At 39.1% G+C, this 115343-nt stretch carries 117 protein-coding genes, 1 pseudogene and 1 riboswitch (2 of these 119 running past the window's edge); of the genes and pseudogenes, 68 read left to right on the plus strand and 50 right to left on the minus strand.

Annotation, left to right across the window (positions count from 1 at the left end; translation table 11 throughout):
* Together AC6CHS_RS05845 and AC6CHS_RS05850 are read right to left on the minus strand one after the other, a co-directional pair.
* A protein-coding gene (locus AC6CHS_RS05845) for a DHA2 family efflux MFS transporter permease subunit (protein ID WP_498234801.1) crosses the window boundary here: on the minus strand, window positions 1-359 show its start. 1099 nt of this gene lie to the left of the window's left edge; only the first 359 of its 1458 coding nucleotides appear in the window; it begins with the start codon at window positions 357-359; its stop codon lies off the left edge, out of view.
* A 35-nt stretch (window positions 360-394) separates the two neighbouring features.
* Window positions 395-562, minus strand: a pseudogene (locus AC6CHS_RS05850) (hypothetical protein); the annotation flags it as partial.
* Between the two features lie 244 nt (window positions 563-806).
* Here AC6CHS_RS05850 and AC6CHS_RS05855 point away from each other — a divergent pair.
* Entirely contained in the window at window positions 807-1352 is a 546-nt protein-coding gene (locus AC6CHS_RS05855) for a TetR/AcrR family transcriptional regulator (protein WP_498234802.1), read from the plus strand.
* A 115-nt stretch (window positions 1353-1467) separates the two neighbouring features.
* On the opposite strand, the gene AC6CHS_RS05860 is transcribed toward AC6CHS_RS05855, so the two are convergent.
* Both AC6CHS_RS05860 and AC6CHS_RS05865 read right to left on the minus strand, forming a co-directional pair.
* Window positions 1468-2670, minus strand: coding sequence for a S8 family peptidase (locus tag AC6CHS_RS05860; protein WP_498234803.1), 1203 nt, complete (start codon window positions 2668-2670; stop codon window positions 1468-1470).
* 310 nt (window positions 2671-2980) lie between these two features.
* Window positions 2981-3676 carry a DUF421 domain-containing protein gene (locus AC6CHS_RS05865; protein WP_498234805.1) on the minus strand — a complete coding sequence of 232 codons (696 nt, stop codon included), beginning with the start codon at window positions 3674-3676 and terminating at the stop codon, window positions 2981-2983.
* Window positions 3677-3824: 148 nt separating this feature from the next.
* On the opposite strand from AC6CHS_RS05865, the gene AC6CHS_RS05870 reads away from it, so the two are divergent.
* A complete protein-coding gene (locus AC6CHS_RS05870; protein ID WP_498234806.1) occupies window positions 3825-3980 on the plus strand; it encodes a hypothetical protein in 156 nt (51 codons plus the stop codon).
* 44 nt (window positions 3981-4024) lie between these two features.
* On the opposite strand, the gene AC6CHS_RS05875 is transcribed toward AC6CHS_RS05870, so the two are convergent.
* Both AC6CHS_RS05875 and AC6CHS_RS05880 read right to left on the minus strand, forming a co-directional pair.
* Window positions 4025-4462, minus strand: a complete 438-nt coding sequence (locus tag AC6CHS_RS05875; protein WP_498234807.1) for a GNAT family N-acetyltransferase — start codon at window positions 4460-4462, stop codon at window positions 4025-4027.
* A gap of 24 nt (window positions 4463-4486) precedes the next feature.
* The gene (locus AC6CHS_RS05880) at window positions 4487-4822 is read right to left on the minus strand and encodes a hypothetical protein (RefSeq protein ID WP_498234809.1); all 336 of its coding nucleotides are present in this window, start codon (window positions 4820-4822) and stop codon (window positions 4487-4489) included.
* Between the two features lie 165 nt (window positions 4823-4987).
* Between AC6CHS_RS05880 and AC6CHS_RS05885 the strand changes: the two genes are divergently transcribed.
* The gene (locus AC6CHS_RS05885) at window positions 4988-5338 is read left to right on the plus strand and encodes a DUF2200 domain-containing protein (protein ID WP_498234811.1); all 351 of its coding nucleotides are present in this window, start codon (window positions 4988-4990) and stop codon (window positions 5336-5338) included.
* 81 nt (window positions 5339-5419) lie between these two features.
* Here the strand turns inward: AC6CHS_RS05885 and AC6CHS_RS05890 are convergent, their stop codons facing one another.
* The 3 genes from AC6CHS_RS05890 to AC6CHS_RS05900 are packed head-to-tail and all read right to left on the minus strand — an operon-like array spanning window position 5420 to window position 7429.
* Window positions 5420-6190: a hypothetical protein gene (locus AC6CHS_RS05890; RefSeq protein WP_498234813.1), complete on the minus strand. Its 771-nt coding sequence runs from the start codon at window positions 6188-6190 to the stop codon at window positions 5420-5422.
* Window positions 6187-7056, minus strand: coding sequence for an ATP-binding cassette domain-containing protein (locus AC6CHS_RS05895; protein ID WP_498234815.1), 870 nt, complete (start codon window positions 7054-7056; stop codon window positions 6187-6189). The genes AC6CHS_RS05890 and AC6CHS_RS05895 overlap by 4 nt, the downstream gene beginning before the upstream one ends.
* Window positions 7046-7429, minus strand: coding sequence for a GntR family transcriptional regulator (locus AC6CHS_RS05900; protein WP_498234817.1), 384 nt, complete (start codon window positions 7427-7429; stop codon window positions 7046-7048). The genes AC6CHS_RS05895 and AC6CHS_RS05900 overlap by 11 nt, the downstream gene beginning before the upstream one ends.
* Window positions 7430-7717: 288 nt before the next feature.
* On the opposite strand from AC6CHS_RS05900, the gene AC6CHS_RS05905 reads away from it, so the two are divergent.
* Window positions 7718-7864, plus strand: coding sequence for a hypothetical protein (locus AC6CHS_RS05905; protein WP_155988323.1), 147 nt, complete (start codon window positions 7718-7720; stop codon window positions 7862-7864).
* A gap of 22 nt (window positions 7865-7886) precedes the next feature.
* Here the strand turns inward: AC6CHS_RS05905 and AC6CHS_RS05910 are convergent, their stop codons facing one another.
* Window positions 7887-8369, minus strand: a complete 483-nt coding sequence (locus AC6CHS_RS05910) for a DUF4188 domain-containing protein (protein WP_498234819.1) — start codon at window positions 8367-8369, stop codon at window positions 7887-7889.
* A 14-nt stretch (window positions 8370-8383) separates the two neighbouring features.
* The gene (locus AC6CHS_RS05915) at window positions 8384-8923 is read right to left on the minus strand and encodes a PadR family transcriptional regulator (protein ID WP_498234820.1); all 540 of its coding nucleotides are present in this window, start codon (window positions 8921-8923) and stop codon (window positions 8384-8386) included.
* 174 nt (window positions 8924-9097) lie between these two features.
* Between AC6CHS_RS05915 and AC6CHS_RS05920 the strand changes: the two genes are divergently transcribed.
* The 3 genes from AC6CHS_RS05920 (at window position 9098) to AC6CHS_RS05930 (ending at window position 11524) form a co-directional block, all read left to right on the plus strand.
* Window positions 9098-9643 carry a GrpB family protein gene (locus AC6CHS_RS05920; protein ID WP_498234821.1) on the plus strand — a complete coding sequence of 182 codons (546 nt, stop codon included), beginning with the start codon at window positions 9098-9100 and terminating at the stop codon, window positions 9641-9643.
* A 237-nt stretch (window positions 9644-9880) separates the two neighbouring features.
* Entirely contained in the window at window positions 9881-10021 is a 141-nt protein-coding gene (locus AC6CHS_RS05925) for a hypothetical protein (RefSeq protein ID WP_155988321.1), read from the plus strand.
* Between the two features lie 90 nt (window positions 10022-10111).
* Entirely contained in the window at window positions 10112-11524 is a 1413-nt protein-coding gene (locus tag AC6CHS_RS05930) for an NAD-dependent epimerase/dehydratase family protein (RefSeq protein WP_498234823.1), read from the plus strand.
* Window positions 11525-11608: 84 nt separating this feature from the next.
* Here AC6CHS_RS05930 and AC6CHS_RS05935 read toward each other — a convergent pair whose 3' ends face one another.
* The 5 genes from AC6CHS_RS05935 to AC6CHS_RS05955 all read right to left on the minus strand — a co-directional run bounded on the left by AC6CHS_RS05935 (window position 11609) and on the right by AC6CHS_RS05955 (window position 16935).
* Window positions 11609-12172 carry a hypothetical protein gene (locus AC6CHS_RS05935; RefSeq protein WP_498234825.1) on the minus strand — a complete coding sequence of 188 codons (564 nt, stop codon included), beginning with the start codon at window positions 12170-12172 and terminating at the stop codon, window positions 11609-11611.
* Between the two features lie 89 nt (window positions 12173-12261).
* Entirely contained in the window at window positions 12262-12822 is a 561-nt protein-coding gene (locus AC6CHS_RS05940; RefSeq protein WP_498234827.1) for a hypothetical protein, read from the minus strand.
* Window positions 12823-13050: 228 nt separating this feature from the next.
* Window positions 13051-15348 carry an MMPL family transporter gene (locus tag AC6CHS_RS05945; RefSeq protein WP_498234829.1) on the minus strand — a complete coding sequence of 766 codons (2298 nt, stop codon included), beginning with the start codon at window positions 15346-15348 and terminating at the stop codon, window positions 13051-13053.
* 27 nt (window positions 15349-15375) lie between these two features.
* Window positions 15376-15963, minus strand: coding sequence for a TetR/AcrR family transcriptional regulator (locus AC6CHS_RS05950; RefSeq protein ID WP_498234831.1), 588 nt, complete (start codon window positions 15961-15963; stop codon window positions 15376-15378).
* A 339-nt stretch (window positions 15964-16302) separates the two neighbouring features.
* Window positions 16303-16935, minus strand: coding sequence for a pentapeptide repeat-containing protein (locus AC6CHS_RS05955; protein WP_498234833.1), 633 nt, complete (start codon window positions 16933-16935; stop codon window positions 16303-16305).
* Between the two features lie 176 nt (window positions 16936-17111).
* On the opposite strand from AC6CHS_RS05955, the gene AC6CHS_RS05960 reads away from it, so the two are divergent.
* Together AC6CHS_RS05960 and AC6CHS_RS05965 are read left to right on the plus strand one after the other, a co-directional pair.
* Window positions 17112-17291, plus strand: coding sequence for a helix-turn-helix domain-containing protein (locus AC6CHS_RS05960; RefSeq protein ID WP_036578010.1), 180 nt, complete (start codon window positions 17112-17114; stop codon window positions 17289-17291).
* Between the two features lie 122 nt (window positions 17292-17413).
* Window positions 17414-18235, plus strand: a complete 822-nt coding sequence (locus AC6CHS_RS05965; RefSeq protein WP_498234835.1) for a hypothetical protein — start codon at window positions 17414-17416, stop codon at window positions 18233-18235.
* A gap of 153 nt (window positions 18236-18388) precedes the next feature.
* Here the strand turns inward: AC6CHS_RS05965 and AC6CHS_RS05970 are convergent, their stop codons facing one another.
* Window positions 18389-18811 (minus strand): organic hydroperoxide resistance protein, encoded by a 423-nt coding sequence (locus AC6CHS_RS05970; RefSeq protein WP_498234837.1) that lies wholly within the window; start codon window positions 18809-18811, stop codon window positions 18389-18391.
* A gap of 120 nt (window positions 18812-18931) precedes the next feature.
* Between AC6CHS_RS05970 and AC6CHS_RS05975 the strand changes: the two genes are divergently transcribed.
* The 3 genes from AC6CHS_RS05975 (at window position 18932) to rlmH (ending at window position 20198) form a co-directional block, all read left to right on the plus strand.
* Window positions 18932-19366, plus strand: a complete 435-nt coding sequence (locus AC6CHS_RS05975) for a MarR family winged helix-turn-helix transcriptional regulator (RefSeq protein ID WP_498234839.1) — start codon at window positions 18932-18934, stop codon at window positions 19364-19366.
* A gap of 96 nt (window positions 19367-19462) precedes the next feature.
* On the plus strand, window positions 19463-19660 hold the full coding sequence (locus AC6CHS_RS05980) for a hypothetical protein (protein WP_498234840.1): 198 nt from the start codon (window positions 19463-19465) through the stop codon (window positions 19658-19660).
* 58 nt (window positions 19661-19718) lie between these two features.
* Window positions 19719-20198: a 23S rRNA (pseudouridine(1915)-N(3))-methyltransferase RlmH gene (gene rlmH / locus AC6CHS_RS05985; protein WP_498234842.1), complete on the plus strand. Its 480-nt coding sequence runs from the start codon at window positions 19719-19721 to the stop codon at window positions 20196-20198.
* Window positions 20199-20386: 188 nt separating this feature from the next.
* Here the strand turns inward: rlmH and AC6CHS_RS05990 are convergent, their stop codons facing one another.
* Window positions 20387-21451 (minus strand): toll/interleukin-1 receptor domain-containing protein, encoded by a 1065-nt coding sequence (locus tag AC6CHS_RS05990; protein ID WP_498234844.1) that lies wholly within the window; start codon window positions 21449-21451, stop codon window positions 20387-20389.
* 169 nt (window positions 21452-21620) lie between these two features.
* Between AC6CHS_RS05990 and AC6CHS_RS05995 the strand changes: the two genes are divergently transcribed.
* From AC6CHS_RS05995 to AC6CHS_RS06005, 3 genes are all read left to right on the plus strand, one after another.
* Window positions 21621-23072, plus strand: a complete 1452-nt coding sequence (locus tag AC6CHS_RS05995; protein WP_498234846.1) for a hypothetical protein — start codon at window positions 21621-21623, stop codon at window positions 23070-23072.
* A gap of 92 nt (window positions 23073-23164) precedes the next feature.
* A complete protein-coding gene (locus AC6CHS_RS06000) occupies window positions 23165-24943 on the plus strand; it encodes an HNH endonuclease (protein ID WP_498234848.1) in 1779 nt (592 codons plus the stop codon).
* Between the two features lie 776 nt (window positions 24944-25719).
* Window positions 25720-26214 (plus strand): LURP-one-related/scramblase family protein, encoded by a 495-nt coding sequence (locus AC6CHS_RS06005; protein WP_498234850.1) that lies wholly within the window; start codon window positions 25720-25722, stop codon window positions 26212-26214.
* 162 nt (window positions 26215-26376) lie between these two features.
* Here AC6CHS_RS06005 and AC6CHS_RS06010 read toward each other — a convergent pair whose 3' ends face one another.
* On the minus strand, window positions 26377-27759 hold the full coding sequence (locus AC6CHS_RS06010; protein WP_498234852.1) for an aminopeptidase P family N-terminal domain-containing protein: 1383 nt from the start codon (window positions 27757-27759) through the stop codon (window positions 26377-26379).
* Window positions 27760-27773: 14 nt separating this feature from the next.
* Window positions 27774-28538 (minus strand): DeoR/GlpR family DNA-binding transcription regulator, encoded by a 765-nt coding sequence (locus AC6CHS_RS06015; protein ID WP_498234854.1) that lies wholly within the window; start codon window positions 28536-28538, stop codon window positions 27774-27776.
* Window positions 28539-28979: 441 nt separating this feature from the next.
* On the opposite strand from AC6CHS_RS06015, the gene AC6CHS_RS06020 reads away from it, so the two are divergent.
* Window positions 28980-29498, plus strand: coding sequence for a TetR/AcrR family transcriptional regulator (locus tag AC6CHS_RS06020; protein ID WP_498234856.1), 519 nt, complete (start codon window positions 28980-28982; stop codon window positions 29496-29498).
* A 388-nt stretch (window positions 29499-29886) separates the two neighbouring features.
* Window positions 29887-30846, plus strand: coding sequence for an SDR family oxidoreductase (locus AC6CHS_RS06025; protein WP_498234858.1), 960 nt, complete (start codon window positions 29887-29889; stop codon window positions 30844-30846).
* 117 nt (window positions 30847-30963) lie between these two features.
* Here the strand turns inward: AC6CHS_RS06025 and AC6CHS_RS06030 are convergent, their stop codons facing one another.
* Window positions 30964-32076, minus strand: coding sequence for a hypothetical protein (locus AC6CHS_RS06030; protein WP_498234860.1), 1113 nt, complete (start codon window positions 32074-32076; stop codon window positions 30964-30966).
* A 126-nt stretch (window positions 32077-32202) separates the two neighbouring features.
* Entirely contained in the window at window positions 32203-33405 is a 1203-nt protein-coding gene (locus AC6CHS_RS06035) for an MFS transporter (protein ID WP_498234862.1), read from the minus strand.
* A gap of 54 nt (window positions 33406-33459) precedes the next feature.
* Window positions 33460-33558: riboswitch (purine riboswitch) on the minus strand.
* 585 nt (window positions 33559-34143) lie between these two features.
* Here AC6CHS_RS06035 and AC6CHS_RS06040 point away from each other — a divergent pair.
* Entirely contained in the window at window positions 34144-34362 is a 219-nt protein-coding gene (locus tag AC6CHS_RS06040; RefSeq protein ID WP_498234864.1) for a hypothetical protein, read from the plus strand.
* Window positions 34363-34415: 53 nt separating this feature from the next.
* On the opposite strand, the gene AC6CHS_RS06045 is transcribed toward AC6CHS_RS06040, so the two are convergent.
* Window positions 34416-35192, minus strand: a complete 777-nt coding sequence (locus AC6CHS_RS06045) for a serine/threonine protein kinase (protein WP_498234866.1) — start codon at window positions 35190-35192, stop codon at window positions 34416-34418.
* A gap of 383 nt (window positions 35193-35575) precedes the next feature.
* Window positions 35576-36607 carry a hypothetical protein gene (locus AC6CHS_RS06050; RefSeq protein ID WP_498234868.1) on the minus strand — a complete coding sequence of 344 codons (1032 nt, stop codon included), beginning with the start codon at window positions 36605-36607 and terminating at the stop codon, window positions 35576-35578.
* 240 nt (window positions 36608-36847) lie between these two features.
* Here AC6CHS_RS06050 and AC6CHS_RS06055 point away from each other — a divergent pair, with 240 nt between their 5' ends.
* The 5 genes from AC6CHS_RS06055 (at window position 36848) to AC6CHS_RS06075 (ending at window position 41566) form a co-directional block, all read left to right on the plus strand.
* Window positions 36848-37219: a DUF956 family protein gene (locus tag AC6CHS_RS06055; protein WP_498234869.1), complete on the plus strand. Its 372-nt coding sequence runs from the start codon at window positions 36848-36850 to the stop codon at window positions 37217-37219.
* 457 nt (window positions 37220-37676) lie between these two features.
* On the plus strand, window positions 37677-38645 hold the full coding sequence (locus AC6CHS_RS06060; RefSeq protein ID WP_498234871.1) for a mannose/fructose/sorbose PTS transporter subunit IIA: 969 nt from the start codon (window positions 37677-37679) through the stop codon (window positions 38643-38645).
* Between the two features lie 35 nt (window positions 38646-38680).
* Window positions 38681-39487 (plus strand): PTS mannose/fructose/sorbose transporter subunit IIC, encoded by an 807-nt coding sequence (locus AC6CHS_RS06065; RefSeq protein WP_498234873.1) that lies wholly within the window; start codon window positions 38681-38683, stop codon window positions 39485-39487.
* Between the two features lie 18 nt (window positions 39488-39505).
* On the plus strand, window positions 39506-40417 hold the full coding sequence (locus AC6CHS_RS06070) for a PTS system mannose/fructose/sorbose family transporter subunit IID (protein WP_498234875.1): 912 nt from the start codon (window positions 39506-39508) through the stop codon (window positions 40415-40417).
* Window positions 40418-40549: 132 nt separating this feature from the next.
* On the plus strand, window positions 40550-41566 hold the full coding sequence (locus tag AC6CHS_RS06075; RefSeq protein WP_498234877.1) for a Gfo/Idh/MocA family oxidoreductase: 1017 nt from the start codon (window positions 40550-40552) through the stop codon (window positions 41564-41566).
* Window positions 41567-41928: 362 nt separating this feature from the next.
* Here the strand turns inward: AC6CHS_RS06075 and AC6CHS_RS06080 are convergent, their stop codons facing one another.
* The gene (locus AC6CHS_RS06080) at window positions 41929-43374 is read right to left on the minus strand and encodes a DEAD/DEAH box helicase (protein WP_498234879.1); all 1446 of its coding nucleotides are present in this window, start codon (window positions 43372-43374) and stop codon (window positions 41929-41931) included.
* Between the two features lie 474 nt (window positions 43375-43848).
* Here AC6CHS_RS06080 and AC6CHS_RS06085 point away from each other — a divergent pair, with 474 nt between their 5' ends.
* The 7 genes from AC6CHS_RS06085 to AC6CHS_RS06115 all read left to right on the plus strand — a co-directional run bounded on the left by AC6CHS_RS06085 (window position 43849) and on the right by AC6CHS_RS06115 (window position 50114).
* The gene (locus AC6CHS_RS06085) at window positions 43849-45129 is read left to right on the plus strand and encodes a condensation domain-containing protein (protein WP_498234881.1); all 1281 of its coding nucleotides are present in this window, start codon (window positions 43849-43851) and stop codon (window positions 45127-45129) included.
* Window positions 45126-45791: a DUF6320 domain-containing protein gene (locus tag AC6CHS_RS06090; RefSeq protein WP_498234883.1), complete on the plus strand. Its 666-nt coding sequence runs from the start codon at window positions 45126-45128 to the stop codon at window positions 45789-45791. The genes AC6CHS_RS06085 and AC6CHS_RS06090 overlap by 4 nt, the downstream gene beginning before the upstream one ends.
* A 280-nt stretch (window positions 45792-46071) precedes the next feature.
* The gene (gene codB / locus AC6CHS_RS06095; RefSeq protein WP_498234885.1) at window positions 46072-47334 is read left to right on the plus strand and encodes a cytosine permease; all 1263 of its coding nucleotides are present in this window, start codon (window positions 46072-46074) and stop codon (window positions 47332-47334) included.
* Window positions 47335-47413: 79 nt separating this feature from the next.
* Complete coding sequence (locus AC6CHS_RS06100; RefSeq protein ID WP_498234887.1) at window positions 47414-48685, plus strand: cytosine deaminase; 1272 nt, start codon at window positions 47414-47416, stop codon at window positions 48683-48685.
* Window positions 48686-48845: 160 nt separating this feature from the next.
* Window positions 48846-48989 carry a hypothetical protein gene (locus tag AC6CHS_RS06105; protein WP_498234888.1) on the plus strand — a complete coding sequence of 48 codons (144 nt, stop codon included), beginning with the start codon at window positions 48846-48848 and terminating at the stop codon, window positions 48987-48989.
* A gap of 115 nt (window positions 48990-49104) precedes the next feature.
* A complete protein-coding gene (locus tag AC6CHS_RS06110) occupies window positions 49105-49557 on the plus strand; it encodes a hypothetical protein (RefSeq protein ID WP_498235680.1) in 453 nt (150 codons plus the stop codon).
* 131 nt (window positions 49558-49688) lie between these two features.
* The gene (locus tag AC6CHS_RS06115) at window positions 49689-50114 is read left to right on the plus strand and encodes an SRPBCC family protein (RefSeq protein WP_498234890.1); all 426 of its coding nucleotides are present in this window, start codon (window positions 49689-49691) and stop codon (window positions 50112-50114) included.
* Between the two features lie 108 nt (window positions 50115-50222).
* Here AC6CHS_RS06115 and ppsA read toward each other — a convergent pair whose 3' ends face one another.
* Together ppsA and AC6CHS_RS06125 are read right to left on the minus strand one after the other, a co-directional pair.
* Window positions 50223-52841: a phosphoenolpyruvate synthase gene (gene ppsA / locus AC6CHS_RS06120; protein ID WP_498234892.1), complete on the minus strand. Its 2619-nt coding sequence runs from the start codon at window positions 52839-52841 to the stop codon at window positions 50223-50225.
* Between the two features lie 223 nt (window positions 52842-53064).
* The gene (locus AC6CHS_RS06125; protein ID WP_498234894.1) at window positions 53065-54642 is read right to left on the minus strand and encodes a Na+/H+ antiporter; all 1578 of its coding nucleotides are present in this window, start codon (window positions 54640-54642) and stop codon (window positions 53065-53067) included.
* A 367-nt stretch (window positions 54643-55009) separates the two neighbouring features.
* Here AC6CHS_RS06125 and AC6CHS_RS06130 point away from each other — a divergent pair, with 367 nt between their 5' ends.
* Both AC6CHS_RS06130 and AC6CHS_RS06135 read left to right on the plus strand, forming a co-directional pair.
* Entirely contained in the window at window positions 55010-55273 is a 264-nt protein-coding gene (locus tag AC6CHS_RS06130; RefSeq protein ID WP_498234896.1) for a CD3324 family protein, read from the plus strand.
* 197 nt (window positions 55274-55470) lie between these two features.
* Window positions 55471-56106 (plus strand): FusB/FusC family EF-G-binding protein, encoded by a 636-nt coding sequence (locus tag AC6CHS_RS06135; protein WP_498234898.1) that lies wholly within the window; start codon window positions 55471-55473, stop codon window positions 56104-56106.
* Between the two features lie 50 nt (window positions 56107-56156).
* Here the strand turns inward: AC6CHS_RS06135 and AC6CHS_RS06140 are convergent, their stop codons facing one another.
* Window positions 56157-57332: an MFS transporter gene (locus tag AC6CHS_RS06140; RefSeq protein ID WP_498234900.1), complete on the minus strand. Its 1176-nt coding sequence runs from the start codon at window positions 57330-57332 to the stop codon at window positions 56157-56159.
* A gap of 80 nt (window positions 57333-57412) precedes the next feature.
* Here AC6CHS_RS06140 and yeiL point away from each other — a divergent pair, with 80 nt between their 5' ends.
* Window positions 57413-58084 (plus strand): transcriptional regulator YeiL, encoded by a 672-nt coding sequence (gene yeiL / locus AC6CHS_RS06145; RefSeq protein ID WP_498234902.1) that lies wholly within the window; start codon window positions 57413-57415, stop codon window positions 58082-58084.
* A 48-nt stretch (window positions 58085-58132) separates the two neighbouring features.
* On the opposite strand, the gene AC6CHS_RS06150 is transcribed toward yeiL, so the two are convergent.
* From AC6CHS_RS06150 to AC6CHS_RS06170, 5 genes are all read right to left on the minus strand, one after another.
* On the minus strand, window positions 58133-59257 hold the full coding sequence (locus AC6CHS_RS06150; protein ID WP_498234904.1) for an NADH-dependent flavin oxidoreductase: 1125 nt from the start codon (window positions 59255-59257) through the stop codon (window positions 58133-58135).
* 152 nt (window positions 59258-59409) lie between these two features.
* Window positions 59410-60288, minus strand: a complete 879-nt coding sequence (gene rbsK / locus AC6CHS_RS06155) for a ribokinase (RefSeq protein ID WP_498234906.1) — start codon at window positions 60286-60288, stop codon at window positions 59410-59412.
* A gap of 46 nt (window positions 60289-60334) precedes the next feature.
* The gene (locus tag AC6CHS_RS06160; protein WP_106898318.1) at window positions 60335-61537 is read right to left on the minus strand and encodes an MFS transporter; all 1203 of its coding nucleotides are present in this window, start codon (window positions 61535-61537) and stop codon (window positions 60335-60337) included.
* 206 nt (window positions 61538-61743) lie between these two features.
* On the minus strand, window positions 61744-62337 hold the full coding sequence (locus AC6CHS_RS06165) for an NADPH-dependent FMN reductase (RefSeq protein WP_199848504.1): 594 nt from the start codon (window positions 62335-62337) through the stop codon (window positions 61744-61746).
* A 438-nt stretch (window positions 62338-62775) separates the two neighbouring features.
* A complete protein-coding gene (locus AC6CHS_RS06170; RefSeq protein WP_238017401.1) occupies window positions 62776-64062 on the minus strand; it encodes an MFS transporter in 1287 nt (428 codons plus the stop codon).
* Window positions 64063-64290: 228 nt separating this feature from the next.
* Here AC6CHS_RS06170 and AC6CHS_RS06175 point away from each other — a divergent pair, with 228 nt between their 5' ends.
* From AC6CHS_RS06175 to AC6CHS_RS06235, 13 genes are all read left to right on the plus strand, one after another.
* Complete coding sequence (locus AC6CHS_RS06175; RefSeq protein ID WP_498234909.1) at window positions 64291-65040, plus strand: hypothetical protein; 750 nt, start codon at window positions 64291-64293, stop codon at window positions 65038-65040.
* An 86-nt stretch (window positions 65041-65126) separates the two neighbouring features.
* Window positions 65127-66107 carry a Gfo/Idh/MocA family protein gene (locus AC6CHS_RS06180; protein WP_498234911.1) on the plus strand — a complete coding sequence of 327 codons (981 nt, stop codon included), beginning with the start codon at window positions 65127-65129 and terminating at the stop codon, window positions 66105-66107.
* Window positions 66108-66451: 344 nt separating this feature from the next.
* Window positions 66452-66778 (plus strand): YrdB family protein, encoded by a 327-nt coding sequence (locus AC6CHS_RS06185; protein WP_498234912.1) that lies wholly within the window; start codon window positions 66452-66454, stop codon window positions 66776-66778.
* A 45-nt stretch (window positions 66779-66823) separates the two neighbouring features.
* On the plus strand, window positions 66824-67525 hold the full coding sequence (locus tag AC6CHS_RS06190; protein WP_498234913.1) for an MBL fold metallo-hydrolase: 702 nt from the start codon (window positions 66824-66826) through the stop codon (window positions 67523-67525).
* Between the two features lie 12 nt (window positions 67526-67537).
* On the plus strand, window positions 67538-68101 hold the full coding sequence (locus tag AC6CHS_RS06195; protein ID WP_443148049.1) for a TetR/AcrR family transcriptional regulator: 564 nt from the start codon (window positions 67538-67540) through the stop codon (window positions 68099-68101).
* 78 nt (window positions 68102-68179) lie between these two features.
* Window positions 68180-69574, plus strand: coding sequence for a right-handed parallel beta-helix repeat-containing protein (locus AC6CHS_RS06200; RefSeq protein ID WP_498234915.1), 1395 nt, complete (start codon window positions 68180-68182; stop codon window positions 69572-69574).
* Window positions 69575-69944: 370 nt separating this feature from the next.
* Window positions 69945-70832 carry an ABC transporter ATP-binding protein gene (locus AC6CHS_RS06205; RefSeq protein WP_498234916.1) on the plus strand — a complete coding sequence of 296 codons (888 nt, stop codon included), beginning with the start codon at window positions 69945-69947 and terminating at the stop codon, window positions 70830-70832.
* Entirely contained in the window at window positions 70829-71935 is a 1107-nt protein-coding gene (locus tag AC6CHS_RS06210) for an ABC transporter permease (protein ID WP_498234918.1), read from the plus strand. The genes AC6CHS_RS06205 and AC6CHS_RS06210 overlap by 4 nt, the downstream gene beginning before the upstream one ends.
* Window positions 71932-73230: an ABC transporter permease gene (locus tag AC6CHS_RS06215; RefSeq protein ID WP_498234920.1), complete on the plus strand. Its 1299-nt coding sequence runs from the start codon at window positions 71932-71934 to the stop codon at window positions 73228-73230. Before AC6CHS_RS06210 ends, AC6CHS_RS06215 begins: the two co-directional genes overlap by 4 nt.
* Window positions 73231-73688: 458 nt before the next feature.
* Window positions 73689-74471 carry an ABC transporter ATP-binding protein gene (locus AC6CHS_RS06220; RefSeq protein WP_161464165.1) on the plus strand — a complete coding sequence of 261 codons (783 nt, stop codon included), beginning with the start codon at window positions 73689-73691 and terminating at the stop codon, window positions 74469-74471.
* Window positions 74472-74474: 3 nt separating this feature from the next.
* Window positions 74475-75482, plus strand: a complete 1008-nt coding sequence (locus AC6CHS_RS06225) for an NAD(P)/FAD-dependent oxidoreductase (protein WP_498234922.1) — start codon at window positions 74475-74477, stop codon at window positions 75480-75482.
* A gap of 3 nt (window positions 75483-75485) precedes the next feature.
* A complete protein-coding gene (locus AC6CHS_RS06230; RefSeq protein ID WP_498234924.1) occupies window positions 75486-76463 on the plus strand; it encodes an ABC transporter substrate-binding protein in 978 nt (325 codons plus the stop codon).
* Between the two features lie 4 nt (window positions 76464-76467).
* Window positions 76468-78453: an iron ABC transporter permease gene (locus AC6CHS_RS06235; RefSeq protein WP_443148052.1), complete on the plus strand. Its 1986-nt coding sequence runs from the start codon at window positions 76468-76470 to the stop codon at window positions 78451-78453.
* 93 nt (window positions 78454-78546) lie between these two features.
* On the opposite strand, the gene AC6CHS_RS06240 is transcribed toward AC6CHS_RS06235, so the two are convergent.
* Entirely contained in the window at window positions 78547-79071 is a 525-nt protein-coding gene (locus AC6CHS_RS06240; RefSeq protein ID WP_498235681.1) for an SDR family NAD(P)-dependent oxidoreductase, read from the minus strand.
* On the minus strand, window positions 79023-79322 hold the full coding sequence (locus AC6CHS_RS06245; RefSeq protein WP_498234926.1) for an SDR family NAD(P)-dependent oxidoreductase: 300 nt from the start codon (window positions 79320-79322) through the stop codon (window positions 79023-79025). The genes AC6CHS_RS06240 and AC6CHS_RS06245 overlap by 49 nt, the downstream gene beginning before the upstream one ends.
* 173 nt (window positions 79323-79495) lie before the next feature.
* Here AC6CHS_RS06245 and AC6CHS_RS06250 point away from each other — a divergent pair, with 173 nt between their 5' ends.
* Together AC6CHS_RS06250 and AC6CHS_RS06255 are read left to right on the plus strand one after the other, a co-directional pair.
* Window positions 79496-79705, plus strand: coding sequence for a helix-turn-helix transcriptional regulator (locus AC6CHS_RS06250; RefSeq protein WP_498234928.1), 210 nt, complete (start codon window positions 79496-79498; stop codon window positions 79703-79705).
* Window positions 79702-80124, plus strand: coding sequence for a hypothetical protein (locus tag AC6CHS_RS06255; RefSeq protein ID WP_498234930.1), 423 nt, complete (start codon window positions 79702-79704; stop codon window positions 80122-80124). Before AC6CHS_RS06250 ends, AC6CHS_RS06255 begins: the two co-directional genes overlap by 4 nt.
* 313 nt (window positions 80125-80437) lie before the next feature.
* Here the strand turns inward: AC6CHS_RS06255 and AC6CHS_RS06260 are convergent, their stop codons facing one another.
* Complete coding sequence (locus AC6CHS_RS06260; RefSeq protein ID WP_498234931.1) at window positions 80438-80812, minus strand: hypothetical protein; 375 nt, start codon at window positions 80810-80812, stop codon at window positions 80438-80440.
* A 59-nt stretch (window positions 80813-80871) separates the two neighbouring features.
* On the opposite strand from AC6CHS_RS06260, the gene AC6CHS_RS06265 reads away from it, so the two are divergent.
* Window positions 80872-81174: a YfzA family protein gene (locus AC6CHS_RS06265; RefSeq protein ID WP_498234932.1), complete on the plus strand. Its 303-nt coding sequence runs from the start codon at window positions 80872-80874 to the stop codon at window positions 81172-81174.
* A 171-nt stretch (window positions 81175-81345) separates the two neighbouring features.
* On the opposite strand, the gene AC6CHS_RS06270 is transcribed toward AC6CHS_RS06265, so the two are convergent.
* Window positions 81346-82017, minus strand: coding sequence for an SIMPL domain-containing protein (locus AC6CHS_RS06270; protein ID WP_498234934.1), 672 nt, complete (start codon window positions 82015-82017; stop codon window positions 81346-81348).
* Window positions 82018-82107: 90 nt separating this feature from the next.
* Here AC6CHS_RS06270 and AC6CHS_RS06275 point away from each other — a divergent pair, with 90 nt between their 5' ends.
* Entirely contained in the window at window positions 82108-82320 is a 213-nt protein-coding gene (locus AC6CHS_RS06275) for a hypothetical protein (RefSeq protein WP_498234935.1), read from the plus strand.
* A 38-nt stretch (window positions 82321-82358) separates the two neighbouring features.
* Here the strand turns inward: AC6CHS_RS06275 and AC6CHS_RS06280 are convergent, their stop codons facing one another.
* Complete coding sequence (locus AC6CHS_RS06280) at window positions 82359-83423, minus strand: aldo/keto reductase (RefSeq protein ID WP_498234936.1); 1065 nt, start codon at window positions 83421-83423, stop codon at window positions 82359-82361.
* A 524-nt stretch (window positions 83424-83947) separates the two neighbouring features.
* On the opposite strand from AC6CHS_RS06280, the gene AC6CHS_RS06285 reads away from it, so the two are divergent.
* Window positions 83948-84232: a CD3324 family protein gene (locus AC6CHS_RS06285; RefSeq protein ID WP_106898299.1), complete on the plus strand. Its 285-nt coding sequence runs from the start codon at window positions 83948-83950 to the stop codon at window positions 84230-84232.
* 824 nt (window positions 84233-85056) lie between these two features.
* Here the strand turns inward: AC6CHS_RS06285 and gnd are convergent.
* The 4 genes from gnd to AC6CHS_RS06305 are packed head-to-tail and all read right to left on the minus strand — an operon-like array spanning window position 85057 to window position 90142.
* Complete coding sequence (gene gnd / locus AC6CHS_RS06290) at window positions 85057-86457, minus strand: decarboxylating NADP(+)-dependent phosphogluconate dehydrogenase (RefSeq protein ID WP_106898297.1); 1401 nt, start codon at window positions 86455-86457, stop codon at window positions 85057-85059.
* Window positions 86458-86472: 15 nt separating this feature from the next.
* On the minus strand, window positions 86473-87831 hold the full coding sequence (locus AC6CHS_RS06295; RefSeq protein WP_106898605.1) for a gluconate:H+ symporter: 1359 nt from the start codon (window positions 87829-87831) through the stop codon (window positions 86473-86475).
* A 45-nt stretch (window positions 87832-87876) separates the two neighbouring features.
* Complete coding sequence (gntK, locus tag AC6CHS_RS06300) at window positions 87877-89403, minus strand: gluconokinase (RefSeq protein ID WP_498235682.1); 1527 nt, start codon at window positions 89401-89403, stop codon at window positions 87877-87879.
* Between the two features lie 4 nt (window positions 89404-89407).
* The gene (locus AC6CHS_RS06305; protein ID WP_058950288.1) at window positions 89408-90142 is read right to left on the minus strand and encodes a GntR family transcriptional regulator; all 735 of its coding nucleotides are present in this window, start codon (window positions 90140-90142) and stop codon (window positions 89408-89410) included.
* Between the two features lie 447 nt (window positions 90143-90589).
* On the opposite strand from AC6CHS_RS06305, the gene AC6CHS_RS06310 reads away from it, so the two are divergent.
* The 6 genes from AC6CHS_RS06310 (at window position 90590) to htpG (ending at window position 99333) form a co-directional block, all read left to right on the plus strand.
* Window positions 90590-92629, plus strand: a complete 2040-nt coding sequence (locus tag AC6CHS_RS06310; RefSeq protein ID WP_498234937.1) for a BglG family transcription antiterminator — start codon at window positions 90590-90592, stop codon at window positions 92627-92629.
* A gap of 2 nt (window positions 92630-92631) precedes the next feature.
* Window positions 92632-92916: a PTS sugar transporter subunit IIB gene (locus AC6CHS_RS06315; RefSeq protein WP_498234938.1), complete on the plus strand. Its 285-nt coding sequence runs from the start codon at window positions 92632-92634 to the stop codon at window positions 92914-92916.
* Between the two features lie 30 nt (window positions 92917-92946).
* Window positions 92947-94305 carry a PTS ascorbate transporter subunit IIC gene (ulaA, locus tag AC6CHS_RS06320; RefSeq protein ID WP_498234940.1) on the plus strand — a complete coding sequence of 453 codons (1359 nt, stop codon included), beginning with the start codon at window positions 92947-92949 and terminating at the stop codon, window positions 94303-94305.
* 84 nt (window positions 94306-94389) lie between these two features.
* Entirely contained in the window at window positions 94390-96387 is a 1998-nt protein-coding gene (gene tkt / locus AC6CHS_RS06325) for a transketolase (RefSeq protein ID WP_498234941.1), read from the plus strand.
* Window positions 96388-96492: 105 nt separating this feature from the next.
* Window positions 96493-97287: a histidinol-phosphatase HisJ family protein gene (locus tag AC6CHS_RS06330; RefSeq protein WP_498234943.1), complete on the plus strand. Its 795-nt coding sequence runs from the start codon at window positions 96493-96495 to the stop codon at window positions 97285-97287.
* A gap of 168 nt (window positions 97288-97455) precedes the next feature.
* Window positions 97456-99333 carry a molecular chaperone HtpG gene (gene htpG, locus AC6CHS_RS06335; RefSeq protein ID WP_498234945.1) on the plus strand — a complete coding sequence of 626 codons (1878 nt, stop codon included), beginning with the start codon at window positions 97456-97458 and terminating at the stop codon, window positions 99331-99333.
* Between the two features lie 125 nt (window positions 99334-99458).
* Here the strand turns inward: htpG and AC6CHS_RS06340 are convergent, their stop codons facing one another.
* On the minus strand, window positions 99459-99890 hold the full coding sequence (locus AC6CHS_RS06340) for an Rrf2 family transcriptional regulator (RefSeq protein WP_498234947.1): 432 nt from the start codon (window positions 99888-99890) through the stop codon (window positions 99459-99461).
* Between the two features lie 160 nt (window positions 99891-100050).
* Here AC6CHS_RS06340 and AC6CHS_RS06345 point away from each other — a divergent pair, with 160 nt between their 5' ends.
* A complete protein-coding gene (locus AC6CHS_RS06345) occupies window positions 100051-100914 on the plus strand; it encodes an SDR family oxidoreductase (RefSeq protein ID WP_498234948.1) in 864 nt (287 codons plus the stop codon).
* 79 nt (window positions 100915-100993) lie between these two features.
* Here AC6CHS_RS06345 and AC6CHS_RS06350 read toward each other — a convergent pair whose 3' ends face one another.
* Window positions 100994-101212 carry a hypothetical protein gene (locus AC6CHS_RS06350; RefSeq protein ID WP_238017461.1) on the minus strand — a complete coding sequence of 73 codons (219 nt, stop codon included), beginning with the start codon at window positions 101210-101212 and terminating at the stop codon, window positions 100994-100996.
* 99 nt (window positions 101213-101311) lie between these two features.
* Here AC6CHS_RS06350 and AC6CHS_RS06355 point away from each other — a divergent pair, with 99 nt between their 5' ends.
* Window positions 101312-104518 (plus strand): SNF2 helicase associated domain-containing protein, encoded by a 3207-nt coding sequence (locus AC6CHS_RS06355; RefSeq protein WP_498234950.1) that lies wholly within the window; start codon window positions 101312-101314, stop codon window positions 104516-104518.
* Between the two features lie 128 nt (window positions 104519-104646).
* On the opposite strand, the gene AC6CHS_RS06360 is transcribed toward AC6CHS_RS06355, so the two are convergent.
* On the minus strand, window positions 104647-105474 hold the full coding sequence (locus AC6CHS_RS06360) for a MurR/RpiR family transcriptional regulator (RefSeq protein ID WP_498234952.1): 828 nt from the start codon (window positions 105472-105474) through the stop codon (window positions 104647-104649).
* A gap of 151 nt (window positions 105475-105625) precedes the next feature.
* On the opposite strand from AC6CHS_RS06360, the gene AC6CHS_RS06365 reads away from it, so the two are divergent.
* The 6 genes from AC6CHS_RS06365 (at window position 105626) to AC6CHS_RS06390 (ending at window position 111037) form a co-directional block, all read left to right on the plus strand.
* Window positions 105626-106510, plus strand: a complete 885-nt coding sequence (locus tag AC6CHS_RS06365; protein ID WP_498234953.1) for a DUF8171 family membrane protein — start codon at window positions 105626-105628, stop codon at window positions 106508-106510.
* A 7-nt stretch (window positions 106511-106517) separates the two neighbouring features.
* A complete protein-coding gene (locus tag AC6CHS_RS06370) occupies window positions 106518-108242 on the plus strand; it encodes an ABC transporter ATP-binding protein (protein ID WP_498234955.1) in 1725 nt (574 codons plus the stop codon).
* 4 nt (window positions 108243-108246) lie between these two features.
* On the plus strand, window positions 108247-109041 hold the full coding sequence (locus AC6CHS_RS06375) for an energy-coupling factor transporter transmembrane component T family protein (RefSeq protein WP_498234957.1): 795 nt from the start codon (window positions 108247-108249) through the stop codon (window positions 109039-109041).
* A gap of 15 nt (window positions 109042-109056) precedes the next feature.
* Window positions 109057-109812: a PHP domain-containing protein gene (locus AC6CHS_RS06380; protein WP_498234959.1), complete on the plus strand. Its 756-nt coding sequence runs from the start codon at window positions 109057-109059 to the stop codon at window positions 109810-109812.
* A 185-nt stretch (window positions 109813-109997) separates the two neighbouring features.
* The gene (locus tag AC6CHS_RS06385) at window positions 109998-110912 is read left to right on the plus strand and encodes an EamA family transporter (protein ID WP_498234961.1); all 915 of its coding nucleotides are present in this window, start codon (window positions 109998-110000) and stop codon (window positions 110910-110912) included.
* Window positions 110912-111037 (plus strand): hypothetical protein, encoded by a 126-nt coding sequence (locus tag AC6CHS_RS06390; protein WP_498234962.1) that lies wholly within the window; start codon window positions 110912-110914, stop codon window positions 111035-111037. The genes AC6CHS_RS06385 and AC6CHS_RS06390 overlap by 1 nt, the downstream gene beginning before the upstream one ends.
* Window positions 111038-111166: 129 nt before the next feature.
* On the opposite strand, the gene AC6CHS_RS06395 is transcribed toward AC6CHS_RS06390, so the two are convergent.
* The 5 genes from AC6CHS_RS06395 to AC6CHS_RS06415 all read right to left on the minus strand — a co-directional run bounded on the left by AC6CHS_RS06395 (window position 111167) and on the right by AC6CHS_RS06415 (window position 113889).
* Window positions 111167-111790 carry a spore coat protein gene (locus AC6CHS_RS06395; RefSeq protein ID WP_498234964.1) on the minus strand — a complete coding sequence of 208 codons (624 nt, stop codon included), beginning with the start codon at window positions 111788-111790 and terminating at the stop codon, window positions 111167-111169.
* Window positions 111791-112090: 300 nt separating this feature from the next.
* A complete protein-coding gene (locus tag AC6CHS_RS06400) occupies window positions 112091-112231 on the minus strand; it encodes a YpzI family protein (RefSeq protein WP_106898283.1) in 141 nt (46 codons plus the stop codon).
* Between the two features lie 68 nt (window positions 112232-112299).
* Window positions 112300-113169: a manganese catalase gene (locus AC6CHS_RS06405; protein WP_498234965.1), complete on the minus strand. Its 870-nt coding sequence runs from the start codon at window positions 113167-113169 to the stop codon at window positions 112300-112302.
* 29 nt (window positions 113170-113198) lie between these two features.
* A complete protein-coding gene (locus AC6CHS_RS06410; protein ID WP_498234967.1) occupies window positions 113199-113630 on the minus strand; it encodes a YndM family protein in 432 nt (143 codons plus the stop codon).
* Window positions 113631-113748: 118 nt separating this feature from the next.
* On the minus strand, window positions 113749-113889 hold the full coding sequence (locus tag AC6CHS_RS06415) for a YpzI family protein (RefSeq protein WP_084157441.1): 141 nt from the start codon (window positions 113887-113889) through the stop codon (window positions 113749-113751).
* A 147-nt stretch (window positions 113890-114036) separates the two neighbouring features.
* Between AC6CHS_RS06415 and AC6CHS_RS06420 the strand changes: the two genes are divergently transcribed.
* The 3 genes from AC6CHS_RS06420 to AC6CHS_RS06430 form a co-directional block, all read left to right on the plus strand.
* A complete protein-coding gene (locus AC6CHS_RS06420; protein ID WP_498234969.1) occupies window positions 114037-114648 on the plus strand; it encodes a lysozyme inhibitor LprI family protein in 612 nt (203 codons plus the stop codon).
* A 37-nt stretch (window positions 114649-114685) separates the two neighbouring features.
* Window positions 114686-115066 carry an SLAP domain-containing protein gene (locus AC6CHS_RS06425; RefSeq protein ID WP_498234971.1) on the plus strand — a complete coding sequence of 127 codons (381 nt, stop codon included), beginning with the start codon at window positions 114686-114688 and terminating at the stop codon, window positions 115064-115066.
* Between the two features lie 78 nt (window positions 115067-115144).
* A protein-coding gene (locus AC6CHS_RS06430) for a D-2-hydroxyacid dehydrogenase (RefSeq protein ID WP_498234972.1) crosses the window boundary here: on the plus strand, window positions 115145-115343 show its 5' portion. Its footprint extends 764 nt past the window's final position; 199 of the gene's 963 nt are visible here — the first part of the coding sequence; it begins with the start codon at window positions 115145-115147; the stop codon falls past the right edge of the window.

Genomic DNA, 115343 nt, shown 5'->3' on the forward strand with positions numbered 1-115343 from the left:
AGAGGAATGATAATCCCTGCTCCAACGGCTTGAATCATTCGTCCAATTAATAAAAATGCAAAGTTAGGAGCTATTGCACAAATAATAGTACCCAATAGTAAAAAGAGCATGGAGCTAGTAAATAATTGTCTCGTCGTAAAACGTTTCATTAAAAATGCTGTTACGGGAATTAACACACCGTTTACAAGCAGAAAGCCTGTTGAAAGCCATTGAACTGTGGCGGCTGTTACATGAAATATATCCATTAAGTTACTTAGTGCCACATTCAATAATGTTTGGTTCAATACTGATAGGAAACAACCTGATATCAATACAAATAATAATATCCCTTTTTTAATTTCTCTTCTTTCATTTTCCATAAGTAAAACTCCTTGATGATTGCTTGTCTTTTAATTTTTTTCACTTGTTTTAAGTCTTTTAAAATAGAACCTTTCCCACAGATTGTTATATACTTAGGTTCAAAATTTTGGTCTACGTTAACCTCTATATGACTTCGTGGCAAATCACGTCCATGTCCCATCGAAACTTTGACCTGTTATTTTCTTCCGAGATATCGTCCAATTGTTTTAGTTTTTGCTGGTGATTCGACGTTTACTAAAAACGCCTGCCATTCCCTGAACCCCCTTAATGAACGAAAAAACCTTTATTGATTACATTTGCTTTATCAACACAGTGTAGATAAAATACATCATAACAAACAATATACCGTCCTGACCATGAACAGTTTTATAGTGATTGTTCACTAATCGACACAGGAAATATATAATGTTTAGAAAGTTAAACAATAAACAATAAAGGAGTTTAAAATGTCTATACAAAAAAAAGAAGACCCTCGAACCATTCGAACAAGAGAAATGTTTAAAAATGCTGTTTTTTCTCTTCTAAGCGAGGAATCCACTATTTCAAATCTAACGGTTCAAAAAGTCGCAGCCAAAGCAGGGTTAAATAGGACAACGTTTTATTTACATTACCAGGATATTCATGATTTGCTAACACAAATCAATGATGAGATTTTAAACGAGCTTTCAGAGAAGATTATTGCTTTAACTCATGCAAAAGATTTATCTAAAAAACAGCAGCTAACACAATTACTAGATTATTTATATATCCAAAGAAATCATTTATTTACTTTATTTAATATAAGTCAGTTTGAGGATCAGTTGTTTTTGTTTCTAGAGGAGTTAGTAGAAACAAGAAGGAAGAATACCAAGGCGGACCTACCTACTAATTATGTCGCTATTGATATTAAAACAGCTTCTTTGGTAGGTATTATCATGTGGTGGATTAAGAAGGGGATGCATTTTAGTTCAGATTATATTGCGGATCAGATTTATTTAATGTATACAGGATAAAGGTCTTTAAATCTAAATCGTTCTTCATTTAATAGATAACAGTGATCCGCTAATAAACTAGTGAAAAGCGGACAAAAAAGTAGCACCCAAGATGGATGCTACCCGCAAAGACTTATTAGTATCGTACGGAATCTAACACATTAATCATTCCATAACGGACATAATAGCCGGTGCCACTAACACTGTCGGCCGTATTTTGTATAGCTGCGCGTACCTGGGCATTGCTCTTCCCTTGACCAGTTAATAAGGCCGCTTGACCAGCAACATAAGGAGAGGCCATGGAAGTTCCTGACATATAGGTATAGCTATTCCCTGGATAGGTGGAAGCAATATCGACTCCTGGAGCAGACACATCTACCCACGTTCCATAGTTAGAGAAGCTTGCTTTATTATTATTCCGATCAACAGCGCCAACTGCAATTGCATTTGCATAGGATGCTGGCTGGAATTGTTGGGATGTACCGTCATTTCCTGCAGCAGCTACCACAACGGAACCATTATTCCATGCATAGTTAACAGCGGACTCTAACGTTTGCGTGTCACATGCACAGCCTAAAGAGAGATTTATTACCTCTGCTCCATTGTCCGCAGCATAACGTATGCCATTGGCTATGTTGGAAAGTGAGCCACTTCCGTTTGCATCTAGTACACGAACAGCTAATATTGTGGTATTCGGTGCCATGCCAGCAATACCGGTACCATTATTTGTTTCTGCTGCTGCAATTCCTGCAACATGGGTGCCATGACCATTCGCGTCGAAGGGAGTATAGTCACGGTCCACAAAGTCATACCCCAGGTTCGTTTTTCCGTCTAAATCGGGATGATTATAGTCTACCCCAGTATCAAGAACAGCAACTTCTTGGGAGGAGCTTCCCCTTGCATAATCCCAGCCTTGATTTGCAGATGTATTAAATAACCCATATTGATACGATGTGCTGAAGTACGTATCGTTGGGACTCCAGGTTGCTTTTAATACGTAATTCGGTTCGGCGTATTCCACATTCGAATTCTTACTTAATGTTTTTACAACACTATCCACATCGCTCACTTCTAACACGATAAACGGCGACTTCACGACATTGGGACTTGGTTGAACCTTAGCATTTAATTCGTTTAAAATCTGTTCTTGACTGTTTAATGAAACGCTATCCTTAAATTTAACAATAACTTCTCCTTTAACATAGGCATCCTTTTCAATGCCTACATTAACAGAAACCTTCTCCCCATCTAATGGCTGATTCTCCTCGGCAAAACCAACTAAAGGAAAAGCCACCACCAAAAGCAAGAACACCAAAAAACTAAAGCCCTTCATTTTCATCTACTTTCCTCCCTTTTTTTTGACTACAAAAAACTATATGGCTAGGAGGATACCTTCATGTGTATATCCAAGCTGTTGGCATGTTGGGAAAAATCGAAGAGAGGGACAAATAAATTGCGTTCCCTTTAGACCTATTTTTTCCTGAAAATGGAATACTTCAGCTAAAATTAACGAAAGGACAGCGTTTACCGATATACAGGGAGGAAATTTCGGGGAAGAGAAAGTGAAAAAGAAGTACAAAAAAGGCCTTTAAGCCCTCATGCTTTAATGGAACCAAGCAATTAGGTTAAAGACCATAATATGAAAGGGTTTATTCGGAGATATTTCCTTTTACATGCACGAACAATGTCCCATCTGTCTGGACTTGGCCGAATAATACTTCTGATGCTGAGGTAATATTTTGCTGCTGTAATTGTTGCTGTATCCAATTCGTATCAAGCTTTAACTTTTTCAAGTTCTTTGTTAGAATTCTGCCATCCGATATAACCTCTGTAGGAATAGGGAACGTCTTTGGCGTGATAGGTACGTTCATATCCAACTTCGTTACAGGTTTTTTGGGGTCTAAAGGGAGAACTGTTAATTTCCCATTGGTTTCTAAAATAGCATAGTCGATGTCAGCTATGGAAAAGATATTCTTTTGTCTAAGCAAAGCATTTAATGAATCCAAGTCTAACCTGGTTGATTGAAGCGATCTGTTGACGAGCTTTCCTTCCTTGATGACTACCACAGGGGTTCCTGAAATGACCTTCCTTACCTTCTTGGATTTTAACTCCACGATCCCTAAAATGTACGTAATGATTGCCCATCCGACAATTGCCAACACACCATTTAGAATGCTCAAATTCTGGTTCACGACAAGGTTTGCCGTAATGGAACCAATGGCGATAGCCGAAGTGAAATTTAAAAAGGTCATTTGACTAATTTCTTTCCTTCCAAGCCACCTTGTCATACAAAGTAGGACGAAAAAGCCGATCACGACTCTTAAAATTAACTCATTAATATCCATATGTAATTCACCACCCATCTCGTTTTCAGCTTATTATGTGTAAAAGTTACAAGATTTAACCAACAAATGAGGGATGTGTAGCAAGCCAAAACAGTTGATTAAACTAAAAACAGTGGGGCATTTTAATGGGGAAAGGAGGCGTTTCATAATGGTTAATACAGACTTTGGAAAGTTTATTAAAGCTCAAGGGAAAAACAGATCCATCTATCCAGGTCACGGGGAACGTGCAAAGAATACTGATCCGAAAACCAATAATACTAAAACCTCAAACCAACACCCAGGTGCTTCAGGGAGAGAACTATAAATAGCTGTAATCTAAAAAAGGCCACACAATGAAAGTGTGGCCTTCTATTTTAACGATGATTTAAATACAAAACTAACTTTGTCATAATCCATTTTTTCTTCATAAAAACGATGTGCATCGGTTCGCTGTAGTCCAGAAGATAATGCTACACTCTCATAATTGTTCTCCTTTGCCCACTTATGAACGTATGTCAGTAGCCTTTCTCCATATCCCTTTGAACGCTTATTTGTATGTGTAACAAGATCGCAAACCCAAACAAACCGCCCATAATAAAGGGTTATCATCGGCTTAAAGCCAATTACTGCTACTATTTCTTCTTGCTCCATTAATGCAACTAATTTATAGCTATCTTTTTCTTTTGCTTCTAATACTAATTCAAGGTATGTCTCTGCATTGAGGTGGGTTCGTAATTGACTCATGACCGGAAATGCGTCCAAAATTTCATGTTGAGATTGTAGTTCTTTGATTTCTAAAGAGTCCATCGTAAGCCCCTTTTCTTAATATATTTAATCGGTAACGTGCCCCTTATGTTTCTTAAATAAAGTGAAGTCAAGAAGGATGGCCATAACGTGAATGAGTAGCGCTACAATCATTATCCCCGTCATCACATTGAATTGGTAGCTTTCGTTAATTTGAACAATATCCGATAAAGGTTTTAAGAAAGATACAGCCCTGTCTCCACTAGGACTAAGCTTGAAAAGGTGCCAGCCATTATGGTAATCCCCAATAACAGAAAATGTTAGCTGTAAGGATAAAAAAAAGCTAGATGAAGAAACAGACCAAGCAGTGCCTTGTGTCCCTTTCGCAATTTCAACTTTTTCTTTGTCATAACCTTCCCTCACTTTTAATTCGCTAAAATTTTGCCCGTTCGGATATAAGTTGCTATATCTTCATTTTACCTTATTTCACTAAGGTACTGGAGGCTATTGTGTTAGAATATTACTTAAGTTAACGCCGATAACTCTGACCGCGAGTTAAGATTGTATATACGCTAAGGAGGATGTATCATGACGAAACACAGGATCTTTACAACGAGTGTCGCAAGTGTCTATCCACATTACGTTACCAAAGCGGAGAAAAAAGAACGTACAAAATCAGAAGTCGATGAAATTATCCGTTGGTTAACAGGTTATAGCCAGGAAGAGTTAGAAGAGCAATTGGAAAAAAAGGCAGACTTTGAGACCTTCTTTGCGGAAGCTCCTAAAATGAATCCTTCACGTGAACTTATTAAAGGTGTGATCTGCGGTGTCAGAGTGGAAGACATCGAAGAACCAACGATGAAGGAAATTCGTTATTTGGATAAAGTGGTCGATGAATTAGCCAAGGGCAAAGCAATGGAGAAGATCTTGCGGAAATAATAATTAACCATAAAGAGCTTGGATAGATTATAAATAATACAAAAGGGTAACCTCTGTGCGGCTACCCTTCCTTAGAATCAGTTACATTTTAATTGAAACCCGTTTTGTCATAAAACGGATTAAGTAAAACATGCCAAGAGGAATAATGAATAAGGCTGCAATAGCGATTCCTTCTGGCATTTCAAGAAATGCATAGCGATTTGGAATAGGCTGGTTCAGTAATGATCTGAGGAGTACATTTTCCGCTGTTAGAAGAACAATTGAAATAGCAATAACCCCTAAGCCGACAATAACCGAAAATCTATAGAAGGCTGCGCTAATTAACCATCCAGCCAAATAGTAAGTCAATATCTTCAAACTAAAGATGCCAATGGCTAGTATCCAATTACTCTCAGGCTCCACAAATGGCGTTATAATCAGAAACTGAATAATATCCCCGATTAAACTATCCTCGTCTGCAAAAAAGTTTATATTTGGTTCTCTAAACGAAAAACTCGTTACATTTTCTACGATTAGTTCCGTTAAGGCGGAAATACCCCACACGATAAACGGAAGCGTAACTGCCATACCAATCAAAGCAAGAGAAGCCCCTTTATAGTAATCCTTTCTCGTGACACCATGCCCTACATAGTGTGGTAGAAAGGATGTGGCCATAATTCCAATAACAAAAAAGAAGAAAGTAGCGACGACAAAGAAAGAATTATAGAAATTATCCTGCCCATTTTCCTGAAATTGAAGGACCAGTCTTACAATGCCGATGATAAGCATGACGCCCATTACGCCAAATGCCCACAACATTTGCACAGTGAACATATCTTTCATTACTTTGAGATAGTTATTTGTTTGTTTCATTCTGCTCCCTCCTCGGTTAAGTGGACAAATAGTTCATGGAGCGATAGTGGTGCGATTTCCAACCCTTTAGCTAGCGCAGCCTGTTTTTCCTCTTCGCGTAATGTACCATAAACCATGACCGATTTGGTCCCACCTAATTGCGTTTCATGTATCTGTTCCATGTCTTTAACGAACTCCCCCACTAATTCACTGCTCCCTGTAATAGAAGCTCCCTTAGCAAGAAGTGTATCGTATTCCTCGTGAAGCAAAAGCTTTCCGTTGTTTAATAACAGCACCTCATCAAAGAGATAGTCCATCTCAGACACGAGATGTGTGGAAAGAATAATTATTCTTGGATGCTCTTGCTGATCTGCTAAAACTTCTTTGTAAAAGATATCCCGTGATGGGGCATCCATACCAAGGTATACCTCATCAAAAATAGTAATGGGGGTTCTTCCCGCGAGACCAATGATGACATTGAGAGCAGATTGCATCCCTTTTGAAAAGTGTTTAACTGCTTTATCTTTGGGCAGCTTAAATTTTGCAACAAGCTCTTCTGCATAATCCATATCAAAATTAGGACGGTAGCGCTGAACATCTTGAAGTAAGGACACTATTTTATCTGATTCGTCCTTATAGTCTTTATCATATAAAAAGGAGACCTGCTGCATAATATCGGCATTTTCAAACGGAGCTTCCCCGTTAATGGTAAGCGAGCCACTAGACTGCTCATTAAAGGATGCAAGGATGGATAACAGGCTTGTTTTCCCAGCACCATTTCTGCCAAGCAGACCATAGATTTTCTTTTCTGTTAACGCAAAGTTTATATCATGCAGGGCGGTATGATTTCTATAATGCAGACTCAAGTTCTTAACTTTAATGGTCATTTTGATCTCCGCCTTTTACTTTTTTTATTAATTGAATGATCTCATTCTCTTCAATTTCCAGTTTGTCAGCTTCCTGAACTAATTTGACAACATAGTCCTCCATGAAGGAGAGCTTACGCTTTTCCTTCAGTTTTTCCTTTGCCCCAACGGCAACGAACATTCCAATCCCTCTCTTCTTATAAAGGATTCCTTCCTCCACTAGCGGATTAATCCCCTTGGTCACAGTGGCATGGTTAATCTTATAAAAATCAACCAACTGATTGGTGGAAGGTGCCTTTTCCTCTTCTTTTAATTGATTATTTAAAATCTGATCTTCCAATCTTTCACGCACCTGGACATATATCGGTTTGTCTTGCGTAAATGCACCTCTCATGTTATCTCCCACAATCCTTTTTTGTTATACACTTATATGGTTATATACTTATGTGTATAACCATAACAGGTAACTTTTTTGAAGTCAATATAAACTGTGAAAATTGGGTGTGTTGGAGTTTTTATAGGTACGCCAAAAACCACACTTAGCCTATTAAGCAGACGTGTGGTTTTGGATGTATACTGCAAGAATCGTTAATTAAAGTAAAGGTTTACTAGAGAATCCTAGTTTGCTTATCCATATGTTGTTACAATAAAGAAGATGAAAAAATCAAAGGAGGAGAAGGTTTTGGAAATAGCATGGATTATCATTATTATTATCGTGGCATATCTTCCTATGTTCTATCGAATTCATAAACGACTTGACCATTTAGAAAAAGAAGTGAAGAAATTTAATAGCGGGCAAACGGATTATAGAAAGGGACCGAAAGCATAAAGCAAGCAATGAGTGTGGGGCATTATTTAGTCGACGATGTTAGGCGTTTCCTAGCTGTCCTTTTCTCTGGATTAATTGGGATACGAGGCATGGCCTTTGCCAACCCATACTCTGGCATGTTGCCATAAACAGATTCATAGTTCCCTTGCTTCACTACATAGGTTTCATGGTAAATACCAACTGCGGCATTGTTCCCAACTTTTTTGTTAAAGTTCTTCCAAGCCTTTAAATGGTTGTTCCCCTTCGCATAGGCAAGCAAGTCTTCCGTAGAGCGCCAGTATTGGATCATGACGGTTGTGCGAAGTCCGAAGAAACTTTCCATGGACAGGAAGCCAAGCTCTTCCTTGTGCGTGTATAGTTCTTTAACCATAGGTGGCATAGATTTCATAACTGGGAGCCATTTATGGATAGCCCTTCGCTTGTTAATGCGCATCCCAATAATAAATACAACAAGATTTTCCTCATTCTCTGTTGTAAACCTTCCACTGAAAATTGTTTTACCCATTTTGTTTCCTCCTTTTAAATTGCTTTTATTGTGGCTTCGCACCAATCGATGGCAGCCGCGGTAGTCCGCTTTCCATAATCGAGTGTGAATAACCAATATTGTGCATCAGGGTCAGTCTCGTGATTTTTACTAATTGCTTGCTCGATCGAAGTATAAGTCTGCAATCGTTCCTCTAACTTTTGTTTATAGTCCTCCAGCTGGATGAGGGTTTTATCTGTGGGCTGATGTCTCCCGAAAAAAAGTTTGAGTAGAACTTCATTTCGTTCCACTGGAGTCTGCTCAATTGGTTGTATGAGCCACTTTTCCAATGCTTTCGTTCCTTTGCTGGTGAGATCATATTCCTTTCTATCTGGCTTTCCATCCTGCGTGGTTGTCGTGACGGTGACTAATTCGCTCTCCGTTAGCTGTTTTAGTGTGGGATAGATCTGCCCATAACTAATTTTCCAGAAGTGGGAGAGGCTTCGATCCATAAGCTGCTTAATGTCATAACCTGATTTGCATCCAGTAGTAAGAATCCCAAGAATTGCGTAGGTTGTATTATTGTACTTTTCCATGAAGTTCATCCTATCTTTATGATATGTATCATTTAGATATATATAGTATATGAAAAATGTAGTAAAGGGAAGTATTAATTTAAAGATTTACAAGGAAGTCAAATTGTTAGTAAGTCTAAACAGTAGTAATATACAAATAACTTAATGTAGTAAACCTTTAGAAAGGGGTACAATATGAGTAATATTCATGATGAATCTACATGGCCGATATGGGCTACAGAAGAAGTTAAGATCGAGGAGCCAAACCAAGCTTGGTTAGAAAAAGGGGAACAAGAGAAACAGTTACTTCTAGATCTTTTAGACCCTATAGGAATACAGGAAATCGAACACTATGGGAGTACATCTATTCCCAACTTACCATCTAAGCCAATTATCGATCTAATGGCGAAGGTTGATTGCTTTAAAATCGTAGAGGATGAAGCACTCTCTATATTAAGTAATCATAACTGGCACTATGTACACCCAGATTTAGACCAGCGACCTTGGCAACGGTTTTTCGTAAAAGTAAGTAATAATAAGCGGGAAGCGCATCTACATTTATTGCTAAAAGGTGATGATAGGTGGGATAAACAGTTATTGTTTCGGGATCGATTACGATCTAACCAAGATCTGGTGAATGAATATGCAAAACTAAAAAGGAAATCAGCCGAAAAATTCAAAAATGATCGAGAGCAATACACAAAGTCTAAAACAAAGTTTATATATTCTATTATAAATTAATTATTTAGGAGTTTGGCGTATTGATGAAAGGTGAAAAAGGTGAGAATTCTATAACATTTAGATTCTCCAGTAAACGAAAGGTTGCATTTCTATAAAAGAACCTTACCAAATATTAGCGGCGATTTCATACTCTGTAAAGGATGATATAATTGTTTAATCTAATACTTTTGTTCTATCACGCTAGTTTATAATTTGGATAGACTAGCTTTTTCAAACCCTACTAAAAGGAGGGCTTTCATGAGTCGAAATAGAAACGATCGAGAAAGAGAAGATAAACAAGACACTTTTGACAGAGCGTTTGTAGGAAAGCCTGGTTTTATGATTATCCTTACTTTATTGGTCATTATAGGCAGTATAGTAATTAATTATTTTAAATAGCATTCCTTTTAAATGAAATTAATGCCCATTGGTTACAGCCGCCCTTTAGAGGGTACAACCTAGTAGAAGAGATTAAAAGGATGTGGACCTATGTCAGAAAACAAACCCGTCGTCGCAGTAGCCGGAGCTAGTGGTTATATTGGACAGAACCTACTTGCCAAGCTACGTGGACGCATGAATATTATCGGGCTTTCTCGAAACGGAGATAAGCGGGAAGAAACAGAAGATATCACGTGGCGTTCCTGTGACTTGTTTTCCTTAAAGGATGCGGAAAAAGGTCTAGAGGGAGCGGACATTGCAGTATACCTCGTGCATTCCATGATGCCATCAGCTAAGCTTACACAGGGTCATTTTGCGGATATGGATGTCATCCTTTCTGACAACTTCGCTCAGGCTGCAAAGAAGCAAGGCGTTAAGAAAATTATCTACCTTGGCAGCATCGTACCAGAAGGGGTAGAAAAGCTTTCCGCCCATCTGAAAAGTAGATTGGAAGTGGAACGCATTCTCCGGGCATATGGTACTCCGGTGACTGCTTTACGTGCAGGGCTGATTGTTGGGCCAAAGGGATCTTCCTTTCCAATTCTGGTTAAGTTGGTTAAGCGTCTGCCGATTATGATTCTACCAAAGTGGACACGCACCAAGACTCAGCCCATTGCGCTACCGGATGTGCTGAACTCCTTGGACACAACGGTTTCAGAAGAGAAGGCAGTGAATGATTCCTATGATCTTGGTGGCCCTGAGGTTATGACATACCGCCAGATGATGGAGCAAACGGCTGAAGTAATGGGGAAAAAGCGGGTCATGTATAATGTTCCCTTCTTCTCCTTGTATCTGTCCCGTTTATGGTTACGACTAATCACGCAAACGCCAAAGGAAACGGTATATCCGCTATTGGCGAGTTTGAAGCATCCCTTAACTGCCAATAAAGATGCAGATGGAGTCAGCCATGGAACGATTTCCTTTAAAGAAGCGGCAGCATATTCGTTAAGGGAGGAGGAAAATAAGCGCAAGCTATTTCCAAAACCTGAAATTGGACCACTGAAAAGAGATGTGCGCTCCGTACAGCGGATTCCACTACCAGAAGGCTATCGTGCCGATGAGGTGGCAAGGTATTACGTGCAATGGCTGGAACGATTCCTTAATCCATGGGTTCGTACAACGGTTGATGAGGATCTGAATTGCCAGATTGGCTGGATTGGTAACAAGAAGTCTCTGCTGGAGCTTGCGTATGCACCAGAACGTAGTACAGAAGATCGTGCGCTTTATTATATAAGTGGTGGCTTTCTGTCAGATTCCAGCCGTAATGAACGAGGCCGCATGGAATTTAGAAAATTACCTAAATCGAACGAAGCGATCATAGCTATCCACGATTACCTACCGTCCCTGCCATGGTTTGTCTATCAACACACCCAGGCTCACGCTCATCTATTTATCATGATTTGCTTCCGTCACCATATGAAACGGCTCAATGAACAGCAAATGAAAGAGCGGATGGCAATATAGTATTTAGGGTGTAGAACAGATACAAACCAAATAAAGCACATAAATTGCTAATCTATTAAGGGTTAGCCAATTTATGTGCTTTTTCTACTCTACTTGAACAGTTATTTCTCTATACATTCCAGCTGGGCTATCACGATTAAAGGCATAGCGTAGTATAAATTCCTTTGATGATGTTTTCTCTATTTTATATGCGCCCTCGGCCAACGGATGAAACATTCCATTCGTACTAAAAGTGGTAACGAGAATCATATATAAACCTGATTCAGATAGTTTATAAAGTTTACCACTGCCACTTTCGGCTGCTAGATATTTAGACGTATCAACAGGAGAATTAAATGTCGTATATTCAGTAGGTAGTAACTCCATTCGAAAAGGGAAAAAACTTGTTAATATAAAGAAGATCCCTGCTACTACCACAATAGTCCTTACTAAAGAATCTTTTACCATAAAAAACATGGTAATGACTATATTGACAATTAACAGGAAACCTATTAGATGGTGGCCAAACCAAGGCGGAGGCGTTCCAAACTGAACATAAACTCCAATTATTCTAAGGAACAGTAGTAAAAGTAGAATAACTAGGCTTAAAGACAAAGAGATTCTACATCCCCAATAAGCTAGTTTGCTTTTTTTGTTTGTTCTCTTCATTTAACCCCTCCATATTCCTAGAATAAAGCCGTTTTGGTTTAGTCTATCAATAAACCTAGGCTTATACTAATCTATTTGAATTACCTTTTCTACTCTATTGGAATAGTTACTTCTTTATCCATTTCTTCACTACTAACATCAAAGGCATAGTGTATTACAAATTGTTCAGATGACAACCAATCTATTTTATAAGCGTCATTGGCAAACGGTTGATATCCATCATCCGTTCGGAGAGTTGTAATAAAGGTCATATATAATCCTGATTCAGATAATTTGTAAAGGTGGCCAACCCCCGTTTCGACGACTAAATATTTAATTGAATCATCAGGGGAAACAAGTGTCGTGACTTCAGTCTCCCATAAAGGATTAGGGAAAGAATAAAAAATGGATCTTGCTAATACAACAAACACTCCAGCCAAAACCATAATACTTCTCAAGGAGCGGCTTTTTATTATGAAACAGAGTGATATAACCACATTGACAATTAATATATACTCAATGAGTTTATGACCTATAAAGGGCGGTGGTGTTCCAAATTGAATATAAATCCCAATTTCCCTTAAATAAATCATAAGAGGCAGAAGAACTAAACTTAAACATAATGAGATCAGAGATCCCCTAAAAATTCTACTTTCATTTGAACGTTTCATTAACCCACCGTCTCCCCAAAATAAATCCTGTATGAATTATGTAAGCTGTAATTTTATTATACTTTCTATAATGGGAAGTAAAAAGGATAATTTAAATGGGCAGTTTGCAATACAGAAAGCTCCTTGGATTAAATATAAATGCGTTAGGCAGTCTTATAGATACCCATCATGAAGAATTGAAAAAACGGAGGCTCGTCACTATGGACAGCCTCCGTTTTGATTACACTACTACCTATTCTTCACTTTTTCTTTCTCTAGTTCTTTCGTTAATTTTTCTCCCTCAATATCCAAGTTAGGTAAGATTTTATCTAACCATTTTGGTAACCACCAAACTTTGTCACCAAATATAGACATAACTGCCGGTACGAAGATCATTCTGATTAAGAATGCATCAATCAAAATACCAAAGGCGAGAGCGAACCCTATTTGTTTAATCATAATATCGTCTGTGAAAATAAAGCCTGAGAATACAGAAACCATGATTAACGCTGCCGCAACGACAACTCTACTTGCAATGGTATAGCCGTTCACCACAGCCTTATTACCTTTATTTCCGTGAATATAAGCTTCCCGCATGGAAGATACAAGGAATACTTGATAATCCATCGCTAGACCATATAAGATACCTGTTACCATAATCGGGATGAAACTTAGGAGCGGTCCGCCTGTATCAATTCCGAATAAAGAACCTACCCCGGACCAGTTCCATTGGAAGACGGCTGTTGTAACACCGAATGTAGCCATAATACTTAATAAGAAACCAGCTGTTGCTTTGATTGGTACAATAACCGATCTGAATACAACGAGCAAGATAACTAAGGATAACAGAACGATAATACCAATATAAATTGGAAATACATCAGATAGGTTCTGTGAAATATCAATATTGATCGCTGTGAGTCCCGTTACGCCAATTTCCAGATTTGTATTTTCGGCCACGGAATCGTTATTTCTTAAATACTCTACTAAATCATGTGTTTCTTCATCTGTAGGGCCAGCGGTTGGGGTAATGCTCACAATCCCTATCGTCCCATCCTCATTAAACCCGCCAGGTGAAACCTCTACTGTACTATCAAGTTCGTTTATATTAGAAAGCAACTGTAGATACTCTTGTGTATCAATTGCATTTCCATCCTTATCTTCTGCTACAAGTAACAAGGTGCCATTATAGCCCTCTCCAAAGCTTTCTGAAACAATGTCATAGCTTTGTCGTTCGGCTGTATCTTTATTTGCACTTGCCCCTGAAGGCATTCCTAAGTTCATATCAGCAACTGGAATTGTTAGCGTTCCTAAAATCACAATGATGAGTGCAACGATAGGCCATCTAAGCTTGATAATCCCATTAATCCATTTGTTCGCAAAGGTCGGCTTGTCCTTGTCTTTCGCATTATGTTTCTTTCTCGCTTTAGAGGAAACAATTCTCTCTCCGACTAACCCTAAAATTGCTGGTAATAATGTGAGTGCTACAAGCACATCGATAAATACTGTCAGTGAAGCAACAAGGGCCATACTGCTTAAGAAGGAAATCCCAATAACTAATAATCCGCATAGCGCGATGATTACAGTTAAGCCTGCAAAGAATACGGCACTTCCTGCTGTCCCTACGGCACGTGGTGCAGCTTCCTTAGCTGGCAGATTTTCTTCAAACATTATCTTCCTTTGTCTATTCACAATAAATAACGCATAATCAATTCCTACTGCTAGACCAACCATTAAAGCAAGTACTGGTGTAAGACTGTTCATTTCAAACAGACTAGACATGGCAAAAGTACCGCCGACACCAACCCCTACTCCAACAAAGGCAACTATTAATGGCAATCCTGCTGCTATAAGGGAACCTAATGTCACCACAAGGACAATCCCAGCAACAATCAGACCAATAATTTCATGCGTACCTCCAATTGGAATATCCGTGCTTTGAAGCGTACCAGTTGAAAGGGCATTAATAGATGTATCCTCTTCTACGTTATTTGCTAGATCCTTTAATTGATCTAATTGATCAGCAGAAAGGTCCTCCGCCTTTTCTGTCATTTGGAATGAGAAAAGCGCGATGTTCCCTTCTTCTGAGATCTTCACTCCTGGTATAGGCGTCTCATTCACGACGAATGGTCTATAAGAGGTTTCACTCTCTTGCATTTGCCCAAGCTGACTTTGTAGCTCTTGCAGCTGAGCCATATCTTCACTATCCCCTACTATATCAAGTGGATTGACGACAAAGTCTAACTCATAAATACTGTTAATCACGCTTGCAAGTGATGCTACATTCGCTTGAGCATCAACTTGTTTTCCTTCAGGGGCTTCAAATATAAAGCTTCCTTGCCCACCTGAAGCGACTGGGAAATCCTCTGCTAGCTGGTCGAGAACTTCCTGAGCTTCTGTCCCATCGATTCTTGTCTCACTGGTCATGCTCACGCCATTTGATACAATTGCTGCGATAATAATTCCTAAAATGATTACCCAGCTGGCAATAAATGCCCACGGCTTGTTAAATGCTGTCTTACCAATTCTGTAAAATAACTTCGACATTCTTTTGAACTCCTACTCGTTTTAAAATTAGTTAAAGCCTTCTCTTAATTTCGAGAAGACGATTTCCATGTATTCCTGAAATTCATTATTAGGTTGGTCTTGTGCTGTGTCACCTACTGGTAAATGAACATTCATGCTTCCATCAAGGACAGGCATTAGAGCGCCAAATACTGCACCAATTAATAGATGGTAATACTCTTCAGAATAAGCATCACCAAATCCTTCCTTAATGCCAAGTCGAGCAAAGTCCTGTGTTTCCTTTAAGACAGCCGTCACATACAATTTTAAAGTTGGATGGTCCCTAGATAAGGAAATCAACTCATGCAATCTTTGTAACTTATCAATCGTAAAACTACGCTTAATGTACATTTCGATAGTGCTTAGTGGCGTAAGCCCTTCTAAGGAATGGGCCTCATCATGTTCGCGAAAATCGTTCATGGTGAGAGCACTCGCGATAGCTTCTTCTTTACAGGAAAAATGATTCGCAAAAGTTCTCCTTGAATAGCCTGCTTTTGTCACAATATCCTCCACCACAAAAGTATCCAAGCCACGTTCCATCGCTAGTTCAAAGGCAGCTTCGGCAAGGGCCCTTTTTGTGGCGTTCTTCTTTTTCATCCTGAGACTCTCTTCAGACATTTTTTCACCCCACTTCGTTCAACTAAAAATCAGTGGGGAAGGAAGAAAACCCACACTGATGAAGTTTCACTTTATGTAGTCCATATTTAGTTATAACACAAAGATTGCACAAAGGGCAACATTTCCCTTTGTGCAATTATATTTGTTTTTATTGCTGGCAATTATATGGTGTTTATTCCTTTTTGCGAAAGGTGGAAATCCGCTTTGACTTGTGATTCAAAATAAAAATAGAGCTATCACCCTAAGCCCCATTTAGCTTGTGGTGTAGCTCCTTCAATTATTTAACGGTTTATGTCATGCCTTCCTTCCCATCTCCTGTTATCGAATATCCAACCCCAACATAGACGCAAAGTAAATGGCTTGATGCTGGGAAACGATGCAGTCTTTCAAGTCCTCCATCTTAACCACAAGGGATTCGAAGTGAGATGTACTAATATCAATTCCTTTTAACTTGGTGCTGTCAAAGCTAACCCCATTCAAGTCACAATAAGAATATATTGTTTGTTTCAGTTTGCAATTGAAGAAGTCTGCACTCTGCAGGTTTGATTCGATAAACTGTGTTTTTTCAAATTTAGAGTCACCGAAATTACACATGGATAACAAGCAATTTTCAAAGGAAACATTGCCAAAGCGCCCCTCAACAAATTGCACACCTAAAAGCTTACAGTTTTTAAACGTAACGCGATGAATGCTCGCTGTGCTTAAATTTGCATTGGAAAAGTCACAATTCTCAAAGTGAACGTCCGTCATATCGATATTCTCAAAAGACGTATTGTGAAACGTCGAATGCCTAATCACCATCTCATTTAAATGGACACGATCCAGTACCTCGTTATCAAAATAAGAACCTTCAATCTCCATGTAACTTAGATGTGGATCTTCCTCGTTAAATATGTCATGAAAGCTTCCTCGTGGTAGTTCTTCAGGTATGTTCGGTTTTACTAACTTCATATATATCACCTTCAATTATGTAATAGGAGAACACTCCTTCTTCTCTCTGTATTATAACATTTCCCTCTATATACAAAAATTTTTTTCAAAAAGATGCCCCCAAAGCGTCTCTTTTTTCGATTATAGAAGTGAGTAGGAAAAATAGAAGGATTATAGCGTAGGGAGGAGGGAGCATGATGAACCGAACAACATTATGTGTAAGAGAAGTTGCAGCGTATCTTGGTATACATAGAGACATGGTGTACTTATTGGTGAAGCGAAACAAAATACCACATTTGGTCATTCTTAATACAATCATATTCACTAAGGAATCGCTGGACGTTTGGGCTGGGGATAGCGGATGTAATGGCGCATGAGCGTTCCAACTATAACCTAAAGTAAATAACGAAATTCGAAATTAAAATACCGCACGCAAGGTCTGTCTCAGCGTTATTGGGAGGATGGCCTTTTCGCCTGCGAATAAAAGGGATGGACAAGTATGAATTATATTGAAAAAAACCGTAAAGAATCTGGATTCGTTAAGATTGATAACCAAACAGTTCAAAAAGACTTAAATGACTTGGCGGCAATTGGATTACTCACACACATTCTTAGCCATTCTCCAACTTGGAGAATACGTAAATCAGAGCTACATAAACAATTCACTCGCCGAAAGGTGGATAGTTCTTGGAAGGTGTTGCTTGAGCATCGCTACATCATGGTTTTTTTCTGTCATGTGGATGGACACCATGAGTATTTCTATAAGGCAGCCGATCATCCCTTTTCACAAAGCGATTTTGAAACATTTATTGGGGAACAGAAAAAGGAGCTTGAAGAAAAAGGTCTAGCGGTGTTTAATATTAAATCGATTAAGGACTCACCCCTTGTTGTACCTGATTTTTTTTCTGATTTACAAAATGTACAATTCAAAGCGGACAGTGCAAAAAGTGCTACTACAAATGAAACAAAGACAAAAGAAATACATACAAAAAAACATTCATTAGCAACTGTTAACAAGCCAACCAACAAAATGGAACAAATTATTGAGATTGCCAATGAATTTTATGCAGAATTCGCTGCTGGACGTTGGGCAAAGGAAAAGTGGCATAAAATTATTGAAAAATACGCAAGAGAGTTCGTGGCCAATGATCGCAACGTTCCTGATAATAAGCTAAAGGCATACGTATACGGGTCATTGAAGAAAATAGCCGAACATCATGACTACAAAAATTCCGAGGAATATGCGGATTATAAACGGGTTGTAAAAGAAATGTTTGTGGATCATGGTGTTGAAATACATGAAAGCATTACGATGCAATGAATGGAGCGGTCGGATAAAGCTATCCGCTTTCCAAAACATTGCACTGCCCGGTCACTCTTCAGGCTATATAACACATTCTGGTTATGTAAAAATACACCGCAAAAGCCTATAAAGGAGTCTTTGCGGTGGTAGTTAAGATCGCTCCATTTATATTTATTTGGCGATTGCTGTTTTCTTCACTTTTACATTTCCTTCAATGGCGCGAGAGTATGGGCAAGCTTCATGTGCTTTATCCATTAGTTCCTCTGCTTCTTCTTGTGTAACGCCTTCCATCTCAGCCTTTAGCTTCACACTCAAGCCAAAGCCTTTTAGTTGTTTTTCAATGCTTACATCTGCTGTTACTTCAGAAGTGATTTTCTTCTTTGCTTTACCGGCAACCATTTGCAAGGCACTGTCAAAGCAGGCAGCATAGCCAGCTGAGAAGAGCTGTTCTGGGTTTGTGGTGCCTTCTTTTTCATTTCCACCCAATCCCTTTGGTAAAGATAAAGCTAGATCCAATGTGCCATCAGATGATTTAACCGTTCCTTGACGACCACCTGTTGCAGTTGAAGACGCTGTGTATAATGCTAATCCCATAATAAAACACTCCTCTTTTTGTATTGTGTACAATTAGATTGTACACAATTAAATAGTGTGACGTCAATTATTATAATTCTGTTTCGTAACTTGTTATAATAAGGCTAGGAGTGATCAACAATGGCAAATGAAATATTAAAATTAGATAACCAAATATGCTTTCAACTATATGCAACAACCCGCGAAATGACGAAGCGGTATCGTCCATTACTGGAGGAATTAAACGTCACGTATCCGCAGTACTTGGTGTTACTCGTGCTTTGGGAAACAGATCGGATCTCGGTGAAAGCATTAGGTAAACGACTCTTCCTCGATTCAGGAACACTGACACCAATGCTGAAGCGGATGGAGGAGCATGGACTCATACAGAGAACGCGCTCCAAAGAAGATGAACGCGTCGTGGAAGTCGTCTTAACTGAACAAGGGAAACAAGCAGAGAAACAAGCAGAACAGATCCCACTACAATTTATTGAACAGACCAATCTAAACGAAGAAGAAGTGATCCAGCTAAAACAAACCTTGTCTAAAATGCTTGCTCAGTTGGATGAGGCGTAGATTAGAAGCCTACGTATCTTTTTGTGATAACTAGGCTTTTACTATAGAAATATAGAAATATAGAGAGTAGAGTGTTTTCGAAGTGGGAGGCTGGTTATGAAGGAAAAGCTTATTTCAGTTGTTGCTTTTTTAATGCTGTTTTGGATTCTATTAAAAATCTTTGTATCTTACTGGGGGAGCTTTATAGCGTGGCCCCCTGTATCGGATCTATGGAGTTTATTGTTAATTTTTATTCTCCTGGTTCCGTTGGCTGCCATATTTGCTAGGCTATTCGTGAACGCGATCCGGCGTTAGCTATTGTATAACTGTGGTAAACTATAGGCAACAAAAGACGGAAAAGGATGTAACGACAATGAAAATAACCCTCGTATCAGTTGGAAAATTAAAAGAAAAATACCTCAAGCAAGGCATTCAGGAATATATGAAGCGGCTGAGTGCGTATGCCAAGGTAGATATTGTGGAAGTCGCTGATGAAAAGGCACCAGAAAATATGAGTGATGCGGAAATGCTGGAAGTGAAACGCAAAGAAGGCGAGCGCACCCTCTCCCATATTAGCCAGGATACCTATGTCATCACCCTCGAAATCAATGGAAAGATGCTAAGCTCTGAGCAGCTTGCGGCAAAAATGGACGAGCTTGCGACCTATGGGAAGAGCAAGATTGCTTTTGTGATTGGTGGATCATTAGGGATTAGTGGAGAAGTACAAAAGCGAAGTGATTTGGCTTTGTCTTTTTCAAAGATGACGTTTCCTCATCAGGTTATGAGGTTGGTATTATTGGAGCAGGTTTATCGGGCGTTTCGGATAAATCGAGGTGAACCGTATCACAAGTGATGGTAAACAAGAAGATAGCACTAACTGTATGTATAAAAAAATTAAGGTTATTTAAAGAAGAGCTTTAAATTAATGGTTATATGCTTAAGTGCTTTTTTGAAAATTTTTCGGAGTAAGCTAAACACCATTCTATATAAAATTGAATGGTGTTTAATCTTTACGACATTTATAAGTTAGTTAGCTGAATACTAACTCATTGTTATACTTGTTTTAAATATATATTCCCAAAACCACTTATTATTAATGGATAATGGACGTTCATGAGTCTCTTCAAAATAAGTGAAGAATTCTGGACTGCACTTTTCTTCTAGAAACCATTTTAAGTCTTCCATTGCATAAATACATTTTTTTATTTTGGGATGAGACTCGTTAGGTACGATTTCCCCATCATCATAATCAATAATTAAATAGTCCTCAGCTTCCAATTCACGAGCTCTTGCGAAATCATCTTGACTGACCCAATAGCTCATTTCTCCTGAATAATACATATTGCAATAAATTGAACTTACAATTAAGTTATCGAGAGGAGAAAGTAATTCTTTTACAGTTTCTGTTAAGTTTTCAAAAGTTTCTTTATCATTTGAACCTTTCAATAGAATTTCATAAACTTCCTTTGAGTTTTTAGCAGACTTTAACTCTTCTATCTTTTTATTTAAATTACGAATCACTTTTTCTTGTTCTATATTATTATTTGTTATATCATCAACCTCCTTTAGAACCTTTTGATAATCCTCTTTATCTATATGCTGATTTTCTTCAAACTTACATAATCCAGGCATATCCTGTATAAAGCTCATAGCCTTGACGCTTAACAATCCTGCACCAATCTCCCCAATTAGCTTCATTTCTTTAAAGTCATCAGCAATGTCGAATATTGATTCTACATCTTTTAATTTAATAAATTGAGTCACACCCTTTAATGGTGTACCATCCAATGAGTTGTAATCCAATGGTGGGATTAGGATGGGATAAATTCTTTTACCTAACGCCCAAGCAGCGCCTAGTTCACTCAAACAAAAAGAGCTTTTTAAATAGTTTGGTGTTAGAAAAAATAGTACTACTTCTGTATCTTCTATATGCTCTTTAATATCAGTAATAAAATTATTGCCTGTACGTATATGTTTTGTCCCTTTCAGAGAGGTACAGTATATTTGAGTACGGTTAATATTAAAAGCAATATTGAGAAAATCAACAAATCGATCAACTAAAATTCTATCAGCTACTGCGTGGCTTAAAAAAATTGAATTTTTCATTTTTTACTTACTACTCCTTCTGTTTAGACTAAGAATATATTACCATAATGTACATTTGATTGGAGAGGAAATTGGCAAATAATAGAGTATAGAAGTTGTCTATAAAACACTTTTCAAGTAGAATTTTAGGTATAATAAAAATATTACAATTAAATTAATGGGGGAAATTATGGAAAAAGAAAATTCTTTTGAAATCCTTCCTAGTGATTATTCGCCTGCAAAAATAGATAATTCTATCGATGCCTTAAATCAGCCGCTAGCAAATATGCTAACTAGAATTGGACTACCAACTGACAATGTCCTTTCGCCTATAGAAGAGAGAAGAAAGGTAATTTTTGCATTAGAAAGCACTTTAGAGATATTACCTTACGAGGAAAGGACTAAAGCATTATATTTATCTAAGTTTACCATAGCAGTGACTGTAGGGTTGTTTGATGGGGCGTTAACATTTTTATGGGATGAAACAATAAAGGCTGTAAGAAATTTAGTATCTAAATTTGATCTTCAACACTTTTTTAATATTGCTGAAACTTTATCTCCACGATATAAAAATTTACATCTTGTAGAAGATTTAGAAGCTATTTCTGAGCATGACTTATTAGAAATTTGTCGAAGAATCGGGTTAATAAATGATATTAATTTTAAAAGGTTAGAACATGTCAACTATTTAAGAAACCATGCTAGTTCAGCTCATCCAAATGAAAATGAGATAACAGGTATTGAAATGCTCTCTCTTTTGGAGCACTGTCTAAAACACGCAATTATTGCTGTTCCAGACCACTCAGTAATTCAAATTAAAGTCTTACTTGAAAATGTAAGGATAGGCACAATCCCTTCTGATGACTGTGAAATAATAGGAAAAGATTTAGCTAAACAGCCTCAGGAAAGAATAGATGACTTTGTATTTTCTATGTTTGGATTATTCTCTGACCCAAGGCAAAAGCAAAGTGTTAAAACAAATATAGAAAATTTAGCTCCCCATGTTTGGATATCAGCTACCGAAGAAACAAAGTATTCTATTGGGGCAAAATTTGGGGTTTATAGGAAGAACGGGGATACAGATAGGAAAGAGGCCACACAAAAGTTTTTAGAATTAGTTAATGGTCTTGCTTATAAAGATGAAGACAGTCTTTCCGCAGAGTTAATAGAAAAACTGCAAAACTTAAGGACAGTTCACTTTGAGTGGAATAATTTTTACAATGAGTCTCCTCATGCAAAATCTCTTGCAGAATCCTTACCTAAGGGTAAAATACCAAACGCTGCAAGGAAATTGTTCGTTAAAGTAATTACAATTTGTTTTGCAGGTAACGGAAAAGGATATAGGGAAGGCATTGATGAAAATGCGGTCAGATATTATAAAGAGTTTATTGAATCATTTACCGTGAGAGAGGTAATAGATTTCCTTTATCTGTTTGAGGATAATGAATTTGTTTTTGATTTAGATGTCTCAAAACCCGATGTAAGAATTCGTAAGTTAACAGAGTATTTAAAGACTAAAACAACAGATGTTCACATTAACAAAGCATTAGACTTTATCATTAATTTCCCAAAAAAAACCCTTAATAAGGTTTGGAATGATTCGAGATATCAAGAAGCGTTAAAGTATATTAAGGTTTCTTAAACTGTAAAGTTTTAAAAAGAGGTGAAATGAACTGGTCTCTCACCTCTTTAGTTTACAAATAATTTAACTGTCTTGTTTTATTAGGAGGAAAAATGAAGCAACTTAAAGGAAAGTCAGAAGTTAGGTATGCTCTATGGCAAGCATATAATAAGAAGTGTGCAATTTGTGGAGAACCTATAGGTTACACACAGTTACAGATAGACCATATCATTGCAGAGAGTATAGAGAAAGATCATAATGATTTTTACAGAGTATTAAAAAAATATGATTTACATAAGGATTTTCAGTTGAATAGTTTGTACAATTTGAGACCTGCATGTGGTTATTGTAATAGAGAAAAAAGTTACTATGAAGCACCTGAAGAAATAACTGCAAAACTACTAAGAAAAGCTAAGAATAAAATAAGTGATGTAAATAGAGAAATACAAAAATACTTAGAAGAATCAAATTATGCTCTTAAAATAGAGACTATGCGGAAGGCTGTTAAATCTGGAGAACTAAAATTAGAGGAATACATAGATCAAGTTAATAATTTTGTTTCTGACTATGGTAATGAATTTGTTGAGTATGAAAATGAGTTCACAAACTTTCGTTCGATAAAATATTATTCAGTAAAGTTGGATGGCTATCTCCCAAGACTTAACGAACCTGAAGGAAGCTGTTTATTCACATTTAATAGTTTTTATATACGTGGTATGAGTATAACTTTAACGCATAATGAAATCCTTCAAACATTATTTAAGGGAACAAAAACGCCTACAGACCAATTAATGCGTCCTTACATAGTTGATAAGTTAAGCGAAGACAACTATATTATACAATTAGGAAGTAGTAGGTTCAATTTGAGTAAGGATGAAACTATGCATCTGTGTGAGGTAGTAGATAGATTTATTACTGAGTATATAATAGCTATAGAAAAAATTGAAAAAGTATTAACTTGCAAAGGGTTTCTTCCATTAAATAATGATTTAACAAAGTATAAGCTTATCAAAATTAATGGAAAATTGTGGGAATTAATGCTAAAATTTGCGGATGAACATGATAACTATCATGGAAATGGTAAATGGCATATTTTTGATTCATCCGGGAGTAATATGATTAAAGTATATAATAATAAACCAACACCACAGTATAATTCGGGTTTTCATTGTGTTATTCATAGTTTAGTAGATTCTAATGATAGTTGGGAACCTACAGAGGAAGTTTGGTTGGTTTGGTGGGACGTTGAAAAGAATAAGGATTATGGTATAAGAGATTATTGGACAGTAGAACAAGCTTATCATTGGTTAACTAATGAATTTATCCCCTTAGTAATGTATTCATACGATTCCTCTCTTAGTAGGAATAAACTAGGGTTTAAGAAAGGCATCTCATTTGATGAGTATAAAAAACTCAATACATTCAATAACTTATACTTTCGTATTAGTGATCGTTATTTTGACATTTATAAAATTACAAGAGTTGATGGATTAATTGAATTGGTAAACTCTTTGCAGTTATATTATTCAGTAACTACAGAAACTTATCTTGAAAAGAACTCAATTGAAAGCATTTATGATTCACTAATTTATATTTTAAGTATAAGTTCTGATACTGATTTTTATTATATTTGTTCAAAATTAAACATCAACCAAACTTTTAATATAGATGATTTAAGAACACAAGTGTTTAAGAAAAAGAGAAATGAAAAATTTGGGAAGATTAATGGTGGGGTTTTAGATATGCTACTAAGATCAGTCTCTGCAGCAATAGAATATTCCCAAGAAATAATCAACCCTGATGAAATTAAACTAATCACTCAATACTTAGAACCTATAATTACAGAATATAATTTGAATAAATTAGTTAATGCCTATCTTACAATAAAATAAGAGTTCTATTAAAAATTCATACTTCATCATGGTTATACCATAATGAGTTCTTTTAATATAAAAGTGAATTTCTACCAATTTTCTTAGTTTACTTAAAAAACATAAATACTACAATGGCAGAAGATGTATTTTCACATAATGATTTTCAATATATTTTAGGTTCTGATTTTGTTCAAAACCTGCACGAATATCTAGTTTAATGCCCCTCTTACTAATACAGTTTCAACTGTAACAGGACAGGCGTTTGTTCAACTTGAAAGATATATTGCTACAGCTTTAAACAGTGAAAAGTGGCGTTGGATGTGTGGAAGACAATGTTATAAGAAAAGGTTTGCATAAACTATTATTTCAATACCTAAAAACTAAAAAAAGAAAAGATAGACGAAGATACAATTGAGAATATAGTAAAGTCTATTTGGGATGGGAAATGATAGAGTCAAACATTAACAAAAATATAAGAAAATTAATTCATATGTCATGATGGTATAACCATCAAGAGTATATTAGTCCAATAAATTCAGTAATAACCTAAGATTAAATATGAATCAAGAGCTCATGATGGTAAAACCGTCATGGGTTTTTATTTTACTATCAAACACTCTATTCCCTCAAAAAATTCAACTTTTTTGCTCTCTCCCTTAAAAAACATTAAACTGGGAATAACCATCATTCCCTTATTGATAATACGAAACCTCATAAGCGATAAAATCGTACAATAGGAAATACTTCAGTGACTAAATAGATAAGTATCCCACCAAAGAAAGGGTGTTCTTATTTTGAAACAATTGTATATAAAACAAAAAGTGATGAGTTTTAAAGACAAATTCACGATAAAGGATCAGCAGGAGAATGATGCGTATTATGTGGAAGGAAGTTTTATGAAAATCCCCAAAACGTTCTCCATCTTAAATACAGCAGGAGCAGAGGTTGCACTTATAACGAAAAAGGTGATCAGCCTCTTGCCGAAATTTTATGTTGAGGTAAACGGCCAAAAGATATTAACGATTAATAAAGAGTTTTCTTTCTTTAAAGCACGTTATTCTATTGACGCCGAGGGGATAGAAGTGCACGGGAACTGGTGGGATATGAACTTTGAAGTTTATCAGAATGGGGAAGTCGTGGGGAAAGTGAATAAAGAATGGTTCACTTGGGGCGATAGCTATAAGGTTCAAGTTCTGAACGAAGAGTTGGAGGCGCTCATTATTGCGCTCGTAATAGCCATTGATTGTGTGAAGGCTGACCAAGCATCGTCTCCGCCAGCTACGACATAACAACCTATCATAGATCACGGAGGGGCTAAGCTTCAAGACGCTACTTTTCCCCGGGACAATTTAACATCCTCCTGCTTCTTCATTAGGGGTTTTCATAATATGAAAAAACATTTAAGCCAGGATCTGTATGATACCGTTACAGGCCCTGGCTTAAAAATAGAGTTATTGTTTCTTACTAAATGCCAATGTTTTATTCAAAAGAAGCGGGGTATAAAAGGCGACTGTATCGCTTAATGGAAGTAGTTCGTCGCTAATGGACAGATTCAAAACTTCTTGTAAATAGCTTCTTCTCGTTTGAATTCTTTGCCATACTTCTGGATAAGTGTTTTTAATTTCTGATTGCAATGCTTCATCTGCAATGGCAATTGGTTCTTCACATGATGCTCCTGCATAGCCTGGCACACTTGGAATAATATCAACTTGAAACATTTGGCCGCTTTTAACGACAGCTGTTGAGTCTTCTGTGAATGGAGAAGCCAGCCATTCTTCATCGCTTGTAAAGTGGCCCGGGTTTAAGGACCAGCCATAGTCCTTTTTAGGCAATACCTCTTCTATAATCGCATATATATCTTTGCCTTGTTGACCGATTTTAATAGATTCTAACCAAGTCGCATAAGCAGTAAAATAAGGCTTTGCTAGTCGCTCAAGATAGTCCTTTTGCTCTTCAGGTAATTGCTCGGGCGCTTCCACTACATAGCCCACGCGGCTACTTAATCCACCCTTATAGCCTACTGTAAGAGAAAAGTTATCTTTATAATGGATTGCTTTATCCCTTGGATAGATTATAGCGTTTGTAAATCTAGCACCTGCAGCAGTAATGGTCGTTACGGAATTCGGCTGTCCATCCGCCGCCAGTATGGAAGCAATTTCTTTTTCCGTTTTTCCCACCTCAAGGTTTTGTAGCGCTTGATATAAACGGGACCCAGCTAATGATGCTCCGTGTTCATAATGAGCAATTTCATTCGCATTATTAATAGTGCGAATCCCCTCAAGAGGAGAGAGAAGGGCTGGCGAAAAGTTGAACACCTTTCCTTGTGTCACATATTTTTTCAAGTCATTTACAACAAAATAAGGAATGTCAAAAAGGTCGCTGTTCTCATAAACGGTGCTCGTAAACATCTTCCAACCAATTAACCCAACTTTGGAGTCTGGAGAAATACCGGCCTCTTTAAAATATTGAGCTAGTTCCTTTTCATTTTTCATTGGTTGATTAGGCAGGGAAAAGTAAGGAACATGAATGGCTTCTGCTCTCACTCGTGATTTACTTGCTAACTTTAAATTTTCATTACCTAGCAATAAATAACATTTTCCGTTACCGTGCAAAACAAGACAGGCCTCTTCAAAGCGAGGGATAAAACCAGTAAAGTATTCGAAGTTGGCACCATGTTCACGGTCTGCATAAATAATCGCTGTATCCACTTGGTGTTCTTTCATTTTTTCCAAGAAATTTGTATGGCGTTGGGCTAATGTTTCGTCTGTTAAAATAATAGATTGCATATTATGATGAATCTTCGGAGGCGTAATCTGTGTTAATTGTATATCCATTATAATTTCTCCTTCTATTCTGCTACTGAGATGATATTGGTCACTTGACTCATATGTTTAAAGCTCTCGTGATCCTTTGGTAAGTCGGTTATAATTACATCAAAGTCTTTCACAGAGCCTGCCTTATAAAGGTGGGAAATGCCAAACTTTGTCTTATCAGCAACTAGCACTACTTGCTTGGCGTGGTTGATAATCGCCTTTTTTGTAAATGCGTCTATTTCGTCTGGTAGTGTTACACCGTGTTCAAGTGTAATCCCTTCCGTACCTACAAACACTAAATCGAACTGAAAGTCTTTTATATAATCAATTGTTTGCACGCCCAAAAAACCTTGCGATAAATCTCTGTACTCTCCCGGAACGCTAAACAAAGAGATGTCTTTATGTTTTGATAAAGTGGAAAGGACCATTAAGGAGTTGCTATAAAAGGTGCAGTTCTTTGCTCTAAATATTTCGTGAGCCACAGCTAAAGTGGTTGTGCCGGTTTCAATAAATATCGAAGAATAGGGCTTTACAAAGCGCTTACAGTATTCCCCGATTAGTTTCTTGCCGTAGGCATTAACTTCTCTTTTAATCGTCATCGGATATTCGGATAAATCCGTTTTTTTGTAAACAGCACCTCCATAAACCAACTCTAGCTCACCATTTTCGGATAATGCTTTCAAGTCTCGATTAATGGTCATTAAAGATACGTTGAGTTCCTCGGCTAAGTCTTTAGAATTAACCTCACCATTTACCTTTACTTTTTCTAAAATAAACACGTGTCTTTTTGTTTGATTCAAGCTTTTCACTCCATAGCATAAATTTCTTTGTCTGATTAAATTTATCTCTCATGACTTTGAATGTATGAATTAACATTTTTCCTATTTGTCATTTGGGAACATGATAACATTTATTAACAAAACAATCAAAATTTAAGTACTTATATAACATTATATAAATTTATATGTTATATAATGTTAATGATTAGGTTTTGGAGTTTGTGGAAGATAGTTGAAGTTTCACTTTATATTGTGTGAGACAATCAATACTCCCGAGTTTGGGGCATTTCTACGAAGTAGTAAATTTAGCTTTGAGTTACTCCCATTATCATTCTTAATGGCGAGACCCAGCAGTTTAAGGTGTAAACAGTACAGCTAATAAAACTTATACTTGAATTAAAGCGTACTGTTTCTTATAATGTAATTGATCAATAAATAACTAATAACAAGCAGGTGTTTGATATGGGTCGGCCAAGTGGGGGAAACCGTAAAGAGGAGATACTTGAAGCGGGATTAGAAGTATTTGCAAAGAAAGGTTATTATAATACAACTACCGCACATATAGCAGAAAAAGCGGGGATATCGCAGCCATATGTCTTTCGGTTTTATAAAACAAAAGAGGAATTGTTTATTGCTGCGTTAGACCGCGCATTTGATAGAATTCTCGATATTTTTAGAAATGTAGATGCTAATGCAGAACAACTTGTTGAGAAAATGATTGACGCATACGATAAACTTTCTGAACTTCATCCTAATGAAATCGCATTACAGGTCATAGGCATTTCCGTAACAGAAAGCGCAATCCGGAATGCCACGCAGAAAGGACTATCCAATATTCGCAGTTACACCATAGAACGATTTAGAGATGCGGGAATAGAAAATGTTGAAAGAGAAGTTACTACATTCTTGGCCCGAGGGATATTGTGCAATATATCTTATTTCTTAGAGCTGCCAGAGCTTATAGATACAAAAAATAAATAATGTAGCCTAAGCGAGTTATTTATTTTTTTGTAAATTAGTTATTGATCAATCAATAACAATAGAATAAGGAGGTGAAAATATGAAGTTAAATAAAATAGACTTCCTATCAATAGGAATTATTGTGGTATGTATTATAAGTTGGTGGGATTAAGCCTGCTAAAATTAAACATAATCGGGGAGGTGTAATGATGAATAATGAGAAGACGCCTGTTTCATATTTATCTATTGGATTGGGGATTATTGCAGTATTGACCGTCTTATTCACGTTTTGGGATTAATAACAGTATGCTATGTATGCGAATATTCCCTTGGGAAAGGTGAACGAATAAGACATAATTTTTTTATACAGTTATTTATTGATCAATCAATAATAAAAGAGGTGTTTTAAATGAAAAAAGCAGTTGTATTGGGAGCAACTGGTGGAACGGGCCAAGTTATTGTCTCAGAATTATTGAACAGAGGAATAGAAGTCATAGCTTTCGGGCGTTCTCCAGAGAAATTGAATGAACTAATGAAGGAACAAGATAACCACCCCAAATTAACATACAAACTGGGTAATATATTTGATTATAAAACCATTATAGAAGCTGCCAAAGATGTAGATGTTATTTTTCAGTGTGCGAATGTCAAGTATCAAGAGATGAAATCAAAGCTGTTATCACTTGGAGAGAGTGTAATGAAAGCAGCTGATACTTTAGGGAAAAGGATTGTTTTTGTAGATGGAATTTACGTATATGGGCACCAAGTTGCAAAGGGAGATGAAAATCATCCACACCAGCCCCATACGAAAAAAGGTAAACTTAGAGTGGAATTCGAGCAACTGATTTTCAGTCCTAAATGGAAAAGTGCTAAAGCATTAATTGTCAGGCTACCAGATTATTATGGCCCCACGTCACAAAATTCCTATTTACAGCCTACCCTAGAAGGGATAGCTGCCAATAAAGCCTCTGTTTTTATTGGAAATCTAAAAACTCCTCGTGAGTATGTCTATTTGCCAGATGCGGCGAAGATGATTGTTAATATAGCAGAAAAAAACGTTTCTTATGGAGAGAATTGGAATATACCAGGGGCGGGATTAATTTCGGGAAAAGATATTATTAAAATAGCTCGTCACGTAACGGGGAGCCAAAAGATAATTATTCCACTTTCTAAAAATACCATTCGTTTTATTGGGTTATTTGATATATTTATGAGGGAAGTTGTTGAAATTATGTACCTTACTAAAGAGGGGTTTGTTTTAAGTGGTGAAAAATATGAAAAGCGAATTGGTGCCATTCCAAAAACTCCTTTTAAACAGGGCATGGAAGAGACATTACGGCTGTTGATGTATAGGGGGAATTTGGGTTAAGGTAAAAACAGGGGCGGTTATTGGTAGAAGTGGTTAAACCGCCCCATGCTTTGTTATCATTTTCGGACATTAATTATGGAATTACATTAACTACTAAGATTAAAACCAATCCATTCCTTACTGATAATTAATTATCGCTGGATTGGGATCAAGCTTTAAAACCTCTTCCGGACTTAACACAGGCTCATCCTTGTTATAAAAGATCTTAAATCCCCCGTATTGGACTGCTTCGTTTCGCACGAATTTACGATAGAGTGACTTTTTGGTGGCAGAATCGCCCCAGCCGTCATAATTCAAGGCCACTTCAACATTTTCGGTTGGTTGAATGGCATCTTTGTTCGTTAATGCTTCGTCCATAAACTGATGGACGAGGACAATTTTATCTGGTAAATCATTTTCCTCAACCATTTCCGTTAAGTAATCCACCGCTTCTTGTACTTCAGCCCCGTCTACTTGGCCTAGATCGATACCAGGGGTTTCTCCTTCTCTCACATGGAATTCGGTATCAATAGCTAGGTGCACATGAGGCATCTTAAGCCATTTCTCTAGTGATTTAACTTGATTGATGACGGAATCTGTTCCGAGTTGGACATCCAGCATAAGTAACGCATCATTTTCTTCCGCGAGTTTGGCATATTCGTCAATTTTCTCTGGTGGAGTTGGATGGACGTACGTCCCTTCAGACCCCGGGTCGCGCTGTGCCACGGTAGAAATGAGTTCGATCATTGGCACAGCAGGGCGTGAAGGATCGGCATCTGAATATGATTGGGTCTGCTCCTTTAATTTCTCCATCAATTCATCTGGTTCCATTTCTCCCAATATCCCCATATTGCTAGAGTTCGGATGTCCGTAATAAGCTACGAGTCTATGATTCTTTAATGGACCATCGGTTTGATCATCGGCTCCTTTTACCAATGTTTCTCCCACTGGAACCATTCTAGTACGATCCCCTCCGCGAGCTTCTTCACTAGGCATCTTCTCTAGTTCCTCTTCAGATAACGTTTCTTTTAGAGGAGAAGCATCTTCTCTTGGTTCCATTGCTTTGTAAGGCTGAGTGGGCTTCTCTTCTTCCGCTTCTTCTTTCTTGCCTTCCTTCTCATCTGAAGCGCCCTCTTCCTGTGCTGGTTCTTCTTCACTTTTTTCATTCTCTTGGGTAGTGGTGTTTTCCGAACAAGCGATCAGGAAAAACAGGATAAGCACTCCTGAGAATAGCAACGCTGATTTTTTCATGTTGTTCACTTCCTTATGTATTGATTTTCTACTATCTATTATTCTAGATATATACCCTGTTTTCAATAAAGTTAACAGAGAGATTTAAAAAAATGGAGAGTTCAACTAGCGAACTCTCCTATCAGTTTAGTTTTGTTCTTGTAAAGGACGCTCTACTACAAAACTCTCCTTTGTCTTTTCGCTTCCTTTTGTTTTTCTTGTTAAAGAAAAGACTGCGCATGCTAGAGAGATGATCACAACTACACCACCAAACCAAGCTGTACTGGAAACATTTCCGGTTTGATTTAGCACTACACCACCAAATGCTGATCCGAGAGATATCCCTATTTGTAATGCTGAATTGTTAAAGCTTTGCTGGATATCCGATGTAGCAGGATCTGTTTGAATTAAATAGCTTTGTTGTGGTGGAGCTAGACTCCAGCTTAATGCTGCCCAAATCATCATAATTGGCAGGAATACAATAAGTGAGAATGTAGTAAAAGGCAGTATGAATAACACCACCGCAAATGAAATGATCACGGTAATGATACTTTTTGGAGCTCCGATCGAATCGGAAAGAAATCCTCCGAATGCGCCGCCGCTTACCGCTGCAATCCCAAATAACAGATAACATATGCTAAGCCAACTAGAACTTAGATGAAGTTCCGTTTCTAAAAATGGTGTGAAGTACGCATAAAGCGTGTAATGTCCTGCAAGCATAAACATGGTTGCAAGATGTGCACTCCCTAATTTTGCGCTACTCACAGCTTTTAGTTGTTTTGATAGTGGAATCGTTTTTTCGCCAGGGAATCGATCTAAAAAGATGGAAATAAGCACAAAAGAACCGATCGATAACACCGCAATTCCTAGGAAAATAACGCGCCAGCCAAATTGATCGGAAATTAGAATTCCCAGTGGCACTCCCATAACAAGCGACGAACTAATCCCCATGTAAACAAGGCCTAGAGCCTTTGCTCGATGTGCTGGTGAAACCACTTTTGAAGCAATGGTTAACGAAAGTACTACGATGAGTGCTGTACTCATGGCGGTAATAACTCTTGCGATCATCATAAAGGTAAAGTTCGGACTGAAATAGGTCATGATATTCCCGATAAAGAAAATAGACAAGGATATGAGATATAACTTTTTTCGCTCCATTTTGCTCGTTAGAACTAGTAACACAGGTCCGGATACCGCATAGATAAGTGCGAACACCGTAATTAGTTGTCCAGCAGAGCTTAATGTGATGTTTAAATCGTTTGCGATAGTTGGAAGAATTCCACCAACGACTAATTCAACAAGGCCAACTGCTACAGTAGATAATGCGAGTATAAAAACTTTTAAATTCATCTTCTTACTTCCTTTCGAATGGAAAATAATATAAAAAAATCCTGATTACAAAAAATGATTTAACTCATTTTCTGTAATCAGGATTTTAAGGTTCCTGGTAGACACCCTCAAGCCATATTCTGAGGTTATACAGGTTATATTAATTTAGTATTTAGTATAAGCGAGCACTTTAGATAGTTTACTAGCTTTCAACTAGTTTAGCAAGTAGTAATTTTTAGCTTTTGTATAACCATGAGACCAGTGGGCATGTCTACAAGAAGGTATTCGAGGAAAGTGGTTCAAATTAATTGTATAGGTGCTTTGTTGTTGCCCTTAAGAAAAAATATATAGCAGTAATACCAAACATAAACCCGAAAGTCTTAAACCAAGTTAGTTCCCCGCCGGTTATGTGTTTTAAAAACATAACACCTAAATAAACAATAATAAATATACACAGGTAAATACCTATGTACGTAGATAATTTAATTTTTTTGATTCTATGAGACATAAAGCTCACCTCTTAAAAAAATTCATTCATCTCCCATTTCTATAATACCTTAACATTTGGTTGTGGGTTATTAAAGACTTTAAAAAAAGCTAAGTGAATTGGTTCGGTTTACTACTACCTATCTTATGGGTAAACTTAAAGAGTAAGCCGAATATATGAAACCTACCTAAAGGTTAATCGTATATACACTAAAGGAGGGAACTCAATGTTTAAAAAGTTCCTAAAAGGCATTTCTAAAGAGATGAAAAAACGTGGTAGCAGCAGTGATCGGTCGAAATACCGCCGTCATGGCTCTAGCAGTGGAAAAAAGCGGAGATATTACGGAAGTAGCAGCAGCGGACGACGCGGACGTAATGCCTATCGTGGCTCAAGCCATTACAGAAAAAAAGGGCGTTACTCTAGCAGCTGATCGTTACTTGAATAAATTACAAAAAGACTCCATTTGGTGGGAAGAATTCATTTCCTGCTAAATGGAGTTTTGTTAATTAAGTCCAACTATGTTCTGCTATCACGTCATTACCTTCTAATCGCTTGCTGATAGGAGACTAATTGCTTCTCCGATATCTGTAAGAATAGCTTCACACTGGTGATACGGCGATTCAATCTGTAACAATCGTTTCAGAAGGTGGGCTGTTTTCGGGTGGAGGCTTAGCTCTTCAGTCCAGGGTCTATTCCTTTTCGTTTCCCCTTCATAGGAAGAGTAGAGAAGAAACAGCAGAAAATCCCCTATGTCAAAAAAATCATCGTGTGCTAACTGTTCTTGATGTTCTTTTGCTTTGTCGTCTGTATGCAGGTTTTGTGCTAAACCAAAATCTATTAGATGAAGCTCATCGTTGTGAAGGAGGACATTTGGAATTCGGATATCACCATGGAACACGCCCTTTTCGTGAATATAGCAAATGATAGCAGTTAGCTTTTTAACGATTTCCAGACATTCCTTTTCACTGTATTTCTGCTTTGTGTCGAATAAAGTGTCTTCTACGTTTTTCCCCTCGACAAATTCCATGGAAAAGAACTGCTCTTCCTCATACACGAATGTCTCTACTAATTTGGGAATACCATTGTGGTCTAACATCTGCAGAATAGTTGTCTCTTGCTTGTAATTCTCCGCGTTTTCTTTCTTCTTGCTTTTACGCATTTGTTTAACCACACATCTTTGGTTGGCGTCCAAGTCCCAGCACAAATAGATGATGCCGTAACTCCCGTTCTGTAACACTTTCTCTATTTCATATCGTCCAGCCAGTGTTTGGCCGATCGAATATTGCTGATCCATCATCCTCTGTCGCACTTTCTTTATCATCCAATGTATAACTTCCATGCGCACCTCTTCGTGTTACGTTTGGTTGTATTATATCAAACTTAGGGCAGTAAATTCAGAATCGCAAAATTGTATGTTGGGAAAACTGGAAGTGAAACGTAAAAAAACGGGCGTACCCTTCTATAGTAGCAAGGACATCACCCTCGGGATTATGCAAAAATGCTAAGCTCCGAACAGCTTACAGTAAGAAAGACTCAATAAGTGAGTGATCCTTTCCCATTCCCCTTTGAAGGGGAAGATAGCTAATGGACTTAAGGTTTAAAAACAGCATACAACTCCCAGAATTTGAAGGATAAATCCAATGATTGCTTGGTGGATTTATCTTACCTGAAGCTTGGGGAAATAATAAAAGATCCGCAAAACTATTAGACCTGTTGATCAATAAATTTGAGTATTTCCTTCTCTTCTTGTTCCGTACACGAATACTGCTGCTCCAATTCTTCCAAGTAGTCTCCTGCCTTTTTCAGTTCTACCACGCCTTTTTTCATATACGATTTGTAATTGTCATTTACTTTGTTAATTTCATCCGCATATTTTTCATCTGTTCCGGGAGTTACGGCCCCTTCGTATAAATCAATGACTTCTTCGTGTTCCCTAATTGGAAAAAACTCATGGGGGTCTGTGCTGTCAAAGAGACAAAAACTTAAGTCTGGAACCAATACCATATCAAGACTATTTGGATCGAAACTACAATGATAAACTTCCGTATCATAACCATGTTCTATACAAGCACTTACTACTTTCTTCATAAAGGTAGATTTGCCTGTTCCAGCACGCCCTTTTACATAAAAGACACGGGAGAGGTTTTCCGTAATATGGGGGATGACATTGACAGGGCCATCCACGGTTGTCGTACCAAAAAGGCGATGGTATTCATGGGCATCGCGGGTTTTCTTTGGCTGTCCTTGTAATCTTTCTTGAATAAATCTATCGGACATTTCATCTGCCTTTTCAAAATGCATCTCTTTAATATAGATTTCTTCTAGGTCATCATGGATGCGTAATCCTGTTTCAAAATCTTTATATGCCTTTTCGGTGTAATGCTTGAAGTTTTCACTTTGAATTGTGTTTTTTACCGAGGTATTCTGTGTAAAGTTCCTTAAATCCAGTTCGATAACCCCACCTATATCATTTGGCACAATGGAATCATTTAAAAATACGATACCTTTTTCACGAATAACAACACCATCCAAGTAATCCTCACCTAACGCACTCTTCAACACTTCCACTGTATTAGTAGATTCATATTTTAGAACCAATTGACGGAGGATCTTTGCTTTTACCTTTTGGGAAGGGTGTTTTAGACTAATGACTTGCTGCAGGCCTTCTATATTGGAAGGTAGTAAGTTCAGAAATCCCTTGGCTGTATTGGCCGTTACATAATAATAATTTTTCAAAGAGTCACTTCCTTAATGGATTAAATTTTGTAAACTGTATTTCCCTTAATGGAGTCTCATTTTAAATAGCCTATGCCCAATCTGCCTTTTGGGTGAATGTCATGCTTTTTATTATAATGATGAATTGACCAATGAAATAAATAAGTCTTGCTAGGATTCTCTTACCCAAAGCATTTTTGGCTTAGAGCTATAAAACGTGTATAATGATTTTTAGTAATAGAAAGAAATGAGGTAGGTCAAATGGTCCAATCTATCAACACAAAAGTTGATTTAGTTATTAATGGAACCTCACATATAAGAATGACCGATTATGGTAAGATCATGATTGGTGATAAAGGGTTTGAATTCTACAACACTCGTGATGCTCGGAAGTTTATTCAAATTCCGTGGGAAGAAGTGGATGCTGTAATCGCTTCTGTCATGTTTAAAGGAAAGTGGATCCCGCGTTATGCAATTAAAACGAAAAGTGACGGGACATATACCTTTTCTTCAAAGGATCCAAAGAAAGTGTTGCGAACCATTCGTGAGTATGTGGATGAGGATCGCTTGGTTCAATCATTAGGCTTCTTTGACGTTATCAAACGCGGGTTTAAAGGGAAATTTAATAAGTAGTCATTTTACTAGATAAGGTAGAACGATTCTATTTTTGCAGGGTAATTTGACTATACCGTTAAATAGGGTTCCTAGTGAAAAGGAACTGCGTTAAAAATAATAACTTACTTCTTGAAATGGGTAAAATGGAGTGCTATAATACTCTTAGATAAACTCATTAAAGTATTAACATACTTATTATTTGAGGTATAATTGAAGCGTTTGCAACTAAAACTTAATAGCCATCGTATATTTTTTACGTGTTACTGATTCGATCAGGCATGAGTGAAAAGTATTGATTAAACACGAAGAACTAGGGTCCTACTATACCTCTACCTTCCTTTAATCTACTTTTTACTTATGTCTTTTTTATTTTTTTGTTTCTAATGTAATCGTTTTAGTTGAGCTGGGAAATAATACACTTTAGGAGTTTATCATATTCAAGATTTAACAGATCAAATTAATAGGAGGTAAAGTGATGGTAGGAATTGTCATTGCTAGTCACGGCGAATTTGCCACTGGTATCTTGCAATCTGGAGCGATGATCTTTGGAGAACAAGAAAATGTAAAAGCTGTTACATTGATGCCGAGCGAAGGGCCTAATGACGTAAAGGCAAAAATGAAAGAAGCAATCTCCTCTTTTGACAATCAAGACGAAGTATTATTCTTAATTGATCTTTGGGGTGGAACTCCTTTCAACCAAGCCAGCAGCTTGATTGATGAACAAGAGGGTAAATGGGCGATCGTTACTGGTTTAAATTTAGCAATGGTCATCGAATCTTATGCAGCGCGCATGTCTAAGGACACAGCGTATGAGGTTGCTGAACAGATTCTGGGAACAGCTAAAGAAGCAGTTAAAATAAAACCTGAAGAGTTGGAACCAGCGGATACTGCGAAGGCGGATGCCGGACCAGCTAGTACAGGCGCACCTGGTACATTTGACTACGTGTTAGCACGAATTGACACGCGTTTGCTGCATGGACAAGTAGCAACAGCCTGGACACGAAATACACAGCCTACGCGAATTATTGTCGTATCCGATGTGGTAGCGGAGGATGAACTTCGTAAGAAATTGATCCAGCAGGCTGCTCCATCAGGTGTGAAGGCCCATGTTGTGCCAATTAAAAAAATGATCGAGCTTGCAAAAGATGATCAGCACTTTGGCGGTCAGCGCGCGTTATTGCTTTTCGAAAACCCGCAGGATGTGCTTAGAGCAGTGGAAGGTGGCGTACCATTAGAAACCATTAATGTTGGTTCGATGTCCCACTCACCTGGTAAAGTACAGCCGAATAAAGTGTTGGCTTTTGATCAAAATGATATCGATACGTTCCGCAAGTTGAAAGAGTTTGGCGTGGACTTTGATGTACGTAAAGTTCCAGCTGATCAATATGGCAACATGGATGAAATTCTAAGAAGAGCTCAAGCAGAGTTAGATAAACAGAGATAATTTTAATTACCAGACAAAAAGGAGGATGAATAATCATGGATTTGACTATTATTCAGATAATACTCGTTATTATCGTAGCATTCTTAGCTGGTGTGGAAGGAATTTTGGATGAATTCCACTTCCATCAGCCAATTATTGCTTGTACGTTAATCGGTTTAGTTACAGGAGAATTAATACCATGTCTTATCTTAGGTGGTACCCTTCAATTGATTGCTTTAGGTTGGGCAAACATTGGGGCTGCCGTAGCACCGGATGCTGCATTAGCATCGGTTGCATCAGCAATTATTTTAGTTTTAGGCGGACAAGGGGAATCTGGTGTTTCCTCAGCAATCGCGATTGCAGTACCACTTGCAGTAGCTGGATTACTATTAACAATTATTGTTCGTACAATTGCAACAGCATTTGTCCACTTTATGGATGCCGCAGCGAAAGAAGGTAACTTCCGAAAAGTTGAAATGTGGCATATTATCGCGATCATTATGCAAGGTTTGCGTATTGCTATTCCTGCTGCATTAATTGTAGCGATCGGTGCACGTCCGGTTAGAGAATTACTTGAATCAATGCCTACTTGGTTGACAGACGGTATAGCAGTAGGTGGAGGAATGGTAGTAGCGGTTGGTTTTGCGATGGTTATTAACATGATGGCTACAAAAGAAGTATGGCCATTCTTGGCGATTGGTTTCGTAATTGCAACAATTCCATCTCTTACCCTTTTAGGTCTTGGTGGTATTGGTGTAGCACTTGCACTTATTTATATTGCATTATCAAAACAAGGTGGCTCTGGTAATGGCGGAGGCGGCAATACTGGTGATCCGTTAGGCGACATTATTGATAACTACTAAAAGGAGGAGGCTTAAAAAATGGAAAAAGGATTGAAATTATCAAAAAGAGATCGTATAGCTATTTGGTTCCGTTCCATGTTCATTCAAGGTTCTTGGAACTATGAACGGATGCAAAACGGTGGTTGGGCATTCTCCATGATCCCGGCAATCAAACGATTATATAAAACAAAAGAAGATCGTTCCGCTGCATTGCAGCGTCACTTAGAGTTTTTTAATACACACCCATATGTAGCATCACCAATTATTGGTGTAACGCTTGCGCTTGAAGAAGAACGGGCAAATGGTGCTCCGGTAGACGACAAGGCCATTCAAGGGGTTAAAGTCGGTATGATGGGACCTTTAGCTGGTATTGGGGATCCATTGTTCTGGTTCACGGTAAAACCGATCCTTGGTGCATTAGCGGCTTCGCTTGCAATGAGCGGTAATATTCTTGGTCCAATTCTTTACTTCGTTTTATGGAATCTGATTCGTATGGGCTTCATGTGGTATTCACAAGAGCTTGGTTATAAAGCCGGTTCTAAAATCACGGATGACTTATCTGGCGGATTGCTTCAAGATATCACCAAGGGCGCCTCGATACTCGGTATGTTTATACTCGGTGCCTTGGTTAACCGGTGGGTAGCCGTATCCTTTGCACCAACCGTCTCGGAAGTTCAACTTGATGAAGGTGCTTATATCGATTGGGAGAACCTGCCTTCTGGTACCGAAGGGATTAGAACAGCATTAGAACAGCAAGCCGCAGGGCGATCGTTAAGTGAGTATAATGTCACGACTTTACAAGATAACTTGGATAGCTTAATTCCTGGTTTAGCTGGATTAGCGTTAACCCTACTTTGTATGTGGTTACTTAGAAAGAAAGTTTCTCCAATTATTATGATTCTTGGATTGTTCGTTCTAGGTATTGTCTTCCACGTAATTGGTTTAATGTAATTTTTCGATAGAACCTTATTCGAAAAATATAATAGATAAGTACCTCCTGGTTTGATAAACGAGTCAACCTAAGGAGGTACTTTTTCATACGGTTTAAAGAGCAACAATAAAAATATGTTTTAGGAGGCAGTTATGCTTACTATCGGTTATATAGGAAATGGGAAAAGCACGAACAGATATCATCTTCCATTCGTACTGCAAAGAGACAATATTAAAGTGAAAACAATTTATCGAAGAACACCTGAGAATGATAATTGGGATAAAATTGCCGGGGTAAATTACACCTCTGATTTAGATGCGTTATTAAATGATGAGGACATTCAACTCATTGTGGTTTGCACCAGATATGACAGCCATTATGATTACGCTAAACTAGTATTAGAGCATAATAAACACTGCTTGGTTGAAAAGCCATTTATGGAAGCCTCAGAACAAGCTAAAGAGATATTCGCAATGGCAAAAGAGAAGGACTTAATTGTGCAGGCGTATCAAAACAGACGTTTTGATAGTGATTTCTTAACCGTTCAAAAGGTCATTGAAGAAGAGAAAACAGGTGACTTGCTAGAAGTAGAAATGCATTATGATTACTATCGTCCTGAAGTACCTGAGTCTGTGCACTCTTTTGATCCTGCTTCGTCGTTTTTATATGAACATGGCTGTCACACGCTAGATCAGGTCCTTAGTTATTTCGGCAAGCCAGATGATATTCATTATGACGTAAGGCAGATTTTAGGACAGGGAAGAAAAAATGATTACTTCGATTTGGACTTATATTATGGCGGGTTAAAAGTATCAGTGAAATCCAGTTACTTCAGACTGAAGGAAAGGCCTAGCTTCGTCGTCCATGGTAAAAAGGGCTCCTTTGTCAAAGAAACGAAAGATCGCCAGGAAGAACATTTGAAGCTATTTTACATGCCGGATAACAAAGACTTTGGTATCGATACGATAAACCACTATGGTGTGCTGACATATATCGATGAAGAAGGTACCATTCACGAAGAAAAAGTTAAGTCTGTGGATGGGGATTATGGAAGAGTATATGATGACATATACGAAGCAATCCTACATGGTAAAGATAAAACCATCACTGATGAACAGACATTGTTACAAATGGAGATATTAGAAACCGGTGTTAAGAACTTAAAGTAAAAGGATTGGCATGGGTTTTTGATACATGCTTATGACTAAAAAGGCTGGGACATAACGTCCCAGCCTTTTTAAAACGCGAACAATAATAAGAAAAAACTGCTTAATTACCGCTTCGGAAAATACTCCGCTTTCCGTGGGCACGGCCTTAGTCTCCTCAGAAGCAAAAATCGCTTCTTGCGGGGCCTTCGGACTCGTGCTGTTCCCACTGGAGTCTCCGCATATTTCCTTCGCTTAAGTGTAATTTAGATTCAAAACAGAAAAAACAGCCGGGCCATAGAAGTATTTTGCAGAAATAATTCAAATGGTCCGGCTTTTGCTTTGCTTATATTATTTAATTAATTGTACCCACTCTTTTTAAGTTATTATTTAATTGCCTTGTTTACTTTTAATTTCTTTCCTTTGACCGTTGTATTCTCCATGGCTTGTATAACGACTGAGCCTTTTCCATTGAGAATATCAACATAAGACATTTGGTCATGGATGGTGATAATGCCGATGTCCTCTGCTGAGACGCCAGGGATTTTGGCAATCGTTCCAACAAAGTCAACAGCCCGAATCTTTTTCTTTTTGCCACCATTGAAATGAAGTTTCATAATGTCCTGATTGATTCGAGCTGTTTTATTATTTCTTACAATGCGCTTGCTGCTAAGTTTTTCTTCAAATGCAGCCTTTCCACTAGCCACTTCTTGTGGGCTGGGAGCTTCTATAGTAGGTATCTCAAAACCGATGTATTTTTCAATTGCTTTAAGGAATTTCCCTTCAAAAGGTGTCGAAAACGTCAGGGCTTTTCCTTTATTTCCGGCACGGCCGGTTCTTCCGGTTCTGTGTACATAGCTCTCTTTTTCCATAGGAACGTCATAGTTGATGACGAGTGTTACATTATCAATATCAATCCCTCTAGCAGCAACATCGGTGGCCACGAGATAGCGGAAGTTCCCCATTTTGAACCCTTCCATAACAGCGAAGCGGTCTTCTTGTTCCAGTCCCCCGTGGAGTCTCTCACAAGGATATCCAGCTTTATCTAGTTCGCTGTACACTGTATCTACATGTTCTTTCGTTCGGCAGAAAATCAGGCAGCTATCTGGATTTTCTACAACGGTGATATCTTTAAGAAGTGAAATCTTTTCTTCTTCTCTCACTTTAATTAAGAAATGTTCAATGGACTCGGCCGTTACCCCAGTCGATTCAATCTCTATCTGAGTAGGGTCTATCATATATTTATGGCAAAGATTTTCAACATCTTTAGGCAAGGTAGCAGAAAAGACCATGGTTACGCGGTTTGAAGGTAATGATTGGATAATCGCTTCCACTTCATCAATGAAACCTCTATTAAGCATCTCATCCGCTTCATCTATGATAAGGTACTTTATTTGATCCAAATCTAGGGTTTCTCGGTCAATGTGGTCCTTGACCCGGCCGGGTGTCCCAACGACTACATGCGTTTTTTGTTTCAATTCATCCTTTTGTTTCGTAAAAGGTTCTTTTCCATATACGGCTACTGCCTTCATACGTTTAAACCTGCCGATATTCGTAATATCTTCTCTGACTTGAACGGCAAGTTCCCTTGTTGGGGTAAGGATGAGAGCCTGTGGTTTCTTTTCCTCCCATTCAATCATATTGCAAACAGGAATACCAAAGGAAGCAGTCTTGCCGCTTCCAGTTTGAGCTTTTACGACAAGATCTTGGTTCTCCATTGCTAATGGGATGACCTTACTTTGAACTTCTGTTGGCGTTTCGTATTTTAATACAGCAAGTGCTCTTTTTATTTCGTCGCTTACTTGATAATCCGCAAAACTTCTTTTACTCATTATATAACCTCTTTAATCGTTTTTTCGTCATATGTATAGGATTCTCTCCAGGAAATATCATATGCATGATCTGAATATGCTTCATTATACTTGGAAAATACGAAAGATATTGGCTTTTCTACTAAATTAAATATTAAATGACCAATTTTATAATTTTGAGTGGAATGCAATAACTAAGAAAAGTCAGGAAGAGCACTTCATTTCGACCTGATAACTATTGGATTTTAAAAAAGAGCTGAAAGGGCAAATTGAAATTTCCGGTGACTTGGCTGTCTTACGGTGCTCTGGCTTTAATCCCGCTAACGAACCCTGTATTATAAGACTCACGGTTGGCAATAGTGCTATAATTGCAACGATAAGGTGTATTGGTATTTTCGTAATAGCCTAATTTGGCGCGCTGTTTTCTTATAAGCGCAAGACGGTTTAGAATGTAATAGCTTTTAACTATATATAAAGTACAAAGAAGGTAAGTTTATGAGTAAATGGTATAAAGTTGATAATGCAGGTAAGGTGTTTCACGCAGTAACAGAAGCCTCTAATTCCTCCGTATACCGTGTTTCTGTACTAATGAAAGACATGGTAGACGAGGAGATATTGCAAGAGGCGCTCGATCACGTCATCAAACGATTCCCGACACTAGCTGTCAAAGTACGCAAAGGGCTCTTTTGGGACTTTATGGAGAGTAATGAAGAAAAACTTAGCGTTCAGCAGGAAACGACCTATCCCTGTCACCCCATTCATCCAAAGGAGAATAATGGCTATTTGTTCAAAGTCTTATATTTTAACAAACGAATAGCAGTGGAAATTTTCCATTCGCTTACAGACGGTACAGGTGCAGTTGAGTTTCTTAAAACATTAATTTATCAATATTTAACATTGCAAGGAGAAGACATAGCAGTAGACGGGGATGCGTTATTATTTTCGGATCAAGTGCCAAGTAAGTATGAGACAGAGGACAGTTTTGAAAAGTATTATCAGAAGTCGACTCGTAATTATCTTCAGGATAAAGTACAGCGAGCGTTTCAAATTAAAGGAACGCCATTTGACCCTTCAGGCGTAAATGTTATTCATGGCGTGATTCGTGCTTCGGCTTTAAATCATGTTGCAAAGCAAAAGGGCACGTCTGTAACGGAATTTATTACCGCAGTGCTCATCTATGCTATTTACTCCGAAACAATGAAATACGGCGTATACAATGAAAATATTACAATAGCGCTGCCTGCTAATCTCCGTCGCAAATTTCCTTCCATAACATTAAGAAACTTCTTTTCCGTAGTAAATGTAAGGGTGGATGTTTCGGGTGAACTCACATTAGAGGATATTATTAAAACAGTATCGGAGCAACTAAGAAGTAAGACGGATAGACAGCACTTACAGGATGGGATCAATCGACACGTGCAGCTACAAAAGAGCTTAAAAACAAGAATTGTACCATTGTCCATAAAGTATCATGCGATGCGTTACGGGTTTAGACATTATGGGGAATTAGCGAAGACGCTCACACTAACTAATCTGGGAAGCATTATTCTGCCTGACTCGATGAAAAATTATATTGAAAGAATGGAAGTTGTCCTGTATCCCACCAAAAATAGTCCCATTAATTGTGGAGTTTCTTCTGTTAATGACCAAATGACCATTACGTTTGCGCGCTCAATTGTAGAGTCGGAAATAATTAAGTCGTTCTTCAGTCAACTGTCTCGTTTAACAGGCCTTAATGTGGAAGTTTACTCCAATAATTGGGGGGAGACGAAATGAATTACTGCAATCATTGTGGCGTGTCGGTCGATCACGTGACATGTCCCTTATGTCATCGTAAAGTAGCTGAATCAATAGATAATGAGGTAAGGTTATATCCAGACTATCCGGATATGAGACTGAAAAAAAGAAGGACATTTATCGCAAAGATAGTGACCTTTCTATATATTGTTATGGCAAGTACATGTTTTGTTATAAACCTTCTAGTAAATCCCGATTTCCTTTGGTCGCTGTATGTAGTAGGCGGAGCGCTTTATCTTTTTATAACAATGAACCATACAATCCTTTCAACGGCACATACAGGCTCGAAAATTGTTTTACAGGTAATAAGCCTATCTAGTGTACTGGTAATCATGGATATTACATCAGTTTTCCAGAGATGGTCAGTAAATTTTGCCATCCCTTTGATAATTATTATGGCTACGCTTCTGATAACCATCATTATTTTGAAAAAGCGAATGCGCTGGCGGGAATATGTGGGCTATATATTAGCCATGATTGGACTCGGGTTTGTTCCCATTGGCTTGTATATTACCGGGATTGCTACAATCCTCTGGGCATGCGCAGGAACCTCTCTCTATGCACTGCTAACACTTATTGGCATGCTGTTATTTTCATCCAAAACTTTTAAAGAGGAGTTCATTCGACGGTTTCATCTATGAGCGAGCTTTTTGTAAAAGGAAATCTACTTCTGTCCATGCACCCAATTGACACGAACTAGTTTTCCTGTCATAATCTACTTAATTGCATATGGTACCTTTAATTCAGTCCAGAGAGGCTGACAAGGACAGCGGATTTTTACAATACACGAGGAGTAGGTGTGCTTTACCCTATGCTGGTGTATTGTATAAAAAAAGAGGCTAATTGTCAGGTTAACTGGTAATTAGCCTCTTTTTTTGCTGTGATTTTTGGTACCGAAAAATCATAGTTGGGGGAATAATGATGAAAAAAATAGATGTTGAGTATTCATTACAAGCAGTACCACAGTCTGAACGAAATAATTTTTGGAAGACATTATCCGTTATGCTCGGGTTTACGTTCTTCTCTGCAAGTATGCTAGCTGGTGGGGAATTGGGGGCTGGCCTATCATTCTCACAATTTATTTTAATCATGTTAATCGGAAATATAGCGCTTGGGATGTATACAGGATCGCTTGCTTATATTGCAGCAAAGACAGGGCTATCAACGCATCTGCTGGCTAAATACGCGTTTGGAGAAAAGGGATCGTATTTGCCTTCCTTTTTACTAGGTTTTACGCAGGTTGGCTGGTTTGGTGTTGGAGTGGCGATGTTTGCTGTGCCTGTCGCAACCGCCATGGATTGGAATGTCTATGCTTTAATCTTTATTTTTGGAGTTGCCATTACAGCATCAGCTATCTTTGGCATGAAAGCTTTAGTCGTCTTAGGATTTATTGCTGTACCCGCCATTGCAATTTTAGGAAGCTATTCTGTATTTGAAGCAACAGAGTACTTGGGTGGTTTTGATACCCTGTGGAGTTATGAACCTACAGAAACCTTGACGGTAGCAGCAGCTCTAACGATTTGCGTTGGCTCCTTTATTAGTGGCGGAACGTTAACACCAGACTTTGCGCGGTTTGCCAAGACATCACGTTCTGCGGTAGTAGCAACGGTTATCGCGTTTTTCTTAGGAAACTCCTTGATGTTCCTGTTTGGCGCAGTCGGAGCAATGTCTTACGGACTACCAGATATTTCAGAAGTGATGTTTTTACAAGGATTAATGATTCCGGCAATTATTGTGTTAGGGTTAAACATTTGGACAACCAATGACAATGCCCTCTATGCCTCAGGGCTAGGATTTGCGAATATCACCAAGCTTCCTAAAAAGTTATTTGTTGTCGTAAATGGACTCGTAGGGACACTGCTTGCCATGTGGATGTACAACAACTTTGTCGGCTTCTTAAACATTTTGGGTGCCGCTATCCCTTCTATTGGGGCAATCATTATCGCGGACTATTTCTTTGTTAGAAAAAGGAAGTATGGTACGTTTAAAGAAATGACATTTAAACCAGTGAACTGGGTTGCGATTGGGGCATGGGCAAGTGGTGTTGTGATTGCACAGCTAGCACCAGGAATTACCCCATTAAATGCTTTAATTGGAACAGCTGCTGTTTATATCGTATTTATGTATCTCGCATCAATAAAAATGAAAAATGAAGAAGCACCCGTTTTAAGGAAGGCCGACTAGGAACGGCAGTCCAGGGGGAGCCCCCCGCTGATTGAAGGTTCACTTTATACATTCTTATTTTAGAAAAGGGAGATCTCACATGCTCATAAAAAATGCAACATTACGTGGAAAAAAAGGACATTGGCATATAATGATTGAAGATGGCAAGTTTGCTGCCATTACACAAAACCTTGAGGAAGTTTCGGATATAGAAGAGGTAATTGACGCAAAGGGCGCACTTGTTTTACCGCCATTCATTGAGCCACATATTCATTTAGATACAACCTTAACTGCTGGAGAGCCGGAATGGAATCAAAGCGGCACCCTTTTTGAAGGAATCCAACGTTGGTCTCAGCGCAAGGAGTCGTTAACGCAGGAAGATGTGAAGACAAGAGCGAAAAAGGCACTAAGATGGCAAATTGCACAAGGAATCCAACATGTTCGTACACATGTCGATGTAACAGACCCTAATCTGACTGCATTAAAAGCCATGATAGAAGTGAAGAAAGAAATGGCGAACTTTGTTGACATTCAGCTTGTCGCGTTTCCACAAGAGGGGATTCAATCTTTCCCAAATGGTATCGAATTACTTGAAGAGGCATTGAAATTGGGTGCGGATGTTGTGGGTGGTATTCCTCACTTTGAATTCACAAGAGAATATGGTGTGGAGTCGATGAAGACAGCCTTTGATCTAGCGGAAAAATATGACCTTCTAGTAGATATCCACTGTGATGAAATCGATGACGAGCAATCTCGATTTGTGGAAGTGGTAGCGAAAGAGGCTTATGAGCGTGGCATGGGCGAGCGCACAACTGCGAGCCATACAACAGCAATGGGCTCTTACAATGATGCCTATACAACGAAATTATTCCGCCTATTGAAGCTCTCGAACATTAACTTTGTATCCAATCCACTGGTGAACATTCATTTGCAGGGAAGATTTGATACGTATCCGAAGCGCCGTGGGTTAACACGGGTAAAAGAATTACAAGAAGCTGGATTAAACATTTGCTTTGGCCATGATGATATCTTTGATCCGTGGTATCCACTTGGAACAGGGAATATGCTTCAGGTCTTGCATATGGGAATCCATGCATCACAATTAATGGGCTATGAGCAAATCGTAAACTCGATTGATCTGATCACGAAAAACAGTGCGAAGACATTGCATATTGAAGACAAATACGGAATTGAAGAAGGAAAGCCAGCAAACTTCATCGTTATGACAGCAGAGAATGAATATGAAGTGGTTCGCAAGCAGGCTGCAGTGCGTTATTCCTTCCGAAATGGCAAGCTGATTTCCCAAACAAAACCAAGTGAAACAGCGATTACCTTGGGAAATGCAACAGAGAGAGTTACATTTGATCGATAATAGAAGAGATGAGGGCACACCTTTTGTTGGTGTGTCTTTTTTTGGTGGTAACTAGGATATTTCTGAGAGTTGAAACAATTTTGCCGTTCGTACGTATTGAATAAGGAGAAGATTAGCGAATATATTTGAAGATCATTAACTTCGTGTTAGGGGTGAGCATGTGCCAACTAGGGAAGAGGTCGACCAGCAACTTAAGGACCTACACATAGATGATACAATGCATTTTAACATAAGAAAAGAAATAGAAGTGTTGCCAACTGTTTTGGAACAAGATGAAAAGATCAGACTACTAAAACAAACTTAATAAAGACTCTTTCGGAAGCCTCATCTGAAATTGCATTACCCGGGAAATAATCGTTAGCTAACGTAAGTGTGAAAGCCTCCGTAACAAAGAACTATAATTAGGAACGGTGAACAAGATGAAATTACCCAGTGGAGTAACAGGTTTCTATAGTTTAAAAGAAGAGTCTCCGCCTCAAGTAGACGGGAAACAATTTAAACAATTATGTTTCCAGTTTGCCTTTCAAAACGGGGTGAGGATAATTGAGTTCCATATGCCAAAACACCCAACAAATTTTTATTATGCATTGGTTGAAAGGCTAGATAATCGGTTTTATATCTTGTTGAATGAACATTATCCATATCTTGCTTTCTCCTCTGCAGTTGAATTTGGAAATATTAAATTTATCGAAAGACCTGATCTTAATAATCGGTTTTCCACCTATTATCGAATACTAAGTAAAAGTGAACTAAACACCCCTTTTAATCAGGATAATCTAAATAAATCCGAGTTAAACAGGGCTGAGTTAGATCAAATTACTTTTTGGAAGCCCCAAACTGTTGGCCAAGTAATTTTTAACTACTGGGATTAAGCAGTTAGAGATAAAAACTTTTTAACGATTCTAAGTAGTAAAATAACTGTTGACCTTTTATAATATATATTAAGACACCTCATGTAACCAACTTTAATAAAAAATCATGTATTTATTAGGAGGGTATTAAAGTGGGAACATCAAAAGAAATCAGAGTAGAAGCAACTGTTCAAGCGCCAATAGACAAGGTGTGGAAGTATTGGACAGAGCCAGACCACATTAAACAATGGAACAATGCTTCAGACGATTGGCACACCCCATTTGCAGAGAATGATCTTAGAGTAGGTGGGACATTTGTTTCAAGAATGGAGGCCAAAGATGGCAGTACTGGTTTCGATTTTGGTGGAATCTATGATGACGTAAGATTACATGAGGTTATTGCTTATACCATGGCGGATGGAAGGAAAGTAAACATTACTTTCAAGGGCCATGAAAAGGAAACCGAAGTAGTTGAGACGTTTGATGCTGACGCTTCACATCCAGCGGAGTTTCAACAGCAGGGCTGGCAGGCTATCCTGAACAATTTCAAAAGCTATGTAGAACAAAATGAACCCTAAATTTATAAGTCATTAAAATGGAATAATGGCGTATCTGTCTATGTAATGACAGATACACCATTATTATTTTTTCTCTTATGTTTCTTTTTAGTTATAACAATAAAGCACTTATAATATTTCAATATATCCTTCTGTGCCATGGACGCGAATTTGTTGCCCGTCTCTTATCAATTTGGTAGCATTTTCTACCCCGACAACTGCTGGCAGGCCATATTCACGTGCGATAACTGCTCCGTGAGTCATCAGTCCACCGACTTCGGTGACTAGGCCTTTTATGGACACAAACAATGGTGTCCAGCTAGGATCAGTAAAGGAGGTGACTAATATATCTCCATCGTCTAGATCAGCATCTTCCATGTTTAAGATAACACGGGCTTTCCCTTCTATAACACCAGAAGAAACAGGTAGCCCTACAATTGCTTCGGCTGGGAGGTTTTCCCGTTTGTAATCACCTGTAATAATCTCCCCATCAGAAGTGATAACACGTGGGGGAGTTAACTTCTCATATAAGGTGTATTCATCCTTACGTTGGCTAATGATCTGATAATCTAATTTTTTTGTACTTACAACTTCGTGAAATTCTTCAAAAGTAAGATAGTGTATATCCTCTTTTTCGTAAACTACGCCTTCTTGTACAAGTTTTTCGGCTTCTTCCAGTAAAGCTTTCTTATAAGCAAAATAACGATTAATCATAGCGTATTTTGGATATTCTCGATACCCGATGAAACCCCGGATTAGGTCAATTTTCTGTTTTGTTTCTTGGGCTTTTTGTTCACCATCCGGTAATTGTATCAATCTATCTAATAACTCTTGTTCTTTCTTCAAAGCAATGCGTCGCCCATGTTCAAATTTTCGTCTGCTGGCATTAGGTTCTAAGTTCTTAATATTACTTAGGATCATGGGTACAAGTGTAATTGGTTTTTCACTCCAACGAGTTCTCGTAATATCAATTTCTCCAGCACATCTCATCCCGTATTTGTTAAGGTAATCTATTATTGCCTCCTGAGTTTCCTGTCCACCATCAAACTTAACGATTTCCTCTAAAAAGTTATTATCTTTTACATGTTGTAAATAAGCAATGACTTTTGGAAATGGACGAATCACATCTGATACATCCAATAAATCTAGCCCCATTTCAGAAGTAATATTGTTTGAAACAGACTGTGAGAGCGTATCTGCAACATTTTTTTCACCTAACCACGTATTCATCTTTTCATTGATCCATGATGAAGCATCCATAGCAGCCGTAATCACAGCCAAACTTTGTGGATCAAATAAATTTCCCTTTAATTTCTGGATATCCCTTCGAATAAAATCAAATAATTCTGATCCTGACTTTGTTTGAATGTTATGTTTTAACTCCTCTATTGAAGTTTGACTACCTCTAATCAAATCAGATACAATTGTCGGATTGTTTTCGAATTGTGCTTGAGAACTTGCAGATGCAATATCCTTTTTGCTTTTATCAGGACTCTGTTTTTGTTGATTATTTGGTTGCGATTTTATAAAATCTTTTCGTTGTAGTATAGTCAAAAGTGCGTCTTTTATGAGCGGGTCGGATTGTCCTAACGAATTTAATAAAGATTCTTTACTATCGGGTGAGGAAAGACTTTGTGTGATATCAACAAACAATCTCCCACCAGCTTGACGCATCGGTGCAGGCGTGGTTAACAGAAAAAAGGACAATCCCAACGGTTTCATCGGGTCGGTCATCATTTGCTGATGACCCACAGATACATAGACGTGATTTTCTTGAGACTTGTTCGCCTCAGGGATGGGGAATAGGACAGTGATGGGACGACTTTGGACAATATAAAATGTTTCATTAACCAAACACCATTCTATATCTTGTGGGCAACCGAAATGAGTCTCGATCTGTCTTGCAACACGTGCCAATTTTAGGATCTGTTGATCAGTAAGTGTTTGCTTCTTTTGCTGTTCAGAATTAATTTGCTGTGTTTTTGTTCCGCCTTTTTTTCGTCCATAGATCGCCAATTTTTTAGTTGCTATCATTTTATCAATGATGTCTTCTTCGTGTACTTTATAACAATCGGCAGATACCAAGCCAGAGACCAGTGCTTCTCCAAGCCCAAAACTGGCATTGATTGATAGCTGCTTTCTATTCGAGGTAATGGGGTCAGCAGTGAATAAAATTCCAGAAGCCTGCGGGAAAACCATCTTTTGAATAATAACGGATAAATATACTTGATTGTGGTCGAATCCGTTTTGCATACGGTAAATTACAGCACGATCCGTAAATAGTGAAGCCCAACATTTACTGATATGCTGCATAATCGCTTCTTTGCCAATTATATTTAGATAAGTGTCTTGCTGACCGGCAAAAGAAGCATGTGGTAAATCTTCAGCAGTTGCACTAGAACGCACGGCATAAGGATGTTGCTCGCCTAACTGGGAGAGATGCTGAGCAACAGCTTCCACAACCTCAGAAGGAACCTCTACTTCCATAATGACCTTCCGAATATTCCTGCTCACTTCACCAATTTGATCTCGGTCCTCTGCTTTTAGCAATGTCAGTTGATCCACCAGCGCATGAAAAGCTTCGTTTTGTTCAAGGGCATTTTGGAAGGCTGCTGTTGTTATACAAAATCCCTCAGGTACTTGTATTCCTTCAATTTTTGATAACTCCCCTAAATTTAACCCTTTTCCACCAACAAGGCCAAGTTGCGTTTTTTTCATTTCCTGAAAACCGAGAACTAAAGAACTCATTCTGTATCCTCCTAGTCATTACTGTTTGTTTTCGTTGACGTAATTCTCCTCTCAACCAGTATCTATTGTATTTTAGCAGTAGCAAATAAGGATGAATAGTCTATAATATCGATTTTTTCTATGCTATAATTAAACTAGAAAGAGTTAGATCTTAATATTTCTGAGTCATTTATGCTTCAAAAAAAGGCATCCATCTTACTAAAGGGGATGCCTTTTTCTCATTTTATGAATCTTCCTCTAATTCCACGATTTTGTTGGTAATCAAATCCTGTTCCTGTTGTGCTACTTCACTCGAAATAATATCTTCCTTTAACAAATGCCCAACGGCTTCGTGTTGCGCGTAGAGCGAATGCTTTAAGAGGGCGATTTCTTGTTTTTTTCTAAGATCAGGGTGTTTATGGAAAAGCGCGTTGATATCATTGTGCAATTTGGTACGTTGCTTTTTATACTCATCAACAACAGATTCTGAAACCAATTCTGTTATAAACAAGTTCTTTTTTACCTTATTAATTTCTTCAATTCCTGTCTCGTAACGATGAGCACGGGCAATAAGGGATTCATACTCTTGGTACCCTTCTTCTTTTTTATTCACGCCAAGCCATGTAATAAGCGGTTTAATGGAAAGACCCTGCACGACAAGCGAGAACAATACGACACTAAAAGCAAGAATTAAGATCTCCTCACGACCTTCAAAATCTCTCGGAAGGCTAAGAACGAGTGCGATGGATAAGGAACCTTTCAGACCGCCCCAATTTAAGACATGCTTCCAGGAGAGTGGGATGTTTTTAATAAACAGAAGGCTGCCATAGACTGCTAAGCTTCTGGCGATTAGCACGATTAAAATGGCGGTGAAAATAAGCCCCCAATGTTCTGCCACATTAATCCGTGTTATTTCTAATCCCACCATTAAAAAGACGAGGGAATTGGCTAGCAGTGTTGCGACATCCCAAAAATTACTGATGTTTAATTTGGTGGCAGGACTCATGCCTATCTTTGAACCATAATTTCCAAAAATAAGGGAGGCAACCACAACTGCGATAACCCCTGATGCCTCAAAGCTTTCTGCAAGTAAGAAGGCACCGTAGAAAAGAATAATGCTAAATATGATTTCTAATGGATAATCATCAAAGTATCGAGTGAGTCGCGAAAAGCCATAACCAAGCAATCCTCCAATAAGTAAGCCTAAGGAGATAACTTTAATAAATTCCCATACGCCATGTCCAGCGCCTAGTATCCCCATGTCGAGATAGGAGATCAGGGAGAAAGCGGAAATGTTGAATAAGACAACCGCTAGTCCGTCATTAAACAGGCTTTCCCCTTCAATTACTGTAGAAAGTCTCTTTTTCACACCTACACTCTTGAAGATGGATAAAACACTAACGGGGTCTGTAGCACTCATTAATGCTGCAAATACAAAGGCTGCAGGGATGGAAAGTCCAAGAAGCCATAAGGATGAAAAGCCGATGATTAGAAAGGATAAAAAAGTCCCACCAAACGCAAGTGCCAAAATCGGTTTTTTGCTTTCGTTTAAATGGGAAAAAGGGAGCTTTAACGCTGCTTCCCCTAATAAAGCAGGTAAGAATAACGTTATAATAACAAAGTTAAAAACTTCTCCTTCTGTAATAAAGTCTTTTAATGGCTCTAATACAGGAATGTTCACAAGCCCAATGATTGCCCCGACAATGACTAACGCAATGGGGTAGGGCTGTTTAAATTTCTTTGCAATCGCCGTAATCCCAGCTGCAATCATAACTAAAATAAGTCCAAGTTGAAAAATATGATGTAAATCCAAGTCATACATGATTCGTTCCTCCCGTACATGCAATTTTTATCTCATAGTATTCATACTTCCCTATTGAGAGAAAAACATTTCTCACTAGGTTGATTTAGAATCAATGAAAACTCTATAAAAAACAATGGAACCTAATTCCTGTATTGAAAAGGAGAAGAAATTTCATTACAGTAAGGAGGAGAGTCATATAAAATGCGTTATAAAGAGTAGGTGATAGATATGGCATTTATCATGTCTGATATTGTAGCTTCTCATGCAAAGTCTAATAATGAATAGGCGAATCTTTGCATGAGTTACCATTAAAAAATATATTCGTCTAAAGTAATTATAGGCTTTGCCCCTTATTTTCCATATTACGGATAAGGAGCTGTCTATGATGAGCTATGTTAAAGCGAATTCCATTTTACCAGAAGAGTTAATAAAAGAAATTCAGCAGTACATTCAAGGTGAAACGATATATATACCGAAAGAGAAGTCAAGCTATCAAAAGTGGGGAACGGCTTCTGGAGCAAGAAAAGCGATTGCTGAAAGAAACGCTTCCATTAAAAACGCCTATAAAGATGGGTTTTCAATAGATGATTTAGCGGAAGAATATTATCTGTCAGTAGATACCATTAAGAAAATTATTTATTCTAGCTAGATATTAAGGAGACCATGATGCACGGGAAGTCTTTCCGAAAGGATGATTTCCGGTGCTTTCGTATATGCATACAACGAATAGAAAGGCTCTGCCTATGTACAAAACGTTTTCTAATTGTTTTCTGCATAGGAATAAGAGGGTTTCTTTTCTATAATAGGTAAGGATCTGAGTTACGTTTAAAGATTGGAGAGATAGAAATGGAGCCTTTTATTCGGGTGGACCAGTTCAATTTCATTGCACGGCAAGCGCAAGAATTAGCTAGTGGCCACTCAACTTCTAATGAAAAAGCCGTATTGGGCGCATTAGAATCAATGGCTAAAGAAAGAGTATTAGCATTAATCCCTGCAATTACAGAAGAACAAGCACAGTTACTTCAACCTATTACATTGGTGGATGATAAAGATAAAGCGGAAAGGTTTTTATCACAGTTGAAACCATACGTCATTCCGTTTCAAGTGACAGAGCAAGGAATCAAAAAATTGTTTCCTAAAGTTAAAAAGTTAAAAGTACCAGCTTTACAAGAATTAGACTTGCAGCAATTATGTTATTTGAGCTGGATTGATTACAGTACGAATAAAAAGTTTATTGTGCTGAAACATAGTGGGAAATTAACGGGGTTACACGGTTCCTTCGAGATGATAAAACAGAAAGGGATATGTTCGATTTGTCATAAACATGAAGAGGTAGGTTTGTTCCTGGCACATAAAAAAGGAAAAGTACAAGGGACGTTTTCCAAGAAAGGGAATTATATCTGCAGAGATAGTGAAACATGTAACCAGAACATTACCTCACTCGATTATTTACATGACTTTGTAAATCGGTTAAAAGCTTAATAAGATGAGAAAAGTAAAAGGCTTATCCGCTGGGGACAAGCCTGTTTTTTTTAGATGGTTTCCAACACATTCCCTTTCTTAGCTTCCACGTTCCGATAAACCAACGCTAACAACATGGCTGGAATGGTACAAACGACCATGCCAATAAAAGCAAACCGTGGTTCGATTTCATATAAAAAGCCACCGAAAATGGTGAATACTGCAGTACTCCAGCTAAGCGCTAATGCAGAGTAGATGCCCTGCGCTTTTGGTATCTGTACTTGCGGAATATTGTTAATTAAGTATTTCATAAAAGCATAATGCGCCATCGCAAAGGAAAATGCATGGAGAACTTGCGCAATACTAAAGATAACAACGCTTGGAAAGGCAAATACGGCAATCCAACGTACAGAGGAACCAATTGCTGACAGTGTTAGTAAGGCTCCTACTGAAAAATTACCAAACCTTCTATCGGCAATTGAGAAGAAGATGATTTCAGCTATAACACCAATGTTAATAATGAGACCGATTAAGTATGTTGGTGCGTTGATATCTTGTAAAAAAATATAACCATAATTGTAGTAACTCGCATGTGCTGCCTGTAGTAATATAACAATTAAAAGTACGAGGCTAAAATGTTTGATTTTGAATACGGAAAAAAGCCCAATCTTTTGTGTTTGATCCGCTGGTGGTTTTATAGATAAGACAGCGGGTGCTTGCAACAGACTAAGCACCACAAAAGCTACTATTCCTAGTAATAGCGCCCAAAAAATGATCTCATCGCCAAATCTCGCTGTGAAAATAGTAAGAACCATGCCAATTGAAACAAACCCAATCGATCCCCATTGGCGGCTTCTCCCATAATGTTTTAATTGTTTATTTTGTACCAGCACACCAGCAGCACTATCTAACGCAGGCATAAGTGCTGGATAGAAAAGGTGCAGAAGGATGGTTGCTCCCATTAAACTCGTAAAGGATCCTGCCGGAATGTAAGCGATAAGGGCAATGAATGTCCCAACCCCCGCTATGTTTAATAATCGCTTACTGCTAACCTTATCGGAAAGGTAAGGAAAGGCAAATAAGGTAGAGAGTCCTCTTGCGACCAAGCCTACACTCATGATCAAACTAGCTTCTGAAACGGTAATACCTTTTGTATAGATCATCCACCCGGCCCAATAGGGTAGAAAAATGCCCCATGTCATAAAAAAACTAAAAAATCGTATGCCCATCCAACGTTGTGTATTCATTCTATATCCCCCTCATTGATTGCATGATATCATGGAAAGAAAATAGAAAATATGAGATATCTCCTATTTTGAGGTGAATAATGGAAATTTATAAAGCGAGCAAAAAACGCCTATATGTAGAAAACCACTCAATTGAACATTTGTTTTCTGCCCCGGTAGAAGCGTATATGGAGGTACATGAATATCAGCGTGATGATTGGATTATTCAAGAAGGAACGAGGCCTGACTTTCTATATTACGTGGTAGAGGGAAAAGCAAAGATCTATATCACCCATCAAAATGGGAAAGTATCGTTAATTAATTTTATCAATGCTAATGAATTTATTGGGGAAATGGAATTATTGCATGATGTGTATTACACAAAGGGGATTCAAGCCTCAACAAAAACCATTTGTTTCGCTCTGCCGATGCATAACTATCGCAGGCAACTGATGGAAGATGCGAAATTTTTGCGCGAACTAACGCGGTTTTTAAGCGTAAAAGCAACCCAGATGGCAATGAAATATACGCAAAGTCTTGCCTTCCCACTTGAAAACAGACTTGCTGATTTCATCCTGCAAACGGCCGATAACGGGATTTATAAAGAGAAACACGTTACAGTTTGCGATTATTTAGGCGTGTCCTACAGACATTTATTACATGTGCTGACCCAATTCTGTGAAAAGCAGTACTTACAAAAGGAAGGCCGGAAATATCACATTAAGCAATATGATTCCTTGAAGAGTTTGTCTCAAGTTCTAAGGAATAAGTAAGAAAAGCCAGGCCCTGCAGTTTGGTGCAGTGGCCTGGCCTTTTTGTTATTACACTCCTGGGAACCAGCCAGGTGTGTTTATGATATTTTTCCAAAGTGGGTCTGGTACAACTAATTCTTCTTGCTTCTCTTTATTAATTTCCGTAATGATTTCACTTTCTCTTCCTTCGGCTATCTTTTGGACCCAATCAGGATCAATAACGAGCTCTCTACCTAGGGCAAGAAGTGGGACACCTGTATTGAATGCTAGTTTCGCATCTTCTGCAGTATAAATGGAACCTACACCGATTAAAGGTACACGCTCGCCAATTGTTTCAAGCAGGTGTGCGATACGAGTTTTCTCTAAATCTTCTACCCCTCTTCTTGGTTTAGAGAAGAAGTCGAACAAGGAAACATGTAAGTAATCTAGTTTTTTATCTGCTAACACGTCTACTAAATGAAGCGTCTCTTCCATCGTAATTCCTGGTGTCTCAGGCTCTTCCGGAGAAAAGCGATACCCCACGATAAAGGAGTCATCTGCATGCTCTGCAACGACGCTTTGTACTTTATCAACAATTGCAAGTGGGAAAGTCATGCGTTTTTCCAGGCTTCCACCAAACCGGTCCTCGCGTAGGTTGGAATGTGGAGAAAAGAATTGCTGGATTAAGTAGCCATTAGCCCCGTGAATTTCCACACCATCATAACCTGCTTCAATAGCACGACGAGTTGTTTCACCAAAAGCTTCAATAATCTCTTCTATCTCTTCTTCGCGTAAAGGACGTGGCTTGGCAGCACCTTCTCGATCTGCTGGAACGTCACTTGCGCTCACAACATCGCCATCTGGAACAAGATCTGTGGGACTCATTTTTCCAGCATGGAAAATTTGTAAGATGGCTTTAGCGCCTTGTGCTTGAATTGCTTTTGCTAGTTTGCTTAAGCTCGGAATCATGGCATCACGATCTGCCGCAAATTCATTAGGAAATCCTTTTCCACTCGGTAAAACATATGTTGTAGCCGTGATGACCATGCTTACACCTTTAGAACGGCGAGCATAGTAGTTCACCTCTGCGTCGGTTACAGTACCATCGGGATTGGATGAAGAGTTTGTCATTGGCGCCATCACCAAGCGGTTCTTTAATTCAACACCATTTTTTAACGTTAATGGAGAAAACAAATCTTGATATTCTGGGTTCATTTTTTACTCCTCCTTGTTCTCGATATGATAATAGATCAAGGTGGGTTTGTATAATATTATGCTCGCTAATCGCTTTCATTGGAGCGGGGTCGAATTTTCCTAAAAAAAGGCACGGAATCAGCGTTAGTACATCTTGATCCCATGCCTTTCATTTACTCCAATTCACCTAATCGCTCTAAAACGGCTTCTCTCAGCGGCATTCCTTTTTGTGCTCCATGGTGCTGGACAGATAAGGATGCTGCCGCATTTGCAAAGGAGACAGCTTCCTTTAAAGCTAGGCCCTCAGCAATAGCCGAAGCTAATGCACCGTTAAACGTATCTCCTGCACCTGTGGTATCCACTGCTTTGACAGGGAAACCTGGAATGCGCATAAGGGATGTACCGTCATGGTAAAGTGCCCCTTTTTCTCCTTCTGTGACGATTAATTTGTTAGGAAATTGAGCGACAGCATCTTCTGGTTCCATACCAAAGAGTTCCTTACATTCTGTTTCATTAGGTGTGAGGTAATCAGCTAGTGCAATTAAGCCAGCTGGTAAGGCTTGCGCTGGTGCAGGGTTTAAGATGATCGTGGTTCCTACCTTGTTCGCCATATCTCCAAATGCCTCTACCACGTTGAGCGGGATTTCGAGCTGGAGGATTAACACATCACTCTTTTGAATGATGGCTGCGTATTGCTTCCATTCCTCCGCTTCCCACGAGAAGTTAGCGCCTGGTATGACGATAATAGAATTGTCGCTTTCTGCCACCGTTATAGCTGCAATGCCTGATGAGCCATCCTTTGTTTTTACATATTCTGTTCCGACGTTTTGTTGGGTTAAATTTTCTATTAATGAAATACCAAATGCGTCTTTCCCAACGTGTCCGATCATTTTCGTCGTGTTACCAAGACGAGCGGCAGCAACTGCTTGATTTGCCCCTTTGCCACCCGGGTTTGTTTGAAAGTCTTTCCCTAACAGTGTTTCGCCTTTGTTCGGTGTTCGATCCGTTGTGACGACAAGGTCCATATTTATACTTCCAGCTACCGTAATCATGTTTACCACTCCTATCGATGTGAAAGCTGTCTCAATATTTACTAGATTATGCTTTCACATAATTCCGCGCCCTAAAGTATATGATAAGCGCTACAATTAATCCCGCAATACCAAATGTGAGCAGGGTCACTTTTACCGAAATCCCTACCGTTATAAGAGCACTGACTACCCCATATGCAATCGGGTCAAAACCATTCATGGCAAGGAAAATAATGCTCATGACTCTTCCCATTAAACGATTATCCGTTGTTTCTTGTACTGCTGTAAAAAACGGGATATAGACAAAGGACATGGAAAAGCCAATAAAGAAGACAAGAACTGTCAGTAAGATAAGGCTAGGTGCCTGACTAAAAATCAAAAAGCTAAGGATGGCAGCAAGTAGCCCAATAATAGAGGCCCTTCCTTTTCGCTTAATATGAACTTTACTAAGGATAATCGTACTGAATATCATTCCCACGCCTAAGCTAACTTCCATGGCACTTAAATTAATTGGGCTACCACCATGCAGGTCAACGACAAGGGGGAAGGCAATATTCAGTGTACCAAAAATGAAAAAGTTAAGTGTTATTAAGACAAGAATACCCGTTAATAAAAAGGATGAACGGCGAATATAAGAGATTCCTTCTTTTAAATCGTGTAAAGGTTTAGTTTGGTCCGTCTTTTCTACATTTCCTTCCTTCACAAATGGCGGAAAGATAATAACAGCTGAGAGAAACACGAAAACAGATGCTACGAAATAGCTTGTTGCCACACTGGATACTTCCATAATAATTCCAGCCAGGATGGGGCCGATAATGAAGGAAATCTGGTCGATACCTTGAAAATAGGCGTTGGCCTGTTGTAATTGCCACTTCTCCACAATTTTGGGGATCATAGAAGAGCTAGCAGGGCCGAAAAATGCATCAAGCATACCAAACAAACCAGATAAAATAAGTAGTAGCATAAGACTCATGTTATCGCTGGAGACCAAAAGAAAAATACTAAATAAAAGCATGCTTTGAATTAAGTTAGTCCAGAACATGATTAGCGATTTTTTATATTTATCAGCGAGAACCCCACCGAAAACCATCATAATTAAACGGGGGACGGTTGCAGAGATTAAGACAAGACCCAAAGAGCTGGCACTAAGTGATGTTGTAACATACCAGGTCGTTGTGGTTAAAAACATACTGAATCCCACAATTGCAAAGATCCCAGCGAGAAGTAATATAGAGAAAGTCCGATTTTTAAACAAAGATTGCTGTACCATTGTGCAAACTCCTTTCACCGACTATGACACTAAATTAAGCTGACGAACGTTCGGTAGTTAAAATCATAACCTCATTATAGTGATTTGTAAAGGATGAGATTTTGTTGGTGAACTGGCCATTTGGTAGTATAGGAGAGTGAAAAAATGATACGTAAAAAAACCTCTATCCATAAAGGGTAGAGGTTTTTGATAGTTTCTTTCTATACTTAACGAATTGTTTTCAATGCAGTAGACCAAGGGATAAGCTGGTCAAGCATTTGGTTAACGGAGTCTGCTTGAACAGCAGCTGGTTTGAAGTCTGCTCCGTTTTCAAAGTCTGTGAATAAAGAAAGAGCTGGGTGAACACGAACATCTGCTACTAGCAATTCACCTAGGATTCCACGTAAATGTTCCGCAGCACGTGCTCCACCAACAGAACCGTAGGATACGATACCTGCAGCTTTGTTGTTCCACTCTACGCGGAGATAATCTAATGCGTTTTTAAGTGATGCTGTAATAGAATGATTGTATTCTTGTACAACGAAAACAAATCCATCTTGTTTCGCAATTGCTTCTGCCCATGCAGCTGCACCTGAAGTGTCTCCGCCATTTTCGCCTAGTAGTGGCAATTTGTAGTCTGCAAGATCAATAACCGTATAGTTTGCATCCCCGCGTTGGTCTGCCAATTCTTGTACCCAGTTTCCTACCTGTGGACTTAAGCGACCTTCACGTGTTGAACCTAGAATAATACCAATGTTTAGTTTTTCCATTTTTGTTTCCTCCTCTTTTTCTCTTCCAAAAAATTTATTGAGTAAACCCATTGCTTCCTCCATCTTAAAGCACTTATCTTGGATTCCATTTGGCAACCGCAAGGAAAATTACTTTAATCAATACATTTATTTTAAATTAAATTATCTTTAATTCAGTATAATCATAGCAGTTACTTTTAGTAACGTCAACCTTTTAGTTTTGAAGTCGCGTAAGAACACGCTCAAGTCGCACGGGAAGCTACAAAAGTCGCGTGCTCACTGCCTCAACTCGCGCGAGAACTATCAAAAGTCGCGTATCCATTACCACAACTCACGCGAGAACTATCAAAAGTCGCGTGGCCACTACCACAACTCGCGTGAGAACTATCAAAAGTCGCGTATCCACCATCCAACCGATCATGATGATACCTAAGGTCGCACCCCAGCACAAACAAAAAACCGTCTACCCTCACGGATAAACGGTTTATCTCTAACAAAAATTCTATTAAACTAAGAAATATTTACTTCAGGAGTTTTTAGGCCTTCCATCTTCTTATCAGACGGTACGAAGTTTAAGATGATCATGCCAATAATGAAAAGAATGATAAGGCTTAAAATACCAGCATTGGTTTTCCCGGTGATTTGCGCTGTGGCACCTACTAGTATAGGTCCTGCCACAGATGCAAATTTGCCAAAGATATTGTAAAAACCAAAGAATTCATTGGCATTAGCTTTTGGAACGAGCTTCGCAAAATAAGATCTGCTTAATGCTTGAATGCCGCCTTGAGAGGTGGCAACGAGCATGGCAAGAACCCAGAAGTCAAATGCTGTTTCAAGGAAATAACCATAAATACATACGATCGTGTACACAATGATTCCTACGTTTAACATAGCTTTAGCGGAAAAGCGATCTGCTAGTTTTCCGTATAAAACAGCAAATGGGGCTGCTACTATTTGAGTAACCAAAAGGACGACAAGTAATATGGTGGAGCTAACGCCAACATCTGTCCCATAAGCGGTAGACATGGAAATTATCGTTCCCACCCCATCTATATAGAAAAAGTATGCGATGAGAAAAATAGTTAAGTACTTATATTGGCTAATATTTTTTACTGTGTTTTTAAGGCGTAAAAAGCTTGTACGAATCGGTTTCGGACCGCGTTTGATTCCATGGATTTGTTTTACGTTTTTTAACATAGGAATAGAGAATACGCCCCACCAGATGAAGGTGATAACAAAGGCGATTTTACTAGCTGTCGTACTGGAGATTGGGATAATTTCTTGCTGTGCCATCAAAATGATTCCAATACTGATTACAAACGGGATAGCACTCCCAATATAGCCTAGTGCATAGCCTCGTGCTGATACTTTATTCATCCGTTTATCCTCTGTTACGTCAACGAGAAACGCGTCATAAAAGAGATTCGCCCCTCTTAATCCTAGCGAAGATATCGTAAAGATAATCAGTAATAGCAACCACTCTCCTTCAGGAACGAAGATGAGTGAAAAGGTGGAAACCAGACCTATTAATAAAAAGCCAAAGAAAAACTTTTTCTTGTATCCTTCATAGTCAGCAAAGGTTCCTAATATTGGTCCTATCATTGCCAGGATAAAGGTGAAAATAGCAATCGTGTAACCAAGGTATGCCGTAGAATCTGCAGCCTCTACACCTGCAGCTGTTGCTTGTGCTTTATAAAAAATTGGAAAAATGGCAGTAGTAATAATGATAGAGTAAGCACTATTTGCCCAATCATAGTACATCCAACTCGTTTCTTGCTTCGTAAACTTTTTCATCAACTCTCCCCCTTGGTTCTATTTTACTAAAATTTACAAGATAAAGAAGGCGAAGTTTAAAAAATTACAGAAATTTTATATAACTTCATAGATTTGGCTAAGAATTTCCCTTAAAATTAATTGTATTAAAGGATCTTATTAACGATGATTAATGTAATAATATGAAGTTATGGCAACCAGATATTCTCATTTATAGAGTTAAAGTTATGTGAATGCAAGGGGCGAAAATACATGAAACACATCTATGCCTTTGAAAAGGTTGAAGAATATGAAAAGCATCAGAGTATAATAGATCGATTTTGTAAGAAATTGGTGAAGTTTCAAAGAGTACTAGAAAAAGATTTTGCTTTAAGAGATTTACCTAAAGGGATTGTTTGGACTTCGGAAGAGTTGGCTACTACTACTTTTTCCAATGTACCAATCCCAGCTTTTACAAACAAAGACCTTATTTATATTTCTCCTGATTTACCAAACTGGAGAAGATTATTTGTTGATCAACTAGAGGGACGGGAAAACCCCAAGATAAAAAATTTTTACGAAAACCTTTCGGAAGAACATATATTTACAATAGTGGGTCACGAACTAACACACCACTCTGATTTGTTTATGGATGAATTTGATGATGAGCGAGAGGATGGAATCTGGTTCGAAGAGGGAATGTGCGAGTATTTACCTAGAAAACTGATATTAGATGAAATAGAGTTTACCAACATTACGAATGTCGAAAGGGAGCTAGTGGACATATTTAAAGATAAATATGGCGAGCGCTCTTTAGAGGAATTTGGCAGTGCTAGTTATCAAGGGAGCTTGAGTAGTATAATGTATGACTATTGGCGTAGTTTCCTCGCTATTACATATATCGTAGAGGAAAAGGCGAACCATGATATCCATCAAGTTTTCAGAGATTATCATAAGTGGCATAATGAAGGTAGAAAAGTACCTTTGACGGAGTACTTTGAGATTCAGAGCTTATTTGTGTAGCCTCACAAGTAAAGGTATGATTATACTGCTGTATACAAAAAAGATTTCACTGCAAAAAGAGGGCGAATAAACAAGGGGGAGTTCATTTGAAATTAGAAAAAGTTCGTTGGGGAATAATTGGTTGTGGAAATGTGACCGAAGTGAAGAGTGGGCCGGCCTTTCAAAAGGTGAAGAATTCCGAGTTAGTAGCGGTGATGCGACGTAATGGCGAATTAGCGAAGGACTACGCTGAGCGACACAATGTCCTGAAATGGTATGATGACGCGGATGCGCTTATACAGGATCCCGAGGTAGATGCAGTCTATATTGCAACACCACCTGGGTCACACAAGGAATACACGTTAAAAGTTGCCGCGGCAGGGAAGCCGGTTTATGTGGAAAAGCCTATGGCCATTGATTTCGAGGAATGCAATGAAATGATTCATGCATGTAAAGCTGCCGGAGTACCATTATATGTTGCCTATTATCGAAGGGCGCAGCCGCGTTTTCTAAAAATAAAAGAATTATTGGATCGTAAGGCGATTGGAGATGTGCGTTTTGTTTCGAGTACACAGTATCAAAAAACGGCAGATGAAGTGAAAAAGGGAGAAGAACTTCCATGGAGACTGCAGCCTGCAATGTCAGGTGGGGGGCTATTCTACGATTTAGCTAGTCACACACTTGATATCTTAGATTTTCTACTCGGACCGATCAAAGACGTTCAGGGATTTGCGTCAAATCAGGCTGGTTATTACCAGGCTGAGGATATCGTGACAGGTACGTACCGTTTTGATTCTGGTGTACATGGTATAGGAAATTGGTGCTTTGCAGCTTTTGAGAATGTGGATGTAAACGAAATTGTAGGCAGTGAAGGAAAAATTACCTTCTCTACGTTTGGGGATGATCCAGTTGTATTAACAACTGCAGCTGGAGAGCAGCAATGGAAATTTGACCGTCCCCAGCATGTCCAGCAGCCTCTTGTAACAATGATGGTAAAAGAATTAACTGGAGTAGATACTAAATCCCCAAGTACTGGCGAGAATGGGGCTAGAGCTAACTGGGTATTAGATAAATTGGGGAAGCATTAAGGGTATATTTTTAAGCAAGTATGGCTCGTTTTTAGATAAGGCTGAAGTGTGGAAGCAGCAACAGGACAGGGTTAGAGAGCCTCTTAATTATCCAGATTCCGAACAACCACGAGGATACAACAATATTATTAGTAGGGCGGTCATTAACATGGCTGTCCTATTTTTCTTGGCCTTAAACGAAATTCAGATGATTATCAGTATGTTCCAATAAAACTTGCCAAACTAAGGTTGTTAGTTATATGATAAAACTAATATCGTTAGTTTTTTGAATAAGCGTACTTTATAAGCTTGCTTAGAGCTTTTAGCATGTCTTTTACAGTTGCATGGGCAAAGGGGGATTCACTGTGGTTTTAAATGTAATGCTTCGCTTTCTGTTAGAAGTTCTCGCACTAGTGGCAATTGGTTTTTGGGGATTCCAAAAAGGTAGTGGAATGATAACGAGTTTTCTACTGGGGATTGGAGTACCACTAATCATTGCAATAATCTGGGGAGTGTTTTTTGCACCATCCTCCACTGTCAATATACCAATTTGGCTGAAATTTGGTTTTGAGGTTGTGATCTTTGGGTTAGCCTTTGTTGCACTAGTTAGTATGAGATTTTCTGCAAGTGCTTATATATTTGGCTTAGCTGTTTTAATTAACCAAACGTTGCTGTACGTATTTAAACAGTAAGCAACACGTATAATGACGCGTCATAGATAATAAGGGGGTTATACAATGGAAAAACTTCATCCTGTCATGTTCTTAAAAAGAACCTTTCCCGTCAATTGTTACTTAGTAGAAGAGGGTCATGAGTTAACACTTGTTGATGCGGCGTTACCGTATAGTGCGAAAAAGATTGTAAGAGCTGCAAAGGAAATAGGAAAGCCTATCACCAAGGTTATATTGACACATGGTCATGGTGATCATGTGGGTTCACTTGATCATGTAAAAGAACTGCTTCCCAATGTAACGGTTTATATATCCAAGCGGGATGCGAAATTATTAGCAGGCAATCGCACTTTGGAGTCAGATGAGCCCCAAACACCAATTCGTGGAGGCGTCCCTAAAGGGATAAACACGAAGCCAGATGTGCTGATTGAGGAAGGTGATCAGATAGGTTCCCTAAAAGCCATATCTACGCCGGGTCATACGCCAGGTTCCATGTCTTTTCTCGATACAAGAACGAACGCTATGATAGTTGGAGATGCTTTTCAAATTCGGGGTGGGATAGCTGTAGCGGGACAAATGAGATGGACATTTCCGTTTCCTGCCATCGCTACATGGAATAAAGAGTTGGCACTTGAAAGTGCGCGTAAAATTGAAGCATATAAACCTTCCTGCTTGGCTGTAGGCCACGGGAAGCCACTGATGAGTCCCTTAAATCAAATACGTCACGCTATAAAAAATGCGGAAAAAAATATACAAAGAATCGATTAAGGAGAGGTTACATTGTCACCTAGACCAGGACTTAACAAACAAAAATTAGTAGAAGCAGCAATCGAATTAGCAAGCCAAGGCGGCATGGAGGCTGTTACCATGCATGCTTTAGCTAAAAAGCTTGAAGTGCGTCCACCTTCGTTATATAACCATATTAAAAGCTTAGATGATTTGCGTCAGCAATTAGCTTCGGTTGCCATAATCGACCTATATAACAACATGGAAAAAGTCGCTAAGGGAAAAGAAGCGCTTGAAGCAATTTCTGCGATCTCCAAAGCTTATATAGCATTTGCCCATAAGCACCCTGGTTTGTATGAGGCAACGTTAATTAAGTCAGATAGCAGTATACTGGCAGTAAAAGAAACAGGCGATAAAATAGTTCAATTATTTAAGGAAGTATTGGCAGTCTATCATTTAGATGAGAAGGAAACGATTCATCATATTAGAGGATTGCGAAGCATCCTGCATGGCTTTGCTACATTAGAGCAAAAGAGCGGATTTGGCATGCCGATTAATATAAATGATAGCTTGGAATATGTCTTACACACTTATTTTAATGGCATTAAACAGGGCTAAATGATAAAGGGAAATCAGGCCGAAATTTTGCATTTAAGAGTTAAGTAGATGAAGTAACTTACCAAGGAGAGCGACACCATGAAAAAGACCATAATTATTCTAGTTCTTACAGCAGTAATTATTATTGGAATAGGTATAACAATTAGTGTGACAGCCGAGAAAGATAGCGTTATCTACGTAGCAACTGATGGAAATGATGAGCAGAATGGCACCAAATCACAGCCTTATCGTACATTAAACAAAGCTGCAACAGAGGCGAAAGCAGGAACAATCGTTTATCTACGAGAAGGAACGTATAAGGAAAAGCTTGTCGTGCAGCACAGTGGTACGAAATCAAGCCCCGTTGTTTTTCAGCCATATAAGCAAGAAAAAGTGGTGCTCAGCGGTGAGAATCTACTAGATGAAGAGGGAGATACTGCCCTTGTCACAATAGAAAATCAAGATCATGTGACCATACGTGGCTTAACCATTGAAGATTTGACAACAGACTTAGCTGACGAAACAGTAATGGGAATGTATGTCACAGGAACTAGCAGTCATATTACATTGGAAGATAACCATGTGCGCTCTGTGGAGACCCATTCAGATGATGGAAATGCCCATGGTATTGCAGTTTACGGCACAGGCCCCATGAGCGACATCAATATTTTGCATAATACGGTAGAAGATTTAAAGCTTGGTGCAAGTGAAGCTCTCGTGCTAAATGGAGATATTGACGGTTTCAGAGTTGAAGATAATCTCGTTCGGCGAAATGACAATATTGGAATTGATTTAATCGGTTATGAAGGTATTTCTCCTGATGATGATTATGTAAGAAACGGCATCGTTAAAAACAATGAAATACACGACATCTCCTCATATGGCAATCCAGCTTATGGTGAAGATTATAGTGCCGGTGGCATTTATGTGGATGGTGGAAAAGATATAATCATCGAAGAGAATACCATTTATAAGAGTGATATTGGAATAGAAGTAACCTCGGAACATCCTGGTAAGTATGCAGAGAACATTGAAGTGCTGAACAATACAGTGTTTGAAAATTTCTATACCGGCATTTCAATAGGAGGGTATGACGAGGATCGTGGGGGAACAATCAATTCTACCATCTCTCAAAATACGATGTATCGTAATGACACGGTGGGACTAGATGGTGGGCAACTTTTAATTCAGCATGACACGAGAAATAACGTCATTGAAAAAAACATTCTCACTGCAGGATCTTCCCGTCTGTTTATCGCCAACTATTTTACAACAAACCAAAACAATACGTTATCCCGGAACGTCTTTCATAAGGAAGAAGGCAAAGGAGCTATATGGGTGTGGAAAGATGAAGAATATACTTCGTTCCCATCGTTCAAAGCAGCATCTGAAAGTGATGAGGAGTCAGACTATCTGGAAGTGAATTATATTAATACTGAAGAAGGAGACCTTCAATTGGAAGAGAATTCTCCTGCGGCAGAGATTATAGAATGAAAATCTAGCAGCTTGCTAGATTTTTTTATGTTTCAATATAAATTCGTGGCTAGAGGGTGAGTGTGTCGCCTAAGAGAGACTTCTTTTTTCCCAGGAAAGCTAATCCCTTCCTCCCACCAAATCCCGTCCATTAGTAAAAGGTAAACCTGGATAAATTTAGAACATTCGTTTTTTTTTATTGATTATCTAACAAATTATGGTAAAATTTTCATTGTTATGACATTTTTCTAAATGCAGTTACCACCAAATGTGTTGTTGGTAATAACAAACCCACGTATAAGGAAATTTACATCCTCTCAGTAAAACTCCACATGATCTCTTTCCTTAGAAAACCAACTTACAATTAAATATGAGGAAGAAGGTAATTCTTATGGCAATTCTAGCATTACATCAATTATCAAAGACCTATAAAAAGCAGCTTGTATTGAACGAAATTAGTCTGACAATCAGTTCCCCTGGTATATGGGCACTTATCGGGCCAAACGGGGTAGGGAAAACAACATTACTAAATGTTATAACGAATATCCTCCCTGAGTCGTCAGGGACTGTAGAACTGTTGGGGAAATCGAATAAGAGTCATAAGGTTTTTAAAAAGGTATCTTTTTTGCAAGATAATACTGTTTTGTTTGATTATCTAACTGGTTATGACCATCTTAACTATGTGTGCAAGGTACATAAACTAAACAAAAATAGAGTGAGGGAAGTTGCCGAACAAGTAGGAATGGAGGGATATCTCAAAAAAAGAGTTGGCAACTATTCATTGGGGATGAAGCAGCACTTATTGCTTGCAATGTCTATTGTAAATGAGCCCGAGCTTTTATTACTCGATGAGCCATTAAATGGCCTGGACCCCACAAGTGCAATTTTAATGCGAAAAATACTACTAGAATTAGGGAAAAAGAATACTACCATTATTCTTTCCTCCCATAACTTAAATGAGATTGATCGTCTAACCAAAAATGTGTTGTTTTTGAAGGATGGGAAGTTACTAGAAGTAGATATGGGTGAACATGAGACAGTCTCTTACTATTTCACCTTACCGAACCCAAGTGAAGCGCATGCTATTTTACGAGAAAAGGGATACATTGTCGAAGAAACCTCTAATGGTATTGTTACCGAAATCCCTAGTAGTAAACTGGATATGCTTATTGATGAAATTAAAGACCACTCTATCGAAATAAAAGATATTCATAAAGAAGTTACTGGTTCAGAAAAACTGTATGAAGAAGTCTTTGATGTGAGAGGTCAACAGGGATGAATCTATTATTATTTGAGTTTAAGAAAATTATTCGTACAAAGGCATTTCCGATATTTTTAATTGCTTCGTTAGCTCTCATTACAGGTTTGTTTCTAAGGAATGTGATACTCCAAGATACGATAATGGCACAAAAAATTGAGCATTTTTCAGAATATGCCTCTGAAGTCTCTAGCGAAATTGCAGGCGATAATATGACCTTGCATAGAGATGGACCTAGCGCTGCTATTGAAGAAAGATTAGAAGTGGGAAAACTATTAGCTGACCAATTAGCCCAGCTTTTGGGTGCGATCCAAAATAATCTATGGGAAGAAGAATTGAAGGTAGAGATAGAGGTATATGAAACGGCAATTACATATAAGAACATGAATGGCAATTTTCGAGCAAGCATTGCTGATATGGATGACATTAGCCGATTAAATGAGGAACTGTTACGTGTTGGTCTGCCAAAAGAGAACATGGATTTATCTATACAGACATCTATCTTTCTAAAAAAAGTAGTATCCTTACTTCTAAGCAAACCTGGCTTCTTAGTGTTCCTATTAGTGCTTGGTGTAAGCATAACAAGAGAATTTGAAGACCGGAATATCCAGATGGTCTATGCTCTCCCCATTGCGAGGTTGCAATACGTACTTACAAAGTTTACAAGTGTACTCCTTTGTGGTGTGTCCTGGTTGGCCGTCGTCTTTATTACGTCATACTTGTTACCGTTAGTTTTTGGTCATAATGAGGGAAATATCTTTCAGTACCCCCTCTTTACTGCAGAAGGGAATTTTATAACGACAGGGAATTTCGTGAAAAAGGCTATCCTGTATAGTGCTCTATTTATGACGTTTACGGTATCACTACTCACCTTTCTTGGAAATTTAACTAAGAATACAATTGTTTCATATTTAGTAGGGATATTTGTGTTTGTTGGTAGTTGGATTGTAATCGAAAATGGTATGGTATTTTCTTTGAATCCTCTTACATACCAAAATATAAATGCTAGTTCCTTGTATCAGCAGGGTTATGATGTGAAAGGTATATGTGCACTGCTTATTGCTTCTGTTGTTTTGCTGGCTTTAACTAGTAAAGATAGTTGGAATTGGAGGTCGGCAAGGTGAAAACATTAGGATTTGAATTCTTAAAGGCCATAAAAAAACGAACAAACATAGTTGCACTTCTTTTAACCCTACTTGCAGTTGTTAGCCTTTACTTCTTTAACTATACGGTGGCAGAAAACATCCATGAAGCTAATACTACAAGACTGCAAAATAGTGTAGTAATGAGAGAAGGGTTCATCCAGGAGTTGTTAGAGGATAAGGAAGCTGCAGAAGAAGCGAACAATATAGAAGAAGCAGAAGAACTAGCGATGATGATAGAAGAAGATGAGAATAAAAAAATAGCAACACAAGAAAGAGCGGAGGCTTTTGAAGAGAAAGACTGGCAGACCATATTAGAAGGTGATATCAGTGAATTACAGTCTATGTTTGATGAGTCATACGGTACTGATACACCTGGGCACGATATTGAAGGCCAAGATACGAATTGGTTTACATATAGGGCTACCCTTGAAGAAAAACAGCAATTACTGGAAAATAACGTTGCTCCGATGATCCAGAATGAGACAGATATAGCTTTTTTACCAACCGTTTACGACAACTTCACAGGTAGAGCTTTAGAAACTTGGGACAATATGACAAAACGTTATGGAACAACGGGTTATTTATTTTTGTATCAAGTCATCCAATCTCTATATATACCGATCATCATCCTAATTGGTTGCTTTATCTTTGGGAATAGCATTTCAGCCGAGGCGAGCATGAAGAGACGTGGCTTACACTTCTATGCAACGCTTCCTGTAAGAAGAGGTGCGGTTTACCTTACTAAATTCACAAGTGGGTTCCTCTACACTGTGGTTTTTACATTCCTTATGTTAGGTCTTCCACTGCTATGCAGTTTGTTTACAGCTGGAGCTGGGAGCTTGGATTATCCTGTGTTGGTGTATGACGGTCCTACTCCAAACCCATTTGGGGAGGAGTACACACAGCTCAAGGTTATGGAGGATACGTTTCATTTTATAACACTTAAAGAATATTTTGGTTATATTGTATTATTCACCATCCTGTTCGCGTTATTTCTTTACTCAATCTATTTTGTTTTATCCTTGTTTGTTAAAAACCCAGGGATTACCCTTTTTCTAACTGCATCTATCTTATTTATCGGGATCCATTTTTTCCAAAGCCCTTATAGCCCGTTTAGCTATATTGACATTCACCAGATTATTAACAGAGCAAAATTAACCGAAACAATCAACTTAGATTACTCCTATAAGATTGGTATCATCCTTTTTCCAACCATAGGGATAATACTTGCTGTATTGGGATATATAAAATTTCGATTTCGAAAGCTAATTTAATATGTAATTATTTGCAGTGAGGAAGGCCATCTTGTGTAGATGGCCTTTTTTGTGTGGCGGCTGCAGTTGAACGAAGGAGGGGTAGATGAGTAATCAGGTGAGATTACGAGAGCATATCAGCCGATCGAGCAAGAATATCGGCTGAGAGCGAGAGAGCATCAGCCAAGAAAGTGAGAGCATCGCCCGGGAGCGAGAGAGCATCGGCCGAGAAAGTGAGAGTATCGCCCGAGATCAAGGAAACATCAGCCGAGGAAGTGAGAACATCGCCCGAGAGCGAGGAAACATCAGCCGAGAAAACTCCCTCCTGCAATAAGCTCACCAGTTAAACAAGGAAACTTTTCCGGACTTGTGAGAAAACTCCTACAAAACAGTGAAAACTTTGCGAATTCAATTGACAAATTAAACATATACCTATAGTATCAGTAGTAATGATAATCATTATCAATTGAGGTGAACACATGATACAGGTAGAAGATGTGCAAGTCGGATACGGTGATGCACTTATTATAGATTCTTTAAACCTTACTATTCCAAAAGGGAAAATCACGACAGTAATCGGCCCGAATGGATGTGGGAAATCTACATTAATCAAGACAATTGCCCGAATATTAAAAGCGAATAGTGGTGCGATTTACTTAGATGGAAAAGCCATTAGTCGAACCTCTACAAAAGATATAGCTCGTAAAATGGCTATTTTGCCACAATCAGCGGAAGCACCTGCTGGTTTAACGGTGAGAGAACTGATTACATACGGTCGTTTTCCTCATCAGTCAAAGTTTGGTAAACAAAAGCAGGAAGACTTGGATGCGATCGACTGGGCTCTTGAGGCAACCGGGTTAACGGACTTAGAAGCCCGTCCAGTTGAAGCGTTATCTGGCGGTCAACGCCAACGTGTCTGGATTGCGATGGCACTTGCTCAGGATACCGAAGTCGTCATTCTGGATGAACCGACAACATACTTAGATATGGCCCATCAGCTTGATATTTTACAGCTGCTGGATAAGCTTAATAAAGAACAGAACAAAACCATTGTGATGGTATTACATGACTTGAACCATGCTTCAAGATTTTCACATAACCTTATTGCAATGCGAGACGGAAAAGTCTTACAACAAGGTGCACCACATGAAGTGATGACAGCACCGAATCTGCAGGATGTGTTCCAGATTCAGGCGATGCTGACAGTCTGCCCATTTAGCCAAAATCCAATATGTCTTTCGTACGGCATGAAGGAGGCGTAGCCCATGTATGATGTAACCATAATAGGTACCGGTCCAGCAGGTTTATACGCATCTTTTTATAGTGGGTTGCGTGGCATGAAGACGAAACTCATTGACAGCCAGGCTGTGCTAGGTGGAAAAATACATGCTTACCCAGAAAAAATGATTTGGGACGTCGGAGGAATGCCACCACTTTTAGGTGAGCAACTTATTACTCGACTTTCTGAACAGGCTATTCTTTTCAATCCAACTGTTGTGCTAAATTCAAAAGTGGAAGGGATTTCACAACAAGATGGTGGGTTCCTATTGTCTACTGAAACAGGAGAGACTCATACCAGTAAAACGGTTATTCTCGCAACAGGTAGTGGAATTCTTACACCGAAAAAAATCGGCCTAGCAGGTGAGGAGAAATTCATTCAAACAAATTTACATTATACGGTAAAATCTTTAGCCCGTTTTAAAGATAAAGTCGTGTTGATTTCTGGTGGCGGAAATTCTGCCGTTGACTGGGCAAATACCTTAGAGCCAATTGCGAAAAAGGTGTATGTCACATACCGTAAGGATCACCTATCAGGCCACGAAGCAGAAATCGAAAGACTCTTGAACAGTTCCGTAGAGGTAATCTATCAATCTGTTATTACAGGGTTGAATGGTACCGATTATATTGAAAGTGTAACCTTGAATGGGACAGAACAGCTTCCAGTTGAGGAAGTGATTATTAATCACGGTTATGATAGTCAAAACGATTTACAGCAGCAAAGTGAAGTGGATATTAAAATGCATCCTGAATTCGGGATTCAAGGAACCAGCATGGCAGAGACTTCAGTTCCGGGAATTTTTGCAGCAGGAGATGCGGTTAATTATGATGGAAAAGTTCATTTAATTGCCGGTGCGTTTCATGATGCAGCGAATGCTGTAAACCGTGCAAAGCAATTTATTGAGCCAACTGCTGTTAAAACAGCGATGGTTTCTTCCCATCATGAGTCATTTAAAACTAAAAACAAAAAAATATACGCAGAATTGGAGTTATAATAAATGAAAAAGATCTTATTTATGTTATTAGTAGGGGTTCTTGTTTTAGCAGGATGTATGCAAAAAGATGAAGAGGATACTAGCTCGTCCGAGTCAGAAGATACAGCAAGTGAAAAGATTGTAATTGAAGATGGTTTTGGTGAACAGGAGTTTGATGAGGCACCACAAAAAGTTGTTGCAATCGAGTGGAGTATTGTTGAGGAATTACTAGCTGTTGGTGTACAACCAGTTGGGGTTACGGATATTGAAGGATTTAATAAATGGGTAACCATTGACGAGAAGTTAGATGACAGTGTAACAGAGGTCGGACTGAGAACAGAGCCGAATATTGAAGAAATTGCGAAACTTGAGCCAGATGTCATTATCGGCATGAAGGGGTATCAAGGCGAACTAAAAGAAGAGTTAGAGAAAATTGCTCCGGTCGTTATGTATGAAAACACCACCGATGAGGCAATTGGGGATTTATATGCAGACATGTTAAAAACATTTAAGCAAACTGCTAAGTTAGTTGGAAAAGAGCAAGAAGCAGAAGAACATATTACGAATCTAGAAGAAAAAATGTCTGCAGCAGCTGAGAACATTGAAGCGGCGGATTTACCAACGAAGGATTTTGTCTTTACACAAGCATATACGGTAAATGAAGCACCTACCTTCCGCTTGTTTACTGAAAACTCTACTGTGAGCCATGTATTGGAAGGTCTAGGACTAACCAATAAAATCCAGGATCAGGAACCACAATCTAGTGGGTTTATTGAAGCGAATGTAGAAGGTGTATCTAACTATGATGAGGCGCTCTTTATCCATACGGTGCAAGAGGATGATCCGTTGTTTGACAACTTGTCAGGAAACAGTGCATGGAACGGCTTAAACTTTGTAGAAGAAGATGCAATGTATGATGTAGGAGCAGGAGTGTGGACATTTGGTAGTGTTTTATCAATGGAGACGTTGATTGAGCATGTAGAAGAAGCACTCGTGAAATAAGGCTATGAATGTAAAAGCTACGCTATATTCTATTGGAAGTATCCTATTGTTTCTTGTCCTTGGGCTCATTCACGTGAGCCAGGGACAAGCTTCAGGTGGATTTTTTGCATTTTGGACAGAGGTTTGGCACGATGAGCAACAAATGAATTTCTTATTACATAGTCGTATGCCCCGTTTTGTGATTGGTTGTTTGGCGGGTGCTGCATTAGCGGTAGCTGGAATGCTATTGCAAACGATGACGAAAAACCCACTTGCCAGTGCAAGTACGCTAGGTATTCATGCAGGTGCCTACTTTTTCGTTGTTTTTTTCACGATTTTCTTCCCGGGCATAAGTGGTGCTTCCCCAATTGCAGTAACAATGGCAGGTGGTATATTAGCGGCTCTCTGTGTAACGTTCCTTGTCGGAAAGTCGCTAGACCCTGTGCGTATTGCATTAACAGGAATGATTGTCACGATGTTGTTTTCCTCGTTTACGAGTGCACTGCAGCTATTGTTTCAAAATGAAGTTTCAGGGCTTTTCCTTTGGGGAGCAGGTACCCTATTACAACTTGACTGGGGTGGGGTGCAGTTTGCTGCACCATGGATCCTGATTACCCTTGTCGTAGCACTTATTGTAAGTCGAAGATTTGATATTTTACTATTAGGTGATGAAACAGCGATTGGGCTGGGACAAAATATTACATTAAGCAAGCTTCTAGGCTGGGCAATTGCTATTTTGCTAGCGGCGGTTACGGTAACTGTTGTAGGGCCAATTGGGTTTGTTGGTATTATAGCGCCACATTTAGTCCGCTTAATGGGTTTCAGAATGCATCGCACCATGATCTTTGGCAACATTGTTGTGGGGGCCAGCTTGTTAATCGCGGCAGACATTTTAGTACGTATCATCTCGCAAACTTCTGAACTGCCCGTCGGCGCAATGACCGCAATTGTTGGAGCTCCATGGCTTGTTTACTTAGCATTGAAAATGAGTTCCCAGTCACGCGCGGCAGGGAACGCCTTAGAAGGCAAAATACGTATCACGCGCTACAAACTGTTTTATCCCATTCTTGCCGTTGTAACATTACTAATTGTGATGACGAGTCTATCCTTCGGTGGAACCAGTTTTACGAAGTTGCTAGAATTACCGCAGGAAATCATGTATAACACATTTGTTTGGGACATCCGTGTGCCGCGTGTATTTGTTAGCTTCGGTGTCGGCATGATGATGGCAATAAGTGGCCTTTTGATGCAAACGGTGTTGCGAAACCCGCTTGCAGATGCTTCTGTACTTGGAATAACGTCTGGGGCTAGTGTGTTTGCCATGTTGTTTATCATCGTTTTCCCACAAGCTCCTTTTATATTCGTTCCAATCGGTGCATTACTTGGTGCTCTTATTACCATGGGGATCGTACTCGCAATTAGTGCACGTAGTGGGTTCCAACCTATGATTCTCCTTTTAATGGGGATCGCGATTTCTGCCGTTGGTGCTGCCATCATTCAGATTTTGCTGGTAAAGGCCAATGTGCATGCTACCCAGGCCCTAACGTGGCTAGCTGGTAGCACATATGGCGTGGGTTGGGGTCACTTTATCATTTTCATCATTGCGATGATTATTATTTTTCCTATTGTGGTTTCCTTGGCTACAACGTTTGAGATCATGTCCTTTGGGGATGCCGTTTCGATTGGTCTTGGGGTTAAAACAGATCGTATAAGATTATTAATGATTGTTCTAGGTGTGGTTTTATCTGCTATTTGTGTGTCAATTGTTGGTGCGATCAGCTTTGTTGGACTATTGGCGCCACACATTGCAAGGCAGCTTGTCGGCCCTAAATTGCTACGATTATTGCCGTTAACATTAGCGGTTGGTGGAATACTCCTGTTATCTGCAGATTTTCTTGGTCGCTTTGTCCTTGCACCTAAAGAAATTCCAGCAGGGATCATTGTTTCCTTAATCGGTGCACCATATCTTCTATATTTATTAAAGAAAACCAATACGGTGAAGAGTAAATAGAAAAAAGCATCCTCCCCTTAATTTAGAGGGAATGGATGCTTTTTTTACTAGGAGAAGGATACCTATCCTACGCATCAATACGTTCCTTACTAATTAATTTGCTGTTAAGCCACCATCAACACGATATTCTGAACCGGTGATAAACTTACTTTCATCAGAAGCGAGGAAGAGAACTAGATTGGCAATGTCCTCTGCTTCCCCGTAACGTGCTAGTGGGATTGCTTTCGTTTGCTCTTCTTTTGAGCTGCTTGGGTCGTCCGGGTTTTGTCCTTTCTCGATGGACCGCATCATCCTTGTATTAACTGGTGATGGATGAATAGAGTTGACGCGGACTCCTTTATCAGCAATTTCCACTGCAGCTGATTTAGTTAAACCAACAATCGCATGTTTAGATGCTACATATGGAGCAAGTCCTGGAAAGCCACCAAGTCCGGCAACAGAAGAAGTGTTAATAATGCTACCACTTTCTTGCTCAGACATGACGGGAAGCACGTGCTTCAGACCAAGAAACACTCCCTCGCCATTAACGGCCATAACCTTTTGATAGTCTTCTAGTTTTTGTTCAGCAATTAGGGCAACTTCGCCTTCAATTCCCGCGTTATTGAAAAAGATATCAATAGATCCAAATCAAATTGCTCTTTCGCTTTATTCACATACCCTTTTACTTCTTCCTCATTGGTTACGTTAGCCTTCACTGTGGCAATTTCACCAAACTGATCTAGGTCAGTTTTTACTTCATCTAACGCATTCTGGTTCATATCTACTAATAGTACTTTAGCACCTTCTTTTAAAAAGGTTTCGGCTGTTTTCTTCCCGATACCACCGGCGCCACCTGTAATGACTGCTGTTTTACCTTCTAATCTAGGCATAAAGATATCTTCCTTTCTGTTATATTTTAATATATATGGTTCATATCGCCTATATTATTTCTGTTCGCGAAATAAAGAGAACAAAACATGATGTAAAGATGTCTTTACGTATAAGGAGAACTTTGCTACTCTATATGTAAAGATATCTTTACCGTCGCATGGAGGTCGAGCATATGGGAGTGATTAATCATATTAAAAAGATCCGTATTGAAAAAGGGATCACGCAAATTCGAATGGCGGAGGATCTTCAAGTTACACGCCAAACGATTAATGCCATTGAGAAAAATAAATATAATCCGAGCCTAGAATTAGCTTTAAAGCTAGTAGACTATTTTAATGTGCCAATTGAAGAGATATTTATATTGGAGGAGGATGACACATGAATACAAGCGAAAGGAAGAAATGGGTAGCGATCTTAGAAAAATGGAGACCGTTTTTTATTATTGCATGTATTGCAGTTGGGTCTATTTTGGGGGCGTTTCTCGTTTATTGGTTTGAAGGAGAGTTTCCATACGAAGTGCTTGTGGGTGGCTTGTTAGCAGTTGTCATTTTAGCAGTAATAGAAGTGATAAAGAAAAGACGCAAAAAAGACAATGTACCGGAAGCAGATGAGAGAGTAGTGCGCAATGTATTCCGCTTTTTTGCATTCACTTCACATATCTTTTTAGCTGTTTTATTTATTGGAATGACAGTATTCACCCTAATAGGAAATGACGGAATCCCATTACTCTATTTATGGCTCTTTTTCTTTGCGTATATATGGGTTACAGGGATTGGTTCTTTGATAGCAAAAAGGAGATAAGAGTCGACGTGGCAGAGGCCACCTTCGAGACTGGAGAGACATTACAGCATATAATGAATCATGCTGACAAGGCTTTGTATAGGGCGAAACAGGTTAGTGTTATCCCGGAGCAAGCGTCCGTAAGACTCCCCCTTCAAAACATGAAGTGAAACCGTGAAGTTTTTAGTGGGAGTAAACGGACGCTAACACCCCGATTCGTTCAGCTAACAATCAGTGGTGAAAAAACGATAACCTCCACTGATTGAAGTTTCACGTTATGAAGATTTAAGTAGAGAGACAGTGGAGTGACCATGCCTCTCTTTAGATAGAGCTATTACGATAATAGCGCCGCCATATCTTCCTTGGATAATGCTTGATCCATCATTTTAATCTGCTTCGTAAGGTTTACCTTAGCTCCAATGACGGCAGCTTCAGGTAACACACAGGGAATGGCCTGCTGAATGGTTTTCCCTTCAAGGTCATAAAACACATAACCTTCTTTTTCATCTAGAATAAAGGAGTTAATTTTCATATTTGGTGTGATCAGCAAGGTAATCTTCTCTTGATCATTCCACATTACTTTTAGAATCGTTTTCTTGCTTGCTTTCTTTTCAACGTATGCTTTTAGTTCTCTTAATGAAACGGTCTCTTCCATGGGGTAGCCTCCAAGTATTGCTGGTTGTTCATTCGTTACTATTAACTTTAGCATAGAATTATATGAGTGGTAAGCATCATCTGATTTCTGACCAAATAGAGAGGAGTGCGCAAATGAGGAAAAAGAGAGAGAAAGGACCAAAGAATCTTGTTCGAAAGTGGGTCATTACAATAGGTGGCTTTGTTGTGATGCAAATTGTATTCATTCTGACAGATGGAACGTTCCTTGAGGCAAACAGCAAAAAGCTGGGTGATGTGGCATATAATATAGTAGATTCGAAGTTCTTTTATGATTGGTTGATATTGTATGTAAGCCCGATTTTCAATATTATTACATTGCTCACTGTACTGCATATTATTTTTCATGGAACGAAAGATTTGGTCCGAATTAGCATTCCGAGAAGGTCATCTAATTAGGGGGGAGACCATGTTGAAACGACTATTGAAAAGTTCATTTTATTTTCTGTAACAAGTATTGGTGTCATTTTCTTTCTTCTGTATATAAAAATGCAGAAGCTGTATCAGCAAGAATGGAAAAAGAATGACTTGTGATAACAGCTTCTCACTTGTCGATAGTAGCTAAGAAAATTAATAGCGAAACTTTACTTCCAATGTAGCACGAATGACAATCTGTCCTGGCTCTATAGGTGTTGCTCCAGCTTCTGCGGACAAGGCTAGTTTAGAAAAAGGGACTGGCATCGTATCTGTTCTTTCTTCGATTCTGAAAGGGATGGGGTTCAAGTTTACTTTCATAGATGTAGCAATCGCGTTTGCTTTATCATAGGCGTTGGCTAATGCCTCCTGGAGTGCCTGTTGTTCGTATGTGTCGCTATTTTGGACGGTGAATTGAATAGAGTTGACTTGGTTTGCTCCACTCTCTACAGCTGCATCCAATATATTCCCAATTTGATCGATTGCTGTTATCTCCACTGTAATCATGTTTGTTACCTGGTACCCTCTAAGAATTTGTTCCCCCTCAATGAAGTCATAACGTGGGTTCACTGTATAACTAGTGGTTTGTATGTTTTCCCGGGGGACCCCGAATCGTAACAGTGCTTCGATAACCTGGTTCATGGCAGTGGCGTTTGCTTGTTGAGCTTCAAGAAGGGAGACGTTTTCTGTCATGACTCCCAGTTCTACATTCGCAACGTCAGGCTGCACGGAAACGGATCCATTTCCTACTACCGTCATAACCTGGTTTGATCCATTATGATCGTTGGGCATGTTTTGCCTATAAGCATTTACATATGGATAATACATACTTATTTCCCCTCTCCGGTCTTTTTTAAATACTATGCTGATTCAGGAGAAATGATTAGAGTAGTTTATTTGAAGAGAGGAGACGAGTCAATGAATCAGGTAATCTCAGCGATTTATATAGCAACGTCACTGCTAATGTTTTTTATTATTAGGGTTATCGTCATGTATGATGAATGGATACTTCCTGAAAAGCCTCTAGCGTTTATGAAAATGTCTGTTTATTACTTTCCGTATATTCCTTTAGTTATTGGTTTAGTCTATTTAGGTATTCATATCAATTCACTTCGTAATAAACATGAATAATGAAAAAGGCAATGGGTCGATTCCCAATGCCTTTTCTTTTAAATACCTAATGTTTTTTTATATTCTTCTAAATATGGCATTTCAGAAGGCGATCCTTGATCCATGGCAGCCATTACACGGTGCCATAGAGGATAGATTGGTGCCGGACGTGCGACAGATTCAATCTTGTCATGCTCTTCCTTTGTTAACTTTATTTCATAGGAGTTAATATTCTCCCGTAATTGTTCTTCATTCCGTGCGGCGATGACCACGGGCCCAATATTAGGTCGATCTTTCACCCAAGAAAGTGCGATTTGCGGAACGCTCGCTCCACGTTTTTCGGCAACTTCTTTTAAGACGTCAATGACGTTGTATAATCTTTCGTCATCCATTACCCAGGGCTCTGGCCATCCCTCGCCCTGTCTTGTGTTTTTCGGCGCACCGTTATTGCGGTCAATTTTACCTGTAAGAAGTCCTTCACCAAGTGGGCTCCAAATCATCGAGCCAATGCCCATTTCACTCGCTGCTGGTAGTAGCTCATATTCCGCTTCGCGAGCTTCTGGAGTGTAGTAGATCTGCTGACAAACCGGCGCGATATAGCCAGGCTTTTCGGCAATTGATAGCGTTCTTGCTAGCGCCCAACCACTATAGTTGGAAACACCCCAATAGCGAATTTTTCCGGATTTTACGAGTTCTGTCATGGTTTCAACCGTTTCTTCAATCGGTGTACGACCATCCCATAAGTGAACAAAATAAAGATCGATATAGTCTGTACCAAGACGCTCTAATGATTCATCAATGGAGTTTTTTAGATTGATTCGGGAAGCACCACGAGCGTTCGGATCATCGCTGAGAGGGAAGCCTGTTTTTGAGGTTAATATCACTTCATCTCGGCGCCCTTTGATTGCTGCACCTAAAACCCGTTCAGCATCACCCCGAGAATAAAGGTTTGCTGTATCAAACATATTGATGCCAGCATCCAATGCAATATCTACCATCTTGCGGGCCTCTTCTTCTTTTACATCTCCAGCAGGTTCAAAACCGTTTGTACCACTAAATGGAATGGTTCCAAGTATATACTTCGGTACACGAAGACCGGAGTTTCCAAGATTAATATATTCCATTATATCCCTCCATGTATTTATAACGCTTTATTATAGAAGTACCCTGATTGGAAGGGAGGATAAACGTTAGGGTTCAGTGAACATAAGGAAATGAAAAGATGGTGAAATGGCCAAACAAGGTTCGAGAAAAACATCTCGGATTTCTATTTTACGCCATGAGTATTGCTGGCAAAAAACAATTATAATCATTCTTTCCCTTGCCCTTATAGCATATCCTATGAGTTAATAAGGATGTCGGACCGACAGACTCTTGTGAAAGGAGGCTGATTATGATTTACGCAGAATTTGAGGTGATTTCCGCATAGCGGGAATCTCAACGTTTGGGGTCGCATTAAGCGACCCCATTTATTATCTCATCATTATTCGGAAAATTAGCATCTTTCCGTAACTGAAAAAGTCGATTATACTTAAGGACAAAGAAGTAAAAATAAAAAAACTGGAAGAAAGGAGATGAAGATTGATGATTAATTGGAATCTGTTTGAACACCGTAACAATGGAGACTTTTTGAAGGAGGACGTAAACCGTGCAATACAAAAATGGAAAAGAGGTTCTTCCCCCTAACCTTTTGAAAGAAATGCAGAAATATATTCAGGGAGAACTGATTTACATTCCCAAGAAAAAAAGTCAACGGGCGGGATGGGGAGAAGTAAACGGTTCACGGGAGATTATTGCCCAGAGAAATGAAGAGATTTTTAAGATGTCTAGAGAGGGAACCTCCCTTGAAGAGCTAGAGCAGATGTACAATTTGTCTATAGACAGCATTCGAAAGATCATATATAAAACGCGTAATATTTGCGATGAAACGTAAAAGCGTTCATAGGAAAAGCCGAGTTGAAATAAAGAAAGCGTGGTGAAAAAGTGGCATCTTTTCATCACGCTTTTTCATGTTGGTTATAGGAAACCACTATTTTTTATACAGGATAGAGGGTGTAAAGAATGGTTATAATCATTCTCTCCCTTGTTTGGTATGGTTGTTTCGTGAGTTAATAAGTATGTAGCGATAGCTAATGGTGAAAGGAGGCTGCATTATGTTGAATGCGTTAAAAAAGGTGATTTTAGTATAGTGTTGTTCAAAAAGTCCAGTAAAAACTTTTTGAACACGCAATATAAACAGAAGTTGAAATAATTGGTATTACCACCTGAAAGTATGCTTACTTTTATAAGTGAGTGAATTTCGGGGATATGTCTGTCACCGTGCCGACCTGAAGCCTTCCCGGTTGTTAAGAAACAGGTAAAACAACGTAAGGGGGGAATCACCGTGTGTTATCATTTAGATATTTATAGAAGTATCACAAACGACCGTATAGAAAATCTAAGAAAAGAAGCTAATGGAAATAGAAGAATGAATGACAATGAGGTTATCGATTGGTGGATAAGTACAAACATGCTTTTCATATTGTTTTTTCGATCGGGGAAAGGCTAATGAGCAAAAGGCAAGAGGTGGATATTACATTCTCGGAGACGAGTTTGGTTTAACCTATATATTAATTAAATTTCAGTTTACTACTAAAATCATAGAAATGATGATTATAAAAAGCCAAGAGCTAGTTTGTTTACAGACTCTTGGCTTTTTATAGTTCTCGTCTTTACATTCTAAACTTTTACTAGCAATCAGGTATAGTTTTTAATCACCTAATACCACTCGGTATGGAAAATTCCATCTTTGTCTTTCCGTTCGTAAGTATGAGCTCCAAAATAATCACGCTGTGCCTGAATCATATTGGCGCCACTTTGTGCGGAACGATAGCCATCATAGTATGTTAATGAGGCACTAAAACAAGGTAAGGACATGCCGTTTTCCATGCCCTTCATCGTAACCTGACGAAGTGACGCTTGGTATTTACCTGCTTTTTCCTTGAAGTAAGGGGAAAGCAATAGGTTTGGTAAGTTAGGATCTGCCTTAAAGGCTTCACTAATCGGATTAAGGATATCAGCTCGGATAATACAGCCGCCTCTGAAAATCAAGGCGATCTCATCGAGTTTCAATTCCCATCCATAGTGGTCAGATGCTTGTTTGTATTGATGGAAGCCTTGCGCGTATGCCGCAATTTTTCCCATGAAAAGTGCTTCCTTGACTAGGTTGAGCCATGTATCTTTGTCGATTTCCTCATCTGTAATAGATGGACCTGTTAATTCTGCTTCTGCTAAAACGCGCTCCTCTTTTAGTCCGGAAAGATATCTAGCAAATACAGACTCTGTGATGATGGAGAGTGGTACACCGACATCTAAGGCATTTTGACTTGTCCATTTACCAGTACCTTTTGAACCGGATTTATCGAGAATGACATCAATCATTGGCTGCTTCGTCTCCTCATCCACATGGGTGAGGATTTCGCTTGTGATCTCGATCAGATAGCTTTCCAGCTCTGATTCATTCCATGATTTAAATACATCTGCAATTTCGTTTACAGTAAGTCCTAGCTTTTCTCGTAAGAATTGGTAGGCCTCCGTAATTAATTGCATGTCCGCATATTCAATCCCATTATGGACCATTTTTACGTAGTGACCTGATCCTTCATTACCCAGGTAGGTGCAGCAAGGCTTTCCATCAACCTTTGCAGCAATTCCCTCCAAGATTGGAGCAACCTGTTTGTATGCTGCCGGGTCGCCACTTGGCATGAGAGCTGGTCCGTTAAGTGCCCCTTCTTCACCACCAGAAACACCAACGCTTAAAAAGTGAAGTCCAGCACGTTTAAGTTCATGGTATCTTCTGTTCGAATCTTGAAAGTTGGAATTACCACCATCCATGATGATATCCCCTTTTTCGAGTAGAGGGATCATTGATTTAATAACAGAGTCTACAACAGGACCTGCTGTCACCATCATGAAAATTTTTCTTGGCTTCTCTAAGGAAGCGATAAAACTTTCAAGCTCGTAATGTGCCTCCGCATTTTCATTTGGAAATTCGGCAATGAAATTTTCTGTTAGATCCGGCGTGTAATTATAAACAGCAACCTTCTCTTGGTGATTCACCATATTTTTTGCAAGGTTTGCTCCCATTACACCGAGCCCAAATACACCTATTGAATTCAATTTATGACACATCCTTTAAACAAATATACTTAGTAGTAAAATGAAGCCTAGGCCCACAACGGAAATTACGGTTTCAAGTAAAGTCCATGTGGAAAAGGTTTCTTTCATGGTTAAACCAAAGAATTCCTTAAACATCCAGAAACCTGCATCATTTACGTGTGAGGCGATTACGCTACCGGCCCCTGTTGCTAAAACCATTAATGCCAGGTTGACATCTGTTCCTTGCATTAACGGAATCACGAGACCCGCTGTTGTTAATGCGGCTACTGTTGCCGAGCCTAGGGAAATTCTTAAGATTGCAGCGATAATCCATGCCAATAGAATTGGTGACATACTACTACCCTCAAATAATTCTGCCACAGAATCGCCAACACCACCATCAATAAGTACTTGTTTAAGGACACCGCCACCACCAATAATGAGTAGCATCATACTAATGGAACGAATGGATTCTTCTGCAGATTTCATGACATCTTTCATTGGAATGCTTCTTGCAATGCCCATTGTGTATATAGCTAGCAACACTGATAAAAGCAATGCAGGAGTTGGTTCCCCAATCAGGTGCACAATTTCAAAAAATAGATTGTCTGAAACGCCCCAGACATCTTGCAGCAAATCTATAATTGTGGCGAACGCCATTAGAATAACTGGGAAGATAGCCGTAAATACGCTGATCCCGAAACCTGGTGTGTCTTCTATTTCAAATTGTTTTACTTCACCTAATGATTTAATATCCCCGGTTTTCTGGAAGGCATCCGGCACAAGTTTTTTTGCAACAATGGTAAATAGTGGACCCGCTATAACCACGGTTGGAAGCGCAATGATTAAACCGTAAATTAAGACCATTCCAATATTTGCTCCGTATTGCTGGGCAATAACTGTTGGCCCAGGATGTGGTGGTAAAAATCCGTGGGTCACAGATAACGCAGCAATCATCGGAATCCCTAAATAAAGGGTAGAAACTTTTAGCTGTTTTGCAATCTGATAAACGATTGGAACTAGCAATACTAGACCAACCTCGAAAAATAGTGCAATACCAATAATAAAGGAGGCAATTACGACGGCCCATTGGATATTTTTTTCCCCAAATTTTTTAATTAATGTAAGCGCGATACGTTGGGCGCCACCCGCGTCAGAAATGAGTTTACCTAAAATGGCACCAAACCCAAAGATTAGCGCAATGTCTCCAAGTGTATTGCCCATCCCGCCTTCAATTGAACCAACAATTTCATGAAGTGGCATTCCTAATGCTAAAGCCACTAGAAACGAGACAACGATTAGCGAAATAAACGTATTTAAGTTTAATTTCATAATTAATAGTAATAAGACGACAACCCCTAAAGCTACTATGAAAAGGGGGGTGAGATTTTCCATTACAGACACAACATTCAGCTCCAATCTAGTTAGTAAGTGTTAACGTTATTTTAATTTTTCTTGATACTTGGCGATTTGCTCGTACTCATCTTCCAAGGATCTAGAGATCCGTATGAAAATGGCCATCAATTCACGATAAGATTCCGCGTGTGAGTTATCTGGCTCATGTTTGTTTGTATAGCCGATTAAGTCTTCTGCCACATCAAAGGAGTCAATTTTTCCTTCGGCATAAAGGCCTAATAGACAGGCTCCAAGACAAGATGACTCATGGCTTTTCGGGATGACGACATCCTGATCAAAGATATCTGCCATCATTTGGCGCCATAACTCTGATCTGGCAAATCCGCCTGTTGCTTTTATGGCCGTTACATCGGTATCCATGACCTCTACCAATGCAAGGAAGACAGAGTATAGATTAAAGATGACACCTTCTAATGCTGCACGTACCATATGTTCTTTTTTATGATTTAAGGTTAATCCAATAAAGGAACCGCGAACATTTGCATTCCATAGCGGTGCACGCTCCCCAGCTAAGAATGGATGGAAGAGTAAACCGTTCGCGCCTGGTTCAACACGACTAGCAATCCTCGTCAGAACCTCATAAGGATCGACGCCTAAACGTTTTGCTGTTTCTACTTCACTTGCTGCAAATTCATCACGAATCCAGCGCAGCACCATGCCACCATTATTGACTGGACCACCAATAACCCAATGATCTTCTGTTAAGGCATAGCAAAAAATTCGGCCCTTTGCATCTGTTCTTGGCTCAGGGATCACGGTACGAATGGCACCACTTGTCCCAATGGTGACAGCTACTTCCCCTTCCTTGATGGCGTTTACACCAATGTTAGAAAGAACGCCGTCACTAGCACCGATAACAAAGCGTGTATCCGTTTTAATGCCCATCTCACGAGCTAAATCAAGGTCACATCCCGTTAGAATCTCCGTTGTGGAAGCAAGACGTGATAATTGGTCTGCTGAAATCCCTGCGATTTCCAAGGCTTCCTTATCCCACTCCAATGATTTAAGGTTCATCATCCCGGTTGCTGATGCAATGGAATGATCTACTACATAGTCGCCAAACAATTTATAGAAGACATATTCTTTAATTCCAATGTATTTTTTTGCTCTCTGCGCAATCTCTGGTTTATCGTGCTGTATCCATGTAATTTTACTTAATGGGGACATCGGATGAATTGGTGTACCTGTTCTTAAATAAACGTCATGCCCATTCAACTCTGATTTGATTTTCTTAGCCCAATGGGCACTACGGTTATCTGCCCATGTAATACAACGGGTCAGAGGCTGATTCTTTTCGTCCATGGCAATCACACTATGCATCGCACTGCTGAACGATATAAATGATAGATTATCAGGATTAATACCTGAATGGTTCATAACATTTTTTATGGATAGTCGGACAGCCAAAAATATTTCTTCCGGGCTTTGCTCAGCTGTTGAAACATCTGGTGTGCTTAGGTCATAACCATTGTTCTCCTGTGCCACTATTTCGCCCGTCTCACGATACAATACTGCTTTTGTACTTGTTGTCCCAATATCGACTCCAAGCATATATTTATTTGAATTCAATACTCTCCCTCGCAATCTTCATCATTTCTTCATTACTCCATAACTGTTCTACTTTATTCTGGACATCATTAAAGTTTTTATAAAATGCTTGATTAATCAAATCGGTATCTTTATTTGCGATCGATTCCATGATTAATTCATGATTGGCAATCACACGCTCAAAGTCTTTATCGTTCTCTTCCAATCGGTAGCGCATGGATAGAAGGATTAAACACTCCATAACGGGTTTAATATTCGACCAAAGCATGGAAATATAACGATGATCAATGGATCGGATGATCGTTTCATGAAACTCTAGGTCGAGAAAAGAAAATTCGTCGATATCCTTATACTTGACCGCAATCTTCATCATTTCAATTAACTTTTCAAGCTCACCGACCAGTTTGCCGTTATCCTTATGCAGCAAGCGCTCAAAAACAAAGGATTCCACCATCAGGCGTATATCATATATTTCTTCAATATCTTTTTCGGAAATTCCAACTACAACAACACCCATTCGTTCAGGTCGAACTAAGTTTTCAGTGGTTAATGTCCTAAGTGCTTCCCTGATGGGTGATCTACTTACTTGAAATTCTTTGGCAAGCTGGTTTTCGGTTAAAACGGTTTCATCTTTAATAGCCTTTGTGATAATCCGCATACGCAACTCTGCCACTACTCTTGCACCCATTGACGCATTTACTAGTCTCTTTTCTGGGTAAAGGGCTTTCATATGAATCAACATCCTTTAAATAGAAGATGAATACTTGTATACAAGTATCCTAACATATGTATTTTTTGTTGTAAACGCTTTTAATAGCCTCTATTTAAAATTGGATAATCGATGCTGTGGGTGAAAGTATTGGTGTATAGCTTGAGAAACCATTGGTAAATAACATTGTTAAGGAATGAGGTTAAAGGGGACTGGAACAAATTGCCATTAGTATTTTTTAAATGGATTATAATATCTTAAGGTCCAACTTCCTATATGATATTAATCTGCTGTGTAATTAACGGTTCTTATTAATAGGGGCACCTTCAAGTAGAATAATAGGTACATAGTTGGAATACAACATAATAATGATAGACAGCCCAATAGGTGTCTAATTGGGCCTTCATTAATTGGGCTAAGATGTTATTGTGCTAGCAATGTAAGCGTTTTATAATTTGGGTGAGAGGTGGAGGGGTACTGTTGTTTGACCAGAGGTCCTATAGGCTTTTTGAAGAAATAATAAAACATGAACTGATTACGAAACAGGAGTTAATGAGGCAACTAAATTTAACTGATAGGCAGTTAATGTACGACTTGGAAAAGCTTAACCACGCATTAAGTTGTAATAAACTTCCTAAGTTTGATATTCATCATCCAACAATTCACGTTGACGATCAATTGAAAAATCTTTCCAAGGAAAACCTACTTCTTGAAATGCATACAAATCCATTCACTGTTTCTGAACACGATAGAGTTTATCTGATTTACTTATATACTTTTATACGCAAGGAGCCAGTATCGAATTATCATTTTCAGCTATTGCTAGGTGTAAGTAAAAATACTGCATTAACCGATGTTAAAAGGTTAAAAGACATGTGTAAACAATGGAATAGCGAATTTAATTACACGAGAATGGATGGCTATCATATTGTCGGAAATGAGATGGACAAACGAAGAATGGCAATCTTCAGTGTGAATTATTTGCTTTCTCAACCTCTCGGAAAAGAAATTATTGTCTTAGCATTAAAGTCATGGGGAAACACAGAGATTTTAATAAAAACACAGCAGATAATAAATACTTTTTTGAAAGATAAGGGACTGAATCTTGTAAAAAGCAGAAAAGCGGAAATGATAATTCATCTGGCATTTATAAATGTACGTAATCAACATATGGATTTGTTGTTAACTGAATTTGAAAAGCAATTACTTGAACGGCAAAGCATGTTTAATTATGGGAAAGTATTAGCAGAAGAACTTTTCTCTGAAGGAGGTGGGAATGAGAGCTATTATGTAACGATTCAATTATTAACAGCACTTCAAGTTGTTACGAGTAGAGATAATCGCCCTTTGGAAGTTCTTGCAGGGCAAATCGTAGACGAATTTGAAAGAAATACACTCTTACCCATAAAGCAGAAAGAATTTTTGAAACGAAGTTTATTTGATCATCTTGTTCCTGCGTTTTTTAGAATTACGTTTGGAATACCATTAGTCAATACCCTAACGGAAACCATTAAAGCTGAGTATACCGAACTATTTCAATTTGTGGAGAGGTCACTCGCTCCATTGACGCTCTGGACAGGTAAAGACATCAGTGAAGCTGAAATTGGATATTTCACAATGCACTTCGGAGGCTTTCTGGAAAACACGAAAAAACTTAAGTCCGATAAGATAACTGCTCTAATCGTTTGTTCGAATGGCTTAAGTTCGTCTATTATGCTTGAAGCACAATTGAAAGATATGTTTCCTGAAGTAGTTTTTTCCAGAGTGAACAGCGGTGACAAGCTTGAGGATATTTCTACCAGTACGTATGATTTGGTATTTTCGACTGTTCAGGTCGTCTCTGTTAAGCCGGTATTTATTGTTAAACCGCTGTTGTCATTGGTGGAAAAGAACTATCTAAACCAATCTGTCATTAAGCAGTTCCCCAGCTTAAGCGAACGTAATTTCTCAGTAGATCAATTGATGGAAGTAATTAAAAAGCATACAGAAATTAAAAATGAAAACAAATTGTTTTCCGACCTAGTTAATCTATTTTACTCACATAACCAGAGCAAGGGGATGCATAAACCAATGTTATCAGAGTTACTGACACAAGAAACTATCTGTTTTACAGATGAAATTCTGGATTGGAAAAAGGCAATCATGGAGGCATCACAGCCATTGGTTCAGTCCAATAAGGTACAAAAACGGTATGTTAATGCCATGATTACGAATGTAGAAGAAGTAGGGACATATATTCATATCGGTAAAGGAATTGCTATCCCACATGCTAGGCCGGAAGACGGCGTTAACCAACTGGGCATGTCTTTCTTGAGAACGAGAAAACCGGTTTTATTGTTAGACCAAGATGATCATAAAATTGATATTTTTATCTGCCTAGCAGCTGTGGACAGTGAAGCACATTTAAAGGCACTAGCTCAGTTAACTAAAATTTTGGGTGACAAAGATCTGCTTGAATCCATAAAGAGTGCAGAAACTGCAGAGCAGGTCATCGAAATAATAAAAAAAGGGGAGGAATAATAATGAAAATTTTGGCAGTGTGTGGATCCGGTTTGGGGACTAGTTTTATGGTAGAAATGAATATTAACCAAATTTTGAGTGAGTTAGGTGTAACGGATGTAGAAGTCTCGCACTCTGATTTAAGTTCAGCAGTTCCAGGAGATGCAGATGTATATTTTCTTGCAAAGGATATAGCGGATGGTGGAGCGCACCTAGGAGAAGTTGTAGTCATGGAAAGTATTATTGATATGGATGAATTAAGGACAAAGGTAAAAAAGGTGTTGGAAGAGAGAGGAATCATTCTTTAAAAATAATAAGATCTTGGGGAGGATATGCTTATGAGTACACTGATTGATATTTTGAGTCAACCAGCAATATTAGTAGCATTAATTGCATTAATAGGTCTTGCTGCACAAAAGAAAAAAATGTCGGACACAGTCAAGGGAACGACCAAAACATTCGTCGGTTTCTTGGTGATTTCAGCTGGTGCGGGTATATTACAAACCGCTTTAACTCCATTTGGGGCAATGTTTGAAGAAGCATTTAATGTTTCCGGTGTTGTGCCTAATAATGAGGCAATTGTGGCACTCGCTTTGACTGACTATGGTACAAATACAGCACTTATTATGTTTTTTGGAATGGTTGTCAACATCTTAATTGCAAGATTTACTCGTTATAAATATATATTCCTGACAGGACACCATACTTTATACATGGCAGCTATGTTAGCAGTGATAATGGCCGTTGCAGGATTTAACACATTCGGATTAATTGCTGCGGGTTCTATTGCATTGGGTATTATTATGACTTTATCTCCAGCTATTCTTCAACCATTTATGCGACAGCTTACAGGGAATGACAATGTTGCTTTAGGGCATTTCAGTGCAGTCGGATATGCTGCAAGTGGCTTGGTTGGCAAACTGTTCAAAGGAAGTAAAGAAAACAACACTGAAAATATCAACTTTCCGAAGGGTCTTGGTTTCTTACGTGATAGTACGGTGAGTATTGCACTAACAATGATTATTATGTATGTTATTGTAGCTTTGTTTGCTGGCCCTTCATTCATTGAATCTGAATTAAGTGGCGGTACAAACTTCCTAGTATTTTCATTCATACAGGCTGGTAGCTTTGCAGCTGGTGTATTCATTATTCTATCAGGTGTTCGTTTGGTACTTGCGGAGATTGTACCTGCATTTAAAGGAATTTCTACCAAACTTGTGCCTGATGCCAAACCTGCATTAGACGTGCCTATTATATTTACATTTGCACCAAATGCTGTTCTAATCGGATTTTTTGCAAGTTTCATTGGTGGGATCTTTAGTATGGTAATTATGGTTTTCGCTGGGGGTGTCATTATATTACCAGGTGTGGTTCCACACTTTTTCACAGGTGCAGCTGCCGGAGTCTTTGGTAATGCAACTGGTGGATTTAAAGGTTCCATTGCAGGGGCTTTTGTAAACGGAATCATTATCTCGTTCTTGCCTGTATTCTTAATGCCGGTGCTTGGAGAGCTAGGCTTTGCAAATACAACATTCTCCGATGCGGATTTTGGGGTTTCAGGCATATTCTTTGGTACATTGGCAAACTACTCCGGGCCAATAGCCATTACCATTGGTTTAATTGTAATTATTGCTTTAATGGCAATCCCTGCTAAAAAGAAAAAGTCTAGTCATAAAGGGGAAGAAAAAGCTGTTTAATTCAGGTTGTACATGGTGAAGTTCTGTTGAGCTTCACCATGTTAATGAATGAGCTACAGATAATTAATCTCTGGAGGTTTTGCAATGACAATATTACATTCAACAATACAGGACTTATCCATTAATACCATTCGTACTTTAACAATCGATAGTGTCGAGAGAGCACAGCATGGGCATCCTGGAATGCCGATGGGGGCAGCTCCCATGGCATATAGCTTATGGAAAAATGTGATGAATATTAACCCCGAAAATCCAAGTTGGTTTAATCGCGATCGTTTCGTATTATCCGCTGGGCATGGTTCTAACTTATTATATAATTTACTTCATCTTTCCGGATTTGACGTAACAATGGAAGATTTAAAGAATACAAGACAATGGGGAAGCAAAACTCCGGGTCATCCGGAATTTGGAATAACCCCTGGGGTGGAAGCAACAACAGGGCCTCTAGGGCAAGGTATCCCTGTGAGTGTTGGAATGGCTTTAGCTGAAAGGCATCTTGCTGACACGTACAATAAGCCAGGTTATCCAATTGTAGACCATTACACCTATACAATATGTGGTGATGGTGACTTGATGGAGGGGGTATCTTATGAGGCAGCATCACTGGCTGGCCATCTAAAGCTTGGCCGTCTAATCGTCCTCTATGACTCTAATGACATCAGTTTAGATGGCGAATTAGATTTGACCTTTACAGAGGATATTAAGAAGCGCTTTGAATCATATGACTGGCAGTATTTAAAAGTTGCAGACGGCAATAATGTAGAAGCGATCACAAAGGCCATAGAGGAAGCGAAAGCTGATGCGGAACGACCTGCGATTATAGAAGTGAAAACCGTTATTGGCTACGGTTCACCAACCTTGCAAGGTACACATAATGCACATAGTGATCCATTGGGAAAAGAAGAGATTGAACGTACCAAGAAGTTTTATAGTTGGAATCATGAAGATTTCTATGTCCCAGAGGAAGTCTACAAAGACTTTGGAAGTATAAAAGAAAATGGGTTGGCAAGAGAAAAGGAATGGAATAAGCTACTTGCTGAATATCAGCAGGAATACCCTGAACTTGCAAACGAGTTGGAAAGAGTTGAAGCCAGAGATTTACCTGTTAATTGGACGGATGAGTTACCAGTTTATGCAGAGGGTGGTGAGCTCGCCACACGTGTTGCTTCAAGCGAAACGTTAAATGCTTTGGCTGAGAAACTAACCGAATTAGTGGGAGGGTCAGCCGACCTAGATTCATCTACCAAGACTAGATTAAAGGAATACGTTGACTTAAACAGCAAGGATTATTCTGGCAGAAATATCCGTTTCGGTGTACGAGAGTTTGCCATGGGGGCTATTTCCAATGGACTCGCGTTACATCACTTACGCCCATTTGTGAGTACATTCTTTGTTTTCTCAGATTACCTGCGACCAGCAATACGTTTAGCTTCGTTGATGAAATTGCCGGTAACCTATGTCTTTACTCATGATTCAATTGCAGTTGGCCAAGATGGACCAACACATCAACCCATTGAACAGCTTGCATCCTTCCGAGCAATGCCAGGGGTTTCTGTAATTCGTCCAGCAGATGCAAATGAAACTAGAGAAGCTTGGAAAGTAGCTATTGAGGAAACGGATAATCCTACAATGCTAGTCTTGGGAAGACAGGGTTTACCAACATTAGCTAACACGGATAAATTGGCTGCCAATGGTGTTCGAAAAGGAGCCTATACCGTTTCGGAAGCAGCAGGTAAAGCAGTTGGTATTATTATAGCAGCAGGCTCGGAGGTTTCGTTGTCAATTCAAGCTCAATCGTGTCTAGCTGAAGAAGGTATATTTGTAAATGTAGTTAGTATGCCATCATGGGACTTGTTTGAAAAACAATCACCTGAGTATAAAGAAAGTGTACTGCCAGCCAACCTACCAAAACGCTTAACGGTTGAAATGGGAGCCAAAATAGGGTGGAGAGAATACGCAGGCTCAGAGGGGGCAGTGATGAGCATTGATACTTTCGGAGCATCAGCACCTGGTAATGAAGTTATAGAAAGGTATGGCTTCACTGTAAGTAATGTGGTTAATAATTTTAAGCAACTATTGTAAACTATAATGAGAGGGTAACCTTTTACAGGGTTGCCTTCTTGCTTTTGTAATGACAATATTACCATTCAATAGTTTTATAGCTAAATAGTCATAGGAGGAGACAAGATGTACCTTACAGATTATCATCATCATACAGATAATTCTTTTGATTCCAAAGCTAGTATGGATAAAGTATGCTCGGAAGCAATAAAAAAAGGGATTAATGAAATTTGCTTTACTGAACATTATGCAGTAAACCCTAATCTGCCTACATATGGTCATATGGATTTTCAAAGGTACTTTAACCAAATTGAACAAGTACGAAATAAATACGGCAAACATTTAGTAATTAAAGCTGGTATTGAACTTTGTGAACCTCATTTACTGAAGGAAACCTATAGGGAGGTTCTACAGGAACTTGAGTTGGATTTTATTCTAGGGTCTGTACACAATATTAACGAAATAAAATTGAGAAAGTTTATGAGTGGTAAAACACCTGTAGAAGTTTATCAAGGTTATTTTGATGAAGTCTTCTCACTAGTGTCAAATGCTGATATAGACGTTATTGCACATTTGGATTTGATGAAGCGCTATGCTATCGAAGCAAAAGGAAATTATGATTTCAACCACTTCCAAAAAGATCTCGAAAGAATTCTCTTAAAAGCCATTGAGAGAGGGATCGGCCTAGAAATTAATACATCGGGAATCTCTAATGTAAAGGTAAACGAAGCATTTCCGAACATAGACGTCCTAAAGCTTTATCATTCTCTGGGTGGACAAATACTGACTGTCGGGTCGGATTCTCATCTTGCTGAAACAGTGGGCGCGCATCTTAAAGATGCTTTGTCAATTGCAAAAGAAGCTGGCTTTGAATACATCTATACTTTCGAACAAAGGCAGCCAAAGAGAATAAAAATTTAGCTTCCCTTCATGTCGTGCCACATGTTCTACTGATATTCATTATTGGGAAACTGTCAGAAGCAAATAGGATTGACATGTAAAAATGATTATGGTATTAAAAACATAGAGGGATTAGCACTCAAGCTAGTCGAGTGCTAATGAACAAAATACGAAGGGGAGTTATGTTACATGGCAAAGATGGAATTTAAAGCAGAATCAAAAAAACTTTTGGATATGGTAATCAATTCGATTTACTCCAAGCGTGAAGTTTTCTTAAGAGAACTTGTTTCAAATTCAAGCGATGCAATGGATAAAATTTATTATCGCGCTCTTACAGATGATCAGATTTCGTTTGATCAAGATAACTACTACATAAAACTTATCCCAAATAAAGATACACGAACTTTAAAAGTAATTGATACAGGGATTGGGATGACAAAGGAAGAACTGGAATCCAATTTGGGGACCATTGCTAGAAGTGGATCCTTTAACTTTAAAAATGAAAATGAAATTAAAGATGGGCACGACATTATCGGACAGTTTGGTGTTGGCTTCTATGCTGCGTTCATGGTGGCAGATAGAGTAACGGTCACTACAAAATCTATTGATAGTGATGAAGCGTATCAATGGCAATCTCAAGGCTCTGATGGCTACGAAATTAAACCAGTACAAAAGGACGAGCCAGGTACTGAAATAGTTTTAGAGATTAAAGAAAACACCGACGAAGATAATTATGATGAGTTTCTTGAAGAATACCGTTTACGTCAAATCGTGAAGAAATACTCTGATTTCATTCGCTACCCGATTAAAATGGATGTTACAGAAAGCAAACCAAAAGAAGGGTCAGAAGAAGAGTATGAAGAGGTTGTCTCCGAACAGACGATCAACTCTATGGTTCCAATTTGGAAAAAGAACAAGAGCGAGCTTACGGATGAAGACTATGAGAACTTCTATAAGGAAAAACATTACGGCTTTGATACGCCACTGAAACACCTTCATATTAACGTGGATGGAAGCATTCGCTATAATGCAATTCTTTATATACCAGAAAATGCTCCATACAATTATTACACGAGAGAGTATGAAAAAGGCCTAGAGCTGTACTCAAATGGTGTTCTGATTATGGACAAGTGTGCAGATTTGCTGCCAGATTACTTTAGTTTTGTAAAAGGGATGGTAGATTCTGAAGACCTATCCTTGAATATTTCCAGAGAGATGTTGCAGCATGATCGTCAATTGAAGCTAATTGAAAAGAACATTAACAAAAAGATTAAAAAGGAATTGCAAAACATCCTGCGAGATGACCGTGATAAGTATGAAAGCTTCTTTAAAGCATTCGGACAGCAGCTGAAGTTTGGTGTATATAGTGATTATGGTGCAAATAAAGAGGTATTGCAGGATCTACTATTGTTCCATTCCTCAAAAGAAAAGAAACTAGTAACGTTAGAAGAATATGTATCAAGAATGCCAGAGGATCAGAAGTATATTTACTATGCAATTGGCGACTCTATTGATCGGATTGATAAGCTTCCGCAAACGGAAATGGTAGCCGAAAAAGGCTATGAAATTCTTTATTTCACAGATGAAATTGACGAATTTGCTATTAAGATGCTTATGAACTATAAGGAAAAAGAATTTAAATCTGTTTCAAGTGGAGACCTTGGAATCGATGAAGAAGAGAACGAAGAAGCGAAAGAGAAAGAGGAAGAAAACAAGGAATTATTTGAGGCAATGAAAGAAGTATTGGCTGGTAAAGTGAAGAATGTTCGTGCATCAAAACGATTAAAATCACACCCTGTCTGCTTGACTGCAGAAGGTGATATCTCTATTGAAATGGAAAAAGTTATAAATGCGATGCCAGATAACCAACAGATTCAAGCTGATAAAGTGCTGGAAATCAATGTTGATCATGAGGTGTTCCAATCCTTAAAACAATCGTACGAAAAGGATAAAGACAAATTAAGTTTATTTACAAACCTGCTATACAATCAAGCTTTACTTATAGAAGGATTACCGATTAATGATCCAGTAGAATTCACACGAGATATTTGTAAAGTGATGGTCTAATAGAAATTGACCGGGTTCCCCACAAAGATTAAAAAGTAACAAAGGCGACATCTTCACAAGAAAAGAAGATGTCGCCTTTGTTTTTTGCCTTAGTAGGGGCTGCTTTTGTAACTACCAGTAGGTTATTATATTCCCTCTTTCAAGTGAATATCTTTTACGATATCTTCAATTGTTACATGTTGAAGTACCTTTTCTAATGCTAACTGGGCGCTTGAGAGGATTGGTACAATCGTCTCCTGAATGTTTCTACCAACCTCGCATTTGGGACTTGGACTAGGGTGCACGTTAAATAGTTCGTTATCTTGTACGACATCAACTGCCTGATATACGTCCAGTAATGTAATATCTGAGAGCTTTCGAGCTAATGTTGTGCCAGCAACCCCTGGTCGCACCTCTACTAATCCGGCTTTTTTAAGCATGCCTGTTATTTTCCTAATAAGTGCAGGGTTTGTATTCACACTTGCGGCTAAATAATCTGACGAACTAACTCCGTCTTTATTGAATGCTATAAGCGTGAGAATATGGATTCCTACAGAAAACCTGCTGCTAATTGCCATATTAAATCACCTTCCTTGCAACATTATACCAGTATTTAAAAGTCTTGTAACGATAATGGTTACAGCACTTTAGTTGACATCTTTACAAGTTGTAATTAATATGATTACAAGTAACTAATGTGGTTACAACAGCCCTCGGGGGAGATCAGGAGGAGTCACAATGAAATTCTTAGTAACAGGAGCGACCGGAAAACTTGGTAGTAAGATATTGGAGAAAATACTGGAGACTATTCCCGCAAGTCAGTTAGTGGTAAGTGTACGTAACCCGGAAAAGGCGACACATTTAAGCGAACGTGGGGTAGAGGTTCGCCATGGTGATTTTGACCAGCCTGAATCGATGGATGCAGCATTTACAGGGATTGATCGCTTGTTAATTATTTCCGCAGATGGGGATAATGAAACAAGGATTAGACAGCATACTGATGCGATTGCGGCTGCAGAACGGGCGAAAGTGAAATTTATTGCCTATACAAGTATAGCAAATGCAAGTGAAAGTAAGATGATCCTAGCGCCACCCCATCAAGCAACAGAAGCGGCGATTCTGAAAACCGGTATTCCATATGCCTTTTTACGAAATAATTGGTATTTGGAAAATGAAATTGCGAGTATTCAGGGGGTTCTTGCAGGTGCACCATGGGTTACCTCTGCCAAAACAGGGAGAACTGGTTGGGCATTGCAGCAAGATTACGCAGAAGCAGCTGCAACTGTTTTAATCGGAGAGGGTCATGAAAATAAAATCTATGAGTTATCTGGCACCCCGTTGACTCAAGAGGCTTTAGTGTCTGCTCTCGAATCGGTTCTTGAGAAAGACATAGCAGTACAACAAGTAGATGACGATACCTATGCAGATACAATGAAGGATGCAGGAGTACCAGAAGCTGTTATTCCCTTCCTGCTTGGAATACAAGAAGGTATACGCGAGGGAGAGTTAGACGTAGTGAGTAGTGATTTTGAAAGCGTGTTGGGACGTCCTGCAACATCAATCAAGGAAGCATTACGAATCATATTAAACCAAATTTCTTAAATGACATGCTGAAGCGAATATCACTAGCTTCAAAGTATTAAAAAGGCCGGGCGAATTGACTTCGTCTGGCCTTTTGCTCTTATAAATACTTATGGGTCTGGTTCTTGGTTTTGTTATTTTTTTGAGACAGTAATAAAACCAATTGATAAATACTTGAGATAGCGATAACAGACCCAATGATTACATATGCTGCTTGAAAGTCGTTTGCTGCATATGCATAGACAATAACGGAGGCAATTAGGGCAATAATAAGATGGAACCCTATCTGAAATTTTCTATACCCTTCTGACTTATTCATGATTCATTTCCCCCTGCTAAATTTTTCCTTCATTCCATTACCATAGAAAAGATTCTCGTTTAGAACACGAACACTCATTCTTTTTGCTCTACTCCCTATATGATACAATTAGAATACCAATTTGATCGGAATCTGATGAAAAGCAGGCGAGATGCTGTGAAAATTACGCTAACTGACAAAAAAATCATAGAACGATGCGGAGCGGTTTCCTTTAAAAAAGGTCACGCGTTTTATAGTGCGACGAAAGTAACGTTGGATACTGTCACAACAACTCATTGTGAAGCTGTTGTTGCAGGCAAGGAAAATTTTTATGTGACGATTGAGCAAGCAGAAGGAGAAAAACTGCATACCTCTTGTAGCTGTCCTTCTCTTGCTTCTTTTAACAAGGATTGTCAGCATGTCGCAGCAGTGTTGCTTGCATTACGTGAGCGGCATCGTGAGGAGCTTGCCACAGGGTTTATAAACCTGTTTGATAACAAACCCGTTCGCCAGAGTGGGGAGCAACGACATTTCGAGAACCGGGAAAACCTTCGTGTATCCTTTACGTTTACGCCTATTAGTCTTAACACAGGAGAGACCCTTTTTGGAGTAGCATTACAATTGGGAAATGAAAATGTGCGAGATGTACGAGAGTTTTTAAGACAGGTAAAAGCAGGGGGCTCCTATGTCCTGTCAGATAAGCTTACCTATGATACCGCCCGACATTACTTTTCCACACAGGAAGATGCCATTATCCAACAGTTAGTACGAGCGGTCCAGGATGAGAGGCAGTATTTGGAAGAAGATACTGCCGTGACGGAGCGGGAGACACTTCTCCTCCCAACTTCTTCGTGGAAAAGGCTCTTGCCACAAGTCCTTGGGATTTCTTCGATTACGGTACAAGACGGCGGACGAAGTTATACAGGGATCCGTTTGGCAAAAGGACCATTGCCACTACAGTTTAATTTTTCCGAAACAGATGGGACCCACTATACACTTGCTATTGATGGGTTCGAAGAGTTGACGATTTTACATGCTTACGAGTCTGTTCTAGCATCCGGGAATATCATTGAATTGAACAGGAAGGATTATACCTATTTGATTGAGCTTAAAAAGATGCTCGAGAACGCAGGGACAACCGACCTTCCAATCCCAGAAAATCAAGCAGCCTTTTTCACAGAGAAAGTCGCTCCAAGTCTAAATAAAATTGGCACCGTAAATATGGCCGGGACAGTAACAGACCACTTGCCCAAAACGCCGTTAGTGGCGAAGCTCTATTTAGATCGTGTGAAAAATCGTCTGCTTGCAAGCGTGGAATTCCAATATGAAAACAATACAATTAATCCATTAGAAGAAGAAATAGAACCTCATGGCATTATCATTCGCGATATCGAAAAGGAAGAGAGGATTATCGAGTTGATGGAGGAGGGCCAGTTTGCTAAAACAGACGGTGGTTACTTCTTACATAATGAGGATCTGGAGTATAACTTTCTCCATCATCTGCTTCCAAAGCTACAGAAGCTTGTTAATGTGTATGCAACCACAGCGGTCAGAACCCGAGTAATGAAAAGCCCAGTTAAACCAAGGATAAGGGTAAAGCCCCACCGTGAGCGGACCAACTGGCTGGAGTTTAAGTTTGAAATGAAGGGTTTTCCCGAGCGAGATATCCGGGAGGTGCTAGCAGCACTAGAGGAAAAACGAAAGTATTATCGGTTGCGAGATGGATCCCTGCTCTCATTAGAAACAAGGGAATTTGAAGAAATTAAACGCTTCTTGCACGCAGTGCCTGACCAGCATAACGAGCTAGATAGTGGGTTAGATGTACCGTTGCTTCAGGGCCTCCAGCTGCTTGATGTGGTAGATGACGATGTATTTTCGAAAGAAGAATCATTTCGGCGTTTTCTTGAACGCATTTCACACCCTGAAGCTAGCTCGTTTTCGATTCCAAAGAGTTTGTTAGACGTGTTAAGGGAGTACCAGAAGGATGGGTACAGGTGGATGAAGACGTTAGCCAGCTATCAATTTGGTGGGGTGCTTGCAGATGAGATGGGACTGGGTAAAACGTTACAAAGCATCGCCTTTCTTTTATCAGAGCTTCCGGAAATTCGTAAAAAGAAGCTCCCCGCTTTGATTGTCTGTCCTTCCTCGCTTACCTATAACTGGCTAAATGAGCTAAAGAAATTTGCACCAGCTATCAATGTCACCATTATAGATGGAAGTAAGGAATCGCGGACTAACATGAGGCGACAGGCAATGGAATGTGATGTTGTGATTAGCTCCTATCCATTGTTACGACAAGATATCCATTGGTATGAAAAACAAGCATTTCATACCGTACTGTTTGATGAAGCACAAGCCTTTAAAAATCCGATAACCCAAACAGCACGTGCTGTGAAAAAGATTAAAGCAGATTACCGGTTTGCGTTAACCGGAACACCGATGGAGAACTCACTCGAAGAATTATGGGCTATTTTTCATGTTGTTTTCCCTGAGCTTTTTCAAGGGCTAAAAGAATACAGCAATCTAACGCAAAAACAGGTTTCCAGGAGAATTCGTCCATTTATGCTACGCAGGGTAAAACAAGAGGTCCTTGCTGAACTTCCACAGAAAACAGAGGAAGAGGAATCTGTGGAATTGCTAGAAGAGCAGAAAAAGCTTTATGCTGCCTACCTGGCTAAACTGCGCCATGACACTTTAAAACACCTGGACAAAGATACATTAAGGAAAAACAAAATAAAAATACTTGCAGGATTAACGCGTTTACGTCAGATTTGCTGTCATCCTGCATTGTTCGTTACAGGTTATAAAGGAAAGTCAGCTAAGCTGGAACAATTAAAACGCTTGGTTGAGGAATCACGCCTTGCGGGCAGGAGGGTCCTTGTTTTCTCACAGTTTACCCAAATGCTATCCATAATTGGAAAAGAGCTGAGCCAAGAAGGCATCCCATATTTTTATTTGGACGGCCAAACACCATCAGAGGAACGTGTGGATCGATGTAATCGATTTAATGAAGGGGAACGAGATATGTTTCTCATTTCCTTGAAAGCTGGTGGGACAGGTCTCAATCTTACAGGTGCGGATACCGTTATCTTATATGACAGCTGGTGGAATCCTGCTGTTGAACAACAGGCAGCCGATCGTGCGCATCGAATTGGGCAGCAAAATGCTGTGCAAGTAATTAAGCTTGTTGCACGAGGTACGATTGAGGAGAAAATGAATGAGCTTCAAGAAAGGAAGAAACAACTGATTGAAGCAGTTATTGATCCGAAGGAAAAGCATGTTGCTTCACTTACAGATGAGGATATTCGGGAAATTTTGCAGGTGTAGAGCAAGAAACATTTAAGATATAGCGTATTCAGTCCTACGGAAAGTAGTACACTCTAATCCGACCCTGTTACGTAATCTAGTTTACCCACTCCTTGTCAGGAGTGGGGTTTATTTTTGGCATAGATCTCCTACTTCTTCGGTAGTTTATCCTGATAGTCCTTTCTAACTTGGTGTAAATCGTGGAGGTTTTGTAGGGCATGTTCTCCCATTTGCTTTCCTACGTTAATCACAATGCTTTCAATTAATGCAATTGGCGCCACCATGGAATGGAAGTCTCCAACATCTCCTCTGCTTGTGAACAGCACATGATCCGCCTGTTCTAGCATGGGGGAGACAAGGAGATCGGTCATTAAAATGGTCCGGACTCCTTTTTTCTTGGCATAATCCAATAAAACATTGATTTCCACGGAGGATTGAACAAACCCAAAAATAAACATTACATCCCCTTCCTTAATATGAATGACCCCTTCAAATATCTCATGTCCGCTTGGTGCAAGGGTGTATACGTGTGGATTAAAACGTTTGAGGCGAAAGCTGAGCAATGTAACAAGACTTTGTGCTGAACCAGCACCAAATAAATGTACGTTTTCCGCTTCGGCAATACTATTCACTGCCTGCGTGAAGTCATCTTCGGCCAAGTGCTTTTTTGTCTCCGCAATATAGGTGGTAGCATGATCAAGCATTACTTGGACATAGGATTGGTCATGCTGCTTCAATGCGGATTCTACTTTGCTTGCAGGTGTGACGGAAGCGTCTTGCAAAAGGGAGTGTTTGAACTCACGTAGGTTTTTAAAACCAACGGCACTCCAAAAGCGAGATACTGTCGCAGCGCTTATATTGCAAGCTTTTGCTAGCTCGGATTCAGTCATATATGGGACAACGTCTATGTTCTTATGTAAGTAGTCTGCTATTTTTTGTTGGCTTTTAGAGAGGTTCCATTTCGAGAAGTCTACCAAATTCCTCATCTCCTTTATAAAATCCATTATACAACAAAAATGAAAGAAAAATTTCATATAATACAAAAAGAAATAAAATTTACATACAGTTAAAACTGGCTTCATATTTACCCCTTATACTGAAAGTACAATACAAGAGGGAGTGAATGAAATGAAGAGTATTAACCAGGAAAGAAAGTTAACGCAGTCGCAAAAAATGATGGTGTTTGTTTTGTCCATGTCACTGTTCGGTTTATCTAAAATGATTACAGAAATTCTTCCTTCCAATGAAGTAGGTCCGATTGAGTTTTCGATTTCCTATTTTGCATTTATTCCACTTATCTTGGCAGCTTTGTTTCATCCTTTGTATGTAGCGCTTGGTGCTTCTGTAGGTAATATTGTTTTCGCCGGATTGTTAATGGGTGACTTCGGTGGGATTGGAGAAATTGAAGGGTTCATTGAATTTACGTTGGCAATTTATGTAGCTGGTCTGCTTGTGCGTAACCCGTTAAATAAAATGCAGTTGGCAGTTGCAGCACTCGTAGGAGTTGGGATTGATCAGTTACTTAGTACAATCGTCGATATTGGGAAGGTTTGGTTTGGTGTCGAAGGCTTTGATGCAGTTCCTGGCCTACCAGAAAGTATTGTAGTGCTAGAAGGTGTGAGCTTCTTAAATGAGATGATAATCACAGGTGTGTTATTTGGACTAATTCCAACATTACTTCTTACACCTAAGCTTTACGGGAAAATTGAACCATTATTGGGCATGAATCCACGTAAAGCAAAAGTACAAGTATCGGTAGGGGCTTATATAACACCAGGATTAATTTTCTCCATAGTGGTCTTGACCTTTGTGGCTATGATCGCAGAGTTTATTGCAGAGATGGATATGAACCTAGCCTTCTGGTCTGGAGACTTTATTTCGCAATTTGCGGACGATCAAAAATGGATAGGCTATAGTGCTTGGGCCATTTTAGCAGTAGGTATTATTTATGTAATCTTTAAGTTTGTGAAAAAGAATAAAAACAACAAAATGGACTTAGACGAGGCAGCATAATTTATTTATGGAAAGGAGAGAGATTATGATAACGTTCGATCACGTATCATTCCGCTATCCTGGCACAGAGGATTGGATCTTAAAAGATGTATCTGTGACGATCGAAAAACATTCGTTTACCGCGATCATTGGGGGAAATGGTGCAGGGAAGTCCACGTTCTGTAAAGCAATTAATGGCTTAATTCCCTTTTACTATGTAGGTGACTTTGAAGGGAAAGTACAGGTGGATGGGATTGACACGGCTACGGCAAATGTCGCTTCCCTTTCAAGAAAAGTCTCCTATGTCTACCAAGACTTTGAAAACCAGCTCGTAAGACCAAGAGTAATTGATGAGGTCATTTTCTCTCCTTTAAATTATGGCTATGAAGATTTTCAGGAGAGAGGAAAGCGTGCACTCGAACTTCTCGATTTAACACACCTGGCAGAAGAATATGTGTGGCAGCTAAGTGGTGGACAAAAGCATCTTGTGGCGTTAGCTGGAGCTTTGGCACTAGAACCCGATGTTTTAATTATTGATGAGCCTGTTGCCCAATTAGATCCAGCACACGCTATTGAATTGTATGAAAAACTAAAAGTGTTACATGAAGACCATGATATTACCATTATCGTAATTGAGCATCATACGGAATTTATTGCCTCCTTTTGTAAAGACGTCATTTTATTAGAGCAGGGGAATGTGAAGTGGAAGAAACCCGTGCGGGAAGCCTTGAACGCTGTTGATGAGCTTACAGAAAAGCAAATTCATCCACCACAGGTGACAATGGCAGCAGCGAGCCAAATGCAGCAGGAGAGAATGCTTCCAGTGACAGTCAAAGAAGGTGCTGAATGGTTTAAGGAATATAAAAATCATCCGCGAAAAATGCCTAAGTTGGTGGTTCAGCCTGGTTCAACGCCGCTTATTGAATTTGATCAGGTGAGTTATGGGTATAAAACATTATCACGCAAGCGTGTTCCAATTATAAAAGACTTGCAAATGCAAATTAGGCAGGGAGAGCGAATTGCCCTCGTAGGTAGTAATGGCGCGGGGAAGTCAACGATCCTTAAGTTGATTTCTGGACTGTTGAAGCCCCTAAGTGGTGAAATATGTTTCCAAGGAAATTCCACAATCAAGACTTCACCAGAGAAACTTGCGGAAAAGATTGCCTACATTTATCAAAAGCCTGAAGAAATGTTTATCGAAGACGAAGTAGTGAAGGACGTGGCATTTTTCCTGAAAGTCAGAGGTAACCCTAATCTGGAGCAGGTGACGGAAAAAATTATGAACCAGTTCCACCTAAATGAAATTAAACATAGAGACGGAAGACTGCTAAGTGGAGGACAGCAACGAAGGGCTTCACTTGCGATCGGGCTGGCGATGCAGCCAGAGTTGGTTTTATTGGATGAGCCAACAGCAAGCTTGGATATTGCCACCAAGCGAGAAATGATCTCCATGCTTCAAAAGCTAGATAGTCAGGTGAAGGCCTCTGTTGTGGCTACCCATGATATGCAGCTTGTGGCCGAGTGGGCAACAAGGGTTGTTGTACTCAATCAAGGACGTATTATTGCGGATGTTTCCCCAATGGAATTGTTCTCGAATGAAGCGCTATTAAGGAGAGCCTCCTTAGTCGAACCGCAAATTGTTTCCCTTTGTCATCAGCTGCAGATCCATCCAATTGAGTTATCCATAGAAGGATTTTTAAACAGAATTTATTTGGAGGAGGCAGCCAGTGAGCGTTTTTCAGAAGTTTTTTAGTAAGTTGACAGTTGAAAATATAAAAATTGAGCTAATGCGGACGGCATACGGAAATGAACAAACGCCACTAGCCAGACTCGATCCTAGGATGTTGATTCTGTGGGTACTTGTCTATTCTATTATCCCGTGGCTTACCCATAATATGACCATTCTTATTGGTTTAACACTTTTCACAGCAGTATTGGCATACTTGTCTAGGGTTAGTCCGCTGCTTATTATCCTACTTATTATAGGGGTTATTTCACAGTTTACTTACCTCGTATTTGCGGCCATGTTTTTAGGAAATAGCTATGCTGCACTGATTGCGGTTATACCAGTAGCACTTAAGGTTTCCTGTGTTTCGCTTGCTACAATGGCAGTCTTCACAAGTATGGACCCAGAAAAATTCAGTGATGCCCTATTGAAAATGGGGGTCCCAGGTAAATTCAGCTTTGGGGTCTCCTATGGCTATCGGATGCTACCAATACTTATTGAAGAATACCAAAGCATCATACACTCCTTTCGTTTGCGAGGAAAGCAGCCAGAAAAGCCGGGCTTCTTGTATGTAAGGTATATATACTATTATGCAAAAATGTGTGTGGTGGCATTTTACCCTATGATGCTAAACACGGCAAAGCGTACGCGGACTACAGTCGAAGCACTGGAAGTAAGAGGATTCAGCTACACGTTGGAAAACAATGTAGCAAAGGATTTAAAGCTTGGTTATCTAAAAATGAAAAAGTATGATGTGCAGTTTTTAGTAATCACATTACTGGTGACAGCTTCGGTTTACACAACGGGCATCCTTATGCCTCTATAGGAAGGATTGGTTTAATTGAAAATTGATTTTCACACACATGTAAAGTTAGCAAAGCGAGTAGATTTTGATATTGAATTTTTTAATGAGGTTGTCTTAAATGCACAAGAATCAGGCTTGAATGCGTTAGCGATGACAGAACATTTTAATACGAAAAATTTCTATGAAATTTATGAGCAACTTGATCAGCATTATCCTTATGTCGATGACTATTACAATGTAAATGGCTTTAAAGTATTTACAGGAATGGAGATTGACGTAAAGGAGGTTGGCCATATCCTTTGTATCGGAAATAAAACCAAGCTGCTAACGATTAGAAGATTGCTTGACGAACATACAGATAAAGATAACTTTGTTCTATTTGAGGAGCTACTACAGTTAGGTGAAATGCATAACTTATTGCTTATCGGCGGTCATCCATTGAGGCCTTCCACACCATTACATCATCATGACCCATCATTACTGAGAAGGCTTGACGCCTTTGATTTAAATGGAAAAGACATGCATGAGCATGGAATTGAACGGATGAGAAAAGATGTTAAAGCATTTGCTGAAATCATTGGATTACCTGTTGTATATGGTAGTGACTCTCATCATCCAATCCACATTGGTGCTGTGCAAAATACGTTTGAAGGTGAGTTTAATACGGTAGCAGAATTGAAAAAAGCTATTGCAGAAAGAAACTATACGAGCTACATATCTCCCGTTTTGCACACGAAGATAAATGCAGCTAAGATTGTAAAGAAAAAAATGAAGGAAGCCTTTATGATTTAAAGCGTTGAGTGAATGTTTCAACAAAACGCTTTCACGTTTTAATTCCCCCCTTTATACTTAAGGTAAGTAAATTGATAGGATAAAAAGGGCCTTCTCCTCTGTTAACGGCTACGTATCTAAACCGGTAGAAGGGTTTTTATCTTTTTTCACGTAGATATAAACGAGTGAATGGGGGAGGGATTGAATTGAATGGAAAGTTAGCAGTCGGAATGGTTTTATTTGCAGCAATGCTCTGGGGTACAACAGGAACGGTGCAAACCCTTGTACCAGAGGGCGCTCATCCTGTAGCGGTGGGTACTGCCCGTTTGGCGGTAGGTGGTATCGCCCTAACCATTATCCTCTTACTAATGGGGAAATTAGACATCAAAAGCTGGTCACTCAAGCCGACTATTTTGGCCGCGATCAGCATGGCTGCCTATCAGCCGTTTTTCTTTACTGCAGTCACCATGACAGGCGTGGCAATTGGGACGGTAATCGCGATAGGTAGTGCTCCCATTTTATCTGGGTTTCTGGAATGGGTGCTCTGGAAAAGACGACCTGTAAAGGTTTGGTGGATCTCTACATTCTTAGCTATTCTCGGCTGCTTGTTGCTTTTTTTAAACCAATCATCTGTTTATGTAGATCCTCTTGGTATTTTATTAGCACTTGGTGCAGGACTATCCTTCGCAATTTACACGCTTGTTAGTAAGGACTTAGTAAGGAAATACTCCTCCATTTCCGTAGTTGCGGTGGTGTTTACTCTTAGTGCTATCCTGCTATCGCCTCTGTTATTTATTTATGATATGACATGGGTGACAGAGTTCAGGGGAGCAGCCGTTAGCCTCCACCTTGGGTTGATTGCAACAGCACTCGCCTACTTCCTATTTGCAAAAGGGCTTGTCCATATTCCTTCCTCTACTGCTGTCACATTGTCGCTTGCTGAGCCTTTAACGGCAGCATTTTTAGGTGTTTTCTTTGTTGGGGAAGAACTGAATTTAATTTCCTGGGTCGGTGTTAGCATGCTTCTATTAGGAATTGGCTTTCTTATTAAAGGGACAGAAAAAGAGGTACCCCGTCGAAGGGAAGTTAACGGGTTCGAAAAGAGTGAAATTACTCGATAGTGAATCGAGAACGAGGTAATGTGAATCAAGAAAGCCAGAAAGTGAATCGAGAACGAGGCAAAGTGAATCGAGAGAGCAAGAAAGTGAATCGAGAACCAGGAAAAGTGATTCGAGAGAGCCATTAGGTGAATCAGAAAGCAACAAAGTGAATCGAGCCACCCCAAAGTGAATCATGAATGAAAAAGCCGCGCGATTACCCGAATTATGAAAGTGAATTCGAGTAACGCCGGCTTTTATTCCCTTTAGAATGTGTTCTAGTGTACAGTATTCCCCTGTTGCGGAACGGTTACATAGCTGTTAAGCATTTGCTGCATGTCTTGTTCCGTTAGTTGTGGAACTTGATAGTAGCCATGTTTGTTCTGATACAGGAAGATTTCATAGCTGAGCTCAATAAAGTTCGGGACACTATCGGCAACAACACGACGTAATACAGGATTCGTAATTTCAGCAGCAGTCATGGCAAGTAGGGACGTTAATGATTTTGTGTTTCCGAGCATGTAAGCGGAAAGACCTTGATCGGAAAGCTGGCTGACAGAGCTGTTCGGTTTCTTTGGTTGTCCTGGCTTCAATCCGTAAACAACTTCATTCTCCTGTTGCATATTATATTTCTGAGTTGGAACAGAAGGATCCTGCCCTGTTTTAAAGCACTCCACCATTGTGTTATACAATTGGGTAACAAAGCTTGATTGTCGGTGGGCGATGTTCTTCAGTTCTGGATCTTGTATATGTTGATCATACATTTGATATTGGTCAAGCATGCTAATCACACCCGCAATTACTTCATGGGCGTCAAACATTTCATGGCCACCGTGGTTTTTGGACATCGTTTGATTCATAGCAGCATTTGGATTAGATTGTTGATTCTGATTTAGCATCATGAAGATTCCTCCCATTTATCAATATTTTTTATTTATGCCGGTGCAACCGTCCGTAAGACTCCCACTTCAAAACATGAAGAGAACAGTGATGTTTAAGTGGGAGTAAACGGACGCTACCCCCCTGATTCGTTCAACTAACAGGGAAAGAACCCCCCCCACTGATTGAAGTCTCACTTTATCTTCTCCCTGTAAGCTATCTTCATGTATGGATAATCCTACTAGGAAAGGTTAAATGATCCCTCCCCATTAGCTGTATCAGGATAAATAAAAAGCGGCCCCATATATAGGGACCGCTACTCGTTACTTATTCGTTTTGTTTTGAATTCTGGCTTCTTCTGGGCTTGAAAACTTTGTTGTATCTGTCTTATGCATGGCTGTCTCGCGCCCAGATTTCGAACGACTTGTTGCTTTTGCATGTTTATCCTGGTGGTCTTTATTCAACTGTAACACCTCCTAGATGGAAAGGTTTAGAACAAAATTATTCACTAATACCGTATTAGTGGGGACCTTTATTTTTGTCTGTCATAGTTTGCTGATTCCATATTAGGTGGTGCGGGCTTTGTTGGGTCTGGACTGTTATGAATATATGCAGGTGCCTGTTGTAATTGAGGGATTTGCCCCATTGCTTCAGGATTTGCAACATATTCAAAGTTGCTTTGCTTATCCATGCTCTCGCCACTGGCCCAGCGACCTTGTGCACTTTCTTCCCCTTGGGAAAAGTTCATAAAGGAATAGGAAACCTCTTGCTTTTCCAAGTTCTGTGGGAAGGTACTTGGTACAATCGCCTTTTGTGCTTGTTCAAGTTCTTCAATAGCAGCCATCCACTGGTTTTGGTGCATGGTATCTCTTGCGATAAGGAAAGATAACATGTCTCTTACGCCAGGATCTGTAGTTGATTCATACAGACGGACAACCTGTAGACGTCCTTGAGATTCAGCGTTTAAATTGGCCCGGAAATCCGCCAATAAATTCCCGCTTGCAATTGTATAACGTGCATTCCAAGGGTACCCAACACTGTCTGTCGGCGTTGCGCCAAGTCCAGATACGATGACATGCTGTGGGTTCATTCCCCCAAGAACTGCTTCGACTGCCGGGTTTTTAGCAGCTTCTTCCTGGTCTCTAGCAGGGGCTCCGTCCAGTAACTGTGCGATCATAGTCGAAATCATTTCTACATGGGCAATTTCTTCTGTGCCAATATCCAGAATCATATCTTTATACTTTTGATCTGCTCGGCAATTCCACCCTTGAAAAAGGTATTGCATCATAACGGTAATTTCACCAAATTGGCCACCGAGAATCTCTTGTAGCTTTTTAGCATAGACCGGGTCTGGCTGAGTAGGTTTAGCGTTGTACTGTAGTTCTTTTATATGCTTAAACAATTGCATTCCTCCTTTTTAATTTAATGTCTTTATTTATCGTAATTATCCTGTGGATCAAGCTCTTCAGATGCCTCTGTACCTAAGTTCATTCTCCCTGTTGCATTGGGAGTGGAGGAGTTGTTCTCCATTTGCTTGCTCACATACTTATGGAAGAAAGCTTCAAATGCAGCGACACCAATGGAAGAAATTAGTGCAGGAATCATCCATTCGCCTGCTGGTTCTAACCCTTCACTCATCATATATATAACAGCGAAAGCAAGAACAAAGTCAGAGATAGAAGCTACTGTATTATTGGTTCGGGGAAGAATGAATAGGTCGCCAATCAAGTATGATAGAACGCCCAAGGTTAGTGTAATAAACAAAACGTCGCCAAATGGCATCTCGTAGACAAGTCCTAACACAACAAATAGTAAAACAAGTGTAGCAATCGCCTTTATTGCAATGGATTTTATGTGGTTCATATAGACCCTCCTTTTTTTGTAGCATTTGTAAAAAAGGTAAAAGCTATGCGTTGGAGTAAGAGCGTTAAAAGAGAGGCGAGGGCCACCATTTAATGAGGACCCTCGAAGTTCGGACTACTTATTTATGCCCGTCGTTTAATCTTCTGGCTTCTTCTGGACTAGACATTTTGGTTGAGCCGGTATAACGTAGTCCGGTATCACGATCGGACTCCACACGCCCACTAGCCTTTAACTTCTTTTCTTGACGATCTTTCCCCATAAATAGCACCCCCCACACTTAAGTTGGATGTTTTTGCCTAGATTATTCGTAGAGTGAAATGAAGTTTTTGAAATGACAAGCAATGTCTATCGTGGGATACTATAAAGAGATAGCATATAAGAAAAAAAAGAAAGAGATGATTAGAATATGAAGAAATTACTTTTAGCCGGGGCGCTAATCTTGCTATTAGCAGCCTGCGGAAACGAGAATGACGAGGGTGCAAAGGAAGCAGATAATAGCATGAATGATACAGACACTACAGCTGAGGACACGGATGAGAATGAGAGCAATGTGGAAGAAGAAACAAACATGGATGAAGAAAGTGACACAACAGCAACGGGAGAACAGGAAGAGGATAGCGAAGTAGCAGAAAAGGAAAATTCGGAAGAAGCTAATTCTACTGATATGAAAACAACCTATCGTAACAAGCTAGTCGATTTAGAAGAAGAATTGGCGGCCGAAGAACAGGAAATAGGCTCTACACAGCGCGAATTAACAGAATTTGCCGGGAAGAGCTTTAATATGTGGGATGATGCATTAAACGAAGTATATGCTGAATTAGAGAAGCAGCTCCCAGAGAAAGAAATGGAAAGTTTAAGAAAAGAACAGCGGGAATGGATCAAAATCAGAGATGCAAAAGCAGAAGAAGAGGCAGCCAAATATGAAGGTGGCTCCATGGAAACCATGCAATATATAAGCACACAAGCACAGCTAACAAAAGAAAGGGCTTATGAGTTAATTACGAAATATATGGACTGATACCGTAACCTACTAGCAAAAGGAAAGGAATGAGACAATGCAACAATTAGTTTGGGAACAAGCATGGGATAAGACTATTTCACTTGGGGACAGAAAACAGATAGAAATAACATTTGAACAGGCTAACGAAGAAGCTACACGTATAAAGTATATCCCTTTTTGGCAAGCGCGGAATTATCGCGGGGAGCTGCTTATTACAGTAATTGTCCAAAATTTTAGTGATGAAGCTATGCCCTTCACTCAGTTGCCATTAACGTACGTGGAAGAAGGGGAGCTTGTTGCTAGTCATACTTTTTCCTTTCCTAATTTGGAGTTAGCGGCGAGAAGCAGCATGCCATGGACATTTATTTTTCCAAAAGACACCATTGAGCGAGAACCTAACCTGGTTGAAGGAAAGTTAGAGGATACACATGCTTAGCCCAAGGTTATGGTGCATATCATAAGAAATTGGGGTATAGAGTAGATAAAACCAAACTTTTAGAGGAGAGGGTTCGTAATGTCAAAGCGTAAAATTGTAGTCAATCTTGATCTAGATGAAAAATACATCGATGAAATCAAAGAAGTAGCTCCCGACTGGGAAATTGTTTCAGGGAAAGATACGGATGAACTGCAAGAAGATTTAAAAGACGCAGAGATAATTCTTCACTGGAAAAAAGCGATTGAGCAGACGATTTTGGAGCAAAACAACCAATTAA

The sequence above is a fragment of the Oceanobacillus sp. GQ8 genome, from assembly GCF_059758495.1.

Bases quoted from the DNA above. Each gene is read 5' to 3' on its own strand.
- AC6CHS_RS05900 (WP_498234817.1), bottom strand. From the start codon at position 7,429: ATGAGAGGTGCATTTACGCAAGACAAACCGATATATGTCCAGGTGCGT.
- AC6CHS_RS05990 (WP_498234844.1), bottom strand. From the start codon at position 21,451: ATGAAAAATTCAATTTTTTTAAGCCACGCAGTAGCTGATAGAATTTTA.
- AC6CHS_RS05870 (WP_498234806.1), top strand. From the start codon at position 3,825: ATGGTTAATACAGACTTTGGAAAGTTTATTAAAGCTCAAGGGAAAAAC.
- AC6CHS_RS06080 (WP_498234879.1), bottom strand. From the start codon at position 43,374: ATGAGTAAAAGAAGTTTTGCGGATTATCAAGTAAGCGACGAAATAAAA.
- AC6CHS_RS06225 (WP_498234922.1), top strand. From the start codon at position 74,475: ATGTATGATGTAACCATAATAGGTACCGGTCCAGCAGGTTTATACGCA.
- AC6CHS_RS06020 (WP_498234856.1), top strand. From the start codon at position 28,980: ATGGGTCGGCCAAGTGGGGGAAACCGTAAAGAGGAGATACTTGAAGCG.
- tkt (WP_498234941.1), top strand. From the start codon at position 94,390: ATGACAATATTACATTCAACAATACAGGACTTATCCATTAATACCATT.
- AC6CHS_RS06025 (WP_498234858.1), top strand. From the start codon at position 29,887: ATGAAAAAAGCAGTTGTATTGGGAGCAACTGGTGGAACGGGCCAAGTT.
- rlmH (WP_498234842.1), top strand. From the start codon at position 19,719: ATGAAAATAACCCTCGTATCAGTTGGAAAATTAAAAGAAAAATACCTC.
- AC6CHS_RS06135 (WP_498234898.1), top strand. From the start codon at position 55,471: ATGGAGCCTTTTATTCGGGTGGACCAGTTCAATTTCATTGCACGGCAA.
- AC6CHS_RS05865 (WP_498234805.1), bottom strand. From the start codon at position 3,676: ATGGATATTAATGAGTTAATTTTAAGAGTCGTGATCGGCTTTTTCGTC.
- AC6CHS_RS06255 (WP_498234930.1), top strand. From the start codon at position 79,702: ATGAATACAAGCGAAAGGAAGAAATGGGTAGCGATCTTAGAAAAATGG.
- AC6CHS_RS06245 (WP_498234926.1), bottom strand. From the start codon at position 79,322: ATGCCTAGATTAGAAGGTAAAACAGCAGTCATTACAGGTGGCGCCGGT.
- AC6CHS_RS05855 (WP_498234802.1), top strand. From the start codon at position 807: ATGTCTATACAAAAAAAAGAAGACCCTCGAACCATTCGAACAAGAGAA.
- AC6CHS_RS06110 (WP_498235680.1), top strand. From the start codon at position 49,105: ATGAAATTACCCAGTGGAGTAACAGGTTTCTATAGTTTAAAAGAAGAG.
- AC6CHS_RS05910 (WP_498234819.1), bottom strand. From the start codon at position 8,369: ATGGGTAAAACAATTTTCAGTGGAAGGTTTACAACAGAGAATGAGGAA.
- AC6CHS_RS05915 (WP_498234820.1), bottom strand. From the start codon at position 8,923: ATGGAAAAGTACAATAATACAACCTACGCAATTCTTGGGATTCTTACT.
- ulaA (WP_498234940.1), top strand. From the start codon at position 92,947: ATGAGTACACTGATTGATATTTTGAGTCAACCAGCAATATTAGTAGCA.
- AC6CHS_RS05895 (WP_498234815.1), bottom strand. From the start codon at position 7,056: ATGACCATTAAAGTTAAGAACTTGAGTCTGCATTATAGAAATCATACC.
- AC6CHS_RS06055 (WP_498234869.1), top strand. From the start codon at position 36,848: ATGGTCCAATCTATCAACACAAAAGTTGATTTAGTTATTAATGGAACC.
- AC6CHS_RS05860 (WP_498234803.1), bottom strand. From the start codon at position 2,670: ATGAAAATGAAGGGCTTTAGTTTTTTGGTGTTCTTGCTTTTGGTGGTG.
- AC6CHS_RS05920 (WP_498234821.1), top strand. From the start codon at position 9,098: ATGAGTAATATTCATGATGAATCTACATGGCCGATATGGGCTACAGAA.
- AC6CHS_RS06190 (WP_498234913.1), top strand. From the start codon at position 66,824: ATGGAAAAACTTCATCCTGTCATGTTCTTAAAAAGAACCTTTCCCGTC.
- AC6CHS_RS06100 (WP_498234887.1), top strand. From the start codon at position 47,414: ATGCTCATAAAAAATGCAACATTACGTGGAAAAAAAGGACATTGGCAT.
- AC6CHS_RS05945 (WP_498234829.1), bottom strand. From the start codon at position 15,348: ATGTCGAAGTTATTTTACAGAATTGGTAAGACAGCATTTAACAAGCCG.
- AC6CHS_RS06250 (WP_498234928.1), top strand. From the start codon at position 79,496: ATGGGAGTGATTAATCATATTAAAAAGATCCGTATTGAAAAAGGGATC.
- AC6CHS_RS06060 (WP_498234871.1), top strand. From the start codon at position 37,677: ATGGTAGGAATTGTCATTGCTAGTCACGGCGAATTTGCCACTGGTATC.
- AC6CHS_RS06130 (WP_498234896.1), top strand. From the start codon at position 55,010: ATGAGCTATGTTAAAGCGAATTCCATTTTACCAGAAGAGTTAATAAAA.
- AC6CHS_RS06030 (WP_498234860.1), bottom strand. From the start codon at position 32,076: ATGAAAAAATCAGCGTTGCTATTCTCAGGAGTGCTTATCCTGTTTTTC.
- AC6CHS_RS05965 (WP_498234835.1), top strand. From the start codon at position 17,414: ATGAATTATATTGAAAAAAACCGTAAAGAATCTGGATTCGTTAAGATT.
- AC6CHS_RS06230 (WP_498234924.1), top strand. From the start codon at position 75,486: ATGAAAAAGATCTTATTTATGTTATTAGTAGGGGTTCTTGTTTTAGCA.
- AC6CHS_RS06425 (WP_498234971.1), top strand. From the start codon at position 114,686: ATGCAACAATTAGTTTGGGAACAAGCATGGGATAAGACTATTTCACTT.
- AC6CHS_RS06140 (WP_498234900.1), bottom strand. From the start codon at position 57,332: ATGAATACACAACGTTGGATGGGCATACGATTTTTTAGTTTTTTTATG.
- AC6CHS_RS06165 (WP_199848504.1), bottom strand. From the start codon at position 62,337: ATGGGTTTACTCAATAAATTTTTTGGAAGAGAAAAAGAGGAGGAAACA.
- codB (WP_498234885.1), top strand. From the start codon at position 46,072: ATGAAAAAAATAGATGTTGAGTATTCATTACAAGCAGTACCACAGTCT.
- AC6CHS_RS06265 (WP_498234932.1), top strand. From the start codon at position 80,872: ATGAGGAAAAAGAGAGAGAAAGGACCAAAGAATCTTGTTCGAAAGTGG.
- AC6CHS_RS06275 (WP_498234935.1), top strand. From the start codon at position 82,108: ATGAATCAGGTAATCTCAGCGATTTATATAGCAACGTCACTGCTAATG.
- AC6CHS_RS06295 (WP_106898605.1), bottom strand. From the start codon at position 87,831: ATGGAAAATCTCACCCCCCTTTTCATAGTAGCTTTAGGGGTTGTCGTC.
- yeiL (WP_498234902.1), top strand. From the start codon at position 57,413: ATGGAAATTTATAAAGCGAGCAAAAAACGCCTATATGTAGAAAACCAC.
- AC6CHS_RS06340 (WP_498234947.1), bottom strand. From the start codon at position 99,890: ATGGCAATTAGCAGCAGGTTTTCTGTAGGAATCCATATTCTCACGCTT.
- AC6CHS_RS06315 (WP_498234938.1), top strand. From the start codon at position 92,632: ATGAAAATTTTGGCAGTGTGTGGATCCGGTTTGGGGACTAGTTTTATG.
- AC6CHS_RS06160 (WP_106898318.1), bottom strand. From the start codon at position 61,537: ATGGTACAGCAATCTTTGTTTAAAAATCGGACTTTCTCTATATTACTT.
- AC6CHS_RS06125 (WP_498234894.1), bottom strand. From the start codon at position 54,642: ATGTATGACTTGGATTTACATCATATTTTTCAACTTGGACTTATTTTA.
- AC6CHS_RS06000 (WP_498234848.1), top strand. From the start codon at position 23,165: ATGAAGCAACTTAAAGGAAAGTCAGAAGTTAGGTATGCTCTATGGCAA.
- gntK (WP_498235682.1), bottom strand. From the start codon at position 89,403: ATGCTTGGAGTCGATATTGGGACAACAAGTACAAAAGCAGTATTGTAT.
- AC6CHS_RS06150 (WP_498234904.1), bottom strand. From the start codon at position 59,257: ATGAACCCAGAATATCAAGATTTGTTTTCTCCATTAACGTTAAAAAAT.
- AC6CHS_RS06345 (WP_498234948.1), top strand. From the start codon at position 100,051: ATGAAATTCTTAGTAACAGGAGCGACCGGAAAACTTGGTAGTAAGATA.
- AC6CHS_RS05875 (WP_498234807.1), bottom strand. From the start codon at position 4,462: ATGGACTCTTTAGAAATCAAAGAACTACAATCTCAACATGAAATTTTG.
- AC6CHS_RS05980 (WP_498234840.1), top strand. From the start codon at position 19,463: ATGAAGGAAAAGCTTATTTCAGTTGTTGCTTTTTTAATGCTGTTTTGG.
- AC6CHS_RS05930 (WP_498234823.1), top strand. From the start codon at position 10,112: ATGTCAGAAAACAAACCCGTCGTCGCAGTAGCCGGAGCTAGTGGTTAT.
- ppsA (WP_498234892.1), bottom strand. From the start codon at position 52,841: ATGAGTTCTTTAGTTCTCGGTTTTCAGGAAATGAAAAAAACGCAACTT.
- AC6CHS_RS05935 (WP_498234825.1), bottom strand. From the start codon at position 12,172: ATGAAGAGAACAAACAAAAAAAGCAAACTAGCTTATTGGGGATGTAGA.
- AC6CHS_RS05950 (WP_498234831.1), bottom strand. From the start codon at position 15,963: ATGAAAAAGAAGAACGCCACAAAAAGGGCCCTTGCCGAAGCTGCCTTT.
- AC6CHS_RS05960 (WP_036578010.1), top strand. From the start codon at position 17,112: ATGAACCGAACAACATTATGTGTAAGAGAAGTTGCAGCGTATCTTGGT.
- AC6CHS_RS06065 (WP_498234873.1), top strand. From the start codon at position 38,681: ATGGATTTGACTATTATTCAGATAATACTCGTTATTATCGTAGCATTC.
- AC6CHS_RS06410 (WP_498234967.1), bottom strand. From the start codon at position 113,630: ATGAACCACATAAAATCCATTGCAATAAAGGCGATTGCTACACTTGTT.
- AC6CHS_RS06420 (WP_498234969.1), top strand. From the start codon at position 114,037: ATGAAGAAATTACTTTTAGCCGGGGCGCTAATCTTGCTATTAGCAGCC.
- AC6CHS_RS06200 (WP_498234915.1), top strand. From the start codon at position 68,180: ATGAAAAAGACCATAATTATTCTAGTTCTTACAGCAGTAATTATTATT.
- AC6CHS_RS06075 (WP_498234877.1), top strand. From the start codon at position 40,550: ATGCTTACTATCGGTTATATAGGAAATGGGAAAAGCACGAACAGATAT.
- AC6CHS_RS05925 (WP_155988321.1), top strand. From the start codon at position 9,881: ATGAGTCGAAATAGAAACGATCGAGAAAGAGAAGATAAACAAGACACT.
- AC6CHS_RS06070 (WP_498234875.1), top strand. From the start codon at position 39,506: ATGGAAAAAGGATTGAAATTATCAAAAAGAGATCGTATAGCTATTTGG.
- AC6CHS_RS06085 (WP_498234881.1), top strand. From the start codon at position 43,849: ATGAGTAAATGGTATAAAGTTGATAATGCAGGTAAGGTGTTTCACGCA.
- AC6CHS_RS05885 (WP_498234811.1), top strand. From the start codon at position 4,988: ATGACGAAACACAGGATCTTTACAACGAGTGTCGCAAGTGTCTATCCA.
- AC6CHS_RS06010 (WP_498234852.1), bottom strand. From the start codon at position 27,759: ATGGATATACAATTAACACAGATTACGCCTCCGAAGATTCATCATAAT.
- AC6CHS_RS05995 (WP_498234846.1), top strand. From the start codon at position 21,621: ATGGAAAAAGAAAATTCTTTTGAAATCCTTCCTAGTGATTATTCGCCT.
- AC6CHS_RS05970 (WP_498234837.1), bottom strand. From the start codon at position 18,811: ATGGGATTAGCATTATACACAGCGTCTTCAACTGCAACAGGTGGTCGT.
- AC6CHS_RS06355 (WP_498234950.1), top strand. From the start codon at position 101,312: ATGATACAATTAGAATACCAATTTGATCGGAATCTGATGAAAAGCAGG.
- AC6CHS_RS06090 (WP_498234883.1), top strand. From the start codon at position 45,126: ATGAATTACTGCAATCATTGTGGCGTGTCGGTCGATCACGTGACATGT.
- AC6CHS_RS06330 (WP_498234943.1), top strand. From the start codon at position 96,493: ATGTACCTTACAGATTATCATCATCATACAGATAATTCTTTTGATTCC.
- rbsK (WP_498234906.1), bottom strand. From the start codon at position 60,288: ATGATTACGGTAGCTGGAAGTATAAATATGGACCTTGTCGTCACAACG.
- AC6CHS_RS05940 (WP_498234827.1), bottom strand. From the start codon at position 12,822: ATGAAACGTTCAAATGAAAGTAGAATTTTTAGGGGATCTCTGATCTCA.
- AC6CHS_RS06260 (WP_498234931.1), bottom strand. From the start codon at position 80,812: ATGCTAAAGTTAATAGTAACGAATGAACAACCAGCAATACTTGGAGGC.
- AC6CHS_RS06205 (WP_498234916.1), top strand. From the start codon at position 69,945: ATGGCAATTCTAGCATTACATCAATTATCAAAGACCTATAAAAAGCAG.
- AC6CHS_RS06365 (WP_498234953.1), top strand. From the start codon at position 105,626: ATGAAGAGTATTAACCAGGAAAGAAAGTTAACGCAGTCGCAAAAAATG.
- htpG (WP_498234945.1), top strand. From the start codon at position 97,456: ATGGCAAAGATGGAATTTAAAGCAGAATCAAAAAAACTTTTGGATATG.
- AC6CHS_RS06370 (WP_498234955.1), top strand. From the start codon at position 106,518: ATGGAAAGGAGAGAGATTATGATAACGTTCGATCACGTATCATTCCGC.
- AC6CHS_RS05890 (WP_498234813.1), bottom strand. From the start codon at position 6,190: ATGAAACAAACAAATAACTATCTCAAAGTAATGAAAGATATGTTCACT.
- AC6CHS_RS06350 (WP_238017461.1), bottom strand. From the start codon at position 101,212: ATGAATAAGTCAGAAGGGTATAGAAAATTTCAGATAGGGTTCCATCTT.
- AC6CHS_RS06235 (WP_443148052.1), top strand. From the start codon at position 76,468: ATGAATGTAAAAGCTACGCTATATTCTATTGGAAGTATCCTATTGTTT.
- AC6CHS_RS06045 (WP_498234866.1), bottom strand. From the start codon at position 35,192: ATGATAAAGAAAGTGCGACAGAGGATGATGGATCAGCAATATTCGATC.
- AC6CHS_RS06395 (WP_498234964.1), bottom strand. From the start codon at position 111,790: ATGATGCTAAATCAGAATCAACAATCTAATCCAAATGCTGCTATGAAT.
- AC6CHS_RS05975 (WP_498234839.1), top strand. From the start codon at position 18,932: ATGGCAAATGAAATATTAAAATTAGATAACCAAATATGCTTTCAACTA.
- AC6CHS_RS06035 (WP_498234862.1), bottom strand. From the start codon at position 33,405: ATGAATTTAAAAGTTTTTATACTCGCATTATCTACTGTAGCAGTTGGC.
- AC6CHS_RS06415 (WP_084157441.1), bottom strand. From the start codon at position 113,889: ATGGGGAAAGATCGTCAAGAAAAGAAGTTAAAGGCTAGTGGGCGTGTG.
- AC6CHS_RS06220 (WP_161464165.1), top strand. From the start codon at position 73,689: ATGATACAGGTAGAAGATGTGCAAGTCGGATACGGTGATGCACTTATT.
- AC6CHS_RS06175 (WP_498234909.1), top strand. From the start codon at position 64,291: ATGAAACACATCTATGCCTTTGAAAAGGTTGAAGAATATGAAAAGCAT.
- AC6CHS_RS06305 (WP_058950288.1), bottom strand. From the start codon at position 90,142: ATGTTGATTCATATGAAAGCCCTTTACCCAGAAAAGAGACTAGTAAAT.
- AC6CHS_RS06270 (WP_498234934.1), bottom strand. From the start codon at position 82,017: ATGTATTATCCATATGTAAATGCTTATAGGCAAAACATGCCCAACGAT.
- AC6CHS_RS06280 (WP_498234936.1), bottom strand. From the start codon at position 83,423: ATGGAATATATTAATCTTGGAAACTCCGGTCTTCGTGTACCGAAGTAT.
- AC6CHS_RS05955 (WP_498234833.1), bottom strand. From the start codon at position 16,935: ATGAAGTTAGTAAAACCGAACATACCTGAAGAACTACCACGAGGAAGC.
- AC6CHS_RS06210 (WP_498234918.1), top strand. From the start codon at position 70,829: ATGAATCTATTATTATTTGAGTTTAAGAAAATTATTCGTACAAAGGCA.